Source organism: uncultured Pseudoteredinibacter sp. (genome assembly GCF_947502065.1).
Lineage (GTDB): Bacteria > Pseudomonadota > Gammaproteobacteria > Pseudomonadales > Cellvibrionaceae > Pseudoteredinibacter.
The window spans coordinates 1-115343 of sequence record NZ_CANMYE010000001.1; the positions used below are offsets into that span (position 1 = coordinate 1).

At 46.2% G+C, this 115343-nt stretch carries 97 protein-coding genes and 1 tRNA gene (1 of these 98 running past the window's edge); 65 read left to right on the top strand and 33 right to left on the bottom strand.

The features are described from left to right. The first annotated feature begins 153 nt into the window (after positions 1–153). The 14 genes from Q1A41_RS00005 to Q1A41_RS00070 all read left to right on the top strand — a co-directional run bounded on the left by Q1A41_RS00005 (position 154) and on the right by Q1A41_RS00070 (position 11174). Positions 154–486 carry a DUF6176 family protein gene (locus tag Q1A41_RS00005; protein ID WP_299972903.1) on the top strand — a complete coding sequence of 111 codons (333 nt, stop codon included), beginning with the start codon at positions 154–156 and terminating at the stop codon, positions 484–486. Positions 487–579: 93 nt separating this feature from the next. Next, positions 580–1230: a DUF2625 family protein gene (locus Q1A41_RS00010; protein WP_299972906.1), complete on the top strand. Its 651-nt coding sequence runs from the start codon at positions 580–582 to the stop codon at positions 1228–1230. A gap of 79 nt (positions 1231–1309) precedes the next feature. Continuing rightward, a complete protein-coding gene (locus Q1A41_RS00015) occupies positions 1310–2131 on the top strand; it encodes a hypothetical protein (RefSeq protein WP_299972909.1) in 822 nt (273 codons plus the stop codon). A 590-nt stretch (positions 2132–2721) separates the two neighbouring features. Then, positions 2722–3420: a ClpXP protease specificity-enhancing factor SspB gene (locus Q1A41_RS00020; RefSeq protein ID WP_299972912.1), complete on the top strand. Its 699-nt coding sequence runs from the start codon at positions 2722–2724 to the stop codon at positions 3418–3420. A gap of 135 nt (positions 3421–3555) precedes the next feature. Further along, a complete protein-coding gene (locus Q1A41_RS00025) occupies positions 3556–3915 on the top strand; it encodes a hypothetical protein (protein WP_299972914.1) in 360 nt (119 codons plus the stop codon). 113 nt (positions 3916–4028) lie between these two features. Next, positions 4029–4526: a GNAT family N-acetyltransferase gene (locus tag Q1A41_RS00030; RefSeq protein ID WP_299972917.1), complete on the top strand. Its 498-nt coding sequence runs from the start codon at positions 4029–4031 to the stop codon at positions 4524–4526. A 441-nt stretch (positions 4527–4967) separates the two neighbouring features. Beyond that, entirely contained in the window at positions 4968–5837 is an 870-nt protein-coding gene (locus Q1A41_RS00035) for a TIGR02285 family protein (RefSeq protein WP_299972920.1), read from the top strand. A 208-nt stretch (positions 5838–6045) separates the two neighbouring features. Further along, positions 6046–6687, top strand: coding sequence for a helix-turn-helix transcriptional regulator (locus Q1A41_RS00040; RefSeq protein WP_299972923.1), 642 nt, complete (start codon positions 6046–6048; stop codon positions 6685–6687). Positions 6688–6738: 51 nt separating this feature from the next. Beyond that, positions 6739–7095 carry a DUF2007 domain-containing protein gene (locus tag Q1A41_RS00045; RefSeq protein ID WP_299972927.1) on the top strand — a complete coding sequence of 119 codons (357 nt, stop codon included), beginning with the start codon at positions 6739–6741 and terminating at the stop codon, positions 7093–7095. Between the two features lie 155 nt (positions 7096–7250). Continuing rightward, on the top strand, positions 7251–7790 hold the full coding sequence (locus tag Q1A41_RS00050; protein ID WP_299972930.1) for a hypothetical protein: 540 nt from the start codon (positions 7251–7253) through the stop codon (positions 7788–7790). A 198-nt stretch (positions 7791–7988) separates the two neighbouring features. Continuing rightward, entirely contained in the window at positions 7989–8705 is a 717-nt protein-coding gene (locus Q1A41_RS00055) for a hypothetical protein (RefSeq protein WP_299972933.1), read from the top strand. 94 nt (positions 8706–8799) lie between these two features. After that, positions 8800–9228, top strand: coding sequence for a DUF3995 domain-containing protein (locus tag Q1A41_RS00060; RefSeq protein WP_299972936.1), 429 nt, complete (start codon positions 8800–8802; stop codon positions 9226–9228). A 150-nt stretch (positions 9229–9378) separates the two neighbouring features. Further along, positions 9379–10500: a tetratricopeptide repeat protein gene (locus tag Q1A41_RS00065; protein ID WP_299972939.1), complete on the top strand. Its 1122-nt coding sequence runs from the start codon at positions 9379–9381 to the stop codon at positions 10498–10500. A 74-nt stretch (positions 10501–10574) separates the two neighbouring features. Then, on the top strand, positions 10575–11174 hold the full coding sequence (locus tag Q1A41_RS00070) for an NUDIX hydrolase N-terminal domain-containing protein (RefSeq protein ID WP_299972942.1): 600 nt from the start codon (positions 10575–10577) through the stop codon (positions 11172–11174). Positions 11175–11262: 88 nt separating this feature from the next. On the opposite strand, the gene Q1A41_RS00075 is transcribed toward Q1A41_RS00070, so the two are convergent. Both Q1A41_RS00075 and Q1A41_RS00080 read right to left on the bottom strand, forming a co-directional pair. After that, positions 11263–12138 carry a crotonase/enoyl-CoA hydratase family protein gene (locus Q1A41_RS00075; protein ID WP_299972945.1) on the bottom strand — a complete coding sequence of 292 codons (876 nt, stop codon included), beginning with the start codon at positions 12136–12138 and terminating at the stop codon, positions 11263–11265. A 115-nt stretch (positions 12139–12253) separates the two neighbouring features. After that, the gene (locus Q1A41_RS00080; RefSeq protein WP_299972948.1) at positions 12254–13438 is read right to left on the bottom strand and encodes a CoA transferase; all 1185 of its coding nucleotides are present in this window, start codon (positions 13436–13438) and stop codon (positions 12254–12256) included. 270 nt (positions 13439–13708) lie between these two features. Here Q1A41_RS00080 and Q1A41_RS00085 point away from each other — a divergent pair, with 270 nt between their 5' ends. The 3 genes from Q1A41_RS00085 to Q1A41_RS00095 all read left to right on the top strand — a co-directional run bounded on the left by Q1A41_RS00085 (position 13709) and on the right by Q1A41_RS00095 (position 15950). Beyond that, positions 13709–14296, top strand: a complete 588-nt coding sequence (locus Q1A41_RS00085) for a TetR/AcrR family transcriptional regulator (protein ID WP_299972951.1) — start codon at positions 13709–13711, stop codon at positions 14294–14296. Between the two features lie 332 nt (positions 14297–14628). Further along, positions 14629–14937, top strand: a complete 309-nt coding sequence (locus tag Q1A41_RS00090) for a UrcA family protein (protein WP_299972953.1) — start codon at positions 14629–14631, stop codon at positions 14935–14937. A gap of 704 nt (positions 14938–15641) precedes the next feature. Then, positions 15642–15950 carry a UrcA family protein gene (locus Q1A41_RS00095; RefSeq protein ID WP_299775560.1) on the top strand — a complete coding sequence of 103 codons (309 nt, stop codon included), beginning with the start codon at positions 15642–15644 and terminating at the stop codon, positions 15948–15950. Between the two features lie 111 nt (positions 15951–16061). On the opposite strand, the gene Q1A41_RS00100 is transcribed toward Q1A41_RS00095, so the two are convergent. After that, entirely contained in the window at positions 16062–17465 is a 1404-nt protein-coding gene (locus tag Q1A41_RS00100; protein ID WP_299972958.1) for a PLP-dependent aminotransferase family protein, read from the bottom strand. A 149-nt stretch (positions 17466–17614) separates the two neighbouring features. Between Q1A41_RS00100 and ccoG the strand changes: the two genes are divergently transcribed. Then, positions 17615–19045, top strand: a complete 1431-nt coding sequence (gene ccoG / locus Q1A41_RS00105; RefSeq protein WP_299972960.1) for a cytochrome c oxidase accessory protein CcoG — start codon at positions 17615–17617, stop codon at positions 19043–19045. 103 nt (positions 19046–19148) lie between these two features. On the opposite strand, the gene Q1A41_RS00110 is transcribed toward ccoG, so the two are convergent. After that, positions 19149–20441, bottom strand: a complete 1293-nt coding sequence (locus Q1A41_RS00110) for a serine hydrolase domain-containing protein (RefSeq protein ID WP_299972963.1) — start codon at positions 20439–20441, stop codon at positions 19149–19151. Between the two features lie 204 nt (positions 20442–20645). On the opposite strand from Q1A41_RS00110, the gene nhaD reads away from it, so the two are divergent. Further along, positions 20646–22031, top strand: a complete 1386-nt coding sequence (gene nhaD / locus Q1A41_RS00115) for a sodium:proton antiporter NhaD (protein WP_299976121.1) — start codon at positions 20646–20648, stop codon at positions 22029–22031. A 38-nt stretch (positions 22032–22069) separates the two neighbouring features. Here nhaD and Q1A41_RS00120 read toward each other — a convergent pair whose 3' ends face one another. Continuing rightward, positions 22070–23149, bottom strand: coding sequence for a substrate-binding domain-containing protein (locus Q1A41_RS00120; RefSeq protein WP_299972966.1), 1080 nt, complete (start codon positions 23147–23149; stop codon positions 22070–22072). A 157-nt stretch (positions 23150–23306) separates the two neighbouring features. Here Q1A41_RS00120 and Q1A41_RS00125 point away from each other — a divergent pair, with 157 nt between their 5' ends. From Q1A41_RS00125 to Q1A41_RS00145, 5 genes are read left to right on the top strand one after another with little or no spacing between them, the layout of a single operon-like run. Beyond that, the gene (locus Q1A41_RS00125; protein WP_299972969.1) at positions 23307–23777 is read left to right on the top strand and encodes an NAD(P)H-dependent oxidoreductase subunit E; all 471 of its coding nucleotides are present in this window, start codon (positions 23307–23309) and stop codon (positions 23775–23777) included. After that, on the top strand, positions 23767–25326 hold the full coding sequence (locus tag Q1A41_RS00130) for an NADH-ubiquinone oxidoreductase-F iron-sulfur binding region domain-containing protein (protein WP_299972972.1): 1560 nt from the start codon (positions 23767–23769) through the stop codon (positions 25324–25326). Before Q1A41_RS00125 ends, Q1A41_RS00130 begins: the two co-directional genes overlap by 11 nt. 1 nt (position 25327) lies before the next feature. Continuing rightward, the gene (gene fdhF, locus Q1A41_RS00135) at positions 25328–28165 is read left to right on the top strand and encodes a formate dehydrogenase subunit alpha (protein WP_299972975.1); all 2838 of its coding nucleotides are present in this window, start codon (positions 25328–25330) and stop codon (positions 28163–28165) included. Next, the gene (gene fdhD, locus Q1A41_RS00140) at positions 28162–28956 is read left to right on the top strand and encodes a formate dehydrogenase accessory sulfurtransferase FdhD (RefSeq protein WP_299972978.1); all 795 of its coding nucleotides are present in this window, start codon (positions 28162–28164) and stop codon (positions 28954–28956) included. The genes fdhF and fdhD overlap by 4 nt, the downstream gene beginning before the upstream one ends. Beyond that, positions 28949–29158, top strand: a complete 210-nt coding sequence (locus Q1A41_RS00145; RefSeq protein ID WP_299972983.1) for a formate dehydrogenase subunit delta — start codon at positions 28949–28951, stop codon at positions 29156–29158. Before fdhD ends, Q1A41_RS00145 begins: the two co-directional genes overlap by 8 nt. Before the next feature lie 280 nt (positions 29159–29438). On the opposite strand, the gene Q1A41_RS00150 is transcribed toward Q1A41_RS00145, so the two are convergent. Next, positions 29439–29525, bottom strand: a tRNA-Leu gene (locus tag Q1A41_RS00150). Positions 29526–29720: 195 nt separating this feature from the next. On the opposite strand from Q1A41_RS00150, the gene Q1A41_RS00155 reads away from it, so the two are divergent. Further along, on the top strand, positions 29721–30248 hold the full coding sequence (locus Q1A41_RS00155) for a PepSY-associated TM helix domain-containing protein (RefSeq protein ID WP_299972985.1): 528 nt from the start codon (positions 29721–29723) through the stop codon (positions 30246–30248). A 427-nt stretch (positions 30249–30675) separates the two neighbouring features. On the opposite strand, the gene Q1A41_RS00160 is transcribed toward Q1A41_RS00155, so the two are convergent. Beyond that, positions 30676–32775: a TonB-dependent receptor gene (locus Q1A41_RS00160; protein WP_299972988.1), complete on the bottom strand. Its 2100-nt coding sequence runs from the start codon at positions 32773–32775 to the stop codon at positions 30676–30678. Positions 32776–33060: 285 nt separating this feature from the next. On the opposite strand from Q1A41_RS00160, the gene Q1A41_RS00165 reads away from it, so the two are divergent. From Q1A41_RS00165 to Q1A41_RS00210, 10 genes are all read left to right on the top strand, one after another. Next, positions 33061–34029, top strand: a complete 969-nt coding sequence (locus Q1A41_RS00165) for a DUF6662 family protein (RefSeq protein WP_299972991.1) — start codon at positions 33061–33063, stop codon at positions 34027–34029. A 125-nt stretch (positions 34030–34154) separates the two neighbouring features. Next, positions 34155–34694 carry an FMN-binding protein gene (locus tag Q1A41_RS00170; RefSeq protein WP_299775585.1) on the top strand — a complete coding sequence of 180 codons (540 nt, stop codon included), beginning with the start codon at positions 34155–34157 and terminating at the stop codon, positions 34692–34694. A gap of 79 nt (positions 34695–34773) precedes the next feature. Continuing rightward, positions 34774–35616, top strand: coding sequence for an FAD:protein FMN transferase (locus Q1A41_RS00175; protein ID WP_299972994.1), 843 nt, complete (start codon positions 34774–34776; stop codon positions 35614–35616). Between the two features lie 51 nt (positions 35617–35667). Next, positions 35668–36171, top strand: a complete 504-nt coding sequence (locus tag Q1A41_RS00180) for a hypothetical protein (RefSeq protein WP_299972996.1) — start codon at positions 35668–35670, stop codon at positions 36169–36171. A gap of 107 nt (positions 36172–36278) precedes the next feature. Continuing rightward, a complete protein-coding gene (gene queA, locus Q1A41_RS00185) occupies positions 36279–37346 on the top strand; it encodes a tRNA preQ1(34) S-adenosylmethionine ribosyltransferase-isomerase QueA (RefSeq protein WP_299972999.1) in 1068 nt (355 codons plus the stop codon). 88 nt (positions 37347–37434) lie between these two features. Continuing rightward, positions 37435–38568, top strand: a complete 1134-nt coding sequence (gene tgt, locus Q1A41_RS00190; protein WP_363322321.1) for a tRNA guanosine(34) transglycosylase Tgt — start codon at positions 37435–37437, stop codon at positions 38566–38568. Positions 38569–38929: 361 nt separating this feature from the next. Continuing rightward, positions 38930–40804: a protein translocase subunit SecD gene (secD, locus tag Q1A41_RS00195; RefSeq protein ID WP_299973002.1), complete on the top strand. Its 1875-nt coding sequence runs from the start codon at positions 38930–38932 to the stop codon at positions 40802–40804. 9 nt (positions 40805–40813) lie between these two features. Further along, entirely contained in the window at positions 40814–41749 is a 936-nt protein-coding gene (gene secF, locus Q1A41_RS00200) for a protein translocase subunit SecF (RefSeq protein WP_299973005.1), read from the top strand. A 125-nt stretch (positions 41750–41874) separates the two neighbouring features. Continuing rightward, positions 41875–42762 carry a hypothetical protein gene (locus Q1A41_RS00205; RefSeq protein ID WP_299973008.1) on the top strand — a complete coding sequence of 296 codons (888 nt, stop codon included), beginning with the start codon at positions 41875–41877 and terminating at the stop codon, positions 42760–42762. Between the two features lie 102 nt (positions 42763–42864). Continuing rightward, a complete protein-coding gene (locus Q1A41_RS00210) occupies positions 42865–43371 on the top strand; it encodes a GNAT family N-acetyltransferase (protein WP_299973010.1) in 507 nt (168 codons plus the stop codon). Between the two features lie 10 nt (positions 43372–43381). Here the strand turns inward: Q1A41_RS00210 and Q1A41_RS00215 are convergent, their stop codons facing one another. Continuing rightward, positions 43382–43969, bottom strand: coding sequence for a hypothetical protein (locus tag Q1A41_RS00215; protein WP_299973013.1), 588 nt, complete (start codon positions 43967–43969; stop codon positions 43382–43384). Between the two features lie 92 nt (positions 43970–44061). Between Q1A41_RS00215 and Q1A41_RS00220 the strand changes: the two genes are divergently transcribed. The 4 genes from Q1A41_RS00220 to Q1A41_RS00235 all read left to right on the top strand — a co-directional run bounded on the left by Q1A41_RS00220 (position 44062) and on the right by Q1A41_RS00235 (position 47906). After that, on the top strand, positions 44062–44622 hold the full coding sequence (locus Q1A41_RS00220; RefSeq protein ID WP_299973015.1) for a hypothetical protein: 561 nt from the start codon (positions 44062–44064) through the stop codon (positions 44620–44622). Continuing rightward, positions 44619–45116 carry an MOSC domain-containing protein gene (locus Q1A41_RS00225; protein ID WP_299973017.1) on the top strand — a complete coding sequence of 166 codons (498 nt, stop codon included), beginning with the start codon at positions 44619–44621 and terminating at the stop codon, positions 45114–45116. Before Q1A41_RS00220 ends, Q1A41_RS00225 begins: the two co-directional genes overlap by 4 nt. A 303-nt stretch (positions 45117–45419) precedes the next feature. Continuing rightward, positions 45420–47375, top strand: coding sequence for a CHASE3 domain-containing protein (locus tag Q1A41_RS00230; protein ID WP_299973020.1), 1956 nt, complete (start codon positions 45420–45422; stop codon positions 47373–47375). 273 nt (positions 47376–47648) lie between these two features. Beyond that, positions 47649–47906, top strand: coding sequence for a hypothetical protein (locus Q1A41_RS00235; RefSeq protein WP_299973023.1), 258 nt, complete (start codon positions 47649–47651; stop codon positions 47904–47906). 12 nt (positions 47907–47918) lie between these two features. Here Q1A41_RS00235 and Q1A41_RS00240 read toward each other — a convergent pair whose 3' ends face one another. Further along, the gene (locus Q1A41_RS00240) at positions 47919–48335 is read right to left on the bottom strand and encodes an ACT domain-containing protein (protein WP_299973026.1); all 417 of its coding nucleotides are present in this window, start codon (positions 48333–48335) and stop codon (positions 47919–47921) included. Between the two features lie 184 nt (positions 48336–48519). Between Q1A41_RS00240 and Q1A41_RS00245 the strand changes: the two genes are divergently transcribed. Next, positions 48520–49101 carry a glutathione peroxidase gene (locus tag Q1A41_RS00245; protein WP_299973029.1) on the top strand — a complete coding sequence of 194 codons (582 nt, stop codon included), beginning with the start codon at positions 48520–48522 and terminating at the stop codon, positions 49099–49101. Between the two features lie 87 nt (positions 49102–49188). Here the strand turns inward: Q1A41_RS00245 and Q1A41_RS00250 are convergent, their stop codons facing one another. The 7 genes from Q1A41_RS00250 to Q1A41_RS00280 form a co-directional block, all read right to left on the bottom strand. Then, positions 49189–50109 (bottom strand): glutathione S-transferase family protein, encoded by a 921-nt coding sequence (locus Q1A41_RS00250; protein ID WP_299973032.1) that lies wholly within the window; start codon positions 50107–50109, stop codon positions 49189–49191. 72 nt (positions 50110–50181) lie between these two features. After that, positions 50182–52077, bottom strand: coding sequence for an acyl-CoA synthetase (locus tag Q1A41_RS00255; protein ID WP_299973035.1), 1896 nt, complete (start codon positions 52075–52077; stop codon positions 50182–50184). 102 nt (positions 52078–52179) lie between these two features. Beyond that, positions 52180–52950: a glucose 1-dehydrogenase gene (locus Q1A41_RS00260; protein WP_299973037.1), complete on the bottom strand. Its 771-nt coding sequence runs from the start codon at positions 52948–52950 to the stop codon at positions 52180–52182. Between the two features lie 190 nt (positions 52951–53140). After that, positions 53141–54328 carry an acetyl-CoA C-acyltransferase gene (locus Q1A41_RS00265; protein WP_299973040.1) on the bottom strand — a complete coding sequence of 396 codons (1188 nt, stop codon included), beginning with the start codon at positions 54326–54328 and terminating at the stop codon, positions 53141–53143. A gap of 99 nt (positions 54329–54427) precedes the next feature. Beyond that, the gene (locus Q1A41_RS00270; RefSeq protein WP_299973042.1) at positions 54428–56554 is read right to left on the bottom strand and encodes a 3-hydroxyacyl-CoA dehydrogenase NAD-binding domain-containing protein; all 2127 of its coding nucleotides are present in this window, start codon (positions 56552–56554) and stop codon (positions 54428–54430) included. 85 nt (positions 56555–56639) lie between these two features. Next, a complete protein-coding gene (locus tag Q1A41_RS00275; RefSeq protein WP_299973044.1) occupies positions 56640–58448 on the bottom strand; it encodes an acyl-CoA dehydrogenase in 1809 nt (602 codons plus the stop codon). Between the two features lie 308 nt (positions 58449–58756). Then, positions 58757–59539, bottom strand: coding sequence for an SDR family oxidoreductase (locus Q1A41_RS00280; protein WP_299973046.1), 783 nt, complete (start codon positions 59537–59539; stop codon positions 58757–58759). Positions 59540–59779: 240 nt separating this feature from the next. On the opposite strand from Q1A41_RS00280, the gene Q1A41_RS00285 reads away from it, so the two are divergent. From Q1A41_RS00285 to Q1A41_RS00305, 5 genes are all read left to right on the top strand, one after another. Further along, positions 59780–61330, top strand: a complete 1551-nt coding sequence (locus Q1A41_RS00285; protein WP_299973049.1) for a PAS domain S-box protein — start codon at positions 59780–59782, stop codon at positions 61328–61330. Continuing rightward, on the top strand, positions 61327–61917 hold the full coding sequence (locus tag Q1A41_RS00290) for a response regulator (protein ID WP_299973052.1): 591 nt from the start codon (positions 61327–61329) through the stop codon (positions 61915–61917). The genes Q1A41_RS00285 and Q1A41_RS00290 overlap by 4 nt, the downstream gene beginning before the upstream one ends. Before the next feature lie 151 nt (positions 61918–62068). Further along, positions 62069–62599: an EF-hand domain-containing protein gene (locus tag Q1A41_RS00295; protein WP_299973057.1), complete on the top strand. Its 531-nt coding sequence runs from the start codon at positions 62069–62071 to the stop codon at positions 62597–62599. A gap of 78 nt (positions 62600–62677) precedes the next feature. Next, positions 62678–64135, top strand: coding sequence for an ATP-binding protein (locus Q1A41_RS00300; protein ID WP_299973060.1), 1458 nt, complete (start codon positions 62678–62680; stop codon positions 64133–64135). Between the two features lie 46 nt (positions 64136–64181). Beyond that, the gene (locus Q1A41_RS00305) at positions 64182–64853 is read left to right on the top strand and encodes a response regulator (RefSeq protein ID WP_299973063.1); all 672 of its coding nucleotides are present in this window, start codon (positions 64182–64184) and stop codon (positions 64851–64853) included. Between the two features lie 92 nt (positions 64854–64945). On the opposite strand, the gene Q1A41_RS00310 is transcribed toward Q1A41_RS00305, so the two are convergent. After that, on the bottom strand, positions 64946–67450 hold the full coding sequence (locus tag Q1A41_RS00310) for a zinc-dependent metalloprotease (RefSeq protein ID WP_299973066.1): 2505 nt from the start codon (positions 67448–67450) through the stop codon (positions 64946–64948). Between the two features lie 273 nt (positions 67451–67723). Between Q1A41_RS00310 and Q1A41_RS00315 the strand changes: the two genes are divergently transcribed. Both Q1A41_RS00315 and Q1A41_RS00320 read left to right on the top strand, forming a co-directional pair. Next, the gene (locus tag Q1A41_RS00315) at positions 67724–69016 is read left to right on the top strand and encodes a valine--pyruvate transaminase (protein WP_299973068.1); all 1293 of its coding nucleotides are present in this window, start codon (positions 67724–67726) and stop codon (positions 69014–69016) included. A gap of 218 nt (positions 69017–69234) precedes the next feature. Further along, entirely contained in the window at positions 69235–70164 is a 930-nt protein-coding gene (locus tag Q1A41_RS00320) for an exopolyphosphatase (RefSeq protein ID WP_299973073.1), read from the top strand. Between the two features lie 67 nt (positions 70165–70231). Here the strand turns inward: Q1A41_RS00320 and Q1A41_RS00325 are convergent, their stop codons facing one another. Together Q1A41_RS00325 and Q1A41_RS00330 are read right to left on the bottom strand one after the other, a co-directional pair. Further along, on the bottom strand, positions 70232–70825 hold the full coding sequence (locus tag Q1A41_RS00325) for a lytic transglycosylase domain-containing protein (RefSeq protein ID WP_299973078.1): 594 nt from the start codon (positions 70823–70825) through the stop codon (positions 70232–70234). Between the two features lie 21 nt (positions 70826–70846). Continuing rightward, the gene (locus Q1A41_RS00330; protein WP_299973081.1) at positions 70847–72592 is read right to left on the bottom strand and encodes a proline--tRNA ligase; all 1746 of its coding nucleotides are present in this window, start codon (positions 72590–72592) and stop codon (positions 70847–70849) included. Positions 72593–72841: 249 nt separating this feature from the next. Between Q1A41_RS00330 and Q1A41_RS00335 the strand changes: the two genes are divergently transcribed. From Q1A41_RS00335 to Q1A41_RS00345, 3 genes are all read left to right on the top strand, one after another. Then, the gene (locus Q1A41_RS00335; protein WP_299973084.1) at positions 72842–73297 is read left to right on the top strand and encodes an HIT domain-containing protein; all 456 of its coding nucleotides are present in this window, start codon (positions 72842–72844) and stop codon (positions 73295–73297) included. Positions 73298–73517: 220 nt separating this feature from the next. Continuing rightward, positions 73518–74534 carry a homoserine dehydrogenase gene (locus Q1A41_RS00340; protein ID WP_299973087.1) on the top strand — a complete coding sequence of 339 codons (1017 nt, stop codon included), beginning with the start codon at positions 73518–73520 and terminating at the stop codon, positions 74532–74534. 9 nt (positions 74535–74543) lie between these two features. Continuing rightward, on the top strand, positions 74544–75947 hold the full coding sequence (locus tag Q1A41_RS00345) for an aldehyde dehydrogenase family protein (protein WP_299973090.1): 1404 nt from the start codon (positions 74544–74546) through the stop codon (positions 75945–75947). Positions 75948–76160: 213 nt separating this feature from the next. Here Q1A41_RS00345 and Q1A41_RS00350 read toward each other — a convergent pair whose 3' ends face one another. The 3 genes from Q1A41_RS00350 to Q1A41_RS00360 are packed head-to-tail and all read right to left on the bottom strand — an operon-like array spanning position 76161 to position 80381. Further along, positions 76161–77339: a M20 aminoacylase family protein gene (locus Q1A41_RS00350; RefSeq protein WP_299973093.1), complete on the bottom strand. Its 1179-nt coding sequence runs from the start codon at positions 77337–77339 to the stop codon at positions 76161–76163. A gap of 34 nt (positions 77340–77373) precedes the next feature. After that, a complete protein-coding gene (locus Q1A41_RS00355) occupies positions 77374–79542 on the bottom strand; it encodes a TonB-dependent receptor (protein ID WP_299973096.1) in 2169 nt (722 codons plus the stop codon). A gap of 23 nt (positions 79543–79565) precedes the next feature. Then, positions 79566–80381 carry an alpha/beta hydrolase gene (locus tag Q1A41_RS00360; RefSeq protein ID WP_299973099.1) on the bottom strand — a complete coding sequence of 272 codons (816 nt, stop codon included), beginning with the start codon at positions 80379–80381 and terminating at the stop codon, positions 79566–79568. 113 nt (positions 80382–80494) lie between these two features. On the opposite strand from Q1A41_RS00360, the gene Q1A41_RS00365 reads away from it, so the two are divergent. Further along, positions 80495–81502, top strand: a complete 1008-nt coding sequence (locus tag Q1A41_RS00365; protein WP_299973101.1) for an AraC family transcriptional regulator — start codon at positions 80495–80497, stop codon at positions 81500–81502. A 29-nt stretch (positions 81503–81531) separates the two neighbouring features. Here the strand turns inward: Q1A41_RS00365 and Q1A41_RS00370 are convergent, their stop codons facing one another. Then, entirely contained in the window at positions 81532–84141 is a 2610-nt protein-coding gene (locus tag Q1A41_RS00370) for a TonB-dependent receptor (protein WP_299973103.1), read from the bottom strand. A 755-nt stretch (positions 84142–84896) separates the two neighbouring features. Between Q1A41_RS00370 and Q1A41_RS00375 the strand changes: the two genes are divergently transcribed. Further along, complete coding sequence (locus tag Q1A41_RS00375; RefSeq protein WP_299973106.1) at positions 84897–85910, top strand: AraC family transcriptional regulator; 1014 nt, start codon at positions 84897–84899, stop codon at positions 85908–85910. 14 nt (positions 85911–85924) lie between these two features. Here Q1A41_RS00375 and Q1A41_RS00380 read toward each other — a convergent pair whose 3' ends face one another. From Q1A41_RS00380 to Q1A41_RS00395, 4 genes are all read right to left on the bottom strand, one after another. Beyond that, positions 85925–86383 (bottom strand): TerB family tellurite resistance protein, encoded by a 459-nt coding sequence (locus Q1A41_RS00380; protein ID WP_299973109.1) that lies wholly within the window; start codon positions 86381–86383, stop codon positions 85925–85927. A gap of 19 nt (positions 86384–86402) precedes the next feature. Then, on the bottom strand, positions 86403–87332 hold the full coding sequence (tal, locus tag Q1A41_RS00385; RefSeq protein WP_299973112.1) for a transaldolase: 930 nt from the start codon (positions 87330–87332) through the stop codon (positions 86403–86405). 272 nt (positions 87333–87604) lie between these two features. Next, positions 87605–89512 carry a DUF3604 domain-containing protein gene (locus tag Q1A41_RS00390; RefSeq protein ID WP_299973114.1) on the bottom strand — a complete coding sequence of 636 codons (1908 nt, stop codon included), beginning with the start codon at positions 89510–89512 and terminating at the stop codon, positions 87605–87607. A gap of 139 nt (positions 89513–89651) precedes the next feature. Beyond that, the gene (locus Q1A41_RS00395; protein ID WP_299973117.1) at positions 89652–90485 is read right to left on the bottom strand and encodes a metal-dependent hydrolase; all 834 of its coding nucleotides are present in this window, start codon (positions 90483–90485) and stop codon (positions 89652–89654) included. Between the two features lie 138 nt (positions 90486–90623). Here Q1A41_RS00395 and Q1A41_RS00400 point away from each other — a divergent pair, with 138 nt between their 5' ends. Further along, a complete protein-coding gene (locus tag Q1A41_RS00400; RefSeq protein ID WP_299973118.1) occupies positions 90624–91592 on the top strand; it encodes an AraC family transcriptional regulator in 969 nt (322 codons plus the stop codon). A gap of 55 nt (positions 91593–91647) precedes the next feature. On the opposite strand, the gene Q1A41_RS00405 is transcribed toward Q1A41_RS00400, so the two are convergent. Beyond that, the gene (locus tag Q1A41_RS00405; protein WP_299973121.1) at positions 91648–93819 is read right to left on the bottom strand and encodes a TonB-dependent hemoglobin/transferrin/lactoferrin family receptor; all 2172 of its coding nucleotides are present in this window, start codon (positions 93817–93819) and stop codon (positions 91648–91650) included. Positions 93820–93986: 167 nt separating this feature from the next. On the opposite strand from Q1A41_RS00405, the gene Q1A41_RS00410 reads away from it, so the two are divergent. The 3 genes from Q1A41_RS00410 to cobN are packed head-to-tail and all read left to right on the top strand — an operon-like array spanning position 93987 to position 98830. Then, a complete protein-coding gene (locus Q1A41_RS00410) occupies positions 93987–94550 on the top strand; it encodes a MotA/TolQ/ExbB proton channel family protein (protein WP_299973123.1) in 564 nt (187 codons plus the stop codon). Then, on the top strand, positions 94550–94864 hold the full coding sequence (locus tag Q1A41_RS00415; RefSeq protein WP_299973126.1) for a DUF2149 domain-containing protein: 315 nt from the start codon (positions 94550–94552) through the stop codon (positions 94862–94864). Before Q1A41_RS00410 ends, Q1A41_RS00415 begins: the two co-directional genes overlap by 1 nt. 36 nt (positions 94865–94900) lie before the next feature. Beyond that, positions 94901–98830 carry a cobaltochelatase subunit CobN gene (gene cobN, locus Q1A41_RS00420; RefSeq protein ID WP_299973129.1) on the top strand — a complete coding sequence of 1310 codons (3930 nt, stop codon included), beginning with the start codon at positions 94901–94903 and terminating at the stop codon, positions 98828–98830. A 78-nt stretch (positions 98831–98908) separates the two neighbouring features. On the opposite strand, the gene Q1A41_RS00425 is transcribed toward cobN, so the two are convergent. Further along, the gene (locus tag Q1A41_RS00425; RefSeq protein ID WP_299973132.1) at positions 98909–100015 is read right to left on the bottom strand and encodes a DUF2817 domain-containing protein; all 1107 of its coding nucleotides are present in this window, start codon (positions 100013–100015) and stop codon (positions 98909–98911) included. A gap of 47 nt (positions 100016–100062) precedes the next feature. Next, positions 100063–100530: a MarR family transcriptional regulator gene (locus Q1A41_RS00430; protein WP_299973136.1), complete on the bottom strand. Its 468-nt coding sequence runs from the start codon at positions 100528–100530 to the stop codon at positions 100063–100065. Positions 100531–100706: 176 nt separating this feature from the next. On the opposite strand from Q1A41_RS00430, the gene Q1A41_RS00435 reads away from it, so the two are divergent. Both Q1A41_RS00435 and Q1A41_RS00440 read left to right on the top strand, forming a co-directional pair. Next, positions 100707–102920 carry a TonB-dependent receptor gene (locus tag Q1A41_RS00435; protein ID WP_299973139.1) on the top strand — a complete coding sequence of 738 codons (2214 nt, stop codon included), beginning with the start codon at positions 100707–100709 and terminating at the stop codon, positions 102918–102920. 129 nt (positions 102921–103049) lie between these two features. Continuing rightward, the gene (locus tag Q1A41_RS00440) at positions 103050–103874 is read left to right on the top strand and encodes an alpha/beta fold hydrolase (RefSeq protein WP_299973142.1); all 825 of its coding nucleotides are present in this window, start codon (positions 103050–103052) and stop codon (positions 103872–103874) included. 42 nt (positions 103875–103916) lie between these two features. Here Q1A41_RS00440 and dusA read toward each other — a convergent pair whose 3' ends face one another. After that, a complete protein-coding gene (dusA, locus tag Q1A41_RS00445; RefSeq protein WP_299973145.1) occupies positions 103917–104882 on the bottom strand; it encodes a tRNA dihydrouridine(20/20a) synthase DusA in 966 nt (321 codons plus the stop codon). A gap of 167 nt (positions 104883–105049) precedes the next feature. On the opposite strand from dusA, the gene Q1A41_RS00450 reads away from it, so the two are divergent. The 3 genes from Q1A41_RS00450 (at position 105050) to Q1A41_RS00460 (ending at position 108420) form a co-directional block, all read left to right on the top strand. Further along, the gene (locus tag Q1A41_RS00450) at positions 105050–106363 is read left to right on the top strand and encodes a M20/M25/M40 family metallo-hydrolase (protein ID WP_299973148.1); all 1314 of its coding nucleotides are present in this window, start codon (positions 105050–105052) and stop codon (positions 106361–106363) included. Between the two features lie 59 nt (positions 106364–106422). Further along, a complete protein-coding gene (locus tag Q1A41_RS00455; protein ID WP_299973151.1) occupies positions 106423–107475 on the top strand; it encodes an AraC family transcriptional regulator in 1053 nt (350 codons plus the stop codon). Positions 107476–107556: 81 nt separating this feature from the next. Beyond that, complete coding sequence (locus Q1A41_RS00460; protein ID WP_299973154.1) at positions 107557–108420, top strand: phytanoyl-CoA dioxygenase family protein; 864 nt, start codon at positions 107557–107559, stop codon at positions 108418–108420. A gap of 300 nt (positions 108421–108720) precedes the next feature. Here the strand turns inward: Q1A41_RS00460 and Q1A41_RS00465 are convergent, their stop codons facing one another. Continuing rightward, positions 108721–111273, bottom strand: coding sequence for a penicillin acylase family protein (locus tag Q1A41_RS00465; protein WP_299973157.1), 2553 nt, complete (start codon positions 111271–111273; stop codon positions 108721–108723). A 252-nt stretch (positions 111274–111525) separates the two neighbouring features. On the opposite strand from Q1A41_RS00465, the gene Q1A41_RS00470 reads away from it, so the two are divergent. Further along, positions 111526–112698 carry an HD-GYP domain-containing protein gene (locus tag Q1A41_RS00470; protein WP_299973160.1) on the top strand — a complete coding sequence of 391 codons (1173 nt, stop codon included), beginning with the start codon at positions 111526–111528 and terminating at the stop codon, positions 112696–112698. Beyond that, complete coding sequence (locus Q1A41_RS00475) at positions 112695–113879, top strand: EAL domain-containing protein (protein WP_299973163.1); 1185 nt, start codon at positions 112695–112697, stop codon at positions 113877–113879. The genes Q1A41_RS00470 and Q1A41_RS00475 overlap by 4 nt, the downstream gene beginning before the upstream one ends. A gap of 9 nt (positions 113880–113888) precedes the next feature. On the opposite strand, the gene Q1A41_RS00480 is transcribed toward Q1A41_RS00475, so the two are convergent. Next, entirely contained in the window at positions 113889–114293 is a 405-nt protein-coding gene (locus Q1A41_RS00480) for an MAPEG family protein (protein WP_299973167.1), read from the bottom strand. 314 nt (positions 114294–114607) lie between these two features. Here Q1A41_RS00480 and Q1A41_RS00485 point away from each other — a divergent pair, with 314 nt between their 5' ends. Both Q1A41_RS00485 and Q1A41_RS00490 read left to right on the top strand, forming a co-directional pair. Further along, entirely contained in the window at positions 114608–114982 is a 375-nt protein-coding gene (locus tag Q1A41_RS00485) for a BlaI/MecI/CopY family transcriptional regulator (protein ID WP_299973169.1), read from the top strand. Beyond that, positions 114975–115343, top strand: partial view of a M23/M56 family metallopeptidase gene (locus Q1A41_RS00490; protein WP_299973172.1) — the 5' end (the start) only. 1080 nt of this gene lie beyond the right edge of the window; 369 of the gene's 1449 nt are visible here — the first part of the coding sequence; its start codon is at positions 114975–114977; its stop codon lies beyond the right edge, outside the window. Before Q1A41_RS00485 ends, Q1A41_RS00490 begins: the two co-directional genes overlap by 8 nt.

The window sequence follows — 115343 nt, forward strand, 5'->3', positions numbered from 1 at the left end:
AAGTCTTCTCCAAGTTGGTTCGCGCCTCAAGCTTACCGCTTTGGTGGTAAGCTGGAGAAGGCTCAATAAGTATCAAGCGCAAGCAACTGGACTCGCAACAAGTTGCTCACCGTTGTTGCAGGCGTTAAGTTTTCTGCCACCAATGGAGTAAAAATGGAAATTGCTTCGGGATTGATAAAATTGAAACAAGGTTCTGATTCGAAAGTTGAAGAGTGGCGAGAAACCATGACTTCCAGAATCGACGAGGCGCTTGCCACCTTAGAGCATGAAGGCGTGGAAATAGAGTCCTGGTTCCGTATAAACATAGAGGGCCAAGATTACCTTCTTTGGTACATGCGCGCTGAGTCTATCAAAAAGGCATTTGAAGTCTCACAGACTTTCAAGCATCCATTAGATAAGTATCACTACGAGCTAATGGAGAGTATTACGGCGCCTGACGGTGTAACTATTGCTCAGCCATTTTACGATCCCAAGTTATGCAAGTGAAACTTAACAAGGCGTGGCAGCAAGGGCGCTTCGCACCGGGACAGCTTCCTCTTCGTTCCAGCTGCCCCACACAAAGCGTTACGTGTACATGACATGAAAACACTGGAAGAGTTAATTGATAAGGAAGATTCGTTCATAAATATTATGAATGAATGGATTTCTAAAGCTAAGAATCATGTAGAAGTACTTCCGCCCTTCGGGAACCGTGATCAAGTACTATTGGACGTTCAAGTAACAACACGCTCGATACTTGGGGCTCTAATTTATTATACAGGCGGAGTGCTGATTGATCACGGATGGATCAGAGTGCTGGGTTCAGGAAGCAAGAACTTTGCTAGGAATGTTCATGGCTGGAACCAACCTATTAGGCAAGGCATCTATCTAGTAGCTGATGATGCAGCTGGTGGTTTCTACGCAATTAATGGCGGCGCTTTTTCGGGGGAAATGAGTTCTGTTTACTATTGGGCACCAGACTCAATGGAGTGGGAGCCGCTTGATTTATTGTTTTCGGATTTTTTTGGTTGGCTTCTTTCAGGAGATTTAGGCAGTTTCTATGAAGGGCTTAGGTGGGATGACTGGGAAAGTGATATACAAAACATCACAACTAATCAGTGCTTTTCATTTTGTCCGCCACTATGGACTAAGCAAGGTGGCTGCAATTCTAGCCATAGAGGTGTTGTACCAATTAAAGAGGCACTGGAAATGAAATATGACTTTCTGTATCAAATGCAAGAAAACACGTAACAAGCGCATATTGTCGGACTGGTTTTCCGCTGCGTTCCAAACTAGCGGCAAATGTGGGCGTAATGTTTAAGGCATTTAAATGAAGTATCTGATATTCATCGTGACAGTAATGTTAAGTCAATCTACTCTAGGGAATGAAAGCATGAGTGTGGAGCAACTCTTTGAAACAGAATTGAAAGAGAAAAATGTTTCATATGAGAAAGAGGAGAGGTTTCTTTATAGAGTAGAAACTTCAGATGGAAAAAGAGACATTTCAATTTTTAACCTTCACCAGAATTACTTGCGTGATAGAGACCCAGAAGCGATTAAGCGCTTTGTGAAAAATATATTGCAACCTATCACGGGAGATTTAAGCTGGAGTCAGCTCAAAGAAGGTATATATCCATCCCTTGAGCCCTCTGATTATAGATTCGTAGATGAAGTTATCCACAAGAGGCTTGCTGATACTTCTATCGTAGTTATGGCCTACTTTAATTCCGAATTGAATCAGATTCGCTTTATCAGCGATAAAGATCTTAAAAATATTGGCATTGGTGTTCAAGCGGCCTGGGCGCAGGCATATAGAAATATAGATTCAATTATGGATGTAACTGACGTTAGTTTTAAAGATATCGATGGTCAGTTGTTGGGTATGGTTGAGGCGAATGAGCCATACAAAGCCTCTCTTATCCTATCAAATAGATTGAAAGTAAAAATTGAAAAAGAGATTGGTTGGCCAGTTTATGCTGTAGCTCCCGCAAGAGACTTTGTTTATTTGTTTTCAAAAGAAGGTGGCCTTGTCAGTAAAGTTGGTGCGGTAGTCGTTAGAGAGTTTAAGAACTCGGGGTATCCGATTTCAACGGATGTTTGGGAGCTGTCAGACTCAAAACAAACAGCGATTGGTGCTTATCCAACAGAATAGGCATAGCAGGGTCAGGCAGCGGACCTCCGACCGCTGCTGCGGGCGTTGAGCTTGTAGGAAATAACTGGGAAGAAAACTATGACTATTTGTGGGATTACCTGATTCCATCGCAAGGGCCTGCTTTTACGGTACAAGGGGAGGTTATTCGGATTGCTGGTCGAGTCGCTGACGAGCTTTTGAGAAACTACGGTGGAAATTGGGATCGAGCATATCGTCAGATGCTACATGCTTATCTTAAGCACGTAGCATCCCATAATTCACTCAGAGAAGACGAGGTCTCTGCTTTGAGGATATTGATTGCCAATTTTGACACCTTAATGAACGAAACGAGTCAGCTTCAAAAGTATGCCGTCAAGTGGGTCTCTCAAAACTTAAGCCCAATTGAGCTAAACAAGCCTAGTTACAATCGATAATTCACTGGTGATGATAGCAAGTGCTATTTGTAAGCTTGATTGATAAGCATGGAATCATGCTGGCTCCTAGTCAGTATTGCCATCGTTATCTGATTTTAATGCGGCATTCTATTTGTATGTGTGCCATTAAGTTGCAGCGCGAAATACTGATATGTACGCGTAAGGAGGCTAGTGCGAATGGGAACAAAGATAGCGATTTGTGTTTCTTATGTTTTCCTGGCTGTGTTTTTTTTCACGGTACCCATGTTTTTTGAGGTTGATCCGATTGTGAGCTCCGTACTGTTTGTCGTACAGTTTCTTGCTCAAATATATCTGCTATATGTTTGGTATGTGATCGATTTGAGACAGCTTAATATGCAGGGGAAACTTTCATATAGGCTTTTTTTGCTTATTTTCCCTCTTGTTGCGTACCCTATTCACTTTTTTAGGACAAGAAAGATCCCCAGAGCATTGGTCTCAACAGCAGTGTTTTTCTCTGTTACTCTGCTCATCCCAATAATTGTTATAAGCCATCCATTTATATCGAGCTTTGTAAGTGCAAGGGAGAATATATCTGCGATTTTGAATTACCAATCAAATGATAAATTTGTTGTTAGCTTTATAGAGCAATACAAGAGGATACAGAATAGTAATTATACGGTATACATTGATGTGAGTACGGCTGAAAACCCTACTATATATCCTCAGGAATATATCAAAGATGACCAGATAACCTTGAATTTAAGTCCTAAATCGATAGACGATTTTAAGTGGCATGACGGAGCGCTTTCATTTAAGGCAAGCTTTGGTGGCCAAGAAAACCAACTTTACATACCGTTTTCTAGCGTTAAGGCTATTTATTCCGCAGAAGATGGTATCGGTATATCTTTCAGGTAGGCTTGTATGGCTTGGCGAGCCTTCTGTGTAGTTCTGGGTGTCGTGTTTTTGTCGTGGTCTTAAAGCGATAGCAGATGTATAAAACGAATGCTTTCAGGTTTTGTTAGGCTTCCATCAAAGGAACGGTACATTAATGTGAATATTCTAAGAATAATCTTAATCGCAATGGTAGTTATAATGAGCGCGGCAGCTGGGCTTGCCAAAATTATGCAGGCACCACAAGAGCTGGAGTTTCTACTAGGGTTTGGTTTAAGCGTTTTTCAGATTGTCATTTTCGGAGCGGTTCAGTTAGCTGGGGCGTTATTGCTTGTTTGGCCTAGAGTGAGAGTTCTTGGAGCGACTGTTTCTATCGCTGGATTTGCGCTTTCTAGTTTCTTTATTTTTAAAAGCGGAAATGTGCAATTTGGCTTGTTTTCTATGTTGCCAATTATGTTGGCTTTTATAGTCTTATGGCAGGCAAAGGCTAATTTTTCCAAATTGAAGATCAATAATTAGGTCGATCTGTCGGCAGAAGATTAATGCGGGTATAATTTTTGATGTTGCGGTTGCTACTTTGATATACCATTGGAATATCTGATTTGATATTGGCTGGCTGCTAAGGGATAAAGTTGAAGATTAGACATTTAGAAGAGGCTGATTTTAAAGACCTTCATACAATCTATAGTTTTCAATCCGTATGCGAAAACACATCTCAAAAACCTTTTTTAAGTTCCGAATCCGTATCAGCACTGTTTTCAGGGCCTGGGCAGTACACGCTAGTAGCTGAGTCAGAGGGTAAGGTTGTCGGTCACGTCACAATCTTCTTGAATACAAAAGTTCGCGATAAGCATAGTGCATCTTTAGCCATCGCAGTTCATCCTGATTACCATGGAAAGGGTATCGCCAAGGTCTTGATGAGCGAAGCCATTAATCAAGCAGACAATTGGTTGAACCTGATTAGGCTTGATCTTGAAGTTCATGCCGATAATTTATCAGCTATATCGCTTTATAAAAAAGTAGGGTTCGAAACTGAAGGTACAAAGCGCCTCAGTACTTTTAAAAATGGCCAATACATAGATATGTTGATCATGTCTCGAATTGATCCTAGTTTTAAAATGAACTCTTAAAGAACGCATGACTGCAACTGGAAGTCTTGCTGAGCCATCGCTTTTCATGGGGCTTAACTCGGAGGCTAGTGCCTTCTGTCTTTGCTCGTCTGACTAAGCTATGGGATTGAGAGGTTAGCTAGAATCTGAAATTACTCTCGATAATAGCTCACATGTCTCTCTCGAATTAAATTAATAATTTATTGGTTAGTCACCCTAACTTAAGTAATAAATTCCATTGTCCAGTCAGGGGCTTTTACTATTATTTAAATTATAGATCTCGCTACACCTCTTGAAATCTTCAATACACTTCACTTAAATCAATGCCCAGGCGTGGGATAGATTGTTTGCTACACTTTAATTGTGACTGTCTTTATTGATTGTATTTTCACAGTAGCCTGCATTGAATGTCCTCATGGATTTTCGGTTCTTATGTAGGATAGGTCCACACTTTGATACCAAATGAACGCCATGCAATCAATTAGAATTCTCTGTACGGTAGTGCTCACTGTAATCAGTTTAGCCGCCAACGCAAAAGATACGGTTATATGGGCAGTTACTGACTGGCCGCCGTATTTTATTATCGAAGGTGATCTCAAAGGGCAGGGGGCGGGTGATCGATTCACCGATTACTTTATTAGCCGGTTGCCTGAATTTGAGCATAAGAAAAACCATATGTCTTTTTCCAGGGTCGATAAAGAGGCGAAGCTTGGAAGAACCACTTGCATGACCAATCGCTTTTATACTGAAGAGCGAGCTAAACACTCAGTTTTTACTAAGCCATACGCCATTAGTTTATCCCTAAAAATAGTCTTACTGAAAGATACTTTTTTGCGTTTAAGGGAACCAGAACAGTTGTCGATTCAGTCTATCAATGAAAATTACATGCTAAATGGTGTGCTTGAGCTTGGCCGATCATATGGTGCAACATTGGATCCATTGCTTGAACAATATCTAGCCGATCCAAATCTGACTAAAAGACGCGCCAACACGGGGCAATTGTTGGATATGCTTCAATTGAAACGTATGGATTATTTTATTGAATACCCTCTAAACTTCAATTACATGATCCAGACAAAAAATCTAGATCCAGATAAGTTTGTTAATGTCGAAATCAGTGAATCTCCTCCATACGTATTAATTTGGATGAGCTGTAGCAAAACCGATTTAGGTAGGGCGGTTGTAGAGCGGCTTAATAAAGTGATCGATGCCGAAATAGCTACCCCTGATTATTGGCAGCGAATCGCTTATTGGCTTTCTGATAAAGACGCGATGATGCTAGAACGCCACTACCGAGAAAACTTGTTACCTGCAACATTACCAACGCCGTAATACGCATTTACGTGCTAGCTGAATACCAATGGTCGACTATAAATATCTATTTTCACATTGGAGCTACGCCTTTTTGATCAAATTTTGTTCGTTTCTTGCACTTTTGCAGCCTGTCGCCTGCCTGTCGTGGCCTTGTCGTGCTATTGTCGTAACAGACAAGGGTAAATCAGCAGGATATTTTCACCTTTGGTAGTAAAAGGTGAATTATATGGACGTTATGGTTAATAAAGAGTTGATTAAAACGCTAAGAAAGCAGAAAAACTGGTCGCAAGATGAATTGGCGACGGCTGCTGGCTTAAGCTATAGAACCATTCAACGTATAGAAAGTGCGGGCAATTGCTCTTTAGAATCAAAAAAAGCCCTCGCTTCAGCACTAGAGGTTGATTTAGACGAGCTCAAATATAAACCTCCGCAGTCAGCCACTAGAAAGAGATTCAGAAGGGCGGGCGGCATTGCATATAGGGCTGCCGCTTATTTGTTCATTCCTCTAGCTCTCGCTACTCTAGTGCTGTTGTTTAGGAACTTTCAGAATACGGCGGTTTACGAGGTAGTTATCGCCAACCCGAACGATATCAGCACACATCGCCATAAGGTAAAAATCAGCCAATCCAAAGCGACAGTAGTTCAGCTGCGTAATGGCTATACCTTAGAGGTAGAGCTCCTATATGGTTTTACTCCCAGATTAAAAACCCAGCTGTTCCATACGAATGAAGCCGGCCGGCAGCTTTTGCATAGCAGTAATCGCAGTGCGACGGTATTCCACCCCGTTAAATACGTTATACGGCCAGGCAACAATGTATGTTTTCAGTCGCCTATTCGAGACGTTGATAGCGGTTGTGCTAAGGTTTAGCTTCTTGCGATTAAAAGCTTGCTGTAATAGTAATAAGGGTGAGGTTCAACAATGAAGTTACTCAAGGAATTTGAATATGAGAGTGACGCCGAGACTCTAATTGCCAGGTTACGCAGAGCTGGGGTATTGGCTGTGGCACTCAATAGGGGCGCTAGTAATTTATCTGGCGCTACGGCTAGCGCGGTTAAAGTTGCTGTTTGGGTGGTGATTGATGAACAATTTGATGATGCCTATGAGTTACTGCGTAATAAGTGCCACCCAGTAAAAAATCCGCTAACAGAAGAACAAATGGTACAGCTAGCAAATGAAGCAGCCATTACTCATAGTAGCTTGCCTAGGTATTTGATGGCGGCTGCGGTCTTCTCAGTTGCCTTAATCGTTGCAGCTTATCTCCTTCTAGTTCTTTAGTGCGGATATTTAAAACGTTTTTGATCAATTGTTAAAACCTAGGGTGTTGTGTTCAGCCATAGTGATTCTGATGTTCCTGATATAGAATGTTCAATCTCCATGCATTTTGTATTGTGTAGGTATCCTAAAGGTGTTGGTAAAGGAGTAAACACGATTTGAATAAATTTGTCTTCTTGGCTTTAGCTTTTCTTTCTCCACTGTTACACGGAGAGGAACTAATTATTGGTGATGACTCTTATGTCATAAGCAAGAGTGTCAGCTCGGAATTTACCGAGCTTACAATTGAGTTTATAAACCAGTATAAGGGTAGTTTGGACGGCAAGTATCCGGATAGAGACTTTGTCGTTTTATTAATAGATGTTAATCAAAACTCGAAGATCGACAAGGATCTTGATGCTTATTATGCAACATCCGAAAATGGCTTGTGCAGTGGCTACTTGATAGACAAGAAATTTTATACCACATGTGGCGCTTACAAATCCGACTTTGATATTTCACGCAAGCTATTAGCAACAAAACTACAGACGAGACCCCACCCAGTTTTTAAGTTCACAATTCCGAATAAAGAACTATTTGGGGAGCGAGAAAACGCTGCACTAGTCTTTAAAATTCATTCTTCGGTCTCAGGGTACACCTACTACCCAGATGACGCTGAGGATGAAAGCCTGAATACGACCGTGCTGATAGAAAGATAAAGCCCGATCAGAGCGTAGGTGCTAAACTCTTATTCTCTATGCTCCAAACCCTTTACATCTATTGACATGCAAAAGTTCCTAAGTTTCGATGTCTGGTAAATGCTCGCAGCTTCGTCTATTTAGCTAGATGGGTAACTTTGTTACCACTCTAGCTACATGGTCATTGGCTATTTATAGGTTCTAGAGCACATATCAGAGATGGACGATAAAGTTGTATTTAACGGGGTAAGTTACGATAAGCATAATTTACCTGATGATATTCGCCTTGCCATTGAGCGGCATAAAGCCGTTGATTGGCGGCATGTCAGGTTGCGCCAGGTCTTTACTACTTGGGCCCGCCTTTCGACAATGCAGCGAGTTGCCAGTGTCATATTTTTGATGGCTTTAGCTGTTACACTCTTTTTAGCTTTTTATTCTTATTTCTCCAATGTATCAAGCACGATTAGTGTTTGGAGGGCGGTGGCCGTTGTGTATGTTGGGCTTTTGCTTGCTTTGCTGGGGGCCGGTTCCTTGCTGTTGCCTAGAGCGGGCAGGCTTTGGCTGCCCCTTAGAAAAAAACCAATTCGAAGTCTATTGGCGTTGCTTACGGCTAGTGCTGGGACAAGCCTAGTATTAGCCTTTGCGGTATTTTCCGGTCTGCCGGCTGTCTTGCATCATTTGACTAGCAAGGCGGGCAGTATAGAGCTTACTGTCGATAGAAAAACTGAAGCTTATAGTCATTACCGCTGCAGCCCTGCTGTGTTTATGAAGGAGTTTACTTGGCCATTGAGTAAACCCGTATGCCCTAGAATGGACGTTTATAAGAAGCTCGAGCAAGGTGATGTGGTAACCGTCCATGGGAAAGTCTCTAGCTTTGGTGTGCAAGCCGAGGCTATTTCAATTAGGAGTAAGTCTATAGAGAGCTCCTCGGAATAAGCCCTGGCTTTTGTAATAATGTGCCACAAATCATCGTCTTATTAGCAATGCTCGATCACGACACTGTTTTCTTACTTTATCTATAGGTTAAATTATGAGTGTTCTGTCTGTTGTAGTGGCCATTTTGGTGGCCGTAATCATGTTGCTTGTTTCTTTGTTCCACTTTTATTGGGCCTTTGGCGGTGAATACGGTTTGCAGTCGGCGGGGCCAGTTATGGAAGAGGGGGCCGATTTTAAACCGCCGGCGGCAGTTATTTTTGTAGTGGCCTGTTTATTGGCGGGGCTAGCAGTATTGTCATTGCAGCTGGTTTGGCCATGGCAGCCCATTAAGGAATACATTGCCTATGTGGGTTACTTTACATCTTTAGTTTTTATTGTCCGTAGTATTGGTGATTTCAAATACGTTGGCTTTTTTAAGAAAGTCTACAATAGCAATTTTGCCAATTTGGATACCAAATATTTCTCGCCCTTAATTCTTGCTTTAGGTTTGGGCTACGGGGTGCTGTCAGTTTTTGCTGGCTAGTGATAGCTGTTCATTCTTAAAGGCCTGGAATCGATCTTGAGTATAGATTTATTCTGGGCCTTTAGAAAATCTCTTTCGTAATACCCACTAATTTCCCATGGTTCATTTATCTGGCGCGCCTATACTCTAGCTTCGTCTAAATGGGGGGATATGATGAAAATCGATAAATTTAGGGTATTGTTTCTTTCGGCGTTGTTTACGCTATTTTGTTCGCAATTAATTATTGCAGAGCCCGAGTCCAAAGCCTCTTCGCTATGCTCAAGCACTTTTGATAGTGATTGCTTAAAAGAGGGTGACGCACACTTCGAAGCCGGGCGTTATTCACAGGCACTCAGTCTTTATACTGAGCTTTGTAACAAAAACAATGCCGAGGCCTGCCACAATATGGGCTGGATCAATGAAAATGGTCTTGTTGAAACGGCCAGCGGTGAAGTGGCGATTGCTTCCTACCGTAAGGGCTGCCAATTGAACTATCGCAAATCTTGCCATCATTTGGCTATCGCCTATGAATTTTGGCCAATGCTGGATGAACCCGCTGAGAAAGTTGTCGAGCTCTATAGCAAGGGCTGTGATCTGGGCTATGCGAATTCATGTTTTAATTTGGCGATCAATTACGCCGAAGGTGATGGTGTAGAGCAAAGCTTTGATGAGTACTTGCGTTTAAATGAGCGCGCCTGTGTTCTTAAGGAAGCGCGGGGCTGTGAGGTACTGGGTGATCATTATGACGATACCGGTCAGATGAAATTGTCCTTAAAATTTCATCTTATGGGTTGTGAGTTAGGCAAGGCCTACAATTGTCAGCAAGCGGGGTGGAAGTATGGTTATGATCTAGGAGAGGAGCGCGATTATGCTTTGTACCATAAGTACAATGTTATGGGTTGCGATATGGGCAATCGAGCGGCCTGTCACAATGCGGGGCGGATGTTAATTGGCTATAGTGATATCAAGGCGCCAAGCTTTGCTAGTGATAAGGAAAAGGGTTTGGCGTATATAATGAAAGCTTGTCATAAGCTGGAATTCGCTGTCGCTTGTGCCGATGCTGGTGATGCTTATGAAAATGGTGATGGCACCAAAGTAGATTTGAAGCTGTCTCATGATCTGCAAAAGCGTGGCTGCGATGATCTTGAGGAGCCAAGCTCTTATGCCTGCTATGGCTTGGCTTACATCTATTATTATGGCAATGATAGCTTTAAACGAGATAAGAAAAAATCTAAGCGCTACTTCAAAAAAGCTTGTGATCTAGGTGACGAAGAGGCATGCAAATATGCCTAGTTAGTCATCAAGCTCATCCGACAGGCCTGCGGGCATGTTATATTGTCAGCTTCAATTCAATGGAGTGAATCATTGTGACTAATCTTAGCAAGCTACTAGATGAGCTTAGATCTATCGCTCAACTCGGTCTTAATTACTCAAAAGATGAAGACGACCTTGAGCGATATCGCCGCTTGCTGGATTTATCGGCACAGCAATACGAGGCTAATTGTGGTCTTTCTTCAGACGTCATCAAAGAACGATTCCAACGAGAGCTAGGTTATATTACACCTAAAATCGGTGTTTCGGCCTCTGTATTTGATACTGAAGGCAAGCAGCTTCTGGTAAAACGTACCGACGATCATACTTGGTGTTTGCCTTGTGGTTGGGCCGAGGTTGGTGAATCTCCGCAGGAGTCATTGCGCCGAGAGGTACTGGAAGAAACGGGCCTGATTGTCGAAGTTAAGGATCAGATTCGACTAGGTCATCGAATGCCTGGGGATTTTGGCCTTCCCCATACCACTTATCACTTGCAGTTTTATTGTGTGCTTGTAGGTGGAGAGCTTCGCGGTTCACACGAAACCACAGATGTTGGCTTTTACGATATTGCCGATATCGATAACTGGCATTCGGACCACGAACTTGAAGCGAAGACGGCACGTCAGTATTGGGCGGCTGAGCTGACTAGCAAATAAGAGCTAAGAGCCTAAATCGAACCGGTAATAAGGCTGCCTCAACTCTTAGAATTGAGGCTGCTGCTGAAAAACTTTACGAGTTTTTAAATCAATCAAAATCCTCAAGTGGCATATGCTTGCTAACACCTTCGGCAATATTACCACCGCCATCGCGTTCAGCGACCACTTGCTTAAAGCCAACTTCTTGGGCACGTTCACGGAACCATAAGCCTTCTGGAGAGTGGCGGGCGACGCCATCGAAGAAGGTGGCAAACATTTGGGTTTGCTTTAAGCCCATGCTTTCGTAAGCTTGGTTGACCGTCATTTTGCACATCATCAGCTGATTACGTGGCACGCCCTTGATACGATTGGCCAGCTTCATCACTTCATCATCAAGCTGCTCTTGTGGTACTGATTTTAAAATTAGTCCCATTTCTTCGGCTTCTTTGCCGCTTACCAAATCACCGGTGAACAACATGCGTTTAGCTTTTTCGACGCCTAGGCGATACACCCACATCATGGTAGTGGGTACACCCCAAACACGTGCTGGCGGGTAACCAATACGAGCATCGTCGGCCATAATGATCATATCGCAGCACAGTGCGATATCGCTGCCACCAGCTGCGGCGGCGCCATGAATTTTACAGATGGTGGGTTTGCGGGCGCGCCACAGGGACATAAAGTCTTCGGTGTTGCGCGACATCATGGCGTAATCCTCGGTTGGATCCCAAGGCATTTCCTGGCTGCCGTGAATCTCGCCGGAATTTTCTTGGGCATATTGAACCAAGTCATAGCCACCGCAAAATCCTTTGCCTGCACCTTGCAGAATGATGACGTGAACTTCTGGATCGTGCTCGGCTTTTTCTACGGCTTTGCGAAGATCGGATGGCAAGCGATCGTTAATCGCATTTAAACGCTCTGGGCGGTTTAAGGTTAAAGTCGCTATGCGATCTTTGACTTCGTATTTTACGGTGGATTCACTCATGGTGTTGTCTCTCTCGTGCTTCTAATATCGTGTAAATTTTGCTGCTTTCGTTTTAAATGAAGTTGCTGTTGTCTTTTCGAAACTGCTCTTAGTGTCGTGATGCTTGCCGATTAAGCTAACGGCAAATGCCTTGCTCGATTAGGGAGTCAATTTCGTTGCTGCTTAAACCTGCCGCAGCTAATACTTCGCGGCTGTGTTGGCCAAGCTCGGGTGCTTCTTGATAAGGCGCTGTGTCTTGGCTGGAAAAATTCGCCGCCATGGCAACGCGGGTATATTTACCGGCGATGCTGTGCTCGGCATAATCAATCATTTCGCAGGCTTGAACCTGTTTGTTTTCAGGTAATTGCTCCATGGTGTTGATGGGGGCGGCTGGCACATCGGCCTTCCACAGTCGCTGCAAGATATCGTCGCTGTTTTGATTCATAAAGATGGGTTTTAAACTTTCGACCAACTCATCCCAATGTGCAAAGCGGTTTTGCATGCTGTCAAAGCGGGGGTCTTCTAATAGCTCTTGTACGCCGAACTCTTCCACTAAACCATTGAATTCTTTGTCGGCTAGGATGACCAAAACGATTTCACCATCTTGGGTTTTCCAGGGGATGTATACGCGCTTGAAATCAGGGTAGCTTAACTCGCGCCCGGCAGCGGCGATGGGCCAGAAGGCATCGCAAGCCAAAAAGCCAATGGCGGCCTCAAGCATGGAAGCCTCTACTAATTGTCCTTCCCCGGTGCGTGCGGCCTGCACCAATGCGGCCGTTACAGCTTGGCTGGCAGTAAGCCCGGTGGTTTTATCACATATAGTTTGCCCCAATAGCTGGCTGGGCTCCTGCAAGGACACCATGCCAGAGAGGGCTTGAATAATTGGATCGTAAGCTCTTTGCTCGGCCATGGGGCCTTGTTCGCCAAAGCCCGTAATGGCGGCATACACCAGCTTGGGGTTGTGTTGCTTTAAGGATTCGAAATCTAAGCCATGTTTAGCCATTACCCCTGGGCGGCTATTGCAGATAAACACATCGGCATCACGGCATAGGCGCTTGATTAGCTGTTGGGATGCTTCTTTTGAGAGATCCAGTGCTAAAGACTTCTTATTGCGGGCTAAGCTCAAAAAAGTCGCCGATAAACCAGGCGCGAGTATTGGGCCAAGGTGGCGTACCAAATCGCCGGCAAGAGGTTCTATCTTAATTACTTCGGCACCTTGGTCTGCCATGATTTGGGTGCAAAGTGGTCCGGCGATTACCGTGGTGCAATCGATAACCTTTACGCCGCTTAGAGGGCCGTTACTGCTGCTTGTGCTAGTCATATCCACTCCATTCTTTTGCTTGTGCTTATTATTGTTGGCAGTGCATCAGTGACTTGTTTTAAGTACCTAGGTGGTTCAATAACAAGAAGGTTGCAGCCGGCCGTTGGAGAAAACTATATACGATACAGTTTGTACTGTAAATAGACCTGTCCGATGAGGTACAATGCCCAGCCATGAAGCAGGCCTTTGCAGTCACCCTGGTATCGCAGGTGATTGCTGAAGGCTTAGACAGGTAGTCACTGGGTAGTAGTCACTGGATAGGTAGTAGGCATGTCATCAGAAAAACTAGCGCGTGGGCGCCCGCGCAGTGAGGAAGTCAGGCGATCGGTGCTGGATGCTTTTGTGGCAGCAGCCTCCGATGAGGGCTATGAGCGCGTATCCATTGATGCAGTGGCCAAATCGGCCGGTGTAAGCCGTAGTACCATTTATCGCTGGTATAAAGACAAGCGCGAGCTATTGCTTGATGCCAGTGTCGATATTATTCAGAACAATCAGTTCGACCCCGCCGATGACGCCTTTGATTTGGTGTTAGAGCGCTTTTTGAGCGAAACCTTTGCTACCGCTAATCATATCGGCCAGCTATTTACCGCGATGATGGCCGAAGCTCAGGCCGATGAGCTATTTGCCCAGCTGGTATGGCAGCGCTATGCACAGCCGCGCCGTCAGTTGTTGTCGACCATTTTACAGCGTCATCCTAAGGCCACTGCCTTAACGCCCGATCGCGAAGCGTTTATCTTGGATGTGCTATTCGGTGTTATCTGGTATCGAATGATGAGCCATCATGCGCCATTGGATGAGGCGTTTGCTGAGCAAATACAGCAAACCGTCGATCAATTGATGCGAAGTACCACGACTTAAAGAAACTTTACTGTTTTGCCTTTTTGTTTGTCTAAATTATTTGGTCTTTTTCGACATAACTAATTTTTCTTATGCTATCAGGCACTTAGCGTTATCGCGGTGCTGTTTTTTTATTTTCAAAATAGCTCTTCCCTAAAGTGTCCGCGGACACTTTTAATTAGTTCTTTTCACTTTGCCGCTCCTAGAGCTCTTTCTGTCGAACTGGATATGCCAAAGTTCATTTGTCTGCGTCTAAGTTTGTAATTAAGAAATTAATTAAACAGTTTTCACAAACATCGTTAAATAAACGTTTTTAAAAAGTAGCTTTAAATAAACCTTAAAAGGAAGACATTATGAAAAACCATAGCAAAAAAATCGCTCTTGTAACTGCAACCGTTAGCGCTTTGTTCTTGGCAAGTGGAGCCCACGCCATTGTTGGTAAGTCAACGCAACAGGAGGTGGTAATCTTCAGTGACCTAAATGTAGCAGAAATGAAAGATCAACTGGCTCTGGAAAAGCGAGTCCGAAATGCAGCGGAAAAAGTCTGTGGAGTTGAGCAGGCTGAAAAGTCACGTTCATTTAGTATAATTGCTGATAGCAAGCGCTGTTATCAAGAATCAATCGAGGCCGCCATGAAAACCGTTGAGTTGGCTGCGCGATAGTGATTGTTCTAGAAAAACTGCTTGGGCTGATCATGTTGTGCCGGCCCAGGCGGATTATCTAATATGACATTTTTGTCATGTTCTTGATAGCTAGGTCTGCTTGTAGATCAATGGCTATGTCTACTGAAAGCAGATAGCTTCTACGGAAGCTCTCTTCTTTCCATTTCTCTACCTATTTCTCTTCCCATTTTCCTCGTCTCTGTTTCTCCCGCCCCTTTTTCGTATCTGCTTATGTTGTATTTTTGATTTTTGGGCTCTTCAGTATTGGAAAATATTTTTACCAAAAGTTATTTTGTATACATTATTCAGCGTTGCTGTTTTTACGACTAGCGTTAACTGGATTTTAAAAATAGCTTAGCGGTAGCTTTTGTCTTGGATTAGGCTGGGCTAACAACTTCTAGTGAGTGTTTTTCTAGACAGCTTTGGAAGCATCAGGCAACTTTTAATAAGTAATATTTTGGTGTTTTTCGAATGTCAGGAGGCTTTTGCTAATGGCATCAACCGCTTAATTAACTTTGCGTTAGTTTGAGGCTTACTTGGGTTAAAACTTTTCACCGCTTAAGTAACTCTTTTTATCGATCAGCGTATCCTTTTTTGTTTTATTACCGTCTAAAGTTAGGACACAAGAAAACAATATAAGATTTATTTAGCAGTACCCTAGCAAAAACATAAAGCCCCATAGCAACGTTTAAAAGGTAATCGGCATGAATAGCAATAGCAAAAAAATCACTCTCGTTTCAGCGTCAATAATGGCTCTTTTTATGGCAGGCAGTGCCCAAGCCATTGTCGGCAAAAGTACGAGTGAAGAGATCGTCAGTTTCTCGGACTTAAACTTATCGAAGGTGGAAGGGCAGAAAACTCTGCAGCGTCGTCTTGAAGCCAGTGCAAAGAAGGTTTGCCAGGTTGATCAAGCGATAAATACCCGTTCGATTAGTCGTATAGCAGACAGTAAACGCTGTTATCGTGAGTCTGTAGAGCTGGCGATGAAGAAGGTAAAATTGGCCAAGCGTTAATTTACTGGCCAAAGCTTTACACTGGAGCCGCGACATTGTCGCGGCTCCAGTGTTTTCAGCCCTCAAGCCTATCTTGATTTAGCCCACTGTTTCCAATTCTAAATTGCTCTCTTAGTAGTTAGCGTTAACCATAGCGGCCAAGCTTTTAAAGGCTTTTATTCTATTTTCTGTCCATGGGTGTGCATAACTCAGGCGTAAGTTATTGCGGTAGTTATCCTGTGCTGTGAATAAGCGTCCGGGGGTTAATACTATGCCTTGCTCTAGCGCCTGCTCATATAAGGTCAGCGTATCAATGTGTTTGGGAAGTTCTATCCAAGCAGCTAGGCCACCACTGGCCTGGCTGCAGCGGGTTTCTTCGGGCAAATAATCTTGTATTAAATGGCGCATTTCCTGATAGCGCTCTTGATATTGGGAGCGCTTGCGACGCAAATGCTTATCTAAGCCGCCTTCGGCAATATAGAAGCTCAAACCTTGCTGACTTAGTTGTGGTACTGCAAGGCTAGTGGCCAGTTTGGCTTTAATGACTTCCTGCTGATAACGTCCAGTGGCTAGCCAGCCTAGGCGTAAATCTCGAGATAAGTTTTTAGAAAAAGAAGAGCACTGTAAAACAATGCCATCTTGATCATAGGAATATAGGCTACGCGGACGCTGCTGCCCAAAGTACAATTCGCCGTATATATCATCTTCGATAAGTGCAAAGTCATGTTGCTTGGCAATGTTGAGGAGTTCTTGCTTGGCTTCTTCGGGCATGCTGGCACCGGTTGGTGTGGCAAAGCAGGGCGAGCAGATAAGCGCCTTAATAGGCCAATGTTGTGTGGCCAGGCGCAGGGCGTCGATACTTAAACCTTCATTGGCCGAGCAGGGCAGTTCTAGCGCTTTTAACCCTAAAGTTTCGATAAGTTGCAAGCTGCCATAAAAGCCCGGAGATTCCACCGCGACAACATCACCCGGGCGAGTCGTCGCCAATAACGCTAACAACAATGCATGCTGGCAGCCATTGCTGATGATAATTTCATCCTCGTGAGCCTTGGCGCCGCCGTGGGCCATCAGTTGTTGGATCTGTTTGCGTAGAGCGGGTAGCCCCAGTGGCTCATCGTAATATAAATACTGGGCACTGCTTTGTTGGCGCTGGGCTCTCCCTAGGCAACGCTGTAATTTTTTATTGCTAGGTTCGCTGTCATGGCCTGGGTACAGATCAAAGGCCGCGCCTCTTTGCATAATGCCCATTAGAATCTGCCCTTGATCTAGAGTTCTGGCATCAACTTTGGGGCTACTAATCGCGGGGCTGGCCAGTTGTTGCTGGCTTTGGCAAACATAAAAGCCTGAGCGGGTTCGCGCCTGCACTAAGCCGTCTGCCTCCAGCCGCTCATAAGCACTTAATACTGTAGCTTTTGAGAGCTGCTCGGTTTGGGCTAAGTGGCGTATCGATGGCATTTTCTCGCCTGCCGCTAACTGCCCACTTTCTATTTGTTGGCGTAATTCACGCTCGAGTTTTAGGTATAAATAGTCATTCATGGTCAAAGTGGTACAGTTTAAAAATAAATGATAGGTACAGTTGTAATATTTGAAATTCTGTACCTCATTATAAACATTTTTGTGCATCTGTACCTATAAGCCTTGCATCTCTAGACTGCTGCCCCATAACCGTGACAGAGATCGCCCTGATGCCTACAAATTCTAAACCAGAAAAAATCCCTCTAGTGTCCTTGGATGTCGCACCCCCCGAGGGGCAGCAGTATAAGGAGCTCTATGAGGGCCACCGAGTTTATGTGCGTAAAACCCAAGGTGTGTTTCAACGCTTGCGTCGCAATATCGCTGTGCCTTTAATGTTGGCGTTTTTCTTATTGCCATGGTTACAGATTGATGATCACCAAGCGGTATTTTTGGATGTCATCGAGCAAAAATTCTATGTGTTGTGGTGGGTGTTTTGGCCGCAAGATACGATCTTATTGGCGAGCCTTTTGATTATTGCGGCCTTTGCCCTGTTCGCAGTAACAGTATGGGCAGGAAGAGTGTGGTGTGGCTTTACTTGCCCACAAACCATATGGACCTCGATTTTTATATGGATTGAGGATTTCTGTGAGGGCGATCGCAACCGACGAATTCGCCTAGATGCCGCACCTTGGTCATTGGAGAAGATCCGCAAAAAAGCCAGCAAGCATATTTTATGGGGCTTGGTGGCCGTTGCTACCGGCACCACTTTTATCGCCTATTTCTATGGCATGGTCCCGCTTGTTAAAGATTTGGCAACTGCTCAGATCTCTTTAGAAAGCTTTTTGTGGACGCTATTGTTTGTTGTGCTCACCTATCTAAATGCGGGCTATATGCGAGAGCAGGTGTGTAAGCATATGTGCCCTTATTCGCGCTTCCAATCGGTAATGTATGATCAAACTACCTTAATGGTGAGCTATGACGAGAAGCGCGGTGATCCTCGCGGCCCACGAAAAGCACGCAGCGATTACAAAAAAGATGGCCTGGGTGCGTGTATCGATTGTGATTGGTGTGTGCAGGTTTGCCCAGCAGATATCGATATTCGTGATGGCTGGCAAGCCGAGTGTATTAACTGCGGCTTGTGTATTGATGCTTGCGACAATGTGATGGAGCGCATGGGCTATCAGAAGGGCTTGATTCGTTTTGCTTCTGCCCTAGATCTAGGCGGTTTTTGGCAGCGCTTTAAACAGCCACGTATGTTGGGTTATAGCCTCTGCTTGGTATTAATGTCCGGCTTGTTTCTTAACAACCTTGGTGGCCGCGAGCCATTATCCATTGATGTTATTCGTGACCGTGGGGTGCACTTATATCGTGAGCGCAATGGTCAGATAGAAAACGTCTACACCGTAAAGCTTAATAATATGTCGGATCGCCCGATGGAAGTGCAGCTAGGCTTAGCGGCCAAACAAGGTTTTAGCTTATCTGGCCGTCGTAAGCATTATTTGGAAGCTGGCGAGGTTTTCACTGTGCCGCTACGCATTAGCATTCCGGCAGAAGGTTTGGCTAAGAGTAACTATCAAATTGCTATTTCGGCGACTCATAGTGGCAATGCTGAGGCTAAGATCGAGCAAAAGGTTGCGTTTATTGCGCCAGTTAAAAGTTAGCAGTTTAGCTGTTTTGAATTGTTGTATTTTAGATATCTAACTTTTAAATCAGATCTAAAAATCCCGAGCACAGCTTGGGATTTTTAAGTTGATTTTTCAATTACTAGGGAGCTTCGATAAGTGGGTAAATCTCTTTAATTAACCACTTTTCTAAAGCAACCCAGCCGTCCTCAACTTGCATCATAGCTGTTACCTCTAATTCATTCTCAGGGTCAGCCCAAAATATCGTGCCGCCCATGCCGCCCCAGAAGAAGCTGCCTTGTGCTCGGTCGTCACCGGCAATCTCTTTGATTCCTACACCATAGCCAAAGCCTGTTCCTTGGTAGACCCTTGGCATAAAGTGGGTGTCTAGTCCGGTGGTATGGCTGCTCAACATCAATTCGATACTCTTCTTTGATAGCAACTGCTTACCCTGGAACTCACCTTTGTTAGCGAGCATGCTAACAAAATGGCTGTAGTCCTCTGCGCTTGAAATTAGTCCGCCACCGCTAGATAGCAGCTTTGGTTTCTTGAGATAGGGACTATCCTTGGCTCGTTCGCTTAGGAATATTTTTTCTTGGTTGAATACATAAGCCGCTTCAAAGGTACCTGCATCATATTCATACATATCGACAAGGCGATGTTGATTATCTTGCGTCACATAGAATGCCGTGTCTTTCATTGTTAAGGGTTGAAAAATATATTTTTGAAAGTAGACATCAAGTTTTAAGCCGCTTACGCGCTCGATAATGGCACCTTGAATATCACTGGCAATGCTGTATTCAAATTTCTCGCCAGGAGGAAACTTTAGATCGATCCCGGATAAGTCATCGACAAGATCGTCCAAGCTATTACGACGGCTAAGTGGATTGGCAATTAAGTAGCGAATATCTACCCAGTTTTTTAATCCTCCGCCATAGCCAAAGCCTGCAGTATGGGAAAGCAGCTGATGAACGTTAACGCTATAAACTTTGCCATCAATTTCGAAGGGTTCGAACTCTGGTAGATATTTTCGTATATCGTCGTTCAGTGAAATAAGCCCTCTATCTAATAGCTGTAACATAGCCACAGCGGTGATGGGCTTGCTCATAGAATAGATGCGAAATATGGCATCTTTGCTCATAGGCTGTTCTTTAGAAATGTTGACTTTGCCATGAGCTTGGTAATGGATAAGCTCACCGCGGTGTTTCACCTTCAACACTAGACCTGGTAGCTGATGCTTCTCTAGAAACCTCTCAATATTCTGAGACAGTTCAGCATTGCGAGCATCCTGTACGAAGGTTGATTGTTGTTTTTCGGGAAGGTGTGCCTTGGCCGATGGTTCTTCGGCAGCAGTACTGGTAGATATTACGACCCAAAACATATTGATAAGTAGGGGGAGAAGTTTGGCACTTTTTGAAGGGCTTAGCAGGCTCATGGGCTTGGCTCCTAGGTTTCTGAGAATATGTATCTAAGGTAGCGCCCTAAAGGTCAAAGTTAGGTGAAATTATCGCGATAAATTGAGCTGGCCCTTATCGCTTACTGATTTACATCAAGAGTGTATGGCTTGGAACAAGACACAATGCCTGCCCTGTAAACCAAGTGCTTTAATCATTACAAAAGGAAAACGATTTTGCTTCGAGTGATAAGTGTACTGCTGCTGTTGTTGCCCGGCTTGGCTCTGGCTTCAGAAAGCCCAGGTCAGTTAATGGATCTTACCCAGCATTGGGTTGGCTATGCGGCTATCGCCGTATTTATAGTGGCCTATACCTTGGTGATATTCGAAGAACAGCTGCATATGCGCAAGTCCAAGCCTGTGCTATTAGCGGCTGGAGTGATATGGGTGATGGTAGCCATGGTTTACCGCCACCATGGTGACTCCCATCTGGTCGAATCGGCCATTCGACACAATTTTTTAGAATTTACCGAGCTGTTCTTTTTCCTTCTAGTGGCAATGACCTATATAAACGCCATGTTGGAGCGTGGGGTATTCGAAGCCTTGCGAGCTTGGTTGGTATTAAAAGGTTTCAGCTATAAGGCGCTATTTTGGTTGACGGGTGCCTTATCTTTTGTGATCTCCCCAGTGGCCGACAACCTAACAACGGCTCTGATAATGTGTGCCGTTATATTGGTAGTGGGCGAGGGTAAGCCGAGCTTCGTATCGATTGCTTGTATTAATGTGGTGGTGGCGGCAAATGCCGGAGGTGCCTTTAGTCCCTTTGGAGATATCACTACCTTGATGGTTTGGCAAAAGGGCATTATTGAGTTCTTCGAATTCTTCGCCCTATTTGTGCCTTCATTGGTGAATTTCCTTGTGCCCGCTTTGATCATGCAGTTCGCACTACCGAGCGGAAAGCCACCTGCTGGCGATCATGAAGATGTCAGTATGAAGCATGGTGCATTGGTCATCGTCGGCTTATTTTTGCTGACCATTGTTACCGCGGTGAGCTTTCATAACTTCCTACATATTCCACCCGTGTTTGGCATGATGGCAGGCTTGGCCTATTTAAAACTTTACGGTTATTCCCTACGCCGCCGCTCTTTAAGTTGGCACAGTGGCAGTGAAAATCCTCCCGGATCCCACGATGATCCCTTTAATTTTGATGTGTTCGAAAAGATCGCCAAAGCAGAGTGGGATACGCTGTTCTTCTTTTATGGTGTGATCTTGGCGGTAGGTGGCCTTGGCTTTATTGGTTATCTGAGCTTAGCTTCTGGTTTTTCCTACGGCGAGCTAGGCCCTACCACATCCAATATTCTAGTTGGCTTCTTATCGGCAATTGTGGATAACATTCCAGTGATGTTTGCTGTGCTTACCATGAACCCTGAAATGTCCCATACCCAATGGCTCTTGGTGACATTAACGGCAGGTGTTGGTGGCAGTATGCTGTCTATTGGCTCGGCCGCTGGTGTGGCTTTAATGGGGCAAGCTAGAGGGCAATATACTTTCTTTGGTCATTTAAAATGGACGCCGGTGATTGCTTTAGGGTATGGGGCGAGTATTTGGGTGCATTTTTTAGTGAATGGCTGACAGATCGTGAGGGTCAGAACCCATGGGTTCTGACCCCGTTAGGTCCAGGACGCTATTTCGGAGAATTCGATGTCTTCGCCGCAGGCCGTTGGGCTGTAGCCAGATAGTGCTTTAATTGCTTCTTGTATATCCGTTGTGCAAAGCTGCTGTTGAAATTGGTTTATTGTGTGCAGATTCAGAGCGTCTTTTTTATAGGCAAACAAGTATTCTTCTCGACATAGCGCGATAAAGTCTAAACCAAATTGCCGAGCGGCTTGCTCAACCCCAAAGCCTGCGCCTGCCATGCCAGCTGCAATATGGGCCGCTACGGCTGAGTGGGTAAACTCCTCGCTGGTGTAGCCATTGATATGATCTGGCGAGAGATTCTGTTGTTGTAAAAATTGATCCAGTAAAAAACGTGTGCCGGAATTGTGCTGGCGGTTCACAAATTTTACTGATTGAAGGCTCAGGTCTTGCAAGCTTGAAATTTCATGAGGGTTTCCGGCAGCTAGAATCAAGCCTTGTTTTCTTTGGATAAAGCGTATTAAGCCGTATTCATATTCATTTAAGTAGTGATCAAAGGCGTGGATGCGCTGCAACCCGCTGCCATTTTCCGGGACATGAAAACCTGCCAAATCACATTCGTCGGCAGCTAGAGAGCGTAAGGCATCTTCGGCGCTGGTAAAGCGCAATTTTAGAGACGGTGATTGAATATGTTCGGTAAGTAATGCCACCGCATAGCCATGGCTGGCATTAATGCGCAGTGGAGCACCGTCATCCTGCTTCAAGTCCCGTAGCTGGAGATTAATCTCACTTATTATATTTTCTAATTCGGGCTCGATTTTGGCATCGACTCGCTTTTTTGCCCAGAGCAGTTTTTCACCAAAGCTGCTTAGCTTAGCCCCTTTTCCTTTTTGTAACTCAACTAATGCAACACCAAAAAAAGCTTCCCATTGTTGAAGTTGATTCCAGGCGTGGCGGTATGACATGCCTGTCATCTTGGCGGCTGCGGTTAGCTTCCCGCTTTCTTCAACAGCTTGAAGTAAGGCGAACATATGGTTGCCAAGGCTCTGGCCAGAGCCATCGCTGAATATCCACTGGGCCTCCAGAGTTAGTTTGTCATATGTACTTTTATTCATATTTTTGCGTTCTTCTAGCAGTGTTAAAGTTATATTTTAAACATTATAAGTATAAATATATGTAATTTAATTCATATTTTGTTCTGCTGTTTGCAATATAGATATTGTTTGACAGTGAAAAGAGCCGTATGAGCAATTCGAGACGCCTGAAAACACCATGAATGACCCTATAAAAAGTCGCTTGCTTGAGCTGGCTGCGAACTTTAAAGATGAACTTGGCGGTGTAATGCCGCTATTGCATCAAGTTCAGAAACAGTTTGGTTACATCCCAGAGTCCTGTGCAGTGACTGTGGCCCCGCTTTTTCGCTTATCGACGGCTGAAGTTGAAGGGGTAATCAGTTTCTATCATCAGTTTAAGCGTGAGCCCCAGGGCAAGCATCGTATTCAAATCTGTCGAGCAGAAGCCTGTCAGGCAAATGGTTGTCGAGAATTGGAAGCTTTTAGCAAAGAATATTTACAACTTGAATATGGCCAAACTAGTGCTGATGGCTTGCTGAGCTTGGACAGTGTCTATTGTTTAGGGCTTTGCAGTCATGGACCTGCCGTTCGTGTTGATGACGATCTATTCGTGGAAGTTGGCGCCGAAAAATTACAAAGTATCGTCGAGGGGCTGAATGATGGCCGTTAATATTTACGTTCCGGCTGATAGCCTATCGATTGCTCTTGGGGCTGATGATGTTGCCAAAAGAATCGCTGAGAAAATTACAAAAAAAGCAAAGCAGTGTTCATCTAGCAATTTCAATATTACCCGTAATGGTACGCGGGGCTTGTTTTGGTTAGAAACCTTAGTTGAAGTTGAGATTGATGGTTGTCGTGTAGCTTATGGTCCAGTGCGCCCAGCCGATGTTGATGATAGCTTTGTAGAGGCGTTGTGCTCGGGATCTGATCACCGTTTATCTGTTGGACTCACCGAAGAAATCCCCGAGCTTAAATGTCAGCAGCGTTTGAGCTTTGCGCGTCTTGGCTTAAATGACCCATTGGATATTACGGCCTATCAAGATTGTGGTGGCTTTGCAGGCTTGCGCCAAGCCATACAATACAGCCCGCAGGAGATTGTTGATGAAGTGCAATCGTCAGGCTTACGCGGACGAGGAGGGGCGGCATTTCCTACCGCGATTAAATGGCAAACGGTTCTCGACTGCCAAGCGGATCAAAAGTATATCGTGTGCAATGCTGATGAAGGTGACTCTGGAACTTTTGCTGACCGTTTAATGATGGAGGCTGATCCCTTTTGCCTAATCGAAGGGATGATTATTGCGGGCTTGGCTGTTGGTGCCGATCAAGGGTTTATATATTTACGCTCTGAGTATCCGCGAGCGGCTGATCAGCTTTTATCTGCAATTGCCATTGCTATAGAGAAAAATTTTCTTGGTAAAAATATTCTAGGCTCAGGGCGAGATTTTAAACTGCAGCTGCGAATCGGGGCTGAAGCTTATATTTGTGGGGAGGAAACCTCTCTATTAAGAAGTTTGGAAGGCAAGCGCGGAATGGTCTCCGCAAAGCCGCCTATCCCGGCTATTAGCGGGCTGATGGGGCAGCCGACCATTGTAAATAATGTGATTACCTTGGCGAGTATCCCGATTATTTTGGCAAAGGGCGGGGCCTTCTACGCGAACTATGGCCAAGGGCGCTCTAAAGGCACATTGGCTTTTCAGTTGGCCGGTAATGTTAAGCGTGGTGGCCTTTATGAGTTTGCTTTTGGAATGAGTTTAAGGGAGCTGCTGACAATTGCTGGGGGATGTAAAAATGGCAAGCTGCACGCGGTACAAGTTGGTGGTCCATTGGGGGCCTATCTTCCAGAAAGCTTGTGGGATACCCCGCTGGATTATGAAGCCTTTATGGCAATAGAGGCTGGGGTCGGACATGGCGGTATTGTTTTATTCAACGATGAAGTTGACTTGGCCCAGCAGGCTCGTTTTGCCATGGAGTTCTGTGCAGCGGAATCTTGCGGAAAGTGCACGCCTTGTCGAATTGGCTCAACACGCGGTGTTGAGGTGATCGATCGTATTATTGCTAGCGACTCAGCACAGGAGAATAAACAACAAATCGAATTACTGGATGATCTTTGCGAAACCATGGAGCTAGGTTCCCTTTGTGCAATGGGGGGAATGACAGTTATTCCTGTACGCAGTGCTTTAAAACACTTTGGCGAAGATTTTAAGGTGGGGGCTAAGTAAAATGATTCAAATATTTGATCCTGTTAAAGATCTAGGTACCCCTAAGCCTATTAGTGACAACTTGATACGCTTGACTATCGATGGCAAAGATATTGAGGTGGCTGAGGGTAGTTCAATTATGCGGGCCGCCTTAGAAAACCAATTGTTTATTCCCAAACTGTGCGCCACTGATAGCTTGGAATCCTATGGCAGTTGCCGTATTTGTGCGGTTGATATCGAGGGCGCGCGAGGTACACCTGCCGCTTGCACTACGCCAGTTGCGGAGGGCATGGTGGTTAACACCCAGAGCCCTCGCCTTGAAAAGTTACGTCGTAATATTCTGGAGCTTTATATCTCTGATCACCCTCTCGATTGTCTGGCTTGCAGTGCGAACGGAGAGTGTGAGCTGCAGGATATGGCCGCCGCAGTAGGGCTGCGCGAAGTGCGTTATGGTTTTGAAGGTGAGAACCATCTTCAGGCGGAAAAAGATCAATCCAACCCTTATTTTGATTTTGAACCCAGTAAGTGCATTGTCTGTAGCCGCTGTGTGCGAGCCTGTGAAGAAACCCAAGGCACCTTTGCTTTGACCTTAAGTGGGCGAGGCTTTGATTCAAAAGTCAGTGCGGCTGACGATAATATTTTAGCTTCAGATTGTGTCTCTTGTGGTGCCTGTGTGCAAGCATGCCCAACCGCGAGCCTTATGGAAAAACCATATGCTGAAGGGCAGTTTGGTAATCGAACTGTAAAAACCACTTGTGCTTACTGCGGCGTGGGATGTGGTTTCGAAGTTGATTTAAATGGTCAGCAGCCCCTACGTATGCGCCCCGATAAAAATAGTCAATCTAATCATGGTCACGCTTGCGTTAAAGGACGATTTGCTTTTGCTTATGTGAATCATGCAGATCGAGTTAAGCAACCTCTAATTCGTGACAGTATCGACGAGCCTTGGCGAGAAGTGAACTGGGAGGAGGCTATTGGTTTTGCGGCCAATAAACTGAAAGCTGTACAAAAAGATTATGGTCGTGAATCCATTGGCGCGATTACTTCATCGCGTTGTACCAACGAAGAGACCTATCTTGTTCAAAAGCTCGTGCGAGCGGCCTTTGGAAATAATAATACCGATACTTGCGCTAGGGTTTGTCATTCACCAACCGGTTATGGCTTAAAAACAACACTCGGTGAATCGGCGGGTACTCAAACTTTTGATTCAGTGTTAAAGGCCGATTTAATTCTAGTGATTGGCGCTAACCCTACCGATGCTCACCCAGTTTTTGGCTCTTTGCTGAGAAAGCGCTTGCGACAAGGTGCTGATCTTATTGTGGCTGATCCACGAGAAATCGACTTATTGAAAACAGCGCATAGCAAAGCGCCTTTGCACTTGCCTTTATTGCCAGGCAGTAATGTAGCACTGATCAATGCTTTGGCTTATACCGTAATAGAAGAAGGTTTAGAAGACGAGCTATTTATTGCAGAGCGATGTCAGGACGATAGCTATCAAAAATGGCGCGACTTTATTAGTGATGAGCGCCATAGCCCCGAAAATATGGCAAGTTTCACCGGTGTGGACGCGAAGGATATTCGCCAAGCGGCTAGACAGTATGCCAAGGCTAAAAACGCCGCTATTTATTATGGCTTAGGTGTGACCGAACACAGCCAGGGCTCCAGCATGGTGATGGGCATTGCTAACTTGGCCTTGGCCACTGGAAATATTGGCCGAGAAGGTGTGGGTATTAATCCTTTGCGCGGGCAAAATAATGTGCAGGGCTCATGTGATATGGGCTCATTCCCCCATGAGTATCCAGGTTACCAGCATGTGAGTGATGCTAAAGTGCAGGCCAAGTTTTCAGCGGCTTGGGGCTGCGAATTGGACCCAGAGCCGGGTTTGCGTATACCCAATATGTTTGATGCTGCTATCGCGGGCCAGTTTAAAGGCTTGTATTGCCAGGGTGAGGATATTGCACAGTCTGATCCAAACACAAAACATGTGGAAGAAGCTTTACGTTCTCTAGATTGCCTTATCGTGCAAGATATCTTTATGAATGAAACCTCGCGCTTCGCGCATGTGCTTTTACCAGGTAGTTCTTTTTTGGAAAAAGATGGCACCTTTACCAATGCCGAGCGCCGCATTAATCGAGTACGTAAAGCGATAGAGTCGCTCGCCGGTAAAGCCGATTGGGAAACCACCATGGCGTTAAGCAATGCTTTGGGTTACCCAATGAATTATTCACACCCTAGTGAAATCATGGATGAAATTGCCAGCCTAACCCCAAGTTTTGCTGGGCTAAACTATGAGCTGTTAGAGCAGCAGGGGAGTGTTCAATGGCCCTGTAATGAGCAATACCCGCTGGGCACAGACATTATGCATAGAGACAGCTTCCCCATCGGGAAAGCGCGCTTTGCGATTACCGAATTTATCCCGACTGAAGAAAAAGTTAATCGGCGCTTTCCCCTTCTATTGACCACGGGGCGTGTGTTAACTCAATACAATGTAGGTGCACAAACACGTCGAACTCCCAATCAAACTTGGCATGATGAAGATATCTTAGAGTTGCACCCATTCGATGCGGAACAGCGTGGACTAAAAGATGGCGATAGGGTAATGCTAAGAAGTAGAGTAGGGCAGACTAGCCTAATTGCTAAAGTGTCTGATCGTATGCAAGCCGGAGTGGTGTATACCACTTTTCATCATCCAATAAGTGGTGCCAATGTGGTAACTACGGAGAATTCCGATTGGGCAACCAATTGCCCAGAGTACAAGGTGACTGCTGTGCAAGTTGAGAAATCAATGTCGGAAACTCAGTGGCAAAAAGAACTGCGTCGAGAGAAGGCAGAAGTTCAAGTTGTTAGGGTATTGCAATGAAGCCCAGCGCTGATATTAAAGGTGTTGTAAGTCGTCAGACCGTTTTGCAGCCCGCTGCGAAACAAGAAACTGAACTGGTAGCCGAAGAGTGTGCAATCGCTTTGGTGTACAACGGTATTTCACATGCGGTATTGATGGCCAGTCCTATTGATTTAAAAGATTTGGCCTTAGGCTTTAGTTTGAGCGAGGCCATTATTGAAAGCCCTAAGCAGTTTTACGGTTGTGAGTTAGAAGAGCATGCCGAGGGTATAGAGTTACAAATCGCCATTAGCAATCAGGCGATGAGCCGCTTAAAACAGCGCCGGCGTTTTTTGATGGGCACTAGTGGTTGTGGCCTTTGTGGTATCGATTCTTTGACAAGTATGCAGCGCGATCTTCCTTGCTTGGATAGAAAAAGCGCGCCTTCTAACGAATCTATTGAAAAAGCGTTGATGCATTTGAATGCTGCTCAAAGAATACGTCAGGCAACAGGTGCTACCCACTGCGCTGCTGCCTTTGATGAACTAGGGGAATTACTTTTTTTAAGGGAAGATATTGGCCGTCACAATGCGCTTGATAAACTGATTGGTGCCCATTTGAGTTTAGAGGCTGACGTTGGTTTTTATTTAGTATCGAGTAGGGCCAGTTATGAAATGGTGGCAAAAACTGTCAGTGCTGGAGTTTTAAATTTAGTCTGCGTCTCGGCACCGACCAGTATGGCCATCACCACCGCCGAGCAGTCAGGATTAAACTTGATTGCCTTTGCCCGCCCAGACCGTTACCGAATTTACTCAGGGTTTAATAGTGAATAACGAAAAACTGATAAGTATGGCCAAGCAGATCTCAGCTAATCAGGCCAGTACAGATCCACAAGATGCCGCAATTCAATTGGCCGAACATATTAATAAGTTCTGGGCCTTGAGCATGCGAAAGGATTTTGTAGAGTCAATTGAGCAAGCTTCAATAATCGATGGGGTCGATCAAATTGCTTTGGCAGATAAGATTCGGATTTAGCGAGGCAATACTTGTGAGTTTTACCAGCTCAAGTCCCCGGGGAATACGCAATGCTTTTGTAGAGTTTGGGCGGTAATAACATGGGGAATTAAATGGTACCGGAGGCCGGAATTAATTGGACTAGCCTAACGGCTATTCCAACCCCTTCGGGGCTTCGTCGCTATCGCTCCTCGTTCAAACTTTGCTTTGGGCAAAGTTTGTGAACCTTGCCGGCTCAAGTCCCTGGGGAATACGCAATTCTATTCTAGAATTTTGGCGGTAATAACATTGGGGAATTAAATGGTACCGGAGGCCGGACTTGAACCGGCACGCTATCGCTAGCATCGGATTTTGAATCCGACGTGTCTACCAATTTCACCACTCCGGCACAGAGGGCGAACGCGGGTGCGTTGCTGAAAGAGGGCGTGATTATAACAGTGACTTTTATGCCGTCAAGTATTTATTTTAATTGGTTTTTTAAAGTGCTTGCTGCTGTCGTTTGAACTGCTACCATGGCCAGCCCTCTAAGAGCTAGGCGAGCCTTAGGGGCTGTAATCCGGTAGTCATTCGAGTAGATCAAGTTATGAGCGCCAAGTCGCACCGTTTAAATCGTAAAATTCATTTCTGGGGAGCTATTATTTGCGCTCTACCGGTTTTGATTATGATTGGCTCCGGGGTATTGCTGCTGCTTAAGAAGGAAAGTGATTGGATTCAGCCGCCTACGATTAAAGGTAATAAGGGTGAGCCTACTCTGGCCTATGTGGATATATTGGCTAAGGCTCAAGCTGAACCTTTATTGGAAGTTGAGAGCTGGCAGGATATTAAGCGATTAGACGTTCGCCCTAGTAAGGGAGTGATAAAGCTGCAGAGCCGCAATGGCTATGAAATGCAGCTGGATCAACAAAGTGGAGAGGTCTTGCATATCGATTTTCGGCGTTCCGATGTAATTGAGGCGATTCATGACGGCAGTTTCTTTCATGATGCCGCTAAGTTGGGCTTATTCTTGCCGGCATCGATTATCTTATTTGCCCTTTGGGTAACTGGGATGTATCTCTTTATTATTACCTTGCAGGCTAGGGCGCGGAAGCGGCGTCGGATAGGTAAGCAGTAGCTTAAACATATCGGTTTCGAGTTGGGGTCAGAACCCATGGGTTCTGACCCCGTTTGGTAAAAGCGTGGTATTTCGGCGATTGGAGGCTTTCTTAGTTTCCTCCTTCTTTAAGTTCTTTGGGCCAATTTCATCACTGTATTTTGAATGTGGGAGCTTTGGTCTTGCCGGATAGTCTGGTGGGTGCTTAAGGTTCTCGGCTTCGAAGTGGGGTCAGAACCCTTGGGTTCTGACCCCGTTTGGTAGAAGTGTGGTGTTTCAGCTGTTGTGGGCTTTCTTAGTTTGTTCTTTCTTTAAGTCTTTTTGGCAGATTTTATAAGTGCATTTTGAGTGTAGGAGCTTTGGTCGTTCCGGAAGTTTGATGGGGCTTAAGGCTCTTGGCCTCGAAGTGGGGTCAGAACCCATGGGTTCTGACCCCGTTTTTTGGGGCTTACCAGCTTAGGTCGATACCGATGCTGATGCCTCGGCCGGGTTCGTTGATGCCGGAGCCGTGGCTGCGGTAGGCTTCGTCGCTGATATTATTTAGATCCAGATACCAATGCCCCTTAGCCTTTAAAAAAGTCTGGCGGAGTTTATGGCTGCTGCGAAGGTTGATTGTCGTGTAAGCCGCAGTGCCACCCGGTGGAATGCGTTCATCATCCTCCAAATCGGCAGGGCTTAAGTGATCGGCTTTGGCGCTGTGGCGTATCTCCAATTCTATTTGGTGACCTGGGACTTGCCATTGCACGGCAAGTAATCCGCTTAAGGGCATACTGCGGCTAAAATATTGATCACTTTCAAAATTTGGCAAGCTTTGTTCGCCCTGCACAAAGCTGCTATTCCCTTTAAGCGACCAGTTTGAGTTTAGGCGCCAGAGCCAGCTAGCCTCAAAACCATGCATAAATCCACTGGAGCTATTGGCTTTGCTCACCTCTATTAAGCCATCAACTATACGTCCTGTGGGTGTGCTAGTGATGTAGTCTTCAATATCCGTGTAAAAGGCATTCAGTTGCCACATTAGGCCGCTATCACTGGCAAGGTTTGACCAACGTAAGGCCGCTTCTGTGGTAAGAAAATGTTCAGGGGCTAGATTCAATGCCGCGATTTCTGTTTCGTTACTGCGGCTTTTTCCGAAACGACTTAAATCGGCAATGTTGGGTGCGCGAAAAGCTTGGCTTATTCCTAACCAGGCTTGCCATGAGCTGCTGATGGGTTGCCACAGCAGTTTTATGCTACTGGAGGTGTTGTTCCAATCTTGATCGTAACTGGCGGCATTACCACTGCTCGGATCTTCAAAGCGGCCGATATAGGCGCTAACCCAGGTATAGCGACTGCCCAGTTGCCACTGCCAGTTGTCGCTGATGTCGTAATGCCATTGGGCATAAATGCCGCCTTGGCTAAAGCGGCTATCGTCACCAATAGGGCCTTGGATTCTTTCAATAAATGAATTGCCTTGCTGGTCGAGCTCCTTGCGGCGGCTATCAACAAGATCGCGATAGATATCTAAACCATAGGTAAAACGGTGAGCGCCTAGCTGGCTATGCAGTTGAATATCTAGGCCGCTCATTCGTGAATCAAAGCTTTCTATGATCCACTCACCATTACTTTTTTGTCGTTCGCCAAACTCTAGCCATTGCTGATTTGACAGTGTGATCTCGGCTCTTTGCAACCAATTTATTTCGGGCTTGCCAATAAGTTTTACATAGCCAAAGCGGCGTTGCTGATCTTTACTGCGATGTAAGTCATTGCCAACACTGGTGCCAGCAAAGCTTTTAGCGAATACTGTTGAGTGTGTGCGCCAAACATCATCCTGTTTAAGGTTTTGGTAAAGCGCTTGTAGCTGCCAGTGGTTATTGAGTTGTTTTAGATATTTAAAATCATAGCTTTTTTCTTGGTAGCCGCTGGTAGCTAGTTTGCCTAAATCGGCCGCTTCAATATCGCCAAAATTTTTATAACTAAAGCCCGCTAATAAGCCCCAGTCTTCACCTCGTCCAATATCCAGTTGAGTGCGGCTGCGTAAACTGTGTTCGGCGCTATTCCAGTGCAGTTGCTGGCCTAAGGTGGCGCTAAACCCATCGGCTTTAAAACGGCTTGGCTCTTTGCTGTGTAAATTTAAGGTGCCGCCTATGGCATCGCTGCCATACAGCACAGAGGCGGGGCCATTTATAAGCTCTAAGCCGGATAAGCTTTGGCCATCTATCAATCCAAAATATTCGCTAGGGCCGTCGCGGTAGACCGAGTTGTTGTAGCGCACCCCATCTATCAAGGCCAGCGTGCGATAACCCGTAAAGCCACGAATAAACGGCGAGCCATGGCCGTTTGCTGTCTTTTGTACGCTAACACCGGGCAATCCTGCGAGGGATTCTGGCAGGGTGCGGCTTTGCTTAAGTGATTCCTCACTTACGCTGTAGCTCGCATAGGGCAGATCTTCCAGTAAAGCTTGCTGGCGGGCCGCAGTAACTAACACTTCTTCAATAAGTGGCTCAGCGTGGGAAGAACTGGCTGCTATCGCTGCAAGGAGCAGGCTAAGCAGCTGGGGGCGTTGACGCATAAAACTCTTGTGCTGGTTCGGGGTAAAAGTCTGAAGCCTGCTATTTTAAAGGCTTCTGGCGAGCGAGGGATATAGCCCTGCTGGCGTTTCGGCCCGGCACTATAACGCTTTGTAGACAAAAGTACATGGATACTAAAATAAATTACAAATGTTATTGATATAGATTCTCATTATCTGTAAGATTCCGCCAAATTCTGCTATGCCCACATAAAAATTAGTGATTAAAGCCCAAAAAGAGGCTTCAGGCTGGCTCAAAGATTCAATAAATGAGGATTGGAGATCAATATGAAAATTAAACTGCTAGCAGCTGCGGTTGCTGCTGCGGTTGTTGCCCCAAGTGCAATGGCTGGCGAAAACCTATGGTTGTACACCAAAGGTACTGACACACGCCCTGAAGGCAGCTTTGAATTCAAAGTGAGTGATATTTGGCGTAAAGGCAAAAACTCTGGTAACTACGACTTCCACGATATTCGTCCGGAAATCGAATACGGTATTACCGATAAGTTGAGCTTGAGTGTTGAAGGTATGATCTTCCACCACGACTATCGCGTTACCGATTGCATGGGGCCAATGATTGAAACCCAAGGCGGCACTTGCACTGAAGATGAAGAAGGCGTTGAAGATCCAGGCCCTGGTTTTAAAGACACTCAGTTTGGCGGCTATGAGATTGGTTTGAAGTACAACATCCTAAGCCCATACAAAGACGACTTTGGTTTGTCTTTGGGAGTGGGTTACGAGCGTCGTGACAAGTACCGTCTAGACGGTGCGGATATTGATCAGGACTCTTTCACTTTTACCACTTTCTTACAGAAAGACTTTTTGGATGATACTTTAGTTTTTGCATTGAATGTAAAAACTGAATTTGAACGTCGTAAGTCTCCTGGCGTTTTGGAAGAAGAAATTGCTGTTGATGCATCGGCTGCAGTTTCTTACCGTGTTGCGCCTAATTGGTTTGTTGGTTTGGAATTTCGTCACCAGTCTGACTATCTAAACCCAGAAGAAGAAGGTGAATTCGATCCGACTTTGAAGCGTTCTAGCTTTGATTTGAGCGATTTCCGCATTGGTACTCAGCACCAAAACGGTAACTACTTTGGCCCAACTATTCACTACGCTCAGCAGAAGTGGTGGGTAACAGCTGGTGCATTGTGGCAAGTTGCTGGTGGTGGCTCTTGGCACTCATTCAGCAATAACAACCGTAACTGGGATGAGCACGAGAAGGTGCACATCGGCTTTATTTACGGTTACGAATTCTAAGTTTCCCCTCAATGATGCTTAGTTTGAGCAGCTTTTTAATCAATTAGAAAGCGGCTTTGCTTTTGGGGCTGTCGGCCCCATTAGTGTTTTATATTCTCTTATTTTATTTTCTTAGAGAGGTTCTTATGGATAGGCGTTCATTTACCAAAATGGTGTCTTTACTTGCGGTTGGTACTTACTTGCCGGCTATCGAAGTCCATGCCAAAACCTATTTGACTATTGATCAGGCTCGCAAGCTATTGTGGGGCGATGAGGCAATGGAACAGATCCCAGTGACTTTGTCCGGTGAACAGGTGAAGAGTATTAAAAAAGCTTCTAAAGTTCGTGTTCGCAACGATAAATTGCAAGTCTGGAAAACCGAAAGTGGCGGCTGGTTTATCGTCGATCAGGTTATTGGTAAGCACGAAAATATTGATCTAGCTTTCGCTTATGATCATGAAGGTAAAGTGATGGGTTTTGAAATTTTAACCTATCGTGAAACCTATGGTTACGAAGTAGCCAATCCTAAATGGAAGGCCCAATTTAATGGCCTTGATTACAAAGAGCACCTTAAGCTTGATAAGCAAATTAAAAATATATCCGGTGCCACTCTCTCTTGCCGCCATATTACCGATGGCATCAATCGCCTAAGTCACACTTGGGAACAGGTTCTTCGTCACCTATAATACGCGGCTGAAGTGATAGCCGAGTGATAAAATGACAACAAACCGACTTAATCGGTGTAAGCCTTTGCTGGGGACTTATGTGGATGTATCCATAGAGGCTGGTCTGGATGATGAAGAAATATTAGATCTCAGTATCGATGCTTTTGCAGCGATCTCTGAGGTACATGAAGGTCTGGGTTTTCACAATCCGGATAGTGAACTGTCTGAGATAAACCGTTGGGCTCTATTAGGTATCGAAGATCCGATTGCGATCTCGGAAGATATGCGAAGGGTTTTAGGCTTGGCGCTTTCGCTTAGCGAAGCCAGCGATGGTTTATTTGATGTCACAATTGCGCCACAACTGGTAGACCAAGGATCTTTGCCGAATATACATCATGGCGCCATTATTGTGGGGTCGGGTGCTAGCGGATCGAGTGTTGCAGGTTCGGGCAGCTGGGAAAATGTACATCTCAGTGATGAGGGTTTAAGTTTCTCTGCCCCCGTGCTTATTGATCTGGGTGGCATTGCAAAAGGCTATGCCGTTGATAAAGCCATCGAACGTATTGGCGCCAGCAAAATGGATGCCGATGTAAAGTTGAACATCAATGCTGGCGGTGATCTGTATTTAAGTCATTGGGAAGAAGAAACGGTGGGCGTGCGCTACCCGGATGAGCCCAATAAAAATCATGAAATGCCGATGTTGGCGCCAGCTTTGGCCACCAGCGCTTGTTATTTTACCGAGCAAGACAGTGTGATGATTCACCCAAAAAGCGGTGAGGCCACAGTGCGAGGCTACAGTGTTTCAGTCTTTGCCGAGCAATGCATGTTAGCCGATGCGCTGACTAAATTGGCATTTTTGAATCCGAGGGATACCCGAGTCATTCGCCAATTTAAAGGTCGCGCCTTTATGTTAGATAGCCACAATGGCTTGCTTGAGTTGTAATACTCGCAAAGCGTAATTTAGATAATCGCGAATCATAAAAGTACCTAAGCTATGGCTTATATAGATGTAAGAATTCCAACAACGTATCGTCGCCTGCTATACCTCGCTATTGCGGTGAGCTGGGTAACAGGTATCGCCTTTTTTATTCTCAGTCGTTTTATTACGGTGGAAGGTGATTTTGGTCCTGAAAAGCATCCTCTACAATTCCCAGCCTTAATGGTGCACGGCGCGGCGGCCTTTATCGTGATGATGGGTTATGGTGCCGTAATGATGAATCATGTCTCGGCGACATGGCGTCTTCAGCGTTTGCGGGGCTTTGGTATCACTTTGCTTGTGGTATTACTGTTTCAGGTGATCAGTGCCTATTTATTGTATTACCTATCGAGCGATGAGATTCGTGGTTTATTTGCCAATCTTCACGCCCTAGTAGGGCTAAGCTTCCCTCTGATATTAACTATCCATATTGTTACCGGTCGTCGCCAGCGAGCTCAGATGCAGGCGCAGCTCGAGGCGCGTAAAGCAGCCCGTAAACAACAGCCGGCGGCAGCGGCTTAGCAAAGCTGCCGCGAAGCTGGCATTTACGCTCAATCACAGCGCTACTCGTAGCCAAAGCCTCGCTTTTGATATACTCTGCGCTGCTTTTTTAAACTGCAGTGCTTATCATGCGTCGCCAAGATTTTTACTACGATTTACCCGAACAGCTTATCGCCAAGCAGCCAGCTGCTGAGCGACGTGGCAGCCGTTTGTTATGTCTAGATGGCCCCAGCGGAAACTTAGACCACCAGCAATTCCCAGATTTATTAGATCAGCTCAATGAGGGAGATCTAATGGTCTTTAATAATACCCGTGTTATTCCGGCGCGAGTGTTTGGGCAGAAGGCGACCGGTGGCAAGGTAGAGATCTTGGTCGAGCGAATCGTCTCGCCTAAACAAGTACTGGCTCATACCCGTGCCAATAAAAGTCCTAAGGCTGGCAATATCATCATATTGCAAGATGGTAGCGAAGTGACCGTCACTGGACGTCAGGGCGCCTTGTTCGAGTTGGACTTTGGTGAGCAAGAGGTGCTCCCAGTGCTTGAGGCCATTGGCCATATGCCGCTACCACCTTATATTGATCGCGCTGATGTGGATTCTGACAAAGAGCGTTATCAAACCGTTTATAGTGATGAAGAAAAAGCCGGGGCTGTGGCAGCTCCCACAGCCGGCCTACATTTTGACGATGAATTGCTGGCTGCTATAAAAGCCAAAGGCGTGGATTTAGCCTTTGTCACTTTGCATGTTGGCGCCGGGACTTTTCAGCCAGTAAAGGTCGATGATATCCATCAGCATCAAATGCACAGTGAAGTTATGGAAGTTTCCAATGAGGTGTGTGAGCAGGTACTGCGTACCAAAGCTCGTGGCGGCAAGGTGGTGGCGGTAGGCACTACCTCGGTGCGCTGCTTGGAGTCCGCTGCCCAACAAAGCAGTACCGAGCTGATTGAGCCCATGCAGGGCGAGACTGATATTTTTATCTACCCCGGTTATCAATATAAGGTCGTGGATGCCTTGGTGACCAACTTTCATCTGCCTGAGTCTACCTTGATGATGCTGGTATCGGCTTTTGCGGGTTATAAAAATACCATGTCGGCCTATCAAGAAGCGGTTGCTGAGCAGTATCGCTTCTTTAGTTATGGTGATGCGATGTTTATTCGCCATAACCCTGAGGCCGTAAATGAAGTGCCAGGCCAATAAGCTGCGCTTCAACAGTGTTTTGCCGACAGCTTATTTAGAACAAATTAAATCGAACAATTGAACCGAAAACTGAAGAGAAAGGTGCCCCGTGAGTCGCGAATGTATGATGAGCTTTGAATTGGATAACAGTGACGGTAAAGCTCGCCGTGGTCGATTGAAGTTCCCACGTGGTACTGTCGAAACTCCAGCCTTTATGCCGGTTGGAACCTACGGCACGGTTAAAGGTATGTTGCCACGAGATATCGAAGAGATTGGCGCCGAGATTATTTTAGGCAATACCTTCCACCTCATGCTGCGCCCTGGTACCGAAGTGGTTAAAGCCCATGGCGATCTGCATGATTTTATTCAATGGAAGGGCCCCATTCTTACCGACTCCGGTGGTTTTCAGGTGTTTAGCCTGGGTGATATGCGCAAGATCACCGAAGAAGGCGTGGTGTTTAAATCCCCGATTGATGGTTCAAAAGTAGAATTGAACCCTGAGATCGCTATGCAGGTACAGCGCGATCTTGGCTCAGATATCGTGATGATCTTCGATGAGTGCACGCCTTACCCGGCTACCGAACAAGAAGCGCGTGATTCTATGGAGCTGTCTTTGCGCTGGGCAAAGCGTAGTAAAGATGCCCATGGCGATAACCCATCGGCTCTGTTTGGCATTGTGCAGGGCGGTATGTATGAAGGCCTGCGCAGCGAATCTTTGCAAGGCTTGGAAGAAATTGGTTTCGATGGTTATGCCATTGGTGGCCTTTCAGTGGGTGAGCCCAAAGAAGATATGGTGCGTGTATTGGATCATTTGGCCCACACCATGCCAGAGAACAAGCCCCGCTATTTGATGGGGGTGGGCAAGCCAGAGGATATTGTAGAAGCTGTGCGCCGAGGCGTGGATATGTTCGACTGCGTAATGCCGACCCGCAATGCTCGCAACGGTCATTTATTCACCACCGAGGGTGTGGTCAAGATCCGCAATGCTAAGCATCGCCATGATACCAGCCCCTTAGATGCTGAGTGTGACTGCTATACCTGTCAGAATTTCAGTCGCGCCTATTTGCATCACCTTGATAAGTGTGGGGAGATCTTGGGTGCTGAGCTTAATACCATCCACAATCTACGACACTATCAGCGCATCATGTCGGAGTTACGTGAGGCAATCGCAGCTGAGCGTTTAGAGGATTATGTGCAGGAGTTTTACGCAAGGCAGGGTAAAGAGGCCCCGTCGTTTACTTGATATAACTCAACCAATGTACTGATATAGCCAGTTCTAGTTATAGGCCTTTTTTCTGAATCGCCGATAATTACTAGGCCCACAGCGAACGACATATGGATATGTAATTGGGTGCGGATTTCTTGCGTGCGCTGTGGGCTTTCCCTTCTTTTCTTTGCTTTAAAATCCACCAGTTGCTCGTAATTTAGACACAGTTTATGTCGCTGAGCTTGTATTTTGTGCAGATGCCCCCACTTTCTCTCACAAGCCCTAATCACAATAGCTTGCTGCTGACCAAAGCGATATAATTCGGGCCTTTTGCTGGGCCATGCCCTTATTTTTGCTGATCGCTTGATCGGCACCACAGTCGTAAACGGAAAACACTATGTTGAACCGCTATCCGTTCTGGAAGTACCTAATCATTTTGGGGGTTACGGCCCTAGGCCTGATCTACTCGGCCCCAAATCTCTACGCGCCTGATCCGGCCATTCAAATCTCGGGTCAGTCGGCAGCCATGCAGATTAATGATGAGCTATTAGAACAAGCAAATAACGCTCTTAAAGAACAAGGTATCAATTATTTTGGTGAGCAAGCCAACGGTAAAAATGCGCTCATTCGCCTGCGCAGTGCCGAAGATCAGTTAGCTGCCAAACAATTGCTGACGGAAACCTTAGGTTATAACTACGTTGTAGCCCTAAGTCAGGCGCCAACGACTCCAGAATGGTTACGTGCTTGGGGTGCGGAGCCCATGAAAAAAGGCTTGGATTTGGCCGGCGGTGTGCACTTCTTACTAGAAGTTGATACCCCTAAAGCCATTGCTAAGCGCATGGAAACCAATGTAAGCGAGATCAAAAGCCAACTGCGTAAAGAGAAGATTCGCTATCAGTCGGTAAAATTAGGTCGTGATAATGTAATTATTGCGCGCTTTAAGACAGAAGAAGCTCGTAATAAAGCCACTTCCGAGGTGCGTGAAAATTTCCCGAATATGCAGCGCTTTGTTGATACTGACGAAGATGGCACCTCGGTACTGCGTGTACAGATGACCGAGGCGGGCATTAAAGAAATTGAAGATTACGCCGTTAGCCAGAACTTAACCACCTTGCGTAATCGTGTAAACGAGCTGGGTGTTTCTGAGCCAATCGTTCAGCGCCAAGGTCGTACCCGTATCGTGGTGCAGTTGCCAGGTGTACAAGACACCGCTGAAGCTAAGCGTATTATCGGTAAAACCGCTAACCTAGAATTTCGCCTGGAAGCTAAGCCAGAAGCCTCGGTTGCTACCAAGGAATCTTTTGGTTACCGCAGTGAGCGCGATCAGCAGATCTGGGGCAACGCTTTCTTAGAGAAGAAAGTCGTGATTACCGGTGATCATGTGTCTGGCGCTCAGGCCAGCTTTGATACCCAAACCAGCCAGCCTCAAGTAAATATTAATCTGGACAGTAAAGGCGGTCAGAAGATGCACCGCAATACGCGCAATAATATTGGCCGCCGCTTAGGTGTGCTATTTATTGAGCAGAAGACCCAGGTGAAATACGTTACTGGCGAAGATGGTAAAAAAGAACCTAAGTACACCCAAGTTGAAGAGAAGAAAATCATCAGCTTGGCAACGATTCAATCAGGCCTAGGTGTTCAGTTCCGTATTACCGGTTTGGACAGCCCAGCGGAAGCTTCTGAACTGGCGCTTCTATTGCGCTCTGGTGCTTTGGCGGCCCCAATGTACTTCGCTGAAGAACGTACCATTGGGCCATCTTTGGGTGCTGAAAACATCGAGCTGGGTATCACCTCGGTACAGATCGGTTTGGCCTTTGTTGTGCTGTTTATGTTGGTGTACTACCGTGCCTTTGGTATCTTCGCCAATATCGCGTTAACTCTAAACCTGATTTTGTTGGTTGCCGCCATGTCGATCTTGGGTGCAACGCTAACCTTGCCAGGTATCGCCGGTATCGTACTGACCGTAGGTATGGCGGTGGATGCGAACGTACTGGTGTTCTCGCGGATTAAGGAGGAGCTGGCCAATGGCCTGCCGCCGCAATCGGCGATTAATGCTGGTTACGATCGTGCCTTCACCACCATCTTGGATGCCAACATTACCACCTTGATTGTGGCCGTGATTCTTTATGCGATTGGTTCTGGTCCAGTACAGGGCTTTGCGGTAACGCTATCCATCGGTATTTTGACCTCGATGTTTACTGCCATCATGGGCACCCGTGCCTTGGTTAACTTGGCCATCGGTGGCCGCAAAATCCAGAAGCTGTGGATCTAGGAGCAAATCATGAGTAAAGCTAAGAAAGAATTGAAAGTGATTCGCTTTATGTCCCAGCGTAAGCTGGCGGCGATCTTTTCCTTGCTGTTAATCATTGGTTCGATTGCCAGTTTGGCCACCAATGGTTTGAAGTTTGGCTTGGATTTTACCGGCGGTTCACAAATCGAAGTGGGCTACCAAACGCCTGCCGATGTTAATGCTATCCGTCAGCAATTAGTGCAAGCGGGCTTCCCTGATCCTGTAGTGGTTCACTTCGGTGCTGAAACCGATGTATTGATTCGCATGCAGGAAGACTCTGATGCCGAGCTCGGCGACAAGGTTATGGATACCCTACGTGCCGATGGCTCTGATGTTGAATTGCGTCGGGTAGAGTTTGTTGGCCCGCAGGTGGGTGAAGAGCTGCGCGATGACGGTGGTATCGGCATGCTCTTCGCTTTGGCCGTAGTAATGATCTACGTGGCCATGCGTTTCCAGTTTAAGTTCTCGGTAGGTGCCGTAGCGGCATTGGCCCACGATGTGGTTATCGTGTTGGGCGTGTTCTCGGTATTACAGATCGATTTTGATCTAACAGTGCTGGCGGCGGTGTTGGCGGTTATTGGTTACTCGCTTAACGATACCATCGTGGTATCTGACCGTATTCGTGAGAACTTCCGTAAGATTCGTAAAGCCGATTCTGTCGAAGTAATCGATATCTCACTGAGTCAAACCTTGGGCCGTACCTTGGTAACATCATTGACCACCTTATTGGTATTGGTCGCGCTGTTCTACTTTGGTGGTGAGCTAATTCACGGCTTCTCCATTGCCTTGCTGGTCGGTGTGGCTATTGGTACCTACTCGTCTATCTACGTGGCAGCAAATGTGTTGTTAATGATGGGTATTTCTAAAGAAGACCTAATGCAGGTTGAGGTTGAAAAAGAAGGTGCCGAGTTTGATGAGCTGCCTTAAAGTACTTTGAAGTGGTTCTCAGTGAAAATAAAAAGGCCCTACGGGGCTTTTTTTGTAGATGGAATTAAAGCTATTGTTACGGCTATTATTTCAGTAGTCGTTGTTAAAAGGATGTTATCAGTAAGATGCGTAAATTAACTTTTAAGGCTAGTATTTGCCTGCTGGGTTTATCACTTTGCTCGCTTAATACGTCCGGGCAACAGATCTTTAGTTGTATAGGAAAGAGTGGTAAAAAGATCTATACCGATAAACGTCATCTTTGTAAGTCTTCCGGTCAAAAAAACCAAGGCGATATACAAAGTATTGAGCTTACTGAAACGAATTTGCATTCCAAGTACGGCGCAACCGTCAGTGAAGAGTATCGCAACTACGCCTTCAGATCTTATGAGCCTCTAACGGGCTATAATATAAATATCATTGCTGAAAAGCGCCTCACTTCAGAGGATCCAGAGCTTCTTCAGAAGGCTGCAGCTAAGCTTGAAAAAGCTGTACGTAGAGCCTTCAAAGCATTTCCTTCGAGCATCCTAGGTGAATTCGCTGATGTTAAGTTCTATCTATTCACGGGAGATGAGGCGAGAACAGGGGGGAGGCATGGCGGACAGTGGTATTTTAGCGAAGGGAACCGCACTTCGAAGCGATTTGATGATAGTGTAGTTGTCAGATCGGCAAAGGACTATATAAAGTATAAAAGTCTAACGGCTGCGCGGTTTGCTGTACATGAGTTGAGTCACGCCTATTACTCTTATCACTTCAAGCACTTATATAGGCCTGCAAAAAAGGCTTTTGAAAACGCCAAAAATAAAAAACTCTACGAAAATGTAAAACACAAAAGTGGAAAGCTTGTTACGAAAGCCTATGCCAGAAAAAATGCTCATGAGTATTTCGCAGAGCTAGCAACAGCTTATTTTTTGTCGAATAACTATTATCCCTTTAATGCTCGTGATCTTGCTACTTATGATCCAGAGGGCTACCAGATGATTGAAAATGCCTTTCTCAATATTGAAGCAAATTAACGGCTTTAAGCCCTTACATTATTAAACCACAATTAGATTGATACCAGCTAAAGTACTTCTATAATAGGTTTCTTACTTCGTTCAATTGATCTGAGACCTTGTATGCAAATCCCCGCCATTGAAACCGAGCGACTTCGCCTTTTACCGCCAGCTGTTGAGTGCTTTGAGGTATATCGAGACTTTTATACCGATGCAGAGGCTTCAAAAATGTACGGCGGCCCCATCAATGAAGAGCAAGTCTGGGCGCGTTTAAAAGCCGATTTAGGGTCCTGGTATTTGTTAGGTTTTGGGGTATGGGTGATTCAAGACAAAAGCAATGAGCAGTTGATTGGCACTTGTGGTTTTTGGCAAGGCAAATCCTGGCCTAGAGAGTTAACTTGGTGGGTAATGCTAGAGGCGCGCGGCCGAGGTGTCGCCACCGAAGCCTCAAAAGCCGCGTTGGATTATGCTCGCAAAAATTACCAGTGGTCGAGCCTAGAAACCTATATGAATGATGATAACCATGCTGCTCGAGCACTCGTTGAAAAGCTAGGCGGCAAGAAAGTACGCCGCGAATCTTTTTCCGATGGTTTGCAGCGAGATATATACCAGTTTCCTAGCATCTCATAATCGCTAATGCTTAAGCTTCGGGCTTAATTATTGCGCCTTTGGGCTTTTTAAAATATGACCAATCGAAATGCATATACCAGTTGCCTTGGATTGGCCAAATACAGATTAAGAAGCTCTTGAAGCCCTTAGCACTTACGCAATCTTCATCATTAAGCTCTATTTTTTCTGGGCTGTAGATAATGCTACTAAAGAGCGTATTTCCGCCAGCTTCTGAAGTGCTAAATGGAATATAGACTTGCTGCCCCTGTTTTTTATAGGCTTGAACTTTCGCCTCTTGAAGTAGCTTTCGTATCTTGCTCGCTAATACCTCCGGGACCTCAATCGGGGCAGCATCGTCATCCGTTGTTGCATAAGCTCTAAGATCTCCCTGGGGAGATACATAAGCTTTACTGACGGAACTCTCTTGCTTGGCATGCTTTATCAGCTCAAGGAGCTCCTTTTGGTGCTTGTTTAATAGTGTTCTAGCGACAGTAAATTGATCGTCTTGCGCCATTTCTCGTGTGGGCTGGTAAGCATCAACTGTAAAGCTATAAAGCGCGCATAAAATAAAAGACAGGCGGCCCAGAGTTTTCAGGGTTTGGGGCTCGATCATATTCACTTAACAACTCCCTTGCATGTGTATTATTCTTAGCGCTAGCCTATCAGCTAATTATTGCTCAAACAAAGTGTACTGCACGGAGAAGAATAACGATGAGACATATACAGCAATTAAACGTAGTAATTTTTACCTTAATTCTTACGGCATCCATGAATACAGTGGCAGAGATTAAACTTGATGCCAAACTGGAACCTTTTAGAGCCTTTATTGGTACTTGGCAGGCGCCTATGAACTGGGGCAAGGATAAGGGCACAGTGCTGGATGTCGCCGATTGGAAGGTGGCATTGAACGGTAAGGTATTAAAAACGGTTCACTCAGTAAACGATGGTGACTACGGTGGTGAGAGTTTTATATTTTGGGATAAAAAGACCAAAAGCTATAAATCTTTCTATTTTACAACAGCGGATTTTTATACCGAAGCGACGATTAAGCTAGAGGGGGAGAATAAATTTTCTATTCTAGAAAAGGTTGCGGCTTCATCAGGTGGCTTATCCAGCGGTATCAGCGAAGTTAAGTCCACTTGTGAGATGATTAACGGCGAGTTGCATATGTCTACCTCTTACTTAAAAAATGACAACTGGACAAAGCCAGAAACACGACGCTATACCGCAAGTAAGCTTGAACCAAAATTTAAACATGAGCCCATGCAATGAAAACCCAGGGGCGTTTGCTAGGGCGTTATCTTTCAACTATATCAGCTGGCGAACTGCGTTGGATTGGAGTGCGGCCTGCAAGAAAAGAAAATATGCTGCATGTGGATTCCGTTTTGGCTATTGCCGGTAGAGGCTTAGAGGGGGATCATCGTTGCGCTAAAACTCCAGGCTCGGCGCGACAAGTAAGCTTGATCAGTGAACAGGATATAAGCTGTATCCAGAAGCTTTGTGGTGTTGAAGAGTTGGGCCCTGAGTTGCTGAGACGCAATCTACTTGTAAGAAATGTGAATTTAAATATTTTACGACATCAGCGATTTAAAATAGGCGAGGCTGAGTTTGAAGCGACTGCGCAATGCCATCCATGTTCTAGGATGATTGAGCCACTTGGCCCTTCGGGCCCTGCCAATATGTATGGTTATGGTGGGCTTTGTGCAAAAATAACCAAGACTGGCCGAATCTCAGTTGGCGATAAATTAGAGGTAATTCAGCCTTAAGGTTTGTGATAAATTGCCCCAATAAACCCAGTATTTAACTCAGTTAATCCCTAGCCCCCGTCACATTCTAGAGCTTTTTAAAGCTGCTCTTTAGTTCTTTAGTGAAAGCAATAGAAACTCTAATAAAATCAATGGCTTTCTTGGTTTTCACTGAGTTTGTGATATTGAGCCAAATCAAAAACCTCATACCTTATGTTGAATTAAAGCAATGCTCTACTACATTGTATTTAGACGACAGCATTTTCAACACGTCAGTACGCCAAACAGGGAGGGCAGAGCGTATTGTTTTGACAGGTATTATCAATGAATTTTTCAGGTTTGAGTATTAGGCAGAAGCTACTGATCAATAGTGGGATCAGCGCTTTTGTACTCGTAGTTCTCTGCTATGTAGTTTTTGCGTCATTAAAGTCCTTAAACGATAGCTCCAAAATGGTTCAGCATACTTACGAAGTTATTGATCAATCCAATGGCTTGGTTGCTTCGATGGTAGATATGGAAACTGGCCTAAGAGGTTTTTCAGTTGCCGGGCAAGAGGACTATCTTGAGCCTTATCACCAAGGTAAAGATAACTTCCAGTCTTACTTTAAAAAAGCGCGGCAGCTCACCAGCGATAACCCTGCACAACAAAGAAGATACGATGCAGTAAAGCAAAATGCTGAGCAGTGGCAAGCTTATGCTGAGAAAATGATTGAGCTACGCCGTGATATTGCCTTGGGCGATGATGCCAATCATGAGCTACGTGAACTGATTGATTCCGGTATCGGCAAACAGAAAATGGATGGTCTTAGGCAAGATATTGCGAGCTTAGGGAATGCGGGCTTGGGCAGATCTCTATTGGCCGCAATGATCGATATGGAAACAGGCCTGCGAGGATATATGCTCAATAGAAAAGTTGAATTCCTCGAGCCCTATAATGCCGGTAGGGCAATTATTACTTCAAGAATTTCTTCGGTTGCAGGCACTAGTTTAGAGGCCAATATTCAAGGCTGGATAACAGACTATTCACAAAAAGCGATAGCGCTAGTTGAGGAAGCCAATAGACATCCTCATATGGATACTTTGTATGCGGAATTCGCTAAGAAGCAAGGCAAGCAATATATGGATCAGTTGCGTGCCCAGGTAAAAGAGATTGTTGATATTGAAAACCGTCTTATGGATCAAAGGCGCAGCGCGGCGGAAAGCTCTAGCGATTTAACCTTATTGATTGTTACTGTGGGTGGCTTGCTGGCCGCACTCGCTTCAATGGTATTCAGTGGGATAATTTCCAGAACAATCACTAAGCCGATCAATGAAGTGGTGGATGTCGCAAGATCTTTGTCAGAGGGTGATCTACGAGTCAATATCGAGGCGAAAAACGATAATGAAATCGGTAGTTTGCAAGGGGCGTTGGGCACTACTGTGAGCAACTTGCGCGAGATTATTTCTCGTATGTCCGATGCCAGTGGTGACTTAACTCAAGAATCCAATAAGCTTAGTGACGTCACCGCAGAAACCAGTGCAGGATCTAAGCAGCAGCTTAATATGACCAGTGAAGTGGCAATGGCCATGGAGGAAATGTCGGCTACCGTTTCAGATGTCGCAAAGAATGCCAGCGTTGCCGTTAGCTCGGCAACGGAAGCAAGTGACGAGGCAAATCGAGGGATGCAGGTCGTACAAGTGGCCATCGATTCAATTAATAAGCTCGAGCAAGAAGTTAGCGGAACCTCGGCGAAGCTCAATGAGCTAGAGGGTGAAGCCGATAATATTGGGGGAATCCTCGATGTTATTCGAGATATTGCCGAGCAGACCAATCTGTTAGCGCTTAATGCTGCAATCGAGGCGGCCCGGGCTGGGGAGCAGGGGCGTGGCTTTGCAGTTGTGGCTGATGAAGTACGCAGCCTCGCTGGCCGGACCCAAGAATCTACCGAAGAAATTCAGAGTTTGATTGAACGTCTTCAACAGGGCGCTAGAGATGCTGTGGGCGCTATGCAAAAAAGTCAGGAGTTTGTAGTGCATAGCGTGGATGAAACCAATAAGTCGGGTGCCGCTTTGCAACTGATTTCCAACGCGGTTGGTGAGATTTCCCTAATGAATACCAATATTGCCAGTGCTGCTGAACAGCAAAGTGCTACAGCTGGACAAATTAATCAAAGTGTTGCGGCGGTGAATGATATTTCCCAGTCTAACTCAGTTAATAGTAACAAGATGGTTGAGTCTAGCGAGAACTTAAATGCTCTTGCTGGGACGCTTGGTGAGATGGTTCAGAAATTTAAGATATAAAGATGTCTTAGTCGCGTGAAGCCCTAGCATCTATGATGCTAGGGCTTCTGTGTATTTCCCCACCTTATTTTCTGCGCAGTTAAACAGTTGCCATATCGATGCTTCGGGTAGCTCTCTTTCATACATTTTGCCTATAGGGTTTACTACTGGGCTTTGTCACTATAAAAGCGCTGATTCAATCGGAAGTTTTGTGAGGAAAAACAAATGGGCGCTGTGATATATCGAATGATACTGGTTTGGATGTTTGTGCTGAGTGCTCTAGGAGCACTATTTTTGCAAAAGCTAATGGAACAGTCTGAGTGGTGGTCTTACGTATTTGATTTTTCCTGGGGGCTGGCCTTTTGCCTGCTTGTGTTTTTACTTCTAAAAAAGTTGCCTGGTAAAGAAAAGGCTGGGTATTTTGTTTTAGGGGGCGTGGCTTATTATATTGTTAGTGATCATTTTGGGAGTGGATCATGGGCTTATGGTTTGGCGCTCATTGTGGCGTTTGTAATCGCACATCTTTGTCAGCCACTGCATAGGCGGGAATAGAATTTCCTCACATTATTCTTCAGCCCTAATTCCATTAAGACATTGCATGGCCGCCTCAGCTTTTTCATAGGGTACATAAATATGATCATGGTAGAAGGCCGCCACAACATTGGCGCTAATGCCAGCTTGGGAGAGTGCTCCACTTATCGCAGCAGTGAGCCCTACAGCCTCTAAGCTAGAGTGAATGCTAAGGCTGATGGCAGCAAAGGCCTCACTGCATTCTAAGGCAAGTAGTTTAGCCTGCGCTTCTTCAAGTATTAAGCTGCTGCCTTCTGATTCCTGATAAAAACCCTGTAAATCGCTAATTTCAATTTGGTCTAAGATCTTTGGCAGTTGCTCGCTATCAACCGTAGCGAATACCCAGCGGCCCTTTTGTAGCTTAGGTTGCATATTACTAAGTAGTACGGAAAGATTGTTTTCGCCTTGCATAGTTTGCGCTCATATCAGTTTGTAGGTGGTGAAGCAAACAACGGTTAGCATAATACGTCTCTTATGTGATGTTGCAATGATTAGTGCCTTATTGTAGGGCAGTTGGTAACTGCACTTATGTTCGACAAGCTTTCGCGTGCTTTGTGTCTATACCATATATGCTTTACCATAGACTTGAGACTCGATGTTAAAGTCATTTGCGGAGCTTACTTCCATGCGTTTACGACAGCTTTTGTTCGCCTTGCCACTCTTTACTGCGCTTTCATCACTTGCTGCTGACTGCCCTGATATATTGAAGTTTGAAGCTCAGAAGCTACGTTCCAGTGAGCGTGTTAATTTCTGCGAGAAGTTCTCCGGTAAGCCCTTGTTAGTCGTTAATACAGCAAGTCATTGTGGCTTTACTGGGCAGTTCGCCGATTTGCAGGCGCTTTATGAAAAGTATCAGCCTCAAGGCCTAGAGATTGTGGGTTTCCCATCCAATGATTTTAAACAAGAAGCCAAAGATGAAGCAAAGACCGCCGAGGTATGTTACATCAACTATGGCGTTAAATTTACCATGATGAGTAGCAGCCCAGTAACGGGTGATAATGCGAATACGCTGTTTAAGGAGTTGGCCGATAAAACCGGTAAAGAGCCTAAGTGGAATTTCAATAAATACTTAGTGAGCCCAGATGGAACAAAGGTGGAATATTTTCCTTCAAAGGAGAAGCCTTTAGGGGGCGATTTAGAGGCTGCGATTCAGCAGAGCTTGCAAAATAACTCTTAGTTTGGGGTTGTTGTTAGTAGCTTTTAGAATCTGCTGATTTGATGTGAGAGGCTAGGCTGAGCACGGTGGCTCAGCCTGGCAAAAGGCCTATTCCTGAGCGTTAATGCTGTAGTTTTCACGTGGAAAATGCACATGAATTAAACCGAAATTTTCTGTATCTCGGGCCACAATAATGCGTTTTTGATTTACCGCAACAAGCTTACCCTGCACTGGCACAAAACCATAATCAGAAGGGCTTACAGCAACCTCTTTGTTTAATAGCTCATGTTCTGCCGAATCACTAATATCTCTTGGTTGTGCATCTTTGGCTGCGCTGAATGCATCGGCTTGGCTTATTTCATGACGTTGGCCGTGGCCAATAGCAGCCACACGCTGGAACCAATCTCGCACCTTTGCGTCACACTGCAGTTCACGGCGACTACAATTTACGTGCAGCCATAAAGGGTGGTAAACGCTAAAATCTACTGCTGAAGGGGCATTACCATCTAGCCATTCGTGCTGATCTAACTGCTTGGATATTCTACCGATTAGATCTTCAACTAAAGCTTGGGATTGCTCGAGATTAGGGCGCTTTGCATCGCTACCTTTTAACAGCTCACCACGATCTTTAATAAATCGAAAGGCGCCGATTGGGCCAAATTTAAGCAACATTGTGCTTAAAAGTCTGAGTGGCGGCACTGCAGATACTGCAGCGAAAAATGCTTCGCCCTCGGCAAATTGAGCAATGCTCTTTGCTTCTGGGCTGGCGTTTTTGGGGTTTAGCTCGGCCTGTTTCGCCAGTGAGGCAATTTCCATGGCGATTAAATCACTGTCACAAAATATATCCGCACCCATCTGGGCAACAGGGATTCTGCGATAGCCGCCGGCGAGAGGGTCAACATTGGGTCTTGGCAACCATACCGGTGAGAGTAGGGATTGCCAGCTCAAATTTGCTAAGCCAAACATCAAGCGAATCTTCTCGGCGTAGGGCGAGCTATCGTAATGATGCAAAATTAAAGTGCTACTCATTTTGGGTATCTCCGTATTAGCAGGCAGTTAGGTTTGTGCTTGATGTTTCGGCTATGTGTTTTCTGAATACTCTCAGATCACTTTCACTTCGGTTGCAAAGGTATATTCGCCAAGCTCTTGACGTACCAATTCGGCAAGTGTTTCTGCATTTTTGCATTCAAACTGAACTAGCTGTCCGTGCTTTTTCGAAGCTTCAACACTAAAGCTGGCCTGTAATTCTTGCAGCTTATCGGCAAGGTGTAGGTTTACCACCTTCGCTACAATGTCATTGCGTAAATCGGGTTTAAATATTTTACCTACGGCCGTTACAGGCATTTGCTCTACAAAATAAATTTCTTTAGGCACTGCCGCTCGCTCAGCAATATTGCCCATTGCAAATTCCAAGAATTCCCCTTCGTTCTCCTCCTGGCCGGGTTTTAGTTGTAGGTAAACCACAGGTACTTCGCCAACACGCTTATCAGGCTTACCAATAGCAACCGCTTCGGCGACAGCCGGGTGAGTGTAGAAGACTTCTTCGATCATTTGTGGATCGATATTGTGTCCTCCACGAATAATAAGGTCTTTGCTGCGGCCGGTTAACCACAAATAGCCTTCTTCATCGAGTCGGCCAAGATCGCCAGTATTAAACCAGCCGTCTTCAACCCATTGCCCTTCATTTTGCGAGGCTTGTTTATAACCATTAAATACATTTGGCCCTTTGATGGCGATACAGCCGGCTTCATTGGTATCGCAATCACGTAGCCAGTGGCCATTGTCGTCCACCTCGACGATGCGTAGCTCCATGTAGGGTAGGCGCAAACCAACAGCGCCAACTTTGCGCTCCCCATAGCGCGGGTTTGCTGTGGAGGCGCAGGTGCCCTCGGTTTGACCATAGCCTTCTAAAATAGATAAACCGGTTTTTTCTTCAAAGTTGCGGATCAGCTCAGTGGCTAAAGGCGCTGCGCCACATAGGCAGAAATCCAAGCTGGATACATCGCTATCGCCAATGGGAACTTCAATTAATCCGCTAAGAATAGTAGGCACGCAGCTGAAGTAGCTGACTTTATAGCGCTCAACAATACGCCAGAAGTCCTTAATCACCGTAGGATTACGATAGCCTTGTGGACTTGCCAGTACAGCCTCAGCACCTTGCGCCCAAGTAGCTAAGCCGGTAACAAATACGGCGTTTACATGAAATAGCGGTAAGCCGGTTAATGATACAGCCCCTGGACCAATATCGAGCCCGGCTTTCATTTGCCATACAGTGGTTAGCTCATTGAAGTGGGTGTGGGGTGCCAGCTTGGGTGTGCCCGTCGTGCCGCCAGTATGGAAGTATGAGGCTATATCGTCCTGTTGTATTTCACGGCCGCTATCTAGGCTGTCACTATTGTGCTTAGCAATCGTGTCATCAAAATCTAAAATAGTATCGCTTAAGTATTCTTCGCGATCGGCTGTCATGGCCACTGCAAATTCCGCCGGCATAAGTTTGCCCATATCAACAGCCAGAATATGGCTAAGGCTTGGAACCAATTCTTTAACCGCGATGGCCTTATCCCAGAGCTCAGCACCAGGGAATGGGGCTAGGGTAACCAGAACTTTTGTTTGCGCTTCATTAAGAATCGCAGCGATATGTTCAATTTCCAATAAAGGGTTGATTGGATTAAAAATACCCGCCGCTTCACTGCCCCAAATAGTAAAATGCGTATGAGGCAGGTTGGGTAATAGCATGGATACCGTGTCATTAGCATTGACGCCAAGATGGTGCAGTGCGTTGGCTGTCTGGGTGATTTTCCCAAATAGCTCTTTATAGCTGTAACGAATAGGTTCCTCATCGGCGCTACCCTGCAATAGAAAGCTCAGTGCTGTTTGTTCGGCATATTGCTCTGCTTTATCACGCAGCAAATCATAGGTGCTGCTGTGCTCTATGCGTTCTTCAAATGGGGTGGTCTCAAGGGCTTGTAGGTCTTCGAGTGAGGAAATATTCATCATGCTTTTCGCTATTATTGGTTAGATGTAAAACGTTAGACGTTAGATGTGAGACATTGGATGATGACTAGAGCACTCGCTTCTTTCGCTTCACATCTCGCGTTATTAAATTCCCGTGCAATGTATTGCACCGTCTACTGGCAACACTGTACCAGTAATAAATGAGCCAGCATCACTGGCTAAGAGTATCACCGGTCCTACTAATTCTTCCAGCTTGCCAAGGCGTTTTGCTGGCATGCGCGTAACGTATTCTTGTCCGGCTGGACTATCAAAATAAGCGGTATTAATTTCAGTTTTGAACCAGCCAGGTGCGATTGCATTCACACGGATATTATTTGCCATTAAATCTAAAGCCATAGAGCGGCTTAGTTGGACTACCGCGCCCTTAGAAGCACAGTAAGCGCTTTGTCCGTACTTAGCAGTAATGCCGAGTACTGAAGCGATATTGATAATGCTGCCCGGCTTATCGGCTGCTACTAAACGTTTGGCGCCTTCTTGGGCTACGTGCCACACACCTTTGAAGTTGGTGTCCATTACAAAGTCTAAGGATTCATCGTCAATTTTGAGAAAGTTCTTTGCATCAGCAACGCCGGCATTATTTACGATAACATCGACCGTGCCGAAGGTGCTTTCAGCTTGATCATAAGCACTTTGAATACTGTCTTTATTGGTAACATCCATCGATACGGCAAGGGCTTTGCCGCCTCGTGCTTCGATCTCTTGCACAAGCTCTGCTAAACGCTCTTGGCGTCGGGCGGCAACAATAATATTGGCACCGGCTTCGGCAAGCCCAAGGGCTAAGCAGCGCCCGATACCAGAAGAAGCACCGGTGACCAGCGCATTGCGACCGTCAAGAGAAAATTGTGGGAGGCTCATGATTATCTCCTATCTAGTGATCACCTAATTGAGAGCAGGAATTATCGACTAACAGTGGTTTTATCGCATTAACATAAGTTAGTGGCTGAACACCTTACATTAGCAGAACGAATAACTGAGGGTAGGTGAATCTATGTGGGGTGGCGTAAGAAGTGAAACTGGCAGCCCGAAAGGCTGCCAGCTAAGTGTGTTATACGATTTCGAATAGACCAGCAGCACCCATGCCGCCGCCAACACACATTGAAACAACGGCCCACTTGGCGCCGCGACGTTTACCTTCTAATAGAATGTGGCCGGTAGTACGCGCACCGGTCATGCCGTATGGGTGACCAATGGAGATTGAACCGCCGTTAACATTGTATTTGGCCGGATCAATACCTAAGTGATCACGACAGTACAAACACTGTACAGCAAAGGCTTCGTTAAGCTCCCATAGATCAATATCGTCTACGCTCAAACCATGCTGCTTTAGTAGCTTAGGAATGGCATAAATAGGACCAATGCCCATCTCTTCTGGCTCATTACCTACGGTCATCATGCCGCGGTAAATACCGAGAGGCTCAATATTGCGCTGTTCAGCCAGTTTGCCGTCCATCACAACACAAGCCGAAGCTCCATCAGATAGCTGGCTAGCATTACCTGCTGTCACGCAACCACCTTCGATAACTGGGTTTAGGCTTTGTAGATTTTCTAGGGTAGTAGAAGGGCGGTTACCTTCATCTTTTGTAAGCGTTACTTCTTCATAAGAAACCTCTTTGGTTTCTTTGTTAACAATGGCTTTAGTTGCAGTGATAGGCACGATTTCATTGTCAAACAGGCCAGCTTCTTGAGCAGCGGCGGTGCGTTGTTGAGACTCTAAAGAATACTGATCTTGTACTTCACGGCTGATGCCGTATTTCTTAGCAACATATTCAGCAGTCTGTAGCATTGGCATGTAAGCATGCTCGTTCATTTTGATCACGTTCTCATCGAACTGATCCGCCGCCATTTTGCCGTAAGGAATTTGCACAGCAGAAATGTTGTCCTGGCCACCGGCAACAATACAGCTGTAGCCATCAACCATAATTTGTTTGGCTGCAGTAGCAATAGCCATTAGACCAGAAGAGCACTGACGATCGATAGTTTGTGCGCCTGCCGTTACTGGAACACCAGCAGCGATAGAAGCGGTGCGCGCAATGTTGTTAGCAGCGGTGCCAGCGTTTAGTACGGAGCCGATAATGACATCTTCGATTTCAGCGCCTTCGATACCAGCGCGCTCTACCGCGTGCTTAATGGCATGGCCGGTCATGGTAGGTGATTTGATATTGTTTAATGCGCCACGAAAGGCCTTGCCGATCGGGGTGCGAGCTGTTGATACGATAACCGCTTCTTTAGTCATGGTGTTGATCCTCGTTAGAATTTATAGGCATTATTTAGACATCAGTCTAGCGCCTGGCCCTCGAGCACACAGTGCTATGAGGGCCGAATTTACGGTGAATTAAGACGCTTGCTCCGCGTCGTACTGCTTAAAGCTTTTTCCTTCGCTCGCTAAACGCTTGAGCAATGGAGAAACCTGGAACCACGTTTGGCCATAATTGCCCAGCTGTGCTTGATACTTCTCTAGCGCGGCCACCACGGTATCTAAGCCGATCTCATCAGCATACTGCATTGGGCCGCCACGATAAACGGGGAAGCCATAGCCGTTGCAGTAGATTACATCGATATCGCTGGCACGATAGGCGATGCCTTCATCAAGGATTTGGGCGCCTTCATTGATAAGTGGGAATAGGCAGCGCTCTAAAATTTCTTGACCGCTAATCTCACGTTGCTCAACACCATGTTGCTCGGCCAGGGCTTGGGCTATGCTGGCAACTTCTGGATTGCTCTGCTTATCTCGGCCCTCATAAATGTAAAAGCCTTTGCCGGTCTTTTGACCGTAATTACCTTGATCATAGAGTGCATCACAAACTGCGGTATAGCTGTCGTCGCGGCCGTAGAACATATCGCGATTGCCTTGGCGGGTCAGATAGCCAACATCGATGCCAGCAAGATCAATCATGGATGGTAAGCCCATCGCTAAACCCCAGTTATACAGAACTTTATCGATCTGCTCTGGGCTGGCGCCTTCCATTACTAAACGTGAAGCTTCACGTCCATAAGGTTCGAGTCCACGGTTGCCAATAAAGCCCCAGCAAACGCCGGCGACGACTGGCATCTTACGTATTGTTTGGGCCATTTTGATGGTCGTCATTAGTACATCGTTGGCGGTTTTGGCGCCGCGAACAATTTCTAATAAACGCATAACATTAGCAGGGCTGAAAAAGTGCAAGCCAATAACATCTTCAGGTCGCGAAGTGCTGGCGGCAATTTGATCGACATCTAATGTGGAGGTGTTGGTCGCTAAAATTGCGCCTGCTTTACAGGTTTTATCCAGCGTTGCGAAGACTTGCTTTTTAATGTCCATGTTTTCGAAGACCGCTTCGATAACAATATCCACTTCGGCCAGATCGGCATAATCCAGGCTGCCTTGAATTAGATTCATACGCTCGCCAACTTGAGCTTCAGTTAAGCGACCTTTTTTAGCGCTGATTTCGTAGTTCTTACGAATCACCCCTAGTCCGCGCTCAAGCGCATCTTCTTTAACTTCAAGCAAAGTAACCGGAATACCCACATTGGCAAAGTTCATGGCGATGCCGCCACCCATGGTGCCGGCACCGATAATGCCCACGGTTTTAATTGGGCGCAGCGGGGTTTTAGGATCGACGCCAGGAATCTTGGTGGCGGCGCGTTCGGCAAAAAAGATATGCTGTTGAGCGCGGGCATGGGGTGTTTGCATGCAGCTTTCAAACAGTTCTGTCTCTTTAGCTAGTCCTTCGGCGAGTGGTAACTCACAAGCCGCTTCGATGCATTGGATATTCATTTCCGGTGCATAAAAACCGCGAGTCTTGCGTGCAATGGATTTTCTAAACTCAGCAAAAAATTCCGCGCCTGGGTTTTCAACGCTTAAATCGGCGCAGCTTTTACAAGGCGCATTTTGCGCGGCTAACTCTTTGGCGTAGTCGATAGCGGCAGCAACAAAATCTTTTGCTTCACCATCAAAGATTCGGTCGATAGCACCGGCTTCCATCAGTTTGCTTGCAGCAACAGGGGCACCACTAGTCACCATCCTGGTAGCCATCTCGGCGCCGATTAAACGGGGTAGACGTTGAGTGCCACCTGCGCCTGGAAGAATACCAATGTTTACTTCGGGCAAGCCACATTTGGCACTTGGCAAGGCGATACGGTAATCACAAGCTAGGGCTAATTCAAAGCCGCCACCTAAGGCCATACCATTAACCGCAGCTACGATTGGTTTAGGGCTATTTTCTAACTCGACCAATAGGCCAGGGAGCATGGGTTCGGTATTAAATCCGCCGGCTGCAAATTCAGCGATATCGGCGCCGCCGCAAAATAGTTTTCCTGACGAAGCAATAACAATAGCGTCAATATCTGAATTGCTTATCGCTGTTGCATAGGCTGCTTTAATCGCGGTGCGTAGATCTTTACCGAGACCATTAACCGGTGGTGAATTTAATGTGATTAGCGCAATATTATCTTGCTGGCTGTAGAGTGCCGCTGAGCTCATGGTGTTTCCTTTTAATCTATATAAAAGCAAAAAGGTTAAATCAAAAGGGCAGCCTTGTGGCTGCCCATTTTTTTACACTTTATTTTTAGAACCAAGCGTCTTGCATGGCTAAACAAGTATCGTCTTGGCTTTGCAGTAGCTTGGCCTGGTAATCAATTTCTGGCAGCTCCCACTGAATGTAGTACTGGGCGGCTTGCAGCTTGCCACGATAAAAGTTTTCTTCGTCCTGGTGTAGATCTGTTGCCAGTGCTTTGGCTGCGATAATGGCTTGCTTGAGCCAAATCCAGCTCACCAAAACACGACCAAACATATCGAGGTAAACCGTGGCATTTGCCATGCCTAAATCAACTTCGCCTTTACCTAGGGTGCCGAGCAAACTCATGGTAGTTTGATCCAAGCTCGCTAGTGCCTCTTCAATGGACTTGGCCCAAGCTGAAGTTTCTGCGATCGTCTTAGCTTCTTCTGTGCTAGCGAGGATCTCATCTTTTAAGGCTTGATAACCTGCTAGGCCATTCATTGGTACCTTACGGCCTAATAGATCCAAGCCATGAATACCTTCGGCACCTTCGTGAATTGGGTTCAAGCGGTTGTCACGGTAATACTGTTCAACGGGGTATTCGCGAATATAACCAGAGCCACCCAAAATTTGAATGGCGTGCTCGTTGGCACGTAGGCCATATTTCGATGGGAAGGATTTCACCATTGGGGTGATTAAATCCAATAAGGTGAAGGCTTGTTTACGCTCTTCTTCGCTTGTTGCGGTATTGGAATCTTCGAACAATTGGCTTGCATAAAAACATAAAGCCATTGAGCCTTCGACATAAGCTTTTTGTGCCAACAGCATGCGGCGTACATCAGCATGCTCAACAATATTAACCTGCTTAGATGTAGGATCTTTTTGTGAAGGCAGGCGACCTTGTGGGCGGTTACGCGCATAATCCAACGAGTAGTTATAACCTTGGTAGCCCAATACTGCGGCGCCCAAGCCAACACCAATACGTGCTTCGTTCATCATTTGGAACATATAGGCTAGGCCTTTGTGGGCCTCACCGACTAGATAGCCGACAGCACCATCTTTCTCACCAAAACTTAGAACGGTTGAGGTGGTATTGCGATAACCCATTTTGTGCAACAAGCCTGCCAGTGCAACGTCATTGCGCTCGCCTACGCTGCCGTCTTCGTTAACCATAAACTTGGGGCAGATAAATAGTGAGATGCCTTTGGTGCCTGCCGGTGCACCTTCGATTTTAGCCAACACCATGTGGACAATGTTTTCAGTTAGGTTGTGATCACCGGCTGAAATAAACATCTTTTGACCAAAGATGCGGTAAGTGCCGTCGTCTTGTGGTTTGGCTGTGGTTTTAATATCGGCTAGGGCTGAACCTTGGCCTGGCTCGGTTAATGCCATGGTGCCGGAAAAGCGTCCGTCCATCATCGGTGGCAGATATTTAGCTTTTTGAGCTTCATCACCAAAGCTATGAATTAGGTTGGCTGAGCCCAATGTAAGGAAGGGGTAGCCGGTAGACGAAATATTAGCGGAAGAGATATAGGACATGGCTGCGCGCAGAATGATTTCTGGCATCTGCATGCCGCCTTCTTCAAAATCGTAGTGGGCGGCGAGGAAACCCGCCTCTGCGAAGGCATTCCAGGCTTCTTGGGTCTCTGGAATCAGGTGCACATTCTCGCCATCAAAGGTCGGCTCGTTGGCATCACCTTTGGCATTGTGGTTGGCGAAGTACTTTTCGGCGATGGTTTTGGCGGTTGCCAAGGTGGCATCAAACACCTCGCGCGAATGTTCTTGGTAGCGTGGACGCTCTAGTAGGGCTTCACTGTTTAAGAACTCATACAGTAGGAATTCAATATCGCGGTCGTTTAGTAGCGGTGTTTGTGACATGGTGGCTTCTCGTGATTATCGCTATTGGAGCTTTTTGGAGTCTACTTTGCTATTTGCATCAAAATAGGGGTATACCCCTATTTTCGCTAAAAGGTCAGATCAAATCAAGTGTTGTGAGAGGTTGTTAGACATCAAGGTGTGTATTTTCGTGGATATTGCAGAATGTCTTGGTTGAGGGGCGCTTTGCTGGGGCGTCTCCGACTTGGAGGAGGAGCCGAGCTGGCATGGATGCCGCTTTTTGCGTACCCAGCAAAGCGCCCCTCAACCAAGGCAGGCGGTCAGGCCTGCACTAGCTTCACAGGTGTCTTCTAAGCAATCAGAGTCGTACCACCATCAACAGGGATAATCTGCCCAGTAATAAATCCTCCAGCCTTACTGGCTAACATGATGGCAACGCCTGCGATATCGCTGGCTTCACCCCAGCGATGCATTGGGATTGCGGCGCATTCAGCCTCAAAAGCCTCTTTATTGGTGCTCAAAAACTCAGTCAGCTTAGAGTAGAAGCGACCGGGTGCGATAGCGTTAACACGAATATGGCTCTCGGCCAGCTCTTTACCCAAAACGCGAGTAAGCTGATGCACGGCCGATTTACTGACCGCATAGGTGAAATTATCGAGGCCATTACCAACGATACCGGCAATAGAGCCAATATTGATCACGCTGCTATAGCTATCTTGACTAGCTTTGGCTTTCAGTAGGGGGAGTAAGGCTTGAGTTAGGAAGAATGGGCTTTTGGCATTGATATCCATAACCTTATCCCAGCCTTTTTCTGGAAACTGGCCAAACTCGCCAGCCCAGCCAGTGCCAGCATTGTTTACCAATACATCAATATGGCTTTCGCGCTCATTGAGGGCTTGGGTTAAAGCAATGATGCCTTCATTGGTGGCGGCATCTCCAGGCAGTGCAACACAGTCGCCGTATTGGCTTAATTCAGCCGCAGCCGCTTCGCAGGCCTCTGCTTTGCGGGCGGTGATGTAAACACGTGCAGCGCCAGCCTCGAGATAACCCTGAGCAATGTAATAGCCAAGGCCACGTGAGCCACCGGTGATTACACATACCTTGCCTTGCATTCCAAATAGATCATTTAGCATTTTGTTCTCCGGTTTCTTCTGCTGTCTATATTGCTATCTGTACTCGCTATCTGATAATAAACCAGCCAGCGTGCTGGGAATGGGCAGAGACTAACAAAGCCAGGCTGCAAGGGCTTATTTATTCTTGTGATACGCCAACATTCACGATTAGCTTTGCTGGTGGGAATTGCTGCTTTTTCCACTAAGGGGAATCACCTATAATTATCGTTCAAAGACGCGCAATTATTAGGTGTAAAAACCATGGACAGTCTGGAGCCAGCTTCCAACCTGCAAGAATATAACGAAGCTCGCTATCGTATATTGGCTGAGCAGTCGGGGGTGATGATTACTTTGCATCGCCCAGGTGACTGGGCTTATACGGCCGTTAATCCAGCCGTGGAGCAGCTCACGGGTTATCGCGCTGATGAATTGCTGGGCCTGCCGGCTTATGAAATGTTCCACCCAGAAGATGCCTGGGCCATGCAACACAAGCTGATACCGGCCATTAAAAAGCACGGCACACGCACCTTTCGCTATCGCTCGCGTAATAAGCAGGGTGAATATCGTTGGGTTGAAAGTACTCACCGCTCCATTCGTGATAAAAACACTGGTGAGCTAAAAGAGATTATTGCCGTTACCCGCGAAGTTCAACAGGAAGTAGAAGCTGAACAGGCGGTGCAGCGTTTAGCGGATGTGGTAGAAGCCAGTGCCGATTTGGTTTTGCTTTGTGATGAACAGTTGCAGGTTTTAGATTTAAACAGTGCTGCGAAACAGGCGCTAGGCCGTGATCAGGATGAAGAGCGATTTTCTTTGCGCGACTATTTAGCCACTGAGAGTGTGCAAAAAATCCGTACCATTGCGCTGCAGGTTGCACGCCAGAAAGGTCGCTGGAAAGGTGCTATACGTCTAAAACTGCCGGGTCGTAAAGATGGCTTGTGGCAGTTAGAGCAGTTGATTGCGACCAATACCGAGCCCGTATATGGTTTGTACTCCCTAATTATTCGAGATCGCAGTGAAGAGCTGGCGGTGCAACAGGCCTTGCAAGATAAGCAGCAGCAATTAGCTCACAGTGAGCGCTTGATGAGCCTCGGTGAAATGGCCAGTGGCTTGGCCCATGAAATTAACCAGCCATTGGCGAGCTTATTAAATTATGCGCGCGGTGGTTTACGTAAGCTCAAGCGCGAGGAAGATTTAAGTCCAGAGCAACTTAATAAATTATTGAGTGCAATGGAAAAACAAGCGGAAAGAGCGGCAGCAATCGTGCAGCAGTTACGCTCGATGGTGAAGAAAACCCCACATCGCCCAGAACTCATTGAGCTTCGTCAATCTTTGCGTGAAGCCGCAGAGTTCGTTACGCAAGAGCTAGAGCAACAAGCGGTGAATATTGTTTTTCAAGAGCCGAGGTCAAAAGCTTGGGTCATGGCCGATAAAGTGCAGCTTCAGCAAGTGTGGGTGAATTTGTTGATCAATGCTTTGGAGGCGATGGCCGAGAATGCTGCCCAAGATTCTACTAATAAACTCAATGAAGACCCTCGCACCATTAAAATCAGTATCGAAGAGCAACTGGAAGTCGCATCTAAAGGCCGTTACTGGCAGGTAGCGGTCAGTGACCAGGGCTCTGGAATTCAAGCCCAAGCGATCAAGCAGGTGTTTGAGCCTTATTACAGCTCCAAGAATTCAGGCCTTGGTTTGGGCCTGTCCATATCTCGCTCTATCATTGAGAGCTTAGGTGGCCGAATCGAAGTTGAGAGTGATGGCTGCAGTTACAGTTGTTTTAAAGTCCGCTTAGCGGCCGCAGGTGAAGACTTATGAACCCAATACTAATTGTTGATGATGATGCGGATTTTCGTGAGTCGCTGTCTTGGTTACTGGATAGTGCCGGTTATTCAAGCCAGGGCTACGCGAGCGCTGAAGAATTTCTCGCATCCTACCAAGGTGAGCCAGCTTGCCTATTACTCGATGTGCGTATGACGGGGATGAGTGGCTTGGAATTACAGCGTCAATTGCTTGATAAGTCTTATCAAATACCGGTGATATTGATCACAGGGCACGGTGATGTGCCAATGGCGGTAGCCGCCATGAAAAACCATGCCTTTGATTTTATTAGCAAACCATTCAATGACGAGAGTCTGCTCGATATTATCGCTAATGCGGTGGCTGACATTCCTAGGCGCTTTGTTTTGCAAGGTCAGCAGCTTGATGCAAGGGCGAACTGGGAAGAACTCAGTAAGCGCGAGCAACAGGTGGCAGCTCTGGTAGCTGAAGGCGGTAGTAATAAGAGTGTGGCTGAAGATCTAGGTATCAGTGTCAAAACCGTTGAGATTCACCGTTCTCGAGTTATGAAGAAGATGAAAGCTGATAATTTGGCGGCGCTAATACAGCAGATAGCACTGCTTTGATAATGTTAGTCTGATCAAGCTTGTGGCGCCCCTTAACGTAAACTGCTTGAGACTCCTTAATTCCTCCATATTTGGTGCAAGCTGGCTGCCTAGTATAAGCAGCAAGTCACAGAGATGTGGCCATACCCATTAAGAGAATCGAGGATGTAAAATGAAAAAGCTACTTACTATGGTAATTGCACTAGCGGCGACTTCACAGGCTTATGCCTTCCCTGGTGGTCAGGAGATGAAAGAAAAGTTGGACTTAGATGGCGACGGTCATATCAGTCGTTCTGAAATTAAAGCCGCTAAGTCCGCGCGTTTTGCGGATATTGATGTCAATAAAGATGGCCAGCTAAGCCAGAGTGAATTGAGCAGCTATGGCGAAGCCAAAAAAGCCGAGATGCAAAACAAAATGTTTGCACGCCTTGATGCCAATGGTAATGGCACGGTAAGCGTTGAGGAATTTCTAGAGCGTCGACCAGAGCAAAAAGAGCAGGTGGCTAAAAACCTGTTTGCACTAGCGGACAAAAATATGGATGGTCAGCTTACCCAAGCCGAGATAGTGGCTATGAAATCAGATCGTGCTGCTGTGAAGTTTGCACGAATGGATCTAGATGGTAATGGCCAAATTAGCGAAGAAGAATTTGAGCAAGGTAGCCGCCGCGGAAAAAAAGGCATGCGCAAAAGTTTTCGCCGCTAATTAGCCGCTTACTATATTAAAGTGAGGATCGCTGAATGTTGTACTTTGGCTCTTGTAAATTTGTTATGAAAACTACTTATGAACATTAAATTACAAGGTAAGTTGTTTCTCGCTTTTGCTTGCGCTACCGCCAGTGTGTTACTGGTGGTAGCTTGGTTTGCAAATTGGAATTTCGACAAAGGTTTTCGGGAGTATTTAAATCAAGCCGCCATTGAACGCACGGAATCTATTCGAAATGCGTTGGTGGAGCACTACAACAGTACCGGTTCTTGGCAAGATTTGCAGGATAACCCCCAGCTCTTAAGACAGTTGATTTTACAGACCATTGATTGGGATCGCCATAAGCGTTTTATTGAAAAGTCGAGGCGATCCGATGGCGAAAATATAAGCCGAAAACAGGAAAAGCACCGCCGCAAAATCTTTGAAAGACATTTTCGTGAAGCGCGTTATCTGCGTCTATATGATGAAAAAGACAAGTTAATAATTGCTTCGTCCTCCTGGCAAGGCGGTGTTGAAGATGAGTTGCGCGTCCCCTTGATGCTTGATAACGAGCAAATTGGCACCTTTGCACTGCGCAAGGTCAGGCTCAAACGTAATCGTCTTGATTATGAGTTTCGTGAGCAGCAACTTAAGAAGCTTTGGAAAGTTGTTGTTTTTGCCTTGCTGATCTCTGCCCTGTTGTCCTGGTTACTATCGCGTAATCTGATCGCTCCGATTCGTGAGCTGGCTAAGGGTGCTGCAGCATTGGGCGATGGAGATTATGCCCGTCGAGTTGAAGTGCGTGGTTCTGATGAGTTGGCCAGTCTTGGTCGTGATTTTAATCAGCTGGCCTCTACCTTAGAAAAGAACGAGCAATCGAGACAGCAGTGGATCGCTGATATTTCCCATGAGCTACGTACACCATTAGCGGTTTTACGGGGTGAAATTGAAGCCGTTTTGGATGGTGTGCGAGAGTTTAATTCAGACAATGTAAAATCCCTCCATGCTGAAGTTCTGGCTTTAGGCCGCTTAGTCGACGATTTGTATCAATTGGCCCTATCCGATGCAGGGGCGCTGGATTATCGCTTTAGTCGGGAAGATCCGCGCGAGCTTCTAGAGCTCTCCTTAGATGCTTTTGATCTTCGCTACCAGCAAGCGAGCTTATCTTTATCTGCCCCTCATTTGCCTCAGCTGAATGCGGCTATTCGAGCGGACCGCAAGCGTTTCACCCAATTGATGCATAATCTTTTGGAAAACAGCTTGCGCTATACCGATGCTGGAGGGCAGGTGATTTTGAATGCTGAGGTTTTAGATGAAAATCTAAAGATTACCCTAGTGGACTCATCGCCATCAGTGGCAGAGGAGGACCTGCCGAAAATATTCGAACGCTTGTACCGAGTCGATCAATCCCGCAGTCGGGAGCACGGAGGCTCTGGATTGGGTTTATCCTTGTGCAAAAATATTGTTGAAGCCCACGGTGGGCGTATTAGCGCCGAAGTTTCCAATATTGGTGGTTTAAAGGTGAGTGTGTATCTCCCGCTTTGGTCTGATGAATAGTTAGCGTGAATAGAAGTTGGGAGTCGGTTTTAGAAGAGGCTTTGCTATGACAGAAAAAATACTAATTGTAGAGGATGAGCCTAAGCTGGCCCAGCTTCTGCACGATTATCTAAAGCAAGAGCTTTTTGATTGTCACATCTTACTAGATGGTGCTGATGTAGTTGATTGGGTTAAGGCAAATCAGCCAGATTTAATTTTATTGGACTTAATGCTGCCTGTAAAAGATGGCATGAGTATCTGCCGAGAGCTTCGCCAGTTTTCCAGTGTGCCAATTATCATGACCACCGCCAAGGTCGAAGAGATTGATCGCCTGCTTGGTTTGGAGCTTGGCGCTGATGATTACATTTGTAAGCCTTATAGCCCGCGAGAGGTGGTGGCGCGTGTTAAAGCGGTAATGCGACGCTATCACAGTGCGCCCACTCAAGAGCAAAACAGCAATGAGATTGTCATTGATGAGCAGCGCTACCATGTGGAAGTATTCGGTCAGGCTTTGGATTTAACTCCAGTAGAGTTTCGTTTGTTTCACTATCTTTATTGTCATTCTGGGCAAGTCTTTTCTCGGGATCAGTTGATGGATAAGCTCTATAACGATGGGCGGGTGGTCACCGATAGAACCGTTGACAGTCATATTAAAAACCTCCGTAGAAAGCTAGCCGCCGTGACAGAGCAAGAATTGATTCATTCGGTATACGGTGTAGGCTATCGCTTTGAGTTGTGAGAGCTTTAAGTCAAGGGAAGATGATAGCCAAACAAAGAAAAAGGGCTGCAATAATGCAGCCCTTTTTGCTATTAAGATAAAACTGCTTACCTTTAAATTGGATCACCTGGCGGCAAAACAATACTCTGCAAACTTCCTTCTTGTTTCTTTAACCACTTATCAATATCGCGGGCAATTTGTTGCTCATGGGCACTGGCTTTACGCTTGTCTTTTAGGCGCTTGCCAAGCAAGGCAAGCTTTTGATTAAGCTCTGCACGTACACTGTGGCTGGTATTCTTATGGGCCGCGCTGGCTGCCATTTTCTGTACCACCACTTGCTGCACTACTTCCTGAATCTGGCGATCTTGTGGGTCTTTTGCGGCCTTAATATCCCAGCTGGCTTTTAATAGCTTATCCAGCACTTCTGTTAGGCTTGGGTAATCACCGCGGGAGGCAAAGTTTTCTATGCGTTGTAAGCGCTCAGGACGCAAGATTTGCTCTACGCTTAATGCCGCTGATGCTTCAATAGCCGCTTCGGTATCAAAGATAAGGTTAGCGCGTCCATTCAGGGTTTCGCCTTGGTTAAAGCGGCCCTCGGCAGGGGTAATTAATTCTAATGCGGCCTTAGGTAAGCGCAAGAACTCTGGGCTCAAACTTTCTAGAATAAGATCTAATGCACGTAGCTGCTCTGCTTTAGGCACAATCTCAACGGTCATCTGACCATCACCACGGCTGGCATAGCGGTAATCAGCACCACCCAGACTTTGAGCTGCTGCGTTAAGCTGGAAACGGTGATGCATATAGCTTGGCAGCAAGATATAGCGCAGATTACTGTAGGGCTCATCAGGGCGCAGCAGTTGTTCACCAAAGTTATCTAAGGCAATGCGGCGCACTTTATATTCGTGGGCCAGTTGGTCAACCAAGTTGTTACCATTATCCCAAACCGAGGTTTTCGGATGTGCGGCGCGGGTGAATTTATTATTAATGTGGTTTATATAGATTAAACCGCGATCAATACTTTCTTTAATAACGGCGGCTAGCTCAGCCTGTTCTTTTTCTTTATCGAACTCACCGTATAGCCAACGAATGCTTAATTTATCGTATTCACCAATGCGCTGTAGATAGGCATTGCTGACATCCAACTTGCCATCCTTAATGTCGATCATTGGCGCTGGGTAGTCCATAACACTTTCGCGGCCGTAACTCGAGGCCATAAAATTATGGGGCAGGCCGATGGTGTGGCCGACTTCGTGCGCAGACAGCTGACGTACACGGGCTAAGGCCATTTCCACCGCCGTCTTATCGCTGCTGCTGGCCATGTGGGCTAGGTATTCAAAACTTGGGGCATCCGCCAGGATACACATATTGTGATTGTCACTATTACTATGGTTCGCTCCATGGCTGTCACTGTGCATTGGGTAGCCTTCCAATGCTTTGCGAGCATGTAGATAATCTTGGCGCAAACGCAGGCTGCCTAGGTTTACATTGCCTTTGATAATTTCCCCAGTACGCGGGTCCATAATAAAGCTGCCGTAGGAATAGCCACGTGTTCGGCGATGCGTCCAGTGAATCATGTTATAACGTGAATCTTGCGGATCGGCGTCTTCAGGCAAGACTTTAACCTGGAAGGCGTCAATAAATCCTGCCGCTTCAAAGGCTTCGTTCCACCACATGGCGCCTTCGATTAAGGCACTGCGGATAGGTTCTGGAGTACCGCCATCCACATAGTAAACAATCGGCTCTTTGGCTTCAGAGCGCTCGCGATCTGGATATTTCTTTTCTAGGCGATGACGGCCTGCTAGACGCACAAATAAATCTTGCTCGATCGCGGTGCCATAATCTTGATAAGTGTGACCAAGGCTACCAATTCGTGGGTCAGCATAGCGTGGGGTATAACCGGTAGGTGCAGCAATAAATGTATGATGCTGACGTAAGGTTACGGAATTTGCATTAGCCGCTGCGCGCCATACCAAATCACCTGGTTTGCTGCTTGCAAAGGTTAGGCTAACTTCCACCTCGGTGTTATTGGGAAAGGCTTTGGTTCTAGGCATATGAAAGCTGCTGCGGTTTTTATCCAGCTTAAACTTACCTTGCTTGGCGCGATCTAAACGAGCCATAACTTGATGGGTGTCGCGAAGGAAATAATCATTGGCCTTTAGCAGATATTTGCCTTTGCTCTGGGCAATAATGGGAAATGCCCATTGGATTGATTGTGCAAAAGCCTCTTGAACCGCTTTACGCTCTGCTGGATTGTCACTATCAGCGCGAAACTTATAGTTCTTTTCCCAGAAATAGATTTTCGGGCCGACTTTACGAGCTTCCAATACAAAGGTGTGCCCAAGCTGCCCGCGATCTAAGCCCACAGGGTTGCTGCCTAAGCCCGAAGCCAATGAAACTTGATAGATAAACTCCTTATCGAGGTCGGCGACAGCCATATATAAATCGCCTTTATCTTCATCCCAGTATAAATCGACAAATCCCGGCATGGCCTGCATGCCTTTAGTCTTACTGGCAATACTAGGCAGTGCTGCCTGGCTTAGCATGGCAAAGCACAGCAAGTAACTGGCCAATAGCAGTTGAGTAGGACGTAGCTGTCCGAGACGAAGCTTTGAAAGCATATTTATTATCCTGTTCTGTCAATGGGGCGCATGAAGGCAGCGGCCCGCTGCCTTTACTAGAGCTCTTATCAAGACGAACAAATGCCTTAATAACGCAGCTTTGATAGCTAATTTAAGGGCAAACTGGCAGCCGATTCTACAGTTGTCGATTTTGCCTAGCAAAACGGGTAGGCTGGACCCATTTGATGGCTGAGCTTGCTTGCATAGATAGTTTAAAAAGACAGTTTATTGGGGCAAGCTCACAGGGCAATAAGTAGTAGATGGTGCAGAGGAATGGTTGAGGATTCAGGTAAATCGCAAGGTAAAAACAATGGGCTGTCGCGTCTTGGACAAAAGATGGCGGGTGATTCTGGCATTGTTAGCTTGATGGACGATTTAGGGCAAGCCTTGGCCTTGAACCCTGAAATGATATTTATGGGTGGTGGCAATCCAAGTCGAATTACTGAGCTAGAAGATATTTTCGCTGAGAAGCTACAAGCGGTTTTGGCGGATGAGCGCGAGCGCCATAAGTTATTTGGAATTTATCAATCCCCCCAGGGCGAGCTAGAGTTTTTACAAGCCGTTGCTCGACTATTAAATGAAGAGCTAGGATGGCCTGTCACTGCCGCTAATATTGCAGTGAGTAATGGCTCTCAGTCGGCTTTTTTTAATCTATTCAATATGTTTGGTGGCCGACAAGAAGACGGTAGTTACAAAAAAATCCAACTACCTTTGGCACCCGAGTATTTAGGCTATGCCGATGTGGGTGTTGAAGAAGAGCTCTTTGTCGCGGCTAAACCTAGGATTGAGGAGCTGGACGATAACCTCTTTAAATACCGTGTGGATTTTGATGAGCTGAATATCGGCGACGATATTGGGGCTATTTGTGTCTCTCGCCCAACCAACCCAACCGGTAATGTACTTACCGATGGTGAAATTCAAAAGCTTGATCAATTGGCAAGGGCGAAAGGTATCCCCTTAATAATCGACGGTGCTTACGGTACACCATTTCCCAATATGATCTTTAGCGAGGCGAAGGCGCACTGGAATGAAAACACCATTGTAGTGTTTAGCTTCTCTAAGCTGGGTTTGCCCGGTGCCCGTACGGGGATTGTGGTTGCCAATGAAGATGTGATTAAAGCGTTTACCAATACCAATACCATCGTTAGTTTGGCTTCGGGGACATTGGGGCCGAGCATCGGTAAGCAGTTATTTGCAGACGACAGTATTTTGCGAATCAGTAACGATATTATTCGCCCTTACTATGAAAAGGCCTCAAAGCTAGCTCAGGATGCAGTTAGGCAGTCTTTTAAAGGTTTACCCTATCGCTTGCACAAACCAGAGGGCGCGATGTTCTTTTGGCTATGGTTTAAGGGGCTTCCCATTAGTAGCGAAGAGTTGTATCAGCGCTTAAAAAGTCGCGGTGTATTGGTCGTCGCTGGACATCACTTCTTTGTTGGTTTGGATGAAGACTGGCCCCATAAAGATGAGTGTTTGCGCGTCACCTATAGCCAGAGTCCAGATGTGGTGGCCAAGGGGATCCAAATTATCGCTGAGGAAGTGAGTAAAGCCTATCAGAGCAATTGACGCTCTATAGTTTAGACGGCCAAGCTTAAATCTGTTGTTCTAAGACTAATTCCCTGTAAATCAGGTAGTTAGGGCGCCACTTTGCCTAAATTGGCGCTGTTTTCCTCATTCTATTTTTCTGACTTAAGCAAAACCAAAGCAGGCCGCTATAGCTTGGGCTATGGTTAAGAAAAGGCCTCGTTTTAAGGCTGGCTGCTGCTTTTGTAAAAGGTGAGAGAATGACGACAAAGCAATTTCGTTTGGTGACCCGCAGTGATTTCGATGGGTTGGTATGTGCGGTGCTATTGAAACACTTGGATATGGTATCCGATATCAAGTTTGTACATCCCAAGGATATGCAGGATGGTAAGATTGAGATTGACGACAACGATATCACGACCAACCTCCCTTATGTGTCAGGTGTTCACTTAGCTTTTGACCACCACCACTCAGAAACGGTGCGCAATGAAATTCGTGCGAACCATATTATCGACCCCGAAGCACCATCGGCGGCACGTGTAGTGTTTGATCATTATGGTGGTTTTAACTCATTCCCTGAAAGCTGGGGGGAAATGATGGCTGCTGTTGATAAGGCCGATTCTGCCCAATATGAGCGCGAAGACATTGTTAACCCCAAGAACTGGGAGTTACTAAACTTTATTATGGATGCGCGCACCGGTTTAGGGCGCTTTCGAGAGTTTAGAATATCTAACTATGAACTGATGATGCAACTGATTGATTACTGTGCCAGTCATAGCATTGAGGAAATCTTGCAGCTTGAAGACGTGAAGGAACGCGTCGATATGTATAAAGAGCATCACTTACTGTTTATGGATCAGATCAAGCAAAATACAGTGGTACATAAAAATGTTGTTGTGCTTAATTTGCAGGAACAAGATCCGATTTGGGCGGGCAACCGTTTTATGATCTATGCGCTGTTTCCTGAAATTAATATCTCGATCCATCGTATGTGGGGCCTTAAAAAACAGAACACTGTATTTGCTGTAGGTAAGTCGATTTTAGACCGCAGCTCTAAAACCAATGTTGGTGAATTAATGTTGACCTACGGTGGTGGCGGTCACTTGGCGGCCGGCACATGTCAGGTTGAGAATGATAAGGCCGATGAGGTGCTTGCTGAATTAATTACAACAATGAATACGGACGGTTAACAATAGCCGTTCAAGTTAGTGCGCGATAAGTGTTTGGGCCAAGCTTGCTAAAGATTAAGCGCTGTTTTTAGCGCCACTGGTCCCAGGCATTTAAAACCTTTGTGCTGTAACGGTAGCTGCCATAGCTACCGTTGTAGCGTGCCAAGGCTTCTGGCCAGCGTCCTTTTTCCCTATCTAAGTAGTGCCGCAAAATGGTACAGCCATAACGTAGGTTGGTATCCATTTTGGTGAGATTGTCTTGAGGGCGGCCGATTTCTTTTTTCCAAAACGGCATAACTTGCATCATTCCCTGTGCGCCTACCTTAGATATGGCAAAGCGATCAAAATGGCTTTCTATTTGAATGACGGATAATACCAGCTCGGGGGGGAGATTTTGCCGGCTTGCTTCGCGGTGTACAGCTTTAAGAATTTGTAAACGGTACTCGGGGTCTTTGATGTATTTCTTGAGTACCTGTGATTTGGCGACCAGCCAAACCTCGGCATCAAAGCGATCTTCGAAACTATCCGCTGCGACAATACTGGATTTAAGGCGTTTACGTAATTCAGGATCAATTTCCAGGGATTGCGCAAAACCGAAGGTGGGAAGCAGCCAGCTCAATAGCAATAGTACAACGCTAGAACTAAAACGTTGTACTATTGTTGGGAAAAGCGGGCTGTGCATAGCTATAACGATTTTTTGAACTTAGGCGATATTAACGCCCAGCTTCTCGCTTAAGAAACTGTTTAACTCGGCGCGAGCAATATCTTGGCTTTCTTCATCACGACGGCCTTTGTACTCGATGCTATCTTTGGCTAAACCTTTATCACCGATCACTAAGCGATGCGGAATACCCATCAAATCGGTATTGGCCAACATAACACCCAAGCGCGCTTTGGCTTCATCCATCAAAATTACATCAACACCGGCGGCGCTTAGCTTTTCATAAAGCGCTTCACATTCGGCTGCTACATCGGCTGATTTGTGCATATTGATCGGTACGATAGCCATTTGGAAAGGCGCGATGGCCTCAGGCCAAATAATACCTTTGTCATCATGGTTTTGTTCAATCGCTGAAGCTACTACCCGGGTAACCCCGATGCCGTAACAACCCATGCTCATCACAACGTCTTTACCGTTTTCATCCAGTACAGAGGCATTCATGGCTTGGGAGTATTTGGTGCCTAGCTGGAAAATATGACCCACTTCAATTCCGCGTTTGATTTCCAGCTGACCTTGGCCGCAAGGGCTTGGATCACCGGCAACTACATTGCGAATATCTTCAATGCGGCTTAATTGTGCATCACGCTCCCAGTTGGCACCGGTATAGTGGTAGTCATCTTCATTGGCACCGCAAATAAAGTCGGCCAGGTGCGCTGCACTGCGGTCAATAATGGTCGGAATGTTTAGGCCTACTGGGCCAATCGAACCGACGCCTACGCCCAATTCGGCTTTAATACGTTCTTCAGGGGCAAAGCAAAGTGGGTTGGCAACGCCATCGAGCTTCTCGGCTTTAATATCATTTAGCTCATGATCGCCACGTAAAACCAATGCAATAAGAGCTGCGCTTTCTTCTTCCTCGCCTTCTGCGGTTTCACCGAGCACAATTAAGGTTTTTACGCTTTGGGCTGGGTCGGCATTTAGGAATTCGCTAACGGCTGCAATGGTTTTTTGATCAGGAGTGTGGACTTTACTCAGCTCTGCTGCAGCCGCAGGGCGCTCGCCAGCAGGGGCTAGCGCTTCAGCCTTTTCAACGTTCGCGGCGTAATCACTACTGTTACTGAATACGATATCGTCTTCACCGCTTTGGGCGAGAACGTGAAATTCATGTGAGTGGGCGCCACCAATTGAGCCTGTGTCGGCCAGTACTGGGCGATAATCTAAACCGATACGGCTAAAGATGCTGCAGTAGGTACTGTGCATAACATCGTAGGTTTCCTGCAGCGATTCGGCATTGCTGTGGAAGGAGTAGGCATCTTTCATCACAAACTCACGCGAGCGCATCACGCCAAAGCGAGGGCGGATTTCATCACGGAATTTGGTTTGAATTTGGTAGAAGTTCGCAGGCAGCTGTTTGTAAGAGCTGATTTCATTGCGAATCATATCGGTAATCACTTCTTCATGGGTTGGGCCCAAGCAGAAGTCACGCTGATGGCGGTCTTGTAAGCGGGCCAGCTCCGGGCCGTATTCCTGCCAGCGGCCAGATTCTTGCCATAGCTCAGAAGGCTGAACGACTGGCATCATAACCTCTTGGGCAGCGGACTTGTCCATTTCCTCACGGACAATGGTTTCCACCTTGCGCAGTACTCGTAAACCCATCGGCAACCAGGTGTATAGGCCGGAAGCTAGCTTACGGATCATGCCGGCACGTAGCATAAGCTGGTGGCTGATAACTTCAGCGTCGGCAGGGGTTTCTTTTAGTGTAGCGATCAAAAATCGACTGGCGCGCATAGTGGTTCGTATCTCGTATCAAGCGGTTTGCGGTTGTGCCTGGTCTTGCTATGCTGGGGTTAATCGGCAAAAGCGAACTAGGCTGGCGGCCTTTGGTCCAAATGGACACAATCAGGCAGCAAATGAACCCGCTATTTTAAGGCGACTGCCTCTGGGGGTCTACGCTGATTTGTTCGTCTTAGCCCGGTAATGCCATTTTTAGACCGATTTTAGGGTTTAAGTGGTTAAAATTTGATCGAGGAGTTTTCTATGGATGAAACCATGGATACCCAGCCATTTAAGCTGGACCCACAACTGGCCGATTCTACAGTGGTAGTCGGACACTTCCCTTTGTCCTTGGTGCTACTAAGTAAAGACGCTAATTTCCCCTGGTGTTTACTGGTACCTAAAAGAGCTAATATGACGGAATTGCATCATTTGAGCGATATTGACCGTCAGCAGTATGCCAAAGAATCAGGCTATTTATCTGAGGCTATGGTGGCTTTATTTGCACCAGACAAGATGAATATGGCGGCCTTAGGGAATCATGTTTCCCAGCTGCATATTCACCATGTGGCGCGCTTTAAAGATGATGTGGCCTGGCCCAATCCTATATGGGGCGCCGCAGCGGCGAAGGAATACGAAGAGGAGGAGTTACGTTCTCGCCTATCTCGCTTACGTAGTACTTTGGCCTGTGATTTCTTTCAAACTGCTGAAGATAGCTAAATATATCTTTGGAAGGGGGGGGCGCCCCCTTTCTTCCCAAATTTTCCCTTCTGCCTTCAGTGTGGCTCTAGTTAAGTGGCTTGCAGCATCTTATAAGTGACACACGACAAACAAATAGTGCTGCATCCGAAAACATCACTTAAGTCCTCTTGATATTGTTTTAGCTTCAAATTGTTTTCCCGCTTTATGAGTGGGGATTGATAAGGCGGAGATATTAACAGTGAATATTGGCATTTCATTATTAGGCTTTGGTAATGTGAATCGTACATTGGTAAAGCTAATCAAAGAAAGAAACAATCTAATCGACGATGACGCGATTAAAGTCATCAGCGTTGTCGATAAAAAATTTGGCTCCCTCTACAGTCCAGCAGGTATTCAGTTGGATGAGCTATTAGACTTAGATGGTAAAGAAGGGTGTCTCAGCACAATTGCCGATGGGAAAAGCAGTTTTATTCCTGAGTTATGTTGGGAATGTCCTGAGGTTTCCGTAATGTGTGAAGCAATTTTTACTAACCCAAAAGATGGTGAACCGGCACTGTCTTATTGCAGGCAAGCTCTCGAAAGCGGCGTTCATGTTTGTACAACGAACAAGGGGCCGGTGGCATTTGCATTGAAAGAGCTTGAATCTATTGCGGCGCAAAAGCAGTGTGAATTTCTTTATGAAGGCTCTGTAATGAGCGGTACGCCAGTACTGAGTCTAAAACAATACGGCTTGCCCGCAAATAAAATCAGCCGCTTCGAAGGCCTATTAAATGGTACAGCAAATTTTGTTCTAAGTGAGGTTGAAGCTGGAGCATCTTTTTCCCAGGCGATTAAACATGCACAAGAGCTTGGCTATGCCGAGGCAAACCCTCAAGCGGATATCGAGGGCTCTGATGTTCATCTGAAAGTGATGATTCTGGTTCAATCACTGTTGGAGCTAGGGGTCGAAAAACAAGATATTTCCTGTGAAGGTATTGAAAACCTGAGTGAAGAAGATGTTCGTCAAGCCGTGACAGAAGGTTATCACTGGAAACTGGTAGGTCGAGGCGAGTTGCTTCCTAATGGTAAAATTTCGGCATCAGTGAAAGCACAAAAGCTTCCAATATCCCATCCTTTGGCCACTGTGAGTGGGGCGACTAATGCCTTGTATATCAAAGATCAGATGTTAGATGGGATCATGATACAAGGACCTGGAGCGGGAAGAGTAGAGACAGCCTATGCTCTATTGTCAGATCTACTTAGAATCTCTCACTGAGGGCGAAACATGTCTATCACAATAGATTTAAAAGCGCCCATTGACAAAGAATCCTATGGTGAAGCTCTTAACAGCAAGCTATGTAAGCCTGTATCTGATCTCGCTCAGGTTTTAGAAAATGCAGAGCTAGGCCGTAAAACCAGCGCCGCGCTTAGTCGCTTGCAGCGCTCGAGTATTCTTCGGCGTACCGCACAATTAGTAGAAGAGAAATCTTCACTGTTTGTTCGTTTGATTGCGTTTGAGAGTGGGAAACCGGTCAAGCAAGCGAAGAAAGAGGTCAATCGTTGTTGCAATACGCTTAACTTATCGGCTGAAGAGGCAAGTCGAAATCAAGGGGAAACTATTGCATTCGATACGGTTTCGGGATTAGAGGATAGGCAGGGATATTATGACTATCACCCGCTAGGAATTATTTTGGCGATTACGCCATTCAACGATCCCTTGAATCTAATTGCACACAAGCTTGGTCCGGCTATTGCAGCTGGAAACTCCATCATTTTGAAGCCCTCTGAAAAAGCACCGGCAACAGCACTAGCGTTATGTCAGTGTTTTTATGAGGCGGGTTTATGTGAAAATGTCATTCAGCTGGTGATGGGCGGGGTGGATCATGTGCAAGCTTTATTGCTTGAAAAGAACATCCGCATGCTGAGTTTCACTGGTGGGAGTAAAACTGCAGAGATTCTGACGAGAACAGCGGGGCTGAAGAAAACGCTAATGGATTTGGGTGGAAATGCACCGGTCATTGTCGATAAGTACTGTGAATTAGATTTGGCAGTTCGAGAATCTGTCAGCGGTGCATTCTTTGCTGCAGGACAAAATTGTATCGGGGTTCAGAGAATTTATGTTCACAGCTCTATATTTGATAAATTCGCGAGCGCCTTTGTAGAGTGTAGCCAACAAATCAAGCTCGGTGACCCTATGTGTGAAAGCACGGATATGGGGCCAATGGTTGATGAAGCAAGCGCAATAGAGGCGAAAAGGAAGGTGGATTCTGCCCTGTCATTAGGCGCCACATTGCTTTTGGGAAATAAAAGGGACGGACGATACTATTCGCCTACCGTCTTATCCGATGTGGCTGAAAATCACGAAGTTTATTGTGAAGAAGTCTTTGCGCCGATTGCTATTCTATCGTCATTTAACGAACTGGATGAAGTGCTTGCGCGTGCAAATCGTTCAGAGGTGATGTTGCATGCTGCGGTGTTTTCAAACGACCTTAATAGGGCATACTATCTGGCCAATGGTATCGAAGCTGCTGGAGTGATGATAAATGACTCAAGCGATTTTCGCTTGGATGCTATGCCATTTGGTGGATTCAAGTACGGTAGTTTGGGGCGAGAAGGTGTAGGTTTCGCGATGCGCGAGATGAGCCAAACTAAGGTGAATTGCATTAGACTGATAAGCCCCAAGCCCTAGCAGCTTAATTATCCAGTTACCCTTTGAGCTTATATGATCAGTTTGAAGGGTATCTTTTCAAATAAAAAATACCTAGCGTTCAGAACCAAAAAGCAACTCGATATACCCTTTAGCCTACCTAGATTCTTCGCTTAAAAATCTACAGTTAATTAGCAAGTACAGATAAAAAAGTGCCATCAACGATGGTTGATGGCTAAGAGGAGACTACTAGAGCTATTCGTCAATCAAAGAATCAAACTGGGAAAATTGCTTCACTAGATCTACCCAAAATTTCGCCCCAATAGGGAGAATGGCGTCATTAAAGTCGTAGTTCGGATGGTGTAATTGATGGCATCCACCCTGTTCATCTCCGCCGTTCCCAAGCAAAAAATAGGCACCAGGACAGTGTTGCAACATGAAAGCAAAATCTTCGGATCCCCATATGGCACTGCATTCGGAATCGCTATGAGCTATGCCAACACTACTATTAGCAACGGATATTCCAAACTTGGTACATTTGGGCTCATTAACAAGAACGGGATAACGCTCTTCAAAACTAAATTCGCACAACGCCCCATAAGACCTGGCGACAAGTTCAGCGGTTTCGCGCATTGTTTTGGCGAGTGTTTTTTGGGTTTCTGTCGTTAAGCATCTTGTCGAGCCCTTCAGAACGACCTCATCAGCGATAACATTGCTTGCGGTGCCACCTTGAATTTGGGTGACGGCAATGAGTGCTTGTTCATCGGCTCCATAATGGCGTCGCCCAAGGCCTTGCCACTGTTGTGCCAACTGACAAGCGACTTCAATACTATCAACCCCTTGGTGCGGAGTTGAAGAGTGCGCAGCTCGACCAAGAATTCGACATTCAAATGTAGAGAAGGCCGCCATCATTGCCCCAGGGCGCGTTGCGATATGACCAACTGGAAGGCCTGGCATGTTATGCAGTGCAAAAACCGCATCAGCGGGGAATCTATCAAACAGACCTTCTTCAATCATTCTTCGGGCGCCCGCTTCGTTTTCCTCGGCGGGCTGAAATATAAAGTAGACTGTGCAGTTTAATGACTCTTCTTTTGCTAACTCGCGAGCGGCTCCTAAAAGCATTGCAGTGTGTCCATCGTGGCCACAGGCGTGCATGACATTGTCATGCTTTGAAGCGTAAGAGAAGTCATTTTGTTCTTGAATCGGCAATGCGTCCATGTCGGCTCTAAGTGCCACTTTGGGGGCGTTAGAGGCCGAGGATTGCAGTACCCCCACGACCCCAGTGCTTGCAATACCCTGGTGAACTTCCATACCCAAGTCAATAAGTATATCAGCGACCAGCTGAGCAGTTCTCGTCTCTTGATACGCTAGCTCAGGGTGCTGATGTATGCTGTGGCGCCATTGGGTCATGGCGCTGATGGTTTTATTTTTCACTTTAAGCCCTCAGATATTGAGTTGCTATTGCTGTTTAAAATCTCAGGTTAAACCCGGCTGAAATGGTTCTTGGTTCACCGTAGTAGTGATAAGAATCGCCAGAGAAACCGAATTGAGAAAAACCTTCCACGCGATAGGTTTCATCACTGATATTTTTAGCGTGTATATAGGCTGTCCAAGATTCGTCAGTGGGACTCAAGCTGATTTTTGCATTGCTAAGCCAATAGGAATCACCATGAAATACTGGAATGTTAGCTGAAGTGAAAAACCTTTCATCCGTAAAGCTGGTGTCAGCTTGCAAACCAAGCGAGTAATCGCCCAGCGGTATGCTGTGGCGGAAAATCATATTGAAGGTAAGCTCTGGTGAATTGGCCAGCTCTTTGCCTCTTAGGCTTGGGTCCTCTGATTTTACGATTTCTGTTGTGATGTAAGCCATGCCAGAGCGCAATTGAGTAAACTCAGAGATTTGCCAGTTAGTATTGAGCTCAATGCCCTTAATTTCTGCATCGCCGGCATTTGAAAGAACGACAGCGGCGATGCCTGTTGTTTCATCAACTGTAGTTGTTTGGGTTTGTAGATCTTTCCAGTCGTAGTAAAAAATTGCACCGCTTAAACTCAAGCTGTTATCGAATAATTTCATCTTTGCCCCCGCTTCATAAGCGAAGACTTCTTCTTGATTAAATGGCTGAAGAGCGAGTGGGTTTAGGTTAAAACCACCTGGAAACCCACCACTTCGAAAGCCCTTGCTTAAGCTGGCATAGATGACACTGTCATCACTAGGGGTATATTCATAGGCAATCAAACCTGAGATGTCAGTATCTGAAACTTTTGCACTTGAAAAGTTTTGCCCTAGAGGAAGGGCGTCTGTACCACCATTCCAATCCTTTTCTTCATCGGTATAGCGAAGGCCCACGACCAATTGATTTTGATCATCAAGGTTATGTTCAATATGGGTGAAGGCTGCGAAGGAGTTTGAGTCTTGATTGTTAATCACAACAATATTGGCGCCACTGAAAATGTCATTGGCGTTAAGGTGCTGACTTGCTGAAATTTCGTCTTGGGAATAATAAACACCGGCTATCCAAGTGCCATTTTCATATTCGCCGGAAAGTCGAAATTCCTGCGAAAAAGCTTTGGTTAAGTCATCAAAGGTAACATCCAGCAACTGCAAGGGTGAAGCGTCGATATCCTGCAACTGATATCGGTCGAAACGGTCATAGCCTGTTACCGATACCAAACTTAGGGCTTCATTTAAGTCGTGCTCGACAGTTAACGATATGCCAACAGCGCTATTATCTACGCCACCGTCAGAAACGCTGTAATCACCTGCAAAGGGGTCTGAATCCGGATCAAAATATCCAAAGACGTTGGTGCAAGCCCCTTCAGCTCGATTGCCCGCGGCAACCGGTGCGCATAACTCTTCGCCTGTGGCAGGGTCGACAGATGAAAGGTGCTCAAGTGCTACTGCCTCAGAGGTATCACGCCCGCCGTGCAGATTCAGAGCGACTTTGCTTGTTTCACCGTTATCCCAAACTAAGCTTAAGCGAGCAAATTGTCTGTCTTTGCCCCCATACTCATTGTCATTGTTAGTTCTGTTGGTTTGATAACCGTCGGTTTGATGGCTTGCCATCGCAAGGCGTGCAGAAAACTGATCGCTAATAGGGCCGCCGATAGCGGTTTCAACTTTTTTCAAACCGTGCTCACCGGCCTCTAAGTTTAAGTAGCCGTTTAATTCTTCACCGGGCTCGCGAGTTACAAAAGTAATGGCGCCTGCAGTGGAGTTTCGTCCATAGAGCGTACCTTGTGGCCCTTTTAATACTTCTACCTGCTGCACATCAAGCAGCTGAAAACTCATCATGGGGTGATAGGGCACGACAACAGAGTTTACATAAACTGCAGCGCCAGGGTTTTGAATGGAAGTGAAGTCGTTAAACCCGATGCCCCGAATAGTAAATACCGGGTTTTGATCACCGACTGTTGGTTTGACATAAAGGCCCGGGCTGTACTGGGCAATATTGGCTGCTTGATTAATGCCTAGTTCTTCAATATCGGTTTCAGAGAAGGCATCAATGGATGCCGAAACATCCAAGAGTGATTGCTCCCGCTTTTGAGCGGTGACAACAACTTCCTCCAAGCTTGCGGCGAAAGAGTCGGCTGTTGTAAGGGCAACAATGGCAAGTGCTAAAGGCTTAACATGGTTCATTTTTTTGTACCTTTTTTGATTCATTATTCTGATAGAAAATCGGCAAGAAGTTGGCAATACTGCTGCGGTGTATCAAGCATTGGCGCATGTCCCGCATTAGGGATATATTGGACTGCATCACGCCATAGGTTTTTGATGAGTAATTGGTCTAGATAGCTTTTGGAAACAAAGCTATCTTCTTCACCTTGTAATATGGCAAGTTCACCATTCCAATTTTTTACAAAGCGCGCTTGATTCGTACCGGCCGTAGATTTGCCCCAGTTTTCGGTCATGGTTGCTCGACATTTACCGTCGGCGCGTACGGCGGCTTCGACCAAATTGGGAAATTCGAGGTATTTTTTTCCGATGGTGTGGGCAGCATATATAAGTGCCTCATGCTCGTTAAAAACCTCTTTGCCGGTAAGGGCCATATGCTCAGAAGGAATAAAGGCCTCTGTTAGTTCTTCAGCGCCAGGGCCGGCGGGCGGCGTACCAGAAAGAACCAGCTTTGTGATACTGGGGTTTTGTGCAGCTTGCTCCATTGCAATGTGCCCCCCAAGCGACCATCCAACTAGGGCGTGACAATTGCAGTCGAGTTGTTCTATTAGACAGTTGATCATTGTGGCCATACCTGCAATGGTATAGGCCTCGCTGCCAAGCTCTGAGTCACTTGATTCACCATGCCCCGGAAGATCCACTGCGATTATCCGCCAGCGCTTCAATAATTCGTTTTGCTCTAAGCATAAAAAGGCATCTTTTGAGCTAGAATTACTATGAAGGCATACAATGGCCTGCTCTGAGTCACCTGTATCACGATAGGCTAATGTGCCTAGTGGGTGCTTAAAATACTTGCTGCTCATGCTGTCTTGTGCCTCGTTTACTTTTACTTCACACTAACAGAGTGAAAAAAGTATGTTTTTGTCATCGTCACCTTATATTTTTCGGGTTGCATTTTATGGTTGCTAGAAAACCCATGCATTGGGACAGTCTTCACGATCTTCCGCAAAATTTGTTGCTTGATGATAATTCGAAGCGAAGCTTCCAGAACTTGGATTGCAAGGCGAGTTGGTGGTCGCTAAGAAAAGAGAGCGGAGATGGTCATGTAGAGATTTTCGAATTTGGTGACGGTTTGAAAATGATATTACTGAACTGTCGTTGGCGTGAGCCTCTTGAAATCGATATTTTTGATGGCGAGTATTTGCGTTTCAATTTCAGTTTGAAGCTTAATATCGCCATGTTTATGGGTGAGCAAACCATATTGGCCCATGAGCCAGCTTGGCGTTTGATAAACGATGAGCCCAAGGCGGTTATGCGGGAAAACCTGCAAACTGATACGGATAGTATTTGGGTTACTCTAGTATTCAAAGAATCTTACGTTGAAAAGCTGATGGGTAAAGATGTGTGGTCGAAACACCCAAAGCTAGATATATTACGAAAAAAGTCTGGCAGAACCTTGCACAAAGAATTCCCTTTCGACCACCAGCTAAACTTAGTCAGTAGCCAAATTTTATCGTTGAATGTGAGCGAGGATCTTTTTCTGCTCATTGCTCAGGCAAAGGCCAGAGAGCTTCTGGTGTTAGCCCTTGATAGGTTGATTTCTAGTGAAAGCTACCAAGATGAACATAAAATTAAATTAAGTGAGGCGGATCGAAAAGCATTGAATTTGGCGCGCGACATGCTTTGTGCCAACATCGCAAATTCTGTTTCGATTAAAGAGCTTTGTGCGGCCGTAGGAATTAATCGAAACAAGTTACATTATGGCTTTAAATCGGAGTTTGGTGCTACGCCCCAGCAGTTGGTGGAGGATAGGCGATTAACACTTTCTTATGAAGCCTTAAAAGATCCTGAGAGAAAAATATATCAGATAGCCTTGGATGTTGGGTATACCAATCAAGGTAGCTTTGCCACCGCCTTTAAACGGCGATTTGGCTTGACACCAAAGGAGGTTCGACAGAGCTTTCACGGTGGTGGGGCCGGCTAGTATCGCCTGGCCCCAAACGTCATGTTTTCCTAAAAATGCCAGCGCCCACGTAGGGTAAACGATCTTGGCTGTTCAAGCGCTGCCTGATGGGTGCCATTAAATAGAGGTGTATCGTTGACATAACTTAGGGTGTCTTCATCCGTTAGGTTATTGGCAATTAAACTAACATCCCAGTTCCCATCAAGCGGTGCCAGAGTAAAATTGGCATCTACCTTGGTGAAACTCTCTTGCAGCGATACTGGATCAAGGTCGGCTTGGCGATACACATCATCTGTCCAGCTCACATTCAAATTACTCAGCAATTCAAAATCTGCGCCTAGGCTCTGGGTATGGTTAAAGCCCACACTGAATTGAAATTCAGGGGTGTTCTCTGAGGTGCCGCCCGCTAAATCATTTACGCCCGCTGCTGCACAGCTACCATTGGTGTAAGTAAGCGCCGCGGCGGCGGCACCAATATTACTGCCTGCGTTTAAAGCGGCCTCATATGCGGCTTGGCGAGCCCCAGCAAATTGGGCTGCGGTACAAGCTTGGTTAGGGAACTGCTCGAATTCAAAATCAATATAGGCAAAGGCCGCCTGCATATTGAGCTTGTCAGTGATTGCCCAGCGGCCATCAATCTCCAAGCCTTGGGTAACGGCTTTGGCCGCGTTTTGCACTACGAAAGTGGTGCCGCCGGTAAAGATCGAGGCCTGTAAATCATCAAACTCGGTGCGGAACAAAGCCACGTTCATTTCTGCAGAGCCATCTAACAATGTCATTTTACTGCCGACTTCAAAGGTAATGACTTCCTCTTCTTCAAAAGAAGCATCCTGTGAATTATTCGGCTGGCCCTGCGCCATATAGAATGAGTTAAAACCACCGGCTTTAAAACCCGTGGACGCACTGGCATAAACCATGGTGTCATCATTCACATCCCACTGGAAGTTAGCTGACCAGGTTAAACTTTCTTCATCACGACTCATACCGGGATCGCTAGAATCAAAACTGTGGGTAGAAAACTCACCTACGGCTTCTAAGGCACCAGCTAGAATAGCGTTATCGGTTTTTTCGGTACCATTTTCGATAAACTCTGTGGCATGAACGCTCTGGGAGGCGGACTTTTCTTCTTCGGTATAACGCAGGCCTAAGGTCAAGCGGGTAGTGTCCGAGATCTCATAAGTGCCTTGAAAGAATACTGCCCAGCTCTCATTTTCTTGATCGAGCAAGGCGTAGCGATTACCGCCATTAATACCCGCATTGACTAAAGGCTCAAATGCCGCGGCTTGGCCACAGGCACTTGCTAAAGATGCGCCCGCACCGCCAGCGGAACCCACGGCACCGGCCACATTAGTGGCGGTGGTAAGTGCATCACCGGAAACAAATAAAGCGGGGTAGGCAGCGCCTAATGCACCCGCACAAGCTCCATTAAGGAGAGGTTGCAGAGTCCCAAAGTTGAAATAGGTGAGGCCATCAACCGTTAAATCTTGCTCTTGATAAAATAAACCGGTGATGTAATTGAAGTTGCCATCGACATCCGAAGCAAAGCGTAGCTCGAAACTTTTTTGATCGAAGTCTTCGCTATCATCAAAACGTACTGAGGAGGTGGGACCAAAATCCGCATCCAAATAGCGTTGGAATTCATAGGCTGAATGCCCAAGAATGGCGGTAAATGTACCTTGTTCAATATCATGCTCTAGAGTGATTGCGGTTTCAGTGCTATCGCCATCAAGCCGCCCTGCAGCACCAAAATCCAATACGCCATTGGGGTCATTAACGAACTCGCCGCTGGCACCAAAATGAGTGAATGGTGCTTGGGGAATATTACCCATGCTGATGCGATAATCGGCAGCGCTACTAATGCCAAATGCTGATAGGCCACCGGCTACCAAAATATCCCATGGCTGGCCCACAGTGGTGAAGTCCGCCGCTTCTGTTTTAATGCGCAGCAAAGTGTTTTCACCAAGATCGATATCTAAGCTAAGTCGGCCAGCTTTTTCATCACTGAGGGGAACATCGGCATTATAGAAGCTGTTATGTACCCAGCCTTTATCCATTTGTCGGTCCATGACAAAGACACGACCACGAACGCTGTCACTTAAAGGGCCTGCGATAAATCCTTGCAGCTCGGTGGTTTCGAATTCTGTGTTGTAGCTGCCACTCAGTTGGCCGGCTAGTTCTTCTGTTGGTTTGGCCGAGCGAATATTCAGTGCGCCAGCGATGGTGTTTTTGCCAAATAATGTGCCTTGTGGTCCGCGAAGAATTTCTACCGCTTCAACATCTAAGAACGAGTAACGCGACTGCGTGCCACGCCCGCGATAAATGCCATCTACAAAGGTGCCCACAGATTGTTCGAAGCCGGCTTGGTTACCGGATTGAATACCACGAATATTAATTTTGTCGCCAATAGGGTCTTTGGTGACCGAAAAGCTTGGCACGTAATTATTCATATCGGTAAAACTTTGAATACCCGCATCGGCCATTTTTTCTCCGCTCATGGCTGAAACAGAAATGGGAACATCTTGCAGGGATTCGGCGCGCTTTTGCGCAGTCACGATCACTTCCTCTAAAGCCTGGGCTTGGCTTAACTCAGCGATACAAAGGCTACTGATTGCTAGGCTTAATAATTTGTATTGGGACTTACAGACAGAATGTCTTGGCATGGCTCTTACCTATCGTTTTTATTGTATTAATTTATTGCTACAGCATAGGGCCTAATTCGATACTAGGGCTATGCGCGAGGCGACAAGCACTTGTCAGTAGAAACCCCATATCGAAGCCGATAACGTGTTGGTATTAGACTCTCTCACAAAGTTCTAAACCGCAGCGGACTATCGCGACTTCAATAAAATTAGCTGAACCGCATAAATCCCGGCCTCAAAAGCGGGGTCAGAACCCAAGGGTTCTGACCCCATATCGAAGCCAATAACGTGTTGGCTTTGGGCTCTCTCACGAAGCCCTTAAACCGCAGCGGACCATCGCGACTTCAATAAAATTAACTGAACCGAATTAATCCCAGCCTCGAAAGTGGGGTCAGAACCCAAGGGTTCTGACCCCATATCGACGCCGATAACTTGTTGGTATTAGGCTCACTCACTAAGCCCTAAACCACAGCGGACTATCGCTACTTCAATAAAATTAATTGAACCGAATAAATCCCGGCCTCGAAAGCGGGGTCAGAACCCAAGGGTTCTGACCCCGGATCGAATATGTAGCTTCAATCAAAGGTTTTACGGGGTGATGCTTTAGTAGTTATGCGCGGTGTTTATATTTGTCTTTAGTCTGGGTTATTTGTTGCTTACGTCACTAATAGAGAAATAATGGCCGCTATACACAAAAGATTTGGTATTTTTGAACATATCATTCCCTTCTTGTCGATTTATAATCGAGGTTACATAACAATAACGTTATCAAGCCTATGGAAAGTTATACATCTCTTAGTAGCTGGATTTCGGCCTTAGACATGATATTACTGCAACGTAATGTATCTTATTGTCAGGTGCTTAAGATGGCGGGTATTGACCAGCAGCAGCTGGGCAAACCCTATGAGCGTATCGAAGTCAGTACCATAGCGAAAGCTTGGCGTATAGCCACTAATTTGTGCGAAGATGAAAACTTAGGGATTTCCTCGGCACATTTATGCCAGCCAGTACATTGGCATGCATTGGGCTTGGCGATGTTATGCAGTTCTTCAGTTGCTCAAGCACTGCAACGAGTGGTGCAGTTTGAAGAACTACTCACCAATGTTATTAAACAAAGCTATTGTCGCGACGAGCAATATTTTTATCTTCGCATGAAAACCAAAATTCCCATTGAGGACGTGGGTTTAGAAGTGGTTGATTTTGGCTTCGCTGGATTACTTGCTGTATGCCGTTCTATTTTTCCTGGTGAAATTACTCCAGTTCGTGTTTGCCTACAAAGGCCTGTGCCTTCAAATCCAGAATGCTTTGAAGCGTTTTATGGTTGCCAGGTGAACTTTTCATGTGAGCAACATGAACTGGTGCTGCCATTGGAATTAGCCGATCGCGTATTGGATCACTCAGACCCTCAACTGGCGGAGAGACAGGACGACTTAGCTCAGGATTATATTCAACGTATTGTGCATAGTAGTTTTGTATTGCGAACACAAGACGCCATCAAAGAACAATTGCCGAAAGGTGAGCCTAGCCAACAAGGCATCGCTGAGCGGCTTTGCTTAAGCCCAAGACAATTGCAGCGGCAATTGCAAAAAGAAGGCAGCAGCTTTACTTCGCTGCTGAAGGCGGTAAGAAAAGAGCTGGCCCAGCAATATTTATTACAACACTATCGCCCAATAACGGAGGTGGCTTTGCTTTTGGGCTTTGCCGATCACAGCAACTTTACGCGTGCATTTAAATCCTGGTTTGATTGTACGCCCTCGGAATATCGCGAGCGCACCCAAGCGGAAGTTTAGTGCAAGTAAAGCTGCTATTGCAGCTCTTGTTTAGCGCGAGTTTTCGATAAGATAAAATCGCTATGGCTTAGGTGCACCAAATCAGCAATTTTACGAATCATATACTCTTCGTATTTGTCCAGATCGCCATCGGCATAGGCGATCTGCCACATATACTGCACTAAGTCGCGTTTTTGAATCGCGCTGTAATTCTGATTGATCAAGGAAGTAAACTGATGAATCGACGTGGCATCACCTTGCTCGGCTTTAGCCTGTTCGATAATACAGTCGAGCTTGGGCTGAGCTATCCCCATTTTTTCATTGAGTATACGCTCAAGCGCTTTTAGCTCGTCTTCACAAAAGTGCTCATCAGAAACGGCAATCTCAATCAGCAGAGCCGCCGCGGCTTGGTGCAGTATGTCTTCTGGGCTGTCACTGCACATGCCATCTGAGCTGGCGGCACCTTCAAACAGATTCTTAAAAAATTCAATCATAGTGGCTGCTTTCAATAAGTTATTGTTGCGCCAGCATAGCCTCTAGTTTTTCCTGATCGATAATAAAGTTACGGATACCCTCAGCTAGCTTTTCAGTCGCCATGGCATCTTGATTACTCTCGAATCGGAATTGGGCTTCGCTTAGGGCGGCCTCTTTTTCCTGCGTACTTGCATCGTTGATTAGACGACGTTCTAAAGCAGAATGATCGTTACTTAGCGACTCTAACAACGCTGGGCTAATGGTTAGGCGATCACAGCCGGCCAATTCTTCAATTTCTTGGGTATTGCGAAAGCTGGCACCCATTACGATGGTATCGTAGCTGTGCTGCTTATAGTAATTGTAGATGCGGCTAACCGATTGAACGCCGGGGTCATTGGCGCCACTGAAGTCCTGATCGGGCTGTTGCTGCTTATACCAATCTAAGATGCGGCCAACAAAGGGAGAAATCAAGGTCACCCCGGCATCGGCGCAGGCGCGGGCTTGGGCAAAGCTGAATAATAGGGTCAAATTACATTGAATGCCTTCGGATTCCAGCTGTTTGGCCGCTTGGATGCCTTCCCAAGTAGAGGCGATTTTAATCAGTACTCGATTGGGCTCTACATCGAATTTGGCGTATTGCTCGATCAGTTGACGAGCTTTATTGATAGTCGCTTCACGATCAAACGATAGGCGCGCATCCACCTCGGTAGAAATGCGGCCAGGCACCAGTTTTACGATCTCTTTGCCCAGTGCAACAGCTAGGTAATCAGCGGCTTGTTTCGGGTCTTGATGCATGGCAACCGCTTCTTTTACTAGATCTTGGTACTGCGCTAGCTGTGCGGCTTTATAGACCAACGACGGGTTAGTAGTCGCATCTTGGGGCTGGTATTTGGCGATGGCTTCGATATCGCCAGTATCGGCGACTACATCGGTCATGTTTTTTAATTGTTCAAGTTTGCTTTGGCTCATTGCTGCTGGTTTCCTCTCGCAAATCCTTTGCTATTCATGTGAAATCTTATAAATACTCGTTAAATGGCTAACTGGCCTATAGATAGCTTGATACTAACATAGCTTGCAGATGGGGAAAGCTTTGCTGCTTGATAGGATTGAAGTAATCAAGTTAGAAGGCTGTTACTGAGCGCTGACGAGAGCTTAAGGGAGTATTCCTGCGCTGATATATCGCGGCTTCGATCTGGGGTCAGAACCCATGGGTTCTGACCCCGGGGTAGGGTTGCGCCTGCTTAGGATTTAGGGTTATACCAAACCGGTGAGCTGTAGGCTCTTTCCTGAATAAGCTTGGGGTAATTGCTTTCTTTCAACTGCAAGGCTTCTCCGTCCAGTGTGGAGTGGCGCTTGCTGGGCATTTGAAATACGCGCACATAATAAAAGGCCCGCTGGCTAGGGTCGAAATCTGGGTCTTGCCATAAAGCGAGTAGCTCTTTAGCGCCTTTAAGGGGCGAGATGATTTTACCGTCTTTAAGCTCGGCCTCGGCAGCCGCTATTTGACCAGAAACGGGCAGTTCACGTTGATCCGATGCGGCTACGGTATAGATCTGTTCATGGTTATTGCCCTCGCTATCTAGCCAGCCTTTGATAACCTCAATGCGCTCTAAGGGGTGAGTTATTGGGTCCATGCTGGCGCGGATAATAAGCTGTGGTGCTTTAGCATCGCCGTTTTGATAAAGATCTCCGCCCATAGGTACACCTGCGGCATAGCCTCTATCGGCAAAATCTTCAGCGTGTAGATCTTCTTCACTAAAATCCCAGCCGGCAAAGAAGCGCAGGCTCATGCGCGGCCCAGTGCTGGCGTAAGTTTCTTTACGGCGCATCGCCTGAAAGATGCTTTGACGATCGTTGTCATCGGCCCACACTGCGGCCAAACCTTGGGCCGCCATATCCCAACCTTTAGGGCCGCTGCCCTCATCGGAAAAGGTGCCGCCGGCTTTGTTTTCTGGGATGGAGTCATAAGCCATTTTGCCCCAAAAGTTTTCTTCTTCAGCCGAAGCAATACCAGTATGGGCATCGGTAGAACCGATCATGCCGAATTTATAAGGGTTAACTCCGGTTTGCTCCTCCAGTTTTAAACCTCGGCCCAGTGCAGTACGCACATAGTCCCCAGGTCTGGCTTTGTAGGCTTCTTCGCCAGTTTGTAAATAATAATTAAAAGGCTCGAAACCAGCGAATTGATCTTCAGGAGATAGGCTCGGATGGGCTTCGGAATCACCTTTAATTTGGGTGACCTCTACAATGGGTTCCCATTGCATTCGGGTGTTGGCGTATTCGGCGGTAATAGGTTTGCGGTCGAGAGTTTTATCATCAAACATATAGCCTTTGGATATGTTCGAGTTATGAGGGATGGCAATAAACTCGGCGCCGGTTTCCTTTTGAGTTTTTTCCAGCCAGTTCCACAGGTCCTCTGGATATGGGCCGTCGATAAAACTGAATGGCTTGTATTGCTTGGCCTGCTCGCCACCGTTAGGGCTGATGACGATTCGATGTAGGTTGGCACCGGCGGGAATTGAGCTCCATTCCCAGCCAGTAAAGGTGGTGAATTCGCCGGGCTTGTTATGGCGCTCGGCGGCATCCACTATTGCGTGCCAGGTTTGAATTTCTACAGGGCTGGTATCACCCAGCATATCGTTTGCAGCAGGATTACCAGGGTCTTTTACGGGGTCTTCTCTATCGTGATGCAACTTGATTGGTAAGGCATCGAGAAATAGTTCTACACCAGTACCATCTGCGATAGCCGAACGAATTGCACGAATGGCAAACCAGCGCTTAAAGTTTTTCCAAATGCCTTCATCTGCGAAGCCACCGTCATTTTCGTTGATATGTTTTAACACACCCATCAGCTCAGCGTGATCGGAGACCACTAGAAAATCTAATGGCGTGTTGATGCGAATACGCGCCTTGGTATAGGGGTGCATAATCCACTGGCCTTGGGCCCAGCGATAGGCGGTGTCGGGGTCGGCTGTCTTATTCTGATTTAAATAGGCGTCAAAAGAGTAAGAGCTGTGTAGATGGGTATCGCCCCATAATAATTCACGTTCGCTGTTGGCAAATAGCTTGCTGCTTTGAGTGGCGAGTGCTATGCCTATGCATAGCACTGAAGCCGTCTTGGCAGGGCGGAACAGAGGAGTTTTCTCCATGATAGACACCTGTTATTGTTATTTATGTCTATCAATATGCCCTGAGATTTAGAGCTTGTTAATGGGGAAAATGACATTTGGTGCCACTGTTTTTATCCTTAAAGTGGCACCGAGTATTAATAGTGGCGTATCGCAAGTATTAAGAAGCGCCTTGGGCGGTTTCCCAGCGCTCTAATTGCTCCTGGGTATCTCTGTCCCAAGGGTGGAAGCCATCGCGGTAGTATTCTTTCCACATTGGGTAGATCAGTCTCAAAATTCCTTTCTTACCAAACAAAAAGCCCATGCCTTGCCACCAAACCTTCGGCTTCCAAAGCTGACCATCGCGTTTGAGCATATGAACTAGGTGAACGAAGATATCCATCAACAAGAAGAAGGTGGCTCGTTTCAGGCTTTTCTTGCGTGTCTTCTCGTCACCACCCACAGCGCGGAAAACGTCGAAGGCAACGGCCTTATGTTCCATTTCTTCAACCGCATGCCAATCCCAGAGCGCACGCATCGTTGGGTCGGCTTCTTGGGCCATCGTACTTTCTGGATCCAATGCCCACTCGGCCATAATGGCAGTGATATGTTCCAAAGCAGCGGTAATGGATAGATGCTCTAAAGGGGTATACATCTTCTGGCTAAGAGCTAGCTTCTTTTTAAGGCGGTTTTCCATATATTCCAGGTCGTAGCCGCGCTGATTGCAAAGGCTTTGGTTGTAGCGCTCATGCTCACGGCGATGCACGTTTTCTTGACCACAAAATCCTTTGATCTCTTGCTGTAACTTAGGGTCAGTAATTTCACCGGCAAAGTGGCGCACACTGTCGATAAAAAACTTCTCGCCCAAAGGGAAGGTAATCGACATGGCATTGAACCATGCGGTTTTGAATGGGTGATCGCCATACCAATCACGGCTTAAGCATTCGGCAATTTCATGCTCGCGATTGCGAGGGTGAATATCGACATATTCCGGGGTGTGGGATTGCTGGCTCATAGGTATATCTCGGCTATATCTATCGTATTTATGATGTTTGAGTGAATTATAGGCAGCTAAATTGATTTGAGTGGGGTTGTATTCGATCAAATAGGGGGTTAAATTCGATTGATCTATTGCACGTCGAGGAGTCAAGCCTTGTTTAACGATGTAGAACAAAATTTTATCCAGGCGATGATGGACCTGGGTTTAAATTTGCAACTCTTGGGGCAAAACCGAAGTTTAGCGGCGGGGGGGCTCGGCGAGGATGAAATCCGCGAGCAGATTATTCAACAGGCATTGGAGGCTTCAGATATTGCCAGTATCGGTTTGGAGGTTGGGCATCGCATCTCTTTAGATCGCTTGGGGGTGTTTGGCTATGCCTTGATGAATAGTGTGAATGTTGATGCCGCTTTAAAATTATTGCTGCAGTATCAACGCGCTCTAATGCCCCATGTTTCCCTTTCTTTACTGCCTGCTGGGGAAGATTTTGCACTGGTTTGCCATGCAAAGCACCTAAGTGCAAAACATGAACGTTTTACGGTTGAATCTTTATTTGTCATCGTGCGCAACTGTGTTGAAAGCTTATTCCCACATGCCTCAGAGCAGCAGCTTTATCGTTTTGATTACCCTGAGCCTTCATATGGCAATCGATATCGGGAGCTATTAGGTGATCAAGTGAGCTTTGCGGAAGCTCAAAACGCCATCATTATCCCCGCTGATATGCTGCAACGTGAAATTGCCCAGGCTGATCCGATTAGTGAAGCGCTTTATCGTCAGCAGTGTGACGAGCTTTCAAAAAAACTGGGGCGAGCATCACAATTATCAAGCCGAGTTCAACAAATTTTATTGCGTAATCGTGGTCAGTTCTTATCGGCTGTTGAGGTGGCGACAAAACTCAATATGAGCGAAAGCAGTTTACGCAGAAAGCTACGCCTAGAGGGGAACAGTTTTCAACAGTTACTGGATCAAATTCGTCTGCACTTGGCGCAGCAGTATCTAAAGAACACTCAGTTGAGTATCGCCGAAGTAGGGCGCTTAATTGGTTATGATGATGTGGCTAACTTTAGAAAAGCCTTTAAACGCTGGAGCGGAGAGTTACCATCAAAATGGCGACAGCAGTCATAAAAAAGCCCAGAGTAAATGCTCTGGGCTGAATGCCTATAGGCTGTTTGAGGAGAACTTAAAAACGATAATTAACGCTTGCAGCTACAGTGCGGCCAGGCTCGGTAAACAAACTATCATTTGAGCCGTGATCGACACTGAGGCGGCTGCCAAAGTGGATGTATTCTTTATCAAGCAAATTGTTTAGCACTAGGTTTATGCTGAGTTGATCGTTGACTTTGTATTCAGACAGCAAATCAACGGTAACGTAGCCATCACTTTTGTTTTCGCCTTCGTTTACTTTACTCATGGACTTCGTCCAGTTGGCGATAAGTTCAACATTCCAAACCATGGCTTCATAACTTAGGCCAGCATTGCCTGAAAGCGGGCTAATGCTACGAATGTAATCGCCGGTAGTATCATCTTTGCCGTCTTGGTAGGCAGCGTTAAAGAAAGTACTTAGGCCATTTTCAAAGTAGTACGTTAAGCCTAGTTCAGCGCCTTTGATGGTAACCGAATCAATATTTTGGTACTGGAAGATATTCACTGGACGGCCGAAGATGATTTGAGTTTCTAGCAGCTCAGTGGTGATAAAGTTATCGTATTTGTTGTAAAAAACAGCCGCGCTAAAGGCAAGGCGATCGAGCTTGCCGCGTAAACCGATTTCATAAGAGTCACTTTCTTCTGGATCAAGATCTTCACTAGGAATAACGCGATAGCCAGCAAAGGTATTGTCCTGCTCGATATAGGCAAGATCGTAAGGTGGCACTTTAAAGCCTTGGCCATATTGAGCGAATAGAGAGAGATCGTCCGTTAGCTTATACAAGGCACCGATGTTAAAGGAGACCGCGCTATCATCGATAGACTTGTAAGGCGTGCCATCCGTTTTCAGGGAACCATTGGCGTCAAGGTCGTAGCGATCGTAACGCAAGCCAGGTGTAACGGTTAGGGCACCATCTAAAAACTTGATTTGATCGTTTAGGTACAAGCCTTGACGCTTAGTGGTATTTTCAGGGAACTTGTCAGAGGTAGTATCCGTAATGGTTTCCTGCTGAGTCGTTTTGCTGGTGGCGATACGGTAATCGTTCACCGTGCGTCGGCTATCGGTTTCTTCAATATCTAAGCCGTAACCGAACAAATGATCCAAGCCACCCCAGTTTGCTTTTTTACTGATTTGGGTAATAAAGCCTTTGGTTTTTTGCTCGTAAACACCGGTGCGATACATATCGCGCAATTCCAATACGCCAAACATCGGAGCATTGATGTCTAATGCTCCAAACTGTTTTTCAGTTTGCTCTGAGTCATTTTGATAAATAAAGGTATCAAGGCTGTCATAAAAGGCGCCATCTTCGGCGTGGTAAGCCAATCTAAACGCTTGGGTTTCTTGCTCTTCAGTACCGTTTTCATCGGTAACTTGGTAGCCAAATTGAGCAAGCCCGCGAAAGGGTTGCAGTAAACCGGTCGCACGACTGCTGCTGTTTTCTTGTTCCCATAAGTCTGCAGAAAAGCTGATGTAATCGCTGTCATTCAGTGGCACTTTGAGCTTGTATAGCAAGCTTGCGGATTCAACATCCTGCTTTGGTAGCGTTTCGTCAAAGTTCTGATTAGATTCGCCATCGCGTTTTGCAACATTTAAAAAATGCTCAATTTCGCCGGTCATCGCTGCCAGTGTTACCGCGAGATTACTTTCTTTACCATCTTGCTTGTAGCCCGCTTTTACATTGCCAGCAAACTCTTCGCCTTCATCCAGAACATCAGAGGCATCTTTGGTGGTAAAAACAACGATGCCGCCTAAGGCATCAGCGCCATACAGCGATGAAGCGGCGCCTTTAGCCACTTCGACTCGCTTTAGGGTACCAGTATCAATAAAACCACGACCAACGATATCGTTGGCGCCGTCAGCACCGTAGCCTTCGTTCATACGCATACCGTCTTTGATCATCAAAATGCGATCGGAGCCCATACCTCGGACGACGATATTTTGAGCGCCACCGCGATTGCCTGTGACATTCACACTGGGGTCATAGCGGAATAGATCACGCATGTTACTAACCAGCTGCTTATCAATATCGTGGGAGGTAACGACTGAGATGCTTCCGGCAACATCCTTTAGCTTTTGCTCGATGCGGGTGCCACTGACCACGATTTCTTCCAGATCATTGTGGGCCGCAGTCGTTGTTGTGGCTTCTTCAGCATAGCTGATGGCACTAATGGCGGTGCTAAGTGCGCTAACTATAAAAATATTCTTCATTTAATTGACCTAACCATGTGTAAATGCGTATGGGAACGATTATCATTTTGATGCGCATATTACGGATTATTAAGTTAATATCAATAGTAATGTTGATAATCATTAGCAATTAATATACGGTTCGCCGCAAAATCAGAATTAGCTTGATATACCTCAATGGAGTTCACATGTTTTCGATCCAGTCCTTGGAGCAGTTGATGTACACGGTGGCCGATATGTTATTGGCACCGACATTGATCCTAATTTCCCTGCTATTTGTATACGCCATCGTGGCGCTGGGCCGCTTTGCTGCGCTCTACCTTTTACGCAAAAAGGGCGCGTTATCCTATCAGCGGGCTATCTCTGAAAAGGGGCGTCAATATGTCCAGGGCTATCAGGTACACAACTACTTTGTTGCCAATCCCCAAGCTTCGAATGATGAGCTAGAGGTCTATGCCTTAAAGCGCTTGGAGAATCTACGAATTGTGACCCGCGTCGCCCCGATGCTGGGTTTGATTGCCACCATGATTCCTATGGGGCCGGCTTTGCGCTCGTTAGCCGATGGCAATATTCAAGGCATTAGTGAAAACCTGATGATTGCCTTTGCCGCTGTGATCTGGGCTTTGGTAACTGCTTCGCTTACCTATTGGCCGGCCTCGGTTAAAAAACGCTGGTTTGCCAGCGAGCTGATTAATATCGCGAAGCTGCAAGATAAAACTCCCGGCGACGAGTCTGTAGCGGGGGCCTCGTGATGAAGTTTCTTGATGAAGATGAAGAGTTGAACCCCATTATCTCCGCGGTAAATCTTGTGGATGTTTTTCTAGTCATTATCGCCGCTTTAATGATCGCCCTGGCGCAAAATCCTCTCAATGTATTTTCTGAAGAGGATGTCACGGTGATCAAAAACGAAGGCAAGCCCAATATGGAAATCATTGTTAAAAAGGGCAAAACCGTTACTCAGTATAAGTCCACTGGTGAAATTGGTGGTGGCGAGGGCGCCCGCGCTGGCGTGGCCTACAAAATGGCGGATGGCTCCATTGTCTATGTGCCCGAAGGCGACGAATAAATCTATTCAATAAAATTAGTAATAACAGGAACTATCGTGCATTTATTACGAGTTATTGTAGCGCTATCCTTGATCTTGCTATCGCAGTTGGCATTAGCCAATGATCTTGATAAGAAGCCAAAAGTTTTACTTATTCAATCCAGTCATACCGCACAAGCTAAAATCTCCATGCTGGAGAGCGCAGCTGAGGGTGTCAGTTTTGAGCTGATTTCACCGAAGACCAAAGGCCTGGATGATGCGGCCTTTGAAGAGCTGTGGCAATCTGCCGATTTGCTACTGCTTGATGGTATTAACCCCGCACTGTTTAAATTTATGTTTTATAAACGTGCGCCACTTGTTAAAAAGTACCCCAATATCAAGGTTATCGGCATTGGCGATGTACCTAATTCGCCTTTGAATAACGGTGCTAGTAAAGAACAAGTTCGCTTGGTTAACGATTACTTCCTAAATGGAGGTAAACGCAATTACAGCAATATGATGCGTTATATCGATGCTAGTATCTTTGGTGCTGATGTGAGCAATATTGCAGATCCTATAAAAGTTCCAAAATCCGGGCTGTATCATCCAGACCTAGATGGCTTACTTAGCGACAATGAAGCGAATTTTTTCAGCTGGCTAGATGAAAAGCCAGGTGCAGCAATTGGCATCGCTATGCATCGATCAGTTGTCGATTATGAGCAGACCCAAGTGGTCGATGCCATGATTCGAGGTATTGAAGCTAAAGGCATGAAGGCTTTTGGATTCTTTCACGAGGGCGAGGATTTGCCACTCGATTATGTCGATTTATTAATTGATGACCAAGAGCAAACCAGAGTCTCGGCGATTATCTACTATCGTGCTTTGCACTATATCGAAAAACGTAAGGCTGAATTTGCCCGCCTGAACGTTCCAGTATTGCATGCCTTAAATTACCAAGACGGTGATGAAAAGCACTTTGACGAAAATCACACGGGCATTTCTGCCAATATGACCCCATTCTTTTTGGTTATGCCGGAGAGTGCAGGTGTGATCGATTCTATCGTGCTTACCGCTAAGGATGAGGCGGGCAATAAGGTAGTGATGGCAAAGCAGATGACAGCCCTAATTGAGCGTGCAGTGAATCACGCGGCTCTATCAGCAATGCCAAATCCGGAAAAAAAGCTGGCCGCCTTTATTTGGAACTACCCTCCAGGGGAGAAAAACATCGGTGCCGCCTTCTTGGATGTGCCAGGCAGCTTGGAGAATATTGCCAAAACCCTAAAGGCAGAAGGATACCAAGTATCTGAAAAAGACGAAGCCTATTTTATTGAGGGGGCGGGCAAGCTATTGCGCCTTTTCTATCGAGATGAAGATCCGTTAGGTTATATCGAAGACGGTATCGCTGATCTTTTACCGCTGGCAAGCTACGAGGAATGGTTCGCAGAACTGCCAGCAGCCGAGCAAGCACAGATAAATGAGCGCTGGGGACAGCCGGCTGATCACTTTATGGTGGCAGAGCATGAAGGTGTGAAGGGTTTTGTTATACCGCGCTTGGATCTTGGCAATTTAATTGTTTTGCCCCAAGGTTCTCGCTCAAATGACATTGGCGATAAAAGTGGCCTTTATCACAGCATGAAGACTCCTGTGAACCATTACTATCTGGCCTTGTATTTATATGCCCGTCATACTTTTAAGGCCAATGCACTACTGCATATCGGTACTCACGGTTCGCAAGAGTGGCTTACCGGCAAAGAGCGTGGTTTAAGTGTGCATGATGCGCCAAACTTAAACGTCGGTAACCTGCCAGTATTTTACCCTTATATTATCGATAATGTAGGCGAGGCCATGCAGGCAAAACGTCGTGGCCGTGCCACTATGATCAGCCACTTAACGCCAGGCTTTGCAAAAGCAGGCCTATATCGTGAAGTAGCCGAGCTTGCCGATCTGCTGGCCAACTATAGCCAGCTAGACGAAGGTCAAACCAAAGAAGAAACCAAAGCCAACATATTGGCCTTGGTGGCAAGTAATAATATCGCTAAAGATCTAAAACTTAGCGAGGAAGACTTAAACAATGCTTTCGATGATCAGATAGCGGCAATTCAAGATCACCTAACGAAGCTCAGTAAGTTGGCGCAACCCTTGGGTGTGCATACCTTTGGTGTGCTGCCGGAGCAAGCCCATCTTATTAGCACTATTTTACAAATGTTGGGGAAAGAGTTCGATCAACTGGCGGCTGAGTATGAGTCGTCCCAGGGCTGGTCGGTAGCCGCTGCTGAGCAATTCGACGAGAATGGCAGTGTACGTTTGGAGGCTATTACAGGCTTTCAAATTCTAAGCCGTATATTGCTCGATGGGCAGAATCTGGATTTGCCGGAAGCCTTCGAGCCTTTCATTAGTGATGCCAAGACGCACTGGAAAAACTTCCATGACATTGCCGAGTTAGAATCTCTGGTGAATGCGCTGCAGGGGCAATACATTCCAGTGGGTAATGGCGGTGACCCGATTCGAAACCCGAAAGCGGTGCCAACCGGCAAAAACTTGATTGGTTTTAACCCAGCAAAAGTACCTTCAAAAGAGGCTTTTGAATCGGGTGTGAAAGTTATCGAGCAAACGATTGCGGATTACCGCAATAAGCACGGCCGTTACCCGGATAAGCTGGCCTTCTCACTATGGAGCTTGGAAACCATGCGTCACCATGGCGCCTTGGAAGCTCAAGTGCTGCATGCCATGGGGGTAAAGCCAGTTTGGAATCGCCAGGGCAATATCACCGGTACCGAGATTATTCCTTATGCTGAGCTAGGGCGTCCAAGAGTTGATGTGGTGATTTCGGCTACAGGTTTATACCGCGATGCATTTCCCAATGTGATGCAGTGGATGGCTGATGCGATCGACAAAGTGGCAAAGCTGAAAGAAGAAGGCAACTCTATTTATAAAAATGCCCAAGCCCTAAAAAGTGAGCTGCTAGAAGCAGGCAAAGATGAGGCCGAAGCTGACTACCTTTCCAGTATTCGAATTTTCTCTAATGAAAGCGGCAATTATGGTACGGGCCTAGCGGCAGGCAGTTTGGCGTCCGATACATGGGAGTCAGACAGCAAACTGGCCGATCTTTATCTAAAACGTATGGGTTATATGTTTGGTAAGGACGAAAGTCGCTGGAGCGATAGTGTTGATAGCGATATCTACTCTAAGGTTTTATCTGGCACCGATGCGGTAGTATTTTCACGCTCATCTAATCTTTATGCCTTGTTAACCAATGATGATCCATTCCAATATTTTGGTGGTATTGCCCTGGCAGTACGTAATATTGATGGCGCTACGCCTGATATGTATGTGAGTAACTTGCGACGCAAAGATGATGTACGTTCTGAATCCATGGAAGATTTCCTAAATCAAGAGCTGCGCAGCCGTTACTTCCATCCGCGTTGGATTCAGGCCATGCAAGATGAAGGCTATGCCGGTGCTACGGCCATTCTTGATCGTATGAATAATTTCTGGGGTTGGGAGGTCATGACGCCTGAAAACATTCGTGATGATCAATGGCAAGAGTTCTTCGAAATCTATGTTGATGATAAATACGATATGGATATGCGAGAGTTCTTCGAAAATGCCAACCCAGAAGCCTTGGCCCATATGTTGCAATTAATGCTGGAAGCCAATCGCAAGGAATACTGGAAGGCAGATGCGGCCACTCTAGAGCAGATGATTAAAACCTACGAGGAGCTTGCGACGGCACACGATATTTATACAGACAATGAAAAGTTTGTGGAATATGTCAATCAGCAGGCGGTGGGTTTTGGTTTGGCGCCACTTCCAGTTAGCGTAAATCCCGCTGTGGCACCACCCCAACCTACAGTATCGGGCCAAAAGCTGGAGAAGCAAGAAAGCCAAAGCCGCGAAATGGATAACAGTAAAATCTATTGGATTGCTTTCGGGGCCTTTTTATTGTTCGTATTGGGCATGTTCTATGAGCTGTTTGCAAGACCGGCTCGTCAGAACATTACAATGTAGCCTTTAAAATAGGCTGGCATTTCATGTTATGGAATGCCAGCTTTCTTAAACAGTTTCAATACTAATAAAAAAAACGTATTAGCTTTCAGCCTCTGCCAAGTGTTGTAGCGCGTCGTCAAAGTAAGCCTTGCTCTTTTCCCAGACATCCTCTAGCCATTGTTGTTCATCAATAAAAAATGCCGCCAGTGTTTTTTGCTGTATTTCAGCTTTCAAGCTGGCTGCACAATCAGGATTATTGTACAGCCAGTTAGCTTCAATAACTGTGCTGAGCATGGTATCGATGGGCACGGTACCAAATTCCAGGGCTACGCATAGTGCGGCAGGGTTACAATCCAGCAAGCCGCAGCAGAGTGGGCCGCTAATATCCGGTGTTGAGCTATCTGCGCTACCGGGTGCGATGACCTCTCCATTTAGGAAAACCTTCTTTGTAAGTTCAAGATTTTTTGGTTTGCCGGTATAAATCAATTCACAGGCGCCCTTAGGCCCAAGGCCAGTATGTAAATCCATATGAATTAGCTTGTTGCATTGTTTGGCATGCTTGGCACAAATTTCTCGCCAGACCTGATTTGACCAGCTAGCTGTGTGGCCACCAAAGTAGGGCGCTTGGGGCCAGTGATACTGCCCCTGCGTCATTTTTCCTTGGAAGTCTGTCCAGCTTCGTTGCTCAATGTACTGATTTATGGTTTTTAGAATGTCCGTTAGATCGGCAGATTGCCAGTGCTCTGGGTAGGCTTCATCGATAAATTGTGTTTCCTCTTCAGTTGCAATGCGACTTTTAGAGAAATCTATAAAGTTTCGATTTAGGTCGATATTGTTTTCATTGTTGCGTGTGTAGTGTGAAAAACCATAGGGATTAATGGCATGCACAAATATTAGCTGAATATCCTTATGGATATTATGCGGCATCAATTGCTGCATGAGTAAAATTTGCATGGCCGATCCGCAGTAGGCTTCTACGCCATGAACGCCTGAAGAAATAATGATTTTTTTTGATGCATGCTTAGCGCCATAAAGGGCGACATCACAAAATAAATCTTCGCCGTTTATACCTGTGACATGCGGGTTCTTATAGCTCTGTATTTCACAAGCTAAATCTGTCGCTGTGTTTAGAAATAGGCTTCGCGCTTCGAGGTATGTATTGCTAACAGCATGCGCAAGCGGGCCGCGGATTTGACTAAAGCTCATAAAGTTACCTTTTAGTAAACCCGCCAGCCCAATGAACTATTTAGGCTTTAAGGTTCAAATTGCTCATTGGCGATTAAGAGCTTATCGAGCATCTCGAAAAGCTGGGCTTTCTCGCTTTTGCTTAAAACACTATCAAGGTGCTGGCCATATCGCCGTAATACCCCAAACTCAACTTCGGCATATTCGCGGCCTAAATCTGTCAGTACCGCTATTTTGCTGCGCTGATTGTTCTCTTGGCGCTCATTGGTCAAAAGTCCCTTCTTGGCGAGATTTGCCAAGGCTCTTGTCACCATGGCGCGATCGAAGCCATATACCTCAGCTACCGCTGATGGTTGCATTGGGCCTTTTGATGCCAGCAAAACTAATATTCGAAACTCTGTTTGCGGTAAATCGGCGATGGCCTTTGCCCCGTCGGCTTTTTCTGGCTTTAGGGAGGCGTGCATCTTGGTTTGTGTCACCACTAACCTAAAGGGGATGTAGTCATGAATATCAAATTCACTAATTGGCTTACTCATAGATGGCTCGTTCTTTAAAAATCAAACAATTGTTTATACAGCCTTTGTACAACGCTATGAATAAATTCTCCACAATAGATTGACAAAGTCAATTATTTGAATAATGATTGACTTTGTCAACTGTAAAGTGGCCCATTAAAACTAATTTAACGAAAATGCAGAGAGGCGTTGGCAAAATGCTAATAAATAAAATTGCTTTTAAACGACATGCTTTGTTTATGGCCCTGGCCGGGGCGAGCCTGACTCCCATAGCAAGTAATGTGATGGCGCAAAGTCAATCCGCTGATACAGATCGCAGCGTAGATCTGGAAGAGGTAGTGGTAACCGCTCGTAAACGCGAGGAGTCCTTACAAGATGTGCCCTTGTCTATTCAGGCTTATAGCGGTGAGGATCTGGCGCTTGGTGGTGTCGACAATGTCGAAAACCTCGTTGGTAAAACGCCAAACCTTTCTCTAAGTTCGAATCTCCTATCACCGGGAAATGACTTTTTAAATATTGTAATACGCGGTGTGGGTTCTCAAAGTGCTGGCGCACCGGCCGTGGGGACCTTTGTTGATGGTGCGTTTGTGCCCTCCCTGGCTTTCGATATTGGCTTTTTGGATGTGGAGCGAGTAGAAGTATTACGTGGGCCACAGGGCACTCTTTTTGGTCGAAATACTCAAGGTGGCGCTTTAAATATTGTGGTGCGTCGCCCGGATGAAGAGTTTCGCGGTAAGGTGGCATTGAGTTACGATGAATTCGATACGGTGCGAGCTCAGGCGGCTTTTTCTGGTCAGTTAGCTGAAAATTTTTATGCCGGTATTGCCGCTGATATTTCCCGCACTGATGGCTTTTTAGAAAACCCAGTATTGGGCGCTGCTGCCGGTGGTGGTGAACGCTCCAGCTCAGTGCCAGCAGATGCCGAAGATAAGTACTCTTGGCGCAGTGCTTTTCGCTACAGCCCCAGTGATGAATTGGATATTAATCTAAGCATCGATAAATCCTATCGCAAAGGTTTAGATGGCTTACCCGGCGTGCCGCGCGGGCAAGAGGCTTATATTGTTCGCAGTGATTTTCAAATAGATGCACTCTATGATAATTATGGTGCTGCTTTAAATATTGATTATAAAACTGATGATATTGATATCACGGCCATTACCGCCTTTCGAAAAGTCGATACCTCACTACCTTTTGATTTCGATGGTTCACCCGAGCGCGGTCCAAACTTTCAAGATATTCGCAGCAGTCAAGAGCTCTTTTCCCAAGAGCTTCGATTTTCAGGAGCAATTGGCGAGGATATTGATTGGCTAGCTGGCGCCTATGTGTTCCGTGAAGAGCAGCGTTCAGATCGATATATTCGATTCCACGACATTGATCTTGCTTTGCCTGGTACGTCTTTATTGGTGGATAAGCAAATTCAAAATTTAGAGCGTAGCGGCTACGCGGTTTTCGCCGATGTGATTTGGAATCCAAATGATTGGTTAGAGCTAGGCTTTGGTGCGCGCTTTGCCAAAGAGACTGTGAAATCCCAAGCGGAATTAGATTTTGCCTTATTGCTCGGCGACTTGCCTTTGGCAGTTGTGAACGATTCGCCAACAGGTAAGCTAGACGACGATAATATTTCACCTACAGCATCGGCACGTATTAAATTAAGTGATGATATCAGTTTATATGGTCGCTACGCCCGTGGCTTTAGAGCGGGTGGTTTCCCATTGGCACCGGCCAGCCCAATTTCAAATACCGGTTTTAACTCTGAAATTTCAGATAACTATGAGTTAGGTATCAAGGGTAATCTCTTTGATGGTCAAGTAGACTTTGATTTGGCCTTGTTCCGAATTGATATCAGTGATCAGCAGTTAACTACCATTGTGTTTTTTAATGGCGATCCTAATCTGCCGGTAGCGGCCGTAGGTAACGCGGGTGAAAGTCGTTCCGAAGGTGCTGAGTTAAACCTAAATTGGAACGTTAGCGACAGCTTTAGTATTAATGCCAGCGCGGGTTACACCGATGCCACCTATACTCAGTATATCGATACTTTAGGGGATGACCGCTCGGGCGAGAGCTTCCCTTATGTGCCCAAGGTGAATGCCTTATTGGGTGCAACCTGGAGCTTTGATATTGCTAATGGCGCGGAATTGGAGCTAAATGCCCAGTACCGCTATGTTGATGAAATCCTATCCGGCAGTGGTGTAGATATCGATTTGCAGTTCCCAGTGGATTCTTACGATGTGCTCGACCTGCGCGCTTCAGTCTACAAAGACGATTGGCGAGTAGATGTATTTGTTGAAAATGCGAGAGATGAATTTATTGAAACACGGGTATTTAATAGTTTCTTCTTTAGTGAACAGCGTCCATTCTCTATTGTGTTGCCACCGCGCAAAGCTGGTGTCCGATTTACTTACAATTTTTAAGTTGTAAGTAAGCCAAAAACAGGCAGAGATTAAATACTCTGCTTGATTTTTGCATTTGTCTGGCAGGGCCTCATTCTTGCTAATTGACAATTAAGTTTCACATTTGAAAGTTCTAGATTTGGTAGCGCAATGTCATTAACGTTAATTGATCACTTTAGCCTTGAATCGGCTTGCTTTAATTTTCCTGAAGGCAAACTTTATTATTATAAAACTATTGTTGCGCCAGCAGATGTACCAACGCTAATTTTAATTCCAGGTTGGGCCGGTGCGGCTGAAATGTGGCAGCGGCAGCTAAATGCTCTTAGCGGACGCTTCAATTGCTTGATTTTTGATTACCCTGGCTTTGGTCGCTCGCACTTTCTATCGGCGAATGAGGCATCTTGTAATCTGAACTTTCATGCCGAACTAATCAAGATGGCTCTTGATCAAGAAAGTACTGGAGAATGCATCGCGATAGGCCACTCCATTGGTGGCGCCTTGGCATTAACGCTTGCAGAGATAGATACTCGAATTAAAGCTGTTATCGGTGCAGATTCTTTTACCTATATGAATCTCTATCCGCAAGCTGATATGCAAACCGCGATGGCTGTAAAACAAGGGCTAATGGATGATTTTACTGGCAGTTTAAATGGCCTGATGGATGAGTACTTTCCGCCCGGTTCCGATGCCGAATTGCGCAATTGGGTGACGAAAACCATGACCGCGGCTAATGTCCATGTAGGCGCCGCTATCTTAGAGCAGTTTATGTTGTGGAGCTTGCGGGAGAAATTAGATGCTTACCACGGCCCGGTCTTTGCGATAGCCGCAGAAGATACCTATGTAGAAGACTTTCAGCCCGCTTTTGGCGATCGTATTGAGGTCACTTGCATCAGTAAGGCTGGGCACTTTTTAATGTTGGATCAAGCCGAAGCGTTTAATCATCGCTTGCTAAGCTTACTCAACAAACTGGCTTAAGCCTAAGAAGCTTTGAGCCAGTTGTTTCTTGGTAAGTGGTGCTTAACGAATAAAAGCTGCCGCATCTTCCATAACTTCAATACCTGCACCTGTCTTGTGAATATTTTCACTGATATGGCGACGAAATTGTCGAGCGCCAGGCTGACCTTGAAACAAACCCAGCACATGGCGGCTCATAAAGTTAAGCTTATGGCCGTCTAACAGCTGCTCACCGCAATAGTCCAGATACTGTTTGTAGATAGTCATTCTATCTGGAATAGGGTGCTCATCTTTATATATACGTTTATCGACTTCAGCCAACAAATAAGGGTTGCTATAAGCTTCGCGCCCCACCATTACCCCGTCGACTTCCTGCAGTTGCTCTTCACAATCATCGAGGCTTTTCAATCCTCCGTTAATAATGATCTCAAGCTCAGGGTATTCTTGCTTTAATTTGTGAACCAATGGGTAACGTAGCGGCGGCACTTCACGATTCTCTTTCGGGCTTAAGCCCTGTAGCCAAGCTTTGCGCGCGTGCACGATAAAGGTTTTGCAGCCTGTAGCGGCAATAGCTTCCACAAAGCAGCACATATCAGCGTAGTCTTCCATATCATCAATGCCGATGCGATGCTTAATGGTGACATCAATGCTACAAGCATCCTGCATCGCCTTAATGCAATCAGCCACAAGCTCCGGCTCGGCCATCAATATCGCGCCGATCTTACCTTCTTGCACGCGATCACTAGGACAGCCGCAATTCAGGTTCACCTCATCATAGCCCCAATCTTCAGCAAGCTTCGCGCAGTGCCCCAGATCCGCAGGCGCAGAGCCGCCAAGCTGCAAGGCAATAGGGTGCTCCACCTCACTAAAACCCAAGTGCCGCTCATGCTTACCGCCTTGAATCAAAGCCGCTGTGGTCACCATCTCGCTATATACCACTGAGTGCTTACTGATCAGGCGCCAAAGGTAACGGCAATGGCGGTCGGACCAATCCATCATGGGGGCTAGGGTGAAGCGTCGATTAATCATAAGTTCGTACAGCGAATTGCTTCTTTTAAAAAGGGTTTGATTTAAGGCGCGGGATTATAACATTAGTGTCATTTATCGCAGAGTCTTTGTTTTTGCTGCAGGGATCATCACCGTAGCTATTAATGATAAGATTGGTCCCTTACTGCTTTTACCTGGAGATTAGAATAATGCGCATCAGCTTGAAAAAACTGGCATCCATTACCCTTTTTACTGCAGCTTTGTCTCAGGCTGCTGGGGCCCTTGCTGAATTAAGCTCGGTAGAGAAGCAGTTGGCTTCGCGCATTGATCAGCAGCTTGAACAGGCGCGCAGCGAGCTTAAAGCGGCCGTAAACATCAACAGCGGCACCATGAACTTTGCCGGTGTTGAAAGGGTTGGCCGTCTCTATCAACAGCAGTTTGATGAGCTGGGCTTTCGTACCGAATGGCTTCTGGGCAAAGCCTTCAATAGAGCAGGGCATTTGCAGGCCAGTTATGGCAGCAAAGGGCCCAAGATTTTGATGATTGGCCATTTGGATACGGTCTTTACCAAAGAAAGTGCTTTTCAAGAATACCAAGATCTAGGTGATGGCAAAGTCGCAGGCCCCGGTATTACCGATATGAAGGGCGGAAATACGATTGTGGTGGCGGCTTTGCGAGCCTTGAAGGCCGAGGGCTTATTGGATCAGCTGCAGGTTCGTGTGGTGTTTACTGGTGATGAGGAAAGCAGTGGTCGTCCATTATCGCTATCTAAACAGGCTTTAATTGAGGGCGCTAAATGGGCCGATATTGCCTTGGGTTTTGAAGATGGTGATAGCAGTATTAAAACGGCCGTGATTGCACGCCGGGGCTCTTCGGGTTGGAGTTTAAAAATTAAGGGCCGCCCGGCGCATTCTTCGCAAGTGTTTAGCGATGATGTGGGCTATGGTGCAGCTTATGAGATGGCGCGTATTCTCAATCAGTTTCGTGTACAGCTAGATGGCCTTGGCTCGGTAACCGTTAATCCGGGTTTGCTGTCGGCGGGTAATGCCCAAGAAGAGTTTGCGATGAATAATTCGGTTGCGGCGTCAGGCAAGAGTAATATTGTCTCGCAATGGGGCTATGTAAAAGGTGATATTCGTACCTTAAGTCCCGAAGAGCTTGCCAAGGCGCAGCAAATCATGCGTGATATTGTTAGTCAAAATCTTAAGCATACTTCGGCCGAGTTAGTCTTTGCTGAAGGTTATCCTCCTATGCCGCCGACGGATGCCAACCGAGCTTTGTTAAAGCAATATAGCCAGGTGAGCGAAGATTTAAACTACGGACCGGTAGCGCCGGTTAATCCTCGCAAGGCTGGTGCGGCTGATATTTCTTTTGCGGCGGATCATGTAGAGATGGCCTTAGATGGTTTGGGTTTGATGGGCTCAGGTGGTCATACGGTTGATGAGGTGGCCGATATGGATAGCTTTAAGAAGAATATTCAAAAGGCCGCCATTCTGTTGCACCGCTTGGCCCGTGAAAAATAGCGCCATAAGAAAGCAGCACAGCGAAACCAGAATAAAAATTACAGCATAGAGCACGCGCTTTGATAGATAAGTTAGAGCCAAGTTATCTGCATATTCCCACGATTCCAGCGGGCTTTCTGCAGCATTTGGCCGAGCCCTTACTAGCGGAAGAACGCTTTCCTGGTGCTTTACTCGACGATTACCAATGCTTGTTAGCACTTGATAAATTGACGGTTGCTCAGTACAGCGATTTCAGTGAGCAGCTTTGTCTGCACACCCAGGATGAATGGCTTGGGTTGTTGGATAGGGCTGTGCCGCTGGGCAGCCATGTTGCCTTATTGCACCTGTTGCATCCAAGCGCTGATCTTTTTACCGCCTTATCCAATGTAAATCGCTTCTTTAGTTTGTTTCTTGATGGTGAGGAGCAACTATTAGATTTATCGCGGTGGCAAACGGAACAAAAGGTCTATATGGGGAGGCGCTCAGAGGTTGAGCATTTAGAAATTGCTAGCTTGATGCGCGTGTTAAAGTTGAGTTCATGGTTATGCCAGGAGCAGCTTCCACTAAAGAGCTTAAGCTTTAGTTTTGCCCCCACTCAGTTCGATAAAGAATTCGCCTACTTATTTGGCGCCTGGCCGGATTATCAACAGCCGCGCGCTTGTATTCAGTTTCACCCTAGTGTTTTGAATAAAGCCGTAGCCCCTGCTATTGATGCCGAGCAATACGCTAAAGATAATCGGGTGCATTCCTTGTTGTGGCGCAATGAGAGTGATCTGCAAAAAGTGGTTTATGGCGATATTGCCGCTCATCTTCATGATGCGGCCTTTTCTGCTGATCATGTCGCTGAGCGATTGCATTTATCGAAAGCGACATTGGGGCGTCGTTTAAAAGAAAAGGGCAGCAGCTATTCCGATATTCTTTCGCAGGTTAGAAAAGATAAGGCTTTGCAGTACCTGCATAGCGCTGATGCTGGCGCCTCGGCGAATGCGATGAGTATAGAGCAGCTTGCTGAAGCTCTAGGTTATATCGAAATGGCCTCTTTCAGCCGGGCCTTTAAATCGTGGTTCGATTGCTCCCCCAAACAGTATTGGCAGCGCTATCATGCAAGGCGCTCAAGTGCTGTCAAAAAATAACAAATTTCTGCAAGTATTCGACTTTCCAGGTTTTCCACGTCGCCCTATATTATCGCTATAACGATTAGCCGGGAGGATGCCATGAGTGATGCCTTAAAATCGGATGTCTACCAAAATATGGAGACAGCTACTAAATATAAGAAAACCCAGTCCAATGCGAAAGATCGCGTAGATCAAAAGCTGTTGCAACAGTATTTGGATAAGCTGATGCAAGATGGCTATGTAGTAGTGCCAGATCTGTTGAGTCAGGAGCAGCTTGATATTATCCGTGAAGAAGTCACGCCTATGTTGAACCATAAAGGGCGCAATTTTTTTGAGGGTGAGCTTACTCAGCGGATTTATTCGGTTATGGCCAAAACCTTCGCCTTGAATCCGATGGTCGAGCACCCGATGATCTTAGCTCTACTTGATGCGGTTTTGATGCCGAGCTATTTATTGTCTCAGTTGCAGGTTATCAATATTTTACCCGGTGAAAAGCAACAGCCGCTGCATGCCGATGATGGCTATGTGCAAATGCCACGCCCAAGAAAATTTGTCAGTGCCGCTACGGTGTGGGCTATTGATGACTTTACCGCGGAAAACGGCGGCACGATGGTTATTCCAGGCTCCCATAATTGGGGGGATAAGCATCCAGATGAGAGTGATTTAAAGAATCAAATTCATTGTGAAATGAAAGCGGGCTCGGCGGTATTTTTCTTGGGAACCTTGTGGCACGGTGGTGGAGCTAATGTTTCTGATCAGCCTCGCTTAGCGGCTACAGCGCAATACTGCGAAGGATTTATTCGGCCGCAGGAGAATTTTAGTTTGTCTGTGCCTTTGGAGCGAGCGGCGCAATGCTCGGAGGATATAAAACGAATGTTGGGCTATTCGATTTTTGGGCCGTTTATGGGCATGGTAGACGGTAAGCATCCTAAGCGTTTGTTGGAGCCGTTTTTAAACAAGTAAGTTGTAAGCATAAAGAAGGGGTCAGAACCCAAGGGTTCTGACCCCGTGTTGGGGCACTATGGTTCTGGTATCGCTGTGTTATATGGTGAAGCCGCGGGTTGGTCTTGGTTTTGAATTTTAGATCGTGGCTTCGATATGGGGTCAGAACCCAGGGGTTCTGACCCCGGGTTTGGGCACAGTGGTTCTGGTATTGCTGTGTTATATGGTGAAGCCGTAGGTAGGTCTTGGTATTAAATTTTAGATCTCGGCTTCGATGTGGGGTCAGAACCCGAGGGTTCTGACCCCATTGTTGCGCGAGGCTTATGGCTTATTCGCGCGCAATTTAAATTCTACGCTTGGTAGATTTTCACCGAACAATTCAATTGGACGCCACTGTTGCTGGCTGAACAATTTACTCTGGTCAATAAAATGTGGCGATTCAGGATCATGGGCTTGGCCATAGCTTAGGAACATTTCGCCCTTTGGACCTTGCTCATCAAACTGCAAGGCCATCACAAAACTGGAGCCGTAGTTTACAGGGTAGCCAGAAATCGATTGCTCAGCTTGCTGACGAGTTCGCAGTGGGCTAAAGGGTTGTTTACTGGCCGCTTTGCCGATATTCACTAAAGCTAACTCTGAATGACCACGATTACGTGCACGGGCATGGGAGTAGTTAAAAATACCTTCCCAAGAATAACCGCCACTAATTGCGATGGGCTCTAGGCCTGCGGCCTTAGGAATATTTTGAATATCCCCCAGTTTTGCATCCAGCGCTATAGCATTGTCTTCCAATCGTTTCGCCGCTTTGGCAAGAGCCAGCAATACTTCATCTTGCTCAGCGTTAGTTGCAGGGGCAAGGCCGCCTGGTGTCATTGCGGGTTTAGCTGGGTCAAAGGCATTGGCAAATAATTTGTCATTAAGGTCACGGTGACCACGGACACGGAACTCTGCCAAAAACTCACGCATTAAATGTGCGCCTTGACTATCAAGTAGATAGCGACCATCCCAATTTTTTAGGGTGGCGCATGCGGCCGATAAATCGTATTGGCCACTGTCCAAAGTTTGCAGAGGGGAAGCTTCACAGCGCTCGGCCAAGCTGGCTCGAAGCTGTTGGCCAAATAAAGAGTGATTGTCGGTGAAAACAGATTTGAGCTCTTCGTAACTGAATAAATTGTTCTCGCCGGCTGGCTTGTCGGCGCTACGATTACTGATCAATAGGGCATTAAAGCGTGTACGAGGGCTGCGATGGCTGCGCTCCGGACCGTAAACAATACTGAAGCCTTCCAACGGTTCTTCAATATGACTCAGCCAATGGCTGGAGTTAGCATTAAATACATAGTCATTACGCAAAGACTGTGGTGCTTCCTGAATAGGAATCAAGCCGCTGTGACGAGCGCCCTCGGTGGGCTGCCATTCAAAGGCCGCTTTATTTCCTGGCAGTAACATAGCACCGCCGCCATCACGCCATAGCCCGGCAAGTTCTGGGCTGTGCATGGCTTTGCGCCAATAGCCTTCTGCGGTTTCACTGAGCTTGGGTGTTTGAGTGCCATCGATATACAGAACACGTCCGTCTTTGGCGGCCATCATCGTATTCACCCAAGGGATGGAGCGATGTTCGCTAAAAGCTTGTAGGAACTCTTCCGGGCTTTTTGCCTTAGCCATGGCAACCCAATGACTGAGCATGCCGGTATTATCTAAATTGGCGTCGCGAATGCTGATGGCCGATTTATCTGTCCAAGCAAGGCTGGGGGCCAGTGAGCCTAGATTAACAATCGGGCCGAAATGGCTGTTATACACAATATGTTCTTGGCTTAGTGCTTCGCCTCCGGCTGGAGCTTTCACTTTTATGTTAACTGTTTTGGCCGTGATATCTTTAAAGCCATCCTCATAGCGGTAACGCATCGGGTTGCTAGGATCGAGCTCAAGTTGATAAAGGGTAAAGCGCTTGGATTGAGATACTGTGTGGGTCCAGCCTAGGTTTTCATTGAAACCAATACTGACCCCGGGTAAGCCAATCATGCCAACACCAGCAATATTGAGCTCGCCTGGGATGGTGAGATGCTGTTGATAGAAACGCAACTCGCCATCATAGGGGAAGTGAGGATTGGCCATTAGCAAGCTGTTTGCGTCGCTGGCCTTCTCTTTACCGATTGCCCAGCCATTACTGCCAATGCCTCGGGAGGTCAATAAATGTTCAGCATCTAAGCTAGGTGCCGTGAGGCTAACTTTTTCTCCTGGTGGTTTTGCAGAGGCAATTGCGCCTAGAAAAGCTCGGCTACTCGATAACAGTGCCAAATCCATATGGTAGGCCAATAGCTCTTCTACGGTGATGGTATTCACCCAATCTGCGTTACGGCAAGGAGATGGATATTGGCTTGGATCTTCACGCTCATTGAGATTTTTATTAAAGCCGTCAACATAGCCTTGTAACAATGCCTGCATATCTGGCTGTAGAGCAGGGTAAAGAGTCTTAGCACGATCAAGCAAGCCAAGGGATTTGTAGGCTATATCGGCTAAGATGTATTTATGCTGTGGGCCGGCCCCTAAATAAAGCGCTGCCTCGCCTCTAACATTACGGATTTGTTCGGCCAGTGTGCAAAGGTTGTCCCTAGCTTGCATATAGCCGCTGGCATAGCCCAAGCTGCCATAGTCCTTGGCGACAATATGGGGCACTGCGTATTTATCGAGGTGTACATCGGCCGAGTAGTGATAGCTCTCTTTTGAGGCGTTAATTTCAGCTTGCTTGGCCGGCTCTTCCTGCTGGCTGCAGGCGCTTAATAGGCCAAGGCCAATTGCGCAGAGTGATAAGGTGTAGCGTCTATGGCTTATTTGTGCAGGATATTTGGCAATTTGAGCCATTAATCGTTTGGGCATTATCGAGTCCTTCATTGTTATTATCTCGTAAGATTGGTGTCAGTATATCGCGCTACTTGTGTAATAAAACCGACTTTGTTCAGAAATACGTTGCTCCGGCGAGCGGGGATGAAAATACACGGTATCGAGCTACACTTGAGGTAGCTTTGATTTTAACTTGGAGCGGTGAGTAGAGCTGGCTTAATATTTGATGGAATATGCCGATAGCATGCTTATGGCTCCGTTTTTGTATTACATAGGCAATTTTGTTTCATGCGTTTGTTAAAGGTTCAAGCCGAAAACCTGCGCCCCGGCATGTTCGTTGCCGAGCTAGACCGTCCTTGGCTGGAAACTCCATTTACCCTGCAAGGCTTTGTCGTCCGTGACGATGAAGATGTTCTGTATATCGGTAACTATGTGGATTATGTCTACATTGATGCCGATTATGCCGGCTCTAATCTATTCCTGCCCGATCAGCCGAAACAAAAAACAGTAATTAAAAAAAGACTCAGTATCAAAGCTGATTTTGAGCAGGCCAAAAGCTCTTTTAACTCGGCCAGTGAATCTCTTGATAGAGTATTTAGTGCCCTTAACAATGGCGCGCAGACTGATATTCAAGTTGTGCGTGAATCTGTCCAGCCGTTAATCGATGGTGTCTTTAAGAATAAAGAAGCTATGGCGGCTTTGGTTCGAATGAAAGAATCTTCAGACTATCGCTATCAACACGGCATTTCCATGGCGGTTTGGGCCGCGATTTTAGGTCGCCATATTGGCCTACCCATTGATGAGCTGGAAAAGCTAGTGGTTGGCTGCGCCATGTGTGATGTAGGTATGACCCGTTTACCCGATGAAATTTTTAAGCAATCTTCAGGCTTAAGCGAGTATCAGCGTCAAATGGTCGAGTTGCATACGCGCTTAGGTGTGCAGATGGTTGATGAAAATGGCAATGCAGACATCGAGGTGCTGTCGATCATCAAAAGCCATCATGAGCGCTTCGATGGCAGTGGCTACCCGGAAGGTTTAACGGGGGCCGATATACCTCTTTTGGCAAGGGTAGCGGGCTTAGTCGATGCCTATGATGCCATGATTACCCCAAGACCATATGCCCCAGGTGTGTCGTCCTATGATGCGGTACAAGAGCTGATTAAAAGCAAGGGAGTATTGTTTCAAGATGCGCTGGTAGAGCAATTTGTTCAGGCGATAGGCCTGTTCCCTACGGGCTCCTTAGTGGAACTTAATACAGGTGAGGTGGGTATTGTCGTTAAGCAAAATGAAATGCGCCGACTCAAACCTGAAGTCGTATTGGTATTGGATAAGAAAAAAGAAAAATTAGCCGCGCTGAAACTGCTGGATCTGGCTGATGAAAATGTATCTATTAGTCATTGGATTACCAATGGACTGCAAGCTGGCAGCTATAGCGTAAATAGCGAAGAGTACTTTATATGAGTGGGAATAAGGCCAAACCATCATATATTGGATTAATCGAGATTGCTGATTATGAAGGTTTAGTTGGACGGCATGGTCCAGCTTCTGCCCAGCTGTTGTTAGAAGAATTCTATTTGCGTTTACAGCGTTGGGCGCGCCCCAAAGATCAAGCCAAAGTACTTAAAAATAGACGGTTTATGGTCATGCTCGATGGTGTGCATGATGATGCGCAGTTGCAATTAGCAACGGCCAAGCTTATTCGTCTATTTGAAGCGCCCTGTGAATTAATGGGCATCACGGCGCCGATAAAATTTCATGCCGGCTTTTGTTTGCACGAAGGACAAGATGCTGAGCAAACCCTTTTGCGTTGCCGAATAGCTTTGCGTCAGGCTCGTAAGGGCGAGTTGGCTATTCAGGTGTATCATTATGAATTTCAGGCCACGCTAGATGATGAGCCACGTTTGGTTGAGGCACTTGAGAGGGCATTGGATCGGGGAGAATTTCAACTCTATTATCAGCCAAAATTACACACCGGTTATCGCACGGTGATTGGCGCCGAGGCACTTTTACGCTGGCATAGTAGTGATAAGAAGGTGATTAACCCTGTACAATTTATCGATGTGGCTGAACGCTATGATGTCATTCGCCCCATCACTTGGTGGGTGATGAAGTCAGCCGTAGCGCGTTTGCGCAATTGGCCCGATAACCTTGGTATTTCTGTAAATGTGCCGCCTTGCCTATTGCTCGATGATGAAATTGTAACGGTGCTATCAGATGCTTTGGCGATATATAGTGTCGCGCCGCATCGCCTTACCATTGAAATTACCGAGAATTTGATGATCAGTGATTATGAGCATTTAGTTCTTAATCTACATTCATTGCACGATATCGGGGTTAGAATCTCTATCGATGATTTTGGTACGGGCTATTCTTCTTTAGCGCAATTTCGAAGCTTGCCGGCTCATGAGCTAAAGATTGATAAGAGCTTTGTAATGGCCATGCGCGAATCTGAAAAGGATATGGCCATCGTAAAAGCGGTGATTGATTTAGCCAGAAATTTCAGCATGCGGGTTGTTGCTGAAGGGGTAGAGGATCAAGAAACCGCCAGCTTGTTAACCGACTTAGGTGCCGATCAACTGCAAGGTTTTTTATTCGATAAACCTTTGCCGCTGGCGGATTTTGAAAAGCGCTATGTCAGGTAAACTTGAATATTAAAGCCAGGGCAAAAATCCAGCTATTAACATACCGGCTAATCCAAATAAACTTAATCCAAAGGCCACACTTCTAGCCAGCGAATAGTTAGAGTAGTAAAACAGCATGTGCAGCAGGCGGCCAAGTAAGTACAAAGCTGCACTATTGTTTAGCCAATTCGGCGCTGCGGCAGATAACATTCCAAACATGGCCAGTAAAATAAAGATAGCAACGCTTTCATTGGTGTTAGCATGGCTTCGAAACGCCCTAAATAAAAAGCTGCTGTGGTCAACATCAATGGGGTGTCCTGGCTTGTGTCGACTTTTTAAACCGACGACATCCAAAATAAGCAGCTGTGTAAAACTAAGCGCCGCCATTAATCCCATCACTAAAACGGTCATGCTATAGGCATCATTCACTTGCATGCTGTATCCCTTTTGCTTTCAAATCTTGTGGTTAGTGTCAACAGGCTCTAGGTTTTTAGGCTAAAAACTAGGCAAAACATATCCTATGGAAAACGCCTTGTATAGTGATGAAATTGCAAGAGCGCATTGCAGTTTTATATCGCGCCATTTCCTTTTCGACCCTTATCGAGCTTCTATGGCGGTCATATTGTTAGCTTGCTACATTGTAGTAGTTGTGTTAATTTTGGCTGCTACATTGTAGTAGCTTGTGAGATTTGAAAGCGGCGATAGCTGAAGGGCTTGCGCGCTGAAAAGACGATAAATGGTAAGAAAAAGTGAAGAGACTTCCTGAACTCAGTAAAGCCGAGTATGAAATATTACGTGAGCTTTGGCGCTGTGGGGATAGTACGGTTAGAGCCGTTCATGATCAATTGGCCGAGTCGACCGATTGGGCATACACCACCACAAAGACTCACATGGATAGAATGGTGAAGCGTGGCTTGTTAAAACGTTATAAGGATTCTGAAGGCAATCAATACAGCGCTCAGCTCAGTAAGCCTGAAGGACTAGTAAAGATGGTTCGTTATTTTGCCGAGCGTGTCCTAGAGCTAGATGGCAAATCCGTGGTTTCGATGTTTGCGAAAAGTGAGGCGCTAAGCCCGCAAGAGATTAAGCAGCTGCGTGAACTATTGGAGAAAGACGATGACTGATTTGATGGCGTTATGGCTAGATTTTCTGTATCAGCAGTCACTTTGGGCCGCCATTCTTTTTCCGGGAATATTGTTTGCGGTTTACGGTTTGCGTAAATTCTATCCTGGCTTGCTGGTGGTTATCTGGTTGTTGATTCCCCTGCGCTTGCTCGCACCTACTGATTTGTCATTTGAATACAGCTTAGCGAGCTGGATTGGAAACTTGCCCGTAGAGTTAGCCGAAACGGCACCGGCGGTTGATGAACCTTGGCATCAGTCACAGATTGCAGCTGTCGCCAGTACATCGCAGGGCGAGCAGCAACTCTCGGCTTGGCAGTATTTATTGTTTGTTGCCTGGCTATGTGGTTTCGCCTTCTCTTTA

What these genes read in the sequence shown, in the direction of transcription:
- Q1A41_RS00005 (WP_299972903.1), top strand. Translation starts at nt 154, where the DNA reads ATGGAAATTGCTTCGGGATTGATAAAATTGAAACAAGGTTCTGATTCG.
- Q1A41_RS00010 (WP_299972906.1), top strand. Translation starts at nt 580, where the DNA reads ATGAAAACACTGGAAGAGTTAATTGATAAGGAAGATTCGTTCATAAAT.
- Q1A41_RS00015 (WP_299972909.1), top strand. Translation starts at nt 1,310, where the DNA reads ATGAAGTATCTGATATTCATCGTGACAGTAATGTTAAGTCAATCTACT.
- Q1A41_RS00020 (WP_299972912.1), top strand. Translation starts at nt 2,722, where the DNA reads ATGGGAACAAAGATAGCGATTTGTGTTTCTTATGTTTTCCTGGCTGTG.
- Q1A41_RS00035 (WP_299972920.1), top strand. Translation starts at nt 4,968, where the DNA reads ATGAACGCCATGCAATCAATTAGAATTCTCTGTACGGTAGTGCTCACT.
- Q1A41_RS00040 (WP_299972923.1), top strand. Translation starts at nt 6,046, where the DNA reads ATGGACGTTATGGTTAATAAAGAGTTGATTAAAACGCTAAGAAAGCAG.
- Q1A41_RS00045 (WP_299972927.1), top strand. Translation starts at nt 6,739, where the DNA reads ATGAAGTTACTCAAGGAATTTGAATATGAGAGTGACGCCGAGACTCTA.
- Q1A41_RS00055 (WP_299972933.1), top strand. Translation starts at nt 7,989, where the DNA reads ATGGACGATAAAGTTGTATTTAACGGGGTAAGTTACGATAAGCATAAT.
- Q1A41_RS00060 (WP_299972936.1), top strand. Translation starts at nt 8,800, where the DNA reads ATGAGTGTTCTGTCTGTTGTAGTGGCCATTTTGGTGGCCGTAATCATG.
- Q1A41_RS00065 (WP_299972939.1), top strand. Translation starts at nt 9,379, where the DNA reads ATGATGAAAATCGATAAATTTAGGGTATTGTTTCTTTCGGCGTTGTTT.
- Q1A41_RS00075 (WP_299972945.1), bottom strand. Translation starts at nt 12,138, where the DNA reads ATGAGTGAATCCACCGTAAAATACGAAGTCAAAGATCGCATAGCGACT.
- Q1A41_RS00080 (WP_299972948.1), bottom strand. Translation starts at nt 13,438, where the DNA reads ATGACTAGCACAAGCAGCAGTAACGGCCCTCTAAGCGGCGTAAAGGTT.
- Q1A41_RS00085 (WP_299972951.1), top strand. Translation starts at nt 13,709, where the DNA reads ATGTCATCAGAAAAACTAGCGCGTGGGCGCCCGCGCAGTGAGGAAGTC.
- Q1A41_RS00090 (WP_299972953.1), top strand. Translation starts at nt 14,629, where the DNA reads ATGAAAAACCATAGCAAAAAAATCGCTCTTGTAACTGCAACCGTTAGC.
- Q1A41_RS00095 (WP_299775560.1), top strand. Translation starts at nt 15,642, where the DNA reads ATGAATAGCAATAGCAAAAAAATCACTCTCGTTTCAGCGTCAATAATG.
- Q1A41_RS00100 (WP_299972958.1), bottom strand. Translation starts at nt 17,465, where the DNA reads ATGAATGACTATTTATACCTAAAACTCGAGCGTGAATTACGCCAACAA.
- ccoG (WP_299972960.1), top strand. Translation starts at nt 17,615, where the DNA reads ATGCCTACAAATTCTAAACCAGAAAAAATCCCTCTAGTGTCCTTGGAT.
- Q1A41_RS00110 (WP_299972963.1), bottom strand. Translation starts at nt 20,441, where the DNA reads ATGAGCCTGCTAAGCCCTTCAAAAAGTGCCAAACTTCTCCCCCTACTT.
- Q1A41_RS00120 (WP_299972966.1), bottom strand. Translation starts at nt 23,149, where the DNA reads ATGAATAAAAGTACATATGACAAACTAACTCTGGAGGCCCAGTGGATA.
- Q1A41_RS00125 (WP_299972969.1), top strand. Translation starts at nt 23,307, where the DNA reads ATGAATGACCCTATAAAAAGTCGCTTGCTTGAGCTGGCTGCGAACTTT.
- Q1A41_RS00130 (WP_299972972.1), top strand. Translation starts at nt 23,767, where the DNA reads ATGGCCGTTAATATTTACGTTCCGGCTGATAGCCTATCGATTGCTCTT.
- fdhF (WP_299972975.1), top strand. Translation starts at nt 25,328, where the DNA reads ATGATTCAAATATTTGATCCTGTTAAAGATCTAGGTACCCCTAAGCCT.
- fdhD (WP_299972978.1), top strand. Translation starts at nt 28,162, where the DNA reads ATGAAGCCCAGCGCTGATATTAAAGGTGTTGTAAGTCGTCAGACCGTT.
- Q1A41_RS00155 (WP_299972985.1), top strand. Translation starts at nt 29,721, where the DNA reads ATGAGCGCCAAGTCGCACCGTTTAAATCGTAAAATTCATTTCTGGGGA.
- Q1A41_RS00160 (WP_299972988.1), bottom strand. Translation starts at nt 32,775, where the DNA reads ATGCGTCAACGCCCCCAGCTGCTTAGCCTGCTCCTTGCAGCGATAGCA.
- Q1A41_RS00165 (WP_299972991.1), top strand. Translation starts at nt 33,061, where the DNA reads ATGAAAATTAAACTGCTAGCAGCTGCGGTTGCTGCTGCGGTTGTTGCC.
- Q1A41_RS00170 (WP_299775585.1), top strand. Translation starts at nt 34,155, where the DNA reads ATGGATAGGCGTTCATTTACCAAAATGGTGTCTTTACTTGCGGTTGGT.
- Q1A41_RS00180 (WP_299972996.1), top strand. Translation starts at nt 35,668, where the DNA reads ATGGCTTATATAGATGTAAGAATTCCAACAACGTATCGTCGCCTGCTA.
- queA (WP_299972999.1), top strand. Translation starts at nt 36,279, where the DNA reads ATGCGTCGCCAAGATTTTTACTACGATTTACCCGAACAGCTTATCGCC.
- secD (WP_299973002.1), top strand. Translation starts at nt 38,930, where the DNA reads ATGTTGAACCGCTATCCGTTCTGGAAGTACCTAATCATTTTGGGGGTT.
- secF (WP_299973005.1), top strand. Translation starts at nt 40,814, where the DNA reads ATGAGTAAAGCTAAGAAAGAATTGAAAGTGATTCGCTTTATGTCCCAG.
- Q1A41_RS00205 (WP_299973008.1), top strand. Translation starts at nt 41,875, where the DNA reads ATGCGTAAATTAACTTTTAAGGCTAGTATTTGCCTGCTGGGTTTATCA.
- Q1A41_RS00210 (WP_299973010.1), top strand. Translation starts at nt 42,865, where the DNA reads ATGCAAATCCCCGCCATTGAAACCGAGCGACTTCGCCTTTTACCGCCA.
- Q1A41_RS00220 (WP_299973015.1), top strand. Translation starts at nt 44,062, where the DNA reads ATGAGACATATACAGCAATTAAACGTAGTAATTTTTACCTTAATTCTT.
- Q1A41_RS00225 (WP_299973017.1), top strand. Translation starts at nt 44,619, where the DNA reads ATGAAAACCCAGGGGCGTTTGCTAGGGCGTTATCTTTCAACTATATCA.
- Q1A41_RS00230 (WP_299973020.1), top strand. Translation starts at nt 45,420, where the DNA reads ATGAATTTTTCAGGTTTGAGTATTAGGCAGAAGCTACTGATCAATAGT.
- Q1A41_RS00240 (WP_299973026.1), bottom strand. Translation starts at nt 48,335, where the DNA reads ATGCAAGGCGAAAACAATCTTTCCGTACTACTTAGTAATATGCAACCT.
- Q1A41_RS00245 (WP_299973029.1), top strand. Translation starts at nt 48,520, where the DNA reads ATGTTAAAGTCATTTGCGGAGCTTACTTCCATGCGTTTACGACAGCTT.
- Q1A41_RS00250 (WP_299973032.1), bottom strand. Translation starts at nt 50,109, where the DNA reads ATGAGTAGCACTTTAATTTTGCATCATTACGATAGCTCGCCCTACGCC.
- Q1A41_RS00255 (WP_299973035.1), bottom strand. Translation starts at nt 52,077, where the DNA reads ATGATGAATATTTCCTCACTCGAAGACCTACAAGCCCTTGAGACCACC.
- Q1A41_RS00260 (WP_299973037.1), bottom strand. Translation starts at nt 52,950, where the DNA reads ATGAGCCTCCCACAATTTTCTCTTGACGGTCGCAATGCGCTGGTCACC.
- Q1A41_RS00265 (WP_299973040.1), bottom strand. Translation starts at nt 54,328, where the DNA reads ATGACTAAAGAAGCGGTTATCGTATCAACAGCTCGCACCCCGATCGGC.
- Q1A41_RS00270 (WP_299973042.1), bottom strand. Translation starts at nt 56,554, where the DNA reads ATGAGCTCAGCGGCACTCTACAGCCAGCAAGATAATATTGCGCTAATC.
- Q1A41_RS00275 (WP_299973044.1), bottom strand. Translation starts at nt 58,448, where the DNA reads ATGTCACAAACACCGCTACTAAACGACCGCGATATTGAATTCCTACTG.
- Q1A41_RS00280 (WP_299973046.1), bottom strand. Translation starts at nt 59,539, where the DNA reads ATGCTAAATGATCTATTTGGAATGCAAGGCAAGGTATGTGTAATCACC.
- Q1A41_RS00285 (WP_299973049.1), top strand. Translation starts at nt 59,780, where the DNA reads ATGGACAGTCTGGAGCCAGCTTCCAACCTGCAAGAATATAACGAAGCT.
- Q1A41_RS00290 (WP_299973052.1), top strand. Translation starts at nt 61,327, where the DNA reads ATGAACCCAATACTAATTGTTGATGATGATGCGGATTTTCGTGAGTCG.
- Q1A41_RS00295 (WP_299973057.1), top strand. Translation starts at nt 62,069, where the DNA reads ATGAAAAAGCTACTTACTATGGTAATTGCACTAGCGGCGACTTCACAG.
- Q1A41_RS00300 (WP_299973060.1), top strand. Translation starts at nt 62,678, where the DNA reads ATGAACATTAAATTACAAGGTAAGTTGTTTCTCGCTTTTGCTTGCGCT.
- Q1A41_RS00305 (WP_299973063.1), top strand. Translation starts at nt 64,182, where the DNA reads ATGACAGAAAAAATACTAATTGTAGAGGATGAGCCTAAGCTGGCCCAG.
- Q1A41_RS00310 (WP_299973066.1), bottom strand. Translation starts at nt 67,450, where the DNA reads ATGCTTTCAAAGCTTCGTCTCGGACAGCTACGTCCTACTCAACTGCTA.
- Q1A41_RS00315 (WP_299973068.1), top strand. Translation starts at nt 67,724, where the DNA reads ATGGTTGAGGATTCAGGTAAATCGCAAGGTAAAAACAATGGGCTGTCG.
- Q1A41_RS00320 (WP_299973073.1), top strand. Translation starts at nt 69,235, where the DNA reads ATGACGACAAAGCAATTTCGTTTGGTGACCCGCAGTGATTTCGATGGG.
- Q1A41_RS00325 (WP_299973078.1), bottom strand. Translation starts at nt 70,825, where the DNA reads ATGCACAGCCCGCTTTTCCCAACAATAGTACAACGTTTTAGTTCTAGC.
- Q1A41_RS00330 (WP_299973081.1), bottom strand. Translation starts at nt 72,592, where the DNA reads ATGCGCGCCAGTCGATTTTTGATCGCTACACTAAAAGAAACCCCTGCC.
- Q1A41_RS00335 (WP_299973084.1), top strand. Translation starts at nt 72,842, where the DNA reads ATGGATGAAACCATGGATACCCAGCCATTTAAGCTGGACCCACAACTG.
- Q1A41_RS00345 (WP_299973090.1), top strand. Translation starts at nt 74,544, where the DNA reads ATGTCTATCACAATAGATTTAAAAGCGCCCATTGACAAAGAATCCTAT.
- Q1A41_RS00355 (WP_299973096.1), bottom strand. Translation starts at nt 79,542, where the DNA reads ATGAACCATGTTAAGCCTTTAGCACTTGCCATTGTTGCCCTTACAACA.
- Q1A41_RS00360 (WP_299973099.1), bottom strand. Translation starts at nt 80,381, where the DNA reads ATGAGCAGCAAGTATTTTAAGCACCCACTAGGCACATTAGCCTATCGT.
- Q1A41_RS00365 (WP_299973101.1), top strand. Translation starts at nt 80,495, where the DNA reads ATGCATTGGGACAGTCTTCACGATCTTCCGCAAAATTTGTTGCTTGAT.
- Q1A41_RS00370 (WP_299973103.1), bottom strand. Translation starts at nt 84,141, where the DNA reads ATGCCAAGACATTCTGTCTGTAAGTCCCAATACAAATTATTAAGCCTA.
- Q1A41_RS00375 (WP_299973106.1), top strand. Translation starts at nt 84,897, where the DNA reads ATGGAAAGTTATACATCTCTTAGTAGCTGGATTTCGGCCTTAGACATG.
- Q1A41_RS00380 (WP_299973109.1), bottom strand. Translation starts at nt 86,383, where the DNA reads ATGATTGAATTTTTTAAGAATCTGTTTGAAGGTGCCGCCAGCTCAGAT.
- tal (WP_299973112.1), bottom strand. Translation starts at nt 87,332, where the DNA reads ATGAGCCAAAGCAAACTTGAACAATTAAAAAACATGACCGATGTAGTC.
- Q1A41_RS00390 (WP_299973114.1), bottom strand. Translation starts at nt 89,512, where the DNA reads ATGGAGAAAACTCCTCTGTTCCGCCCTGCCAAGACGGCTTCAGTGCTA.
- Q1A41_RS00395 (WP_299973117.1), bottom strand. Translation starts at nt 90,485, where the DNA reads ATGAGCCAGCAATCCCACACCCCGGAATATGTCGATATTCACCCTCGC.
- Q1A41_RS00405 (WP_299973121.1), bottom strand. Translation starts at nt 93,819, where the DNA reads ATGAAGAATATTTTTATAGTTAGCGCACTTAGCACCGCCATTAGTGCC.
- Q1A41_RS00410 (WP_299973123.1), top strand. Translation starts at nt 93,987, where the DNA reads ATGTTTTCGATCCAGTCCTTGGAGCAGTTGATGTACACGGTGGCCGAT.
- Q1A41_RS00415 (WP_299973126.1), top strand. Translation starts at nt 94,550, where the DNA reads ATGAAGTTTCTTGATGAAGATGAAGAGTTGAACCCCATTATCTCCGCG.
- Q1A41_RS00425 (WP_299973132.1), bottom strand. Translation starts at nt 100,015, where the DNA reads ATGAGCTTTAGTCAAATCCGCGGCCCGCTTGCGCATGCTGTTAGCAAT.
- Q1A41_RS00430 (WP_299973136.1), bottom strand. Translation starts at nt 100,530, where the DNA reads ATGAGTAAGCCAATTAGTGAATTTGATATTCATGACTACATCCCCTTT.
- Q1A41_RS00435 (WP_299973139.1), top strand. Translation starts at nt 100,707, where the DNA reads ATGCTAATAAATAAAATTGCTTTTAAACGACATGCTTTGTTTATGGCC.
- Q1A41_RS00440 (WP_299973142.1), top strand. Translation starts at nt 103,050, where the DNA reads ATGTCATTAACGTTAATTGATCACTTTAGCCTTGAATCGGCTTGCTTT.
- dusA (WP_299973145.1), bottom strand. Translation starts at nt 104,882, where the DNA reads ATGATTAATCGACGCTTCACCCTAGCCCCCATGATGGATTGGTCCGAC.
- Q1A41_RS00450 (WP_299973148.1), top strand. Translation starts at nt 105,050, where the DNA reads ATGCGCATCAGCTTGAAAAAACTGGCATCCATTACCCTTTTTACTGCA.
- Q1A41_RS00460 (WP_299973154.1), top strand. Translation starts at nt 107,557, where the DNA reads ATGAGTGATGCCTTAAAATCGGATGTCTACCAAAATATGGAGACAGCT.
- Q1A41_RS00465 (WP_299973157.1), bottom strand. Translation starts at nt 111,273, where the DNA reads ATGCCCAAACGATTAATGGCTCAAATTGCCAAATATCCTGCACAAATA.
- Q1A41_RS00470 (WP_299973160.1), top strand. Translation starts at nt 111,526, where the DNA reads ATGCGTTTGTTAAAGGTTCAAGCCGAAAACCTGCGCCCCGGCATGTTC.
- Q1A41_RS00475 (WP_299973163.1), top strand. Translation starts at nt 112,695, where the DNA reads ATGAGTGGGAATAAGGCCAAACCATCATATATTGGATTAATCGAGATT.
- Q1A41_RS00480 (WP_299973167.1), bottom strand. Translation starts at nt 114,293, where the DNA reads ATGCAAGTGAATGATGCCTATAGCATGACCGTTTTAGTGATGGGATTA.